The sequence below is a fragment of the Corynebacterium auris genome, from assembly GCF_030408575.1.
Taxonomy (GTDB): domain Bacteria; phylum Actinomycetota; class Actinomycetes; order Mycobacteriales; family Mycobacteriaceae; genus Corynebacterium; species Corynebacterium auris.
The window spans coordinates 1926370-2039091 of record NZ_CP047047.1 but is presented as its reverse complement, the minus strand read 5'-3'; the positions used below and the strand labels follow the sequence as shown (position 1 = coordinate 2039091).

Below are 112722 nucleotides of genomic sequence, written 5' to 3'. Positions count from 1 at the left end.
TCCATGCTGAACTGGTCTGCACCGCCAAGGAACGCGCCGGTGGTGTCCCGGTCAGCGGCTACAGGTCGGGCGGGTTGGTTGGTTGTGGTGCTGCGCGGGGGCTGGTCAAACCCGCGTGGTCGGGTTGCGTGTTCCTTGCGGACAGCGGCCATCATGTTTTTGACTGCGGTATATGACACTGCCCGTCGGCTGCCGTCGTTGGCTATCAGGCGTTGGCATGCTTCTTCCAGGATTGGTTTGTTGGCATGTTTGCCCATTGACAGCACGTTTCGGCAGGACTGGTATGCCTGGGCCGGGATGGCTTTCGCCGTGATGAGTTCTTCGATGACCTTGCGTGTTGCCGGGCCAACTTTGCTGGCTTCGCGATAAAAGTAGTCGCTTGTCCACAGTCCACGGGTGGAGTCCATTCCAGATGGAATGTGCTCGTAGTCAGTGACATAGGCCCCACGCTTATGTGAAACCCGGTGGGTTGCCACGGTTGCCCCTTGGTCAAAGACGGTCAACATCTGGCCGGTGATGCGCACATCGACAGTGCGGCCAACAAGCTGGTGCGGAACGGAGTAACGCACTGTTGCAACCGTGACATGGAAATCCGGGGCCACTTTTGCCCGTTTCCACTCGGTGTGTTGCCACGGGGTTGCCGGCAGATCCGCAAGCAGATGCTGTTCGTGCTCTTCAAAGAGATCCCTCCGGCTTGACTGCTGGCTGCGAAACGGCACGGACGTGTTGATTGCGTCGACGAAGCCCACAATCTTTTCGTTGAGCTCGTCAAGGTCAACACACTGGTGGCCATTAAGCGCGTGGATGACTTTGTGTGTGACGATCTTTACCGCAGCTTCCACATTTGCTTTATCCTTCGGACGACGCGCGCGTGTGGGAAGTGCTGCTGTGTTGTAGTGCTCCAAGAACTGCTGGTAGGTGTCGTTGACCTTCCGATTCCTATCGGCAGTGCTGATCGCATTCGACGCCGTCGACGCGTTATCTGGGACAACAACCTGGCAGACCCCACCGAAGTAGTCAAACGCTTGACGGTGAGCATCAAGCCAGGACTGTTGCCGCTGGTCAGCACACGCACATGCAAAGAGCATCCCTGAATATGGCAGCGAGGCGACGAAAACACTGACTTTCGCACCCGGTGTGCCCGCCGGGTCGTACAGGCGCATCTTGGTCCCAGCCCAGTCCACCTGCATCGTATGCCCTGGTGCATGGGTGATCCGGGCGGTAAGCCCGGCCGCGTCGACATGGGAGGCAACCAGTTGGCGGAACCGGTCATAGCTGTAGTGACGCTGGCCCAGCTGGGCCGGCGTTGTGGTGTAGCGAGCCCACAATACTTGCAGTGTTAGCTTCACCCGTCCTGTGCGTGCTTTAACGACCGCGTCAAAGTCAATCGGGACGAACTCGCCTTGCCCGCTACTGCGTCTATCTACGAATATCTCGTCCAACTCGTCATCCGTCAACGCCGCGACCTGTTCAACAGTGGTCAGACCAAGGCTTCGCAGTGCTTGGTTCGCTCGTGAAATCGCGCGGTGCGAGCATCCGAGCTGGTGTTCAATCTGGCGGTAAGAACACTGCCGAATCAGCAGCGTCATCACCGCACGGTAATCCGTCATAAGCGGACTCCTTCCAGTACGAGCCGCACCCGAGTGGTGCGGCTACCGGAAGTATCACCTTGAGCGCTGTGAGCTGCTACCGGATACTCACTGAAGCGCTACCGGAAAGTCACGACGCTGCTACCAAATAGCCGGTCGCAACACCAATGCCATCGAGTCGCTTAACGCTGAGCTGCGGAAAGCGACCCGCAACCGCGGCCAATTCCCCACGGATGCTGCGGCGTTGAAGACGCTGTGGTTGATGGTCTGCAACATCGAGGACAAACGCGCCGCCCAACGCGCGAAGAAAGCGAAGCGGGCAACCGCCTGCAACGGCTATATTGAAGGAGCGAAAACCTCAGGGTGGAAACAAGCCATCAACCAACTATCCGTGGCCTACCCAGACCGGTTCGCCAACTACTTGTAAACCACGCCCCCGCACACAAACAAACGGACACTCTCTTCTTCCGCGGCGCCCGCCGCCCCCGCTTAGCCCTTGAGCCGCGAGAACCGCTCGAGGTCGTCCGGCGCCCCGGCCAGCACAACCAGGTCCGTGGGGGCGAGCCGGTCGCCTGCGCTCACTGGCTGCCACGTCCCGGCGGAGGAGCGCGCCGAGACCACCTGGATGTGGTGTGTGCGCCAGAGGGAGGTGGGGTCGAGGGGGGCGTCGAGAAGCGTGCGCGGCGGCACCATCTTGATCACCCCGTAGTTGTCCGCGAGCTCGGCGAAGTCCTGGAAGCGCCCGCCGAGCAGGTGGGCGACGCGCCGGCCCGTGTCGTGCTCGGGGCGCACCACGTGGTGCACCCCGAGCTGGCGCAGGATGCGGGCGTGGGAGTCTGAGTCCGCCTTCGCCCAAATGTCGCCGACGCCCAGCTCCACGAGGTTGGAGGCGGTGAGGATGGACGCCTCGAGGGCGGAGCCGATGCCGAGCACCACGCGCCCCATCTCGGCGATGCCCAGCTGGCGCAGCGCCTCGGCGTCGGTGGTGTCGGCGACGATGGCGTCGCTAAGCCCCGCGGCGTACTCGCGCGCGACCCGCTCCTCGGCGTCGATGCCGAGGACCTCCACCCCGTAGCGGGTGAGCTCGTAGGCCAGCGAGCCGCCGAAGCGGCCGAGGCCGATGACCGCGACCGGGGGGATGTCCAGCGTTTGCTTGCTCCGCAGGAGGGAGCCGGGGAAGTTAGCCAATGAACGGCCTTTCTCTCGGGTAGTCGAAGCGGCGGGCGACGCTGCGCGCGGCCAGTGCCGCGACCAGCGTAAACGGGCCAACGCGCCCGAGGAACATCAACACGCACAACACGCACTGCGAGGCGGCGCTCAACTGCGCCGTGATCCCCGTGGACAACCCCACGGTGGCGAAGGCGGAGACGACCTCGAAAACAACCTGGTCGGCTGTGAACTCGGGGTCGAACACGCGCAGCGCGGCCACCCCGAGCGTGACGGCACCAAGGCCCGCGGCCGCCACCGTCATCGCTTGGCGCACAGCGGGGGTGGGCACGGTGCGCTTAGCGACGACAGTATCGCGCCGCCCCCGGAACTCCGCGAAGATCGCCGCGAGCAAAACGATGGTGGTGGTCAGCTTGATTCCCCCGGCCGTGCCCGCCGAGCCGCCGCCGATGAACATGTAGATGTTCGTGATCAGCAGCGTGATCGGGTGCGCGTCCGCGTAGTCGATGGAGTTGAACCCCGCCGTGCGCGGCGTGACCCCGCTGAAGAAGGCGTTGAGCGCCGCCACCCCCGCCGGCATGCCGGAAAACACGCCGCGCCACTCGCTCAGCGCGATCAGCGCGGTCGCCGAGGCCACGAGCACGGCCGTGCCGGCGAGGGTGATGCGGGTGGTCACAGACAAACCCCGCGCGCTCGCGGGGCGGCCCGACAGCGCGGCGCGCACGCGCTCGACCAGGCGCCCGAACAGCTCGGCGAGCACCGGGAAACCCAGCCCGCCGATCATGAGCGCCGCCGCCAGGGGCACAAGGACCCAGGCGTCGGTGTTGTAGGAGATCAGGCTGTCCGGGCGCAGGCCGAAGCCGGCGTTGTTGAAGGCGGAGACGGCGTGGAAAACGCCCTCCCACGCCGCGCGCGGGGCGGGCATATCGTACGTGGTGGCAAAGCGCACCCCGAGGAGGAGCGCCACGGCGGCCTCGCACGCCGCGGTGAGAAGTAGCGTGGCCACCAGCGTCGCGCGCACCCCGGCGGCGGTGATCGGCCGGCCCTCCGCGGCGGCGAAGTAGCGCGAGCGCAGGCTCACCCGGCCGGTGATGAGCATGCCGGTCAGCGTCGCGGCGCTCATGATGCCGAAGCCGCCCACCTGGATCAGCCCCAGCATGATGAGCTGGCCCCACACGCTCCAGTGACTGCCCGTGTCCACCACCACCAGGCCGGTGAGCGTGGCCGCGGAGGTGGCGGTAAAAAACGCATCCAGCGGCGCGGCGGGCTCGCCGTCTGCGGCGGAAAACGGCAGGCACAGCAGGCCGGTGCCCGCAAGGATCAGGGCGGCGAAGCCCGCCGCTGTCAACCGCGCCGGGTCCAACCTGCGCGGGGAGGAAATCTGTTCCACCGACGGGATATTAGCGCACGCCGGGCTCAGCCCACAGGCTCGATGGGGTTGCCCTGCCACTGCGTGCCCGCGGGGACCTGGTCGCCGCGCATGAGCAGCGAGCCCGGGCGCACGCTGGCGCCTTCGCCGATGGTGGAGGCGGGCAGCGCGACCGAGTGGGCGGCGAGGGTCGCCCCGGCCTCGATGGTGACGGTGTCCAGGCTCATCACGCGGTCCTGGAACAGGTGCGTCTGCACCACGGTGCCGGGGCCAACGCTGGCGCCGGCACCGACGCTGCACAGGTCTGTTTCGGGGAACCAGTAGGACTCGATCCACGCGCCGCGGCCGACGCGGACGCCGAGGGTGCGCAGGGCCATGTTCATCTCGCCGGTGCCGTAGGAGTGGTTGAAAAACCACGGGGCGGCGACGAGCTCGATGAACTGGTCTTGGAGCTCGTTGAGCCAGACGAACCAGCTGTAGAGCGGGTGATCGCCGGGCCGGTGCGCGCCCACGCACACCCACTTGGCCACGCACGCCATGGCGACGGCGGCGGCGCCGCACGCCATGAAGATGAGGCCGCCGAGCGCGTACGCCCAGAAAGCGAGGTGGACCAGCGCGTAGTGCACGCCGACGAGGAAGGCCGCGACGATCATGGCGTGGCCCATGGGGGCGAGCAGGCGCATCGTCTCCACGACGCCGCGCTTGCGTTTCACGCTCGCGCTCGGCCGGTACGTCAGCGCCTCGCCGCCGTCGGTTTCGACCTCGACGCGGCGCATCCGCTCGGGCGGCGAGCCCCACCAGTTCGAGCCGGCCTTCGACTTCTTCGGCGTCGACGACAGCACCGCCACCAGGGAGTTCTTGGCCAGTTTGCGGCCCGGGCCGGTGATGCCGGAGTTGCCTACGAAGGCGCGCTTGCCCACGGTGGTCTCGGCGGTGCGCACCCAGCCGTGGCCGAGCTCGTAGGTGCCCACGAGGGTGTCGTCGGCGAGGAAGGCGCCGTCCTTCACGGTGGTCAGGCGAGGCACCATGACGGCGGTGGAGATCTCGGCGTCGCGGCCCACCCGCGCGCCGAGCGAGCGCAGCCACGCCGGGGTCAACGCGCCGGCGTAGAGGGGGAACAGGCGGGTGCGGGCGTCGTCAAGCAGGCGTGTGACCGTCCACAGCTTCCACCCCTGGGCCGAGCGCACCGGCGCGACCCCCGGGTGGATGCCGCGCGAGAGCACGCGCACGCCCAGCCACGTCATCACTATCGACGCCCCGAGGTAGACCACCCCTCCAACGGGCGCGAAGAGCAGCGCGCCGACGGCCGGGTGCCCGCCGGTCGCGGCGACCAGCGCGAGCACCGCGGCAATGCCGAGGGCGCCCGCGGCCACGGGCATGAGGGCCAGGCCCAGCGCCGTCAGCGCGTAGGTCCATACCCACCAGGGCCGCCGCGCCGGGCGGTGGTCCGGGAAGCGGTGCTTGGAGCGGCCCACCTTGCGCGCCGGCGAGCCCGCCCAGCGCGCGCCCTTCTTCACGGCCTTGTCGCCGGTGACCGTCGAGCCGGCCTCCACGTGCGCCCCGGCGTGGATGCGCGTGCCCGGCATGAGCGTCGAGCGCGCCCCGACGCGCGCGTCCGCGCCGATGGAGACCTCGCCGACCCGCAGGGTGTCGCCGTCGAGCCAGTAGCCGGTGAGGTCCACTTCCTGCTCGATCGCCGCGCCCGCGCCGAGGGTGAGCAGGCCCGTCGTCGGCGGCAGCGTGTGCATGTCCACGCCCCGGCCGACGGTGGCGCCGAGCAGGCGCGCGATGTAGGCCACCCACGTCGAGCCGGAGATGTTGAGCGCGCCGGAGGCCTGGATCCACCGCTCCGCCGCCCACAGCCGCAGGTGGGTGCGCCCGCCGCGTGGGTACTCGCCCGGGGCGATGCGCCCGCGGATCAGCCGCGCGCCGAGCGCGCCGATGTGCAGGCGCCCCAGCGGGGTGCACAGCACCACGAAGGCGACGGCGAGCGCCACCCAGTCGAGCTGGACCAGCCCGAGCGCCGTGGCCGCGATCGCCCACCACGTGACGTAGGTGGCGGCCTGCAGGGTCATCACCGGCACTTGGATGAGGGTCTGCGCGGCGCGGGTGCCCGCGCCGACGGGGGCGACGGTGCGCTCGCGCGCCGGGGCCGCCGGTTGTGTGTCCACGGAGTCGATGTATTCGGCCAGCGCCTCGAGGCGGGGGTGGTCGTAGAGGTCGCGCACCGCGATGGTGGGCACGCGCTCGCGCAGCCGGGCCACCAGGGTGGCGGCGGCCAGCGAGGAGCCGCCGAGGGCGAAGAAGTCCGCGTCGCGCGATTCCACCGGCGCGCCGAGCACGTCGAGCCACACCCCGGCCAGCCAGGCCTCCGTCTGCGTCATGCCGGCGATCTCGGCTGCGGCGGGCAGTGGCCACGGCAGCGCCTTCTTGTCCACCTTGCCGGAGGTGCGCACCGGCAGCTCGTCCATGACGTGCAGGCGCGGCACGAGGGCGGCGGGCATGAGCTCGCCGAGGCGCTCGCGGGCGGCGGCGATGTCCCATTCGCGCTCCGGGTCCTCCAGGCTGACGTAGCCGACGAGCACCTTGTCGCCGGCGCCGGTGGTCTGCACGGCCACGGCCGAGTTGTACACCCTGGGCAGCGAGGCCACGTTGGCCTCCACTTCGCCGAGCTCGATGCGCCGCCCGCCGATCTTCACCTGGTCGTCGGCGCGGCCGATGAAGGCGAGGCCGGTGTCGGTGACGCGGACATTGTCGCCGGTGCGGTAGGCGCGCTCCCAGTCGCCCAGCGGGGCGTACTTCTCGGCGTCCTTGGCGGGGTCGAGGTAGCGGGCCAGGCCGACACCGCCGATGACCAGCTCGCTGCCGTCGACTGCCAGGTCCCAGCCGTCGAGCGCCCAGCCGATGGTGACGGGCTCGCCGGGGTAGAGCCGCGCGGCGGAGGCGACCACGGTGGCCTCGGTGGGCCCGTAGGTGTTCCACATCTCGCGCTCCGGGGTGGCCAGGCGGTCCACGAGCTCCTGCGAGCAGGCCTCGCCGCCGACGATGAGCAGGCGCACGTTGTCCAGCGCCTCCGCCGGCCACAGCCCGGCGAGCGTGGGCACCGTGGACACCACGGAGATGTCGCGCCGGATCAGCCACGGCCCCAGGTCCTGCCCGGAGCGCACCAGCGAGCGCGGCGCGGGCACGAGGCAGGCGCCGTGGCCCCAGGCCAGCCACATCTCCTCGCAGGAGGCGTCGAAGGCGACGGAAAGGCCGGCGAGCACCCGGTCCTCGGGGCCGAGCGGCTCATCCCGGCAGAACAGGCGGGCCTCGGCGTCGACGAAGGCGGCGGCGCTGCGGTGGGTGACGGCCACGCCCTTCGGGGTGCCGGTGGAGCCGGAGGTGAAGATGATCCAGCAGTCGTCGCCCACGCCGGGCAGCTCGGTGTCGCCCGCGTGGGGCGGGGTGAGGGCGCGGAAGCCCTCGTCGGTGAAGATACCGTTGATTCCGGCCTGCCCGAAGACGATCTCGGCGCGCTCGTCGGGGTCGTCGGCGTCGACGGGCACGTAGGCGCAGCCGGCCCACATCGTGCCCAGGATGGCGAGGTAGAGATCGCGCGTCCCCGAGGTCATGCGCACCCCGATGCGGTCGCCGCGGCGCATGCCCGCGCGGTGCAGCCCCGCCGCGACCTCCCGGACGCGTTCGATGAGCTCGGCGTAGGTGATTACCTCGCCGTCGTCGATGGCCGCCGCGTCGGGGTGGGCCTGTGCGGTGGCCTGGAGGACGTCGATAAGCGTGCGCGGGGGCGGTGCGAGGTGGCTTCGAAGGAGCTTATCGACGTCAGACATGCCCCTCAGGATAGTGAGGCTTAATGGATGTTCAAAATGATTGGTAAATATCCAGTAATGCCTACTCGGCGTCCTGCAAGACCGCCTTCGACAGCTTCTTCAGGCTCTTGAGCTGCTTGCGCGAGCTGGCGTCGAGCGCGCGGTCCTCGGCCTCGGCGACGTGGTCGGCGAGCTCGGCCTGGGCCTTGGTGCCCTTCTTGGTGGGGGTGACGATCTGCCGCCGCCGGTCCTTCGGGTCCCGGTCGCGCGAGACCCAGCCGTGGCGCTCCAGCGAGTCGATGAGCCGCACCATGTCGGAGGCGTCGATGGCGAGCAGCTCCGACAGCTGGGTCTGCGAGTACGGCTGCTCGGTGACGCAGGTGAGGATCCAGAACTCGCGCATGGTGGAGTCGTGCGCCGCCAGCGCGCGTTCCACCTCGTCCTTCGTGTGGCGGCGGACCCGCTCGATTTGGAAGGAGGGGGACTTGGTTAGCGCGGAGGGGAGCTCGACGAAAGAGGCCATAAAAATAACTTAGCGTGCGGCCGTGGAGGAGTAAAACATTTGGCTAATACCAATGTTTTACCTCGTCGGCAATCCCGCTTCCTCCCAGGCGATGGTGCCGCCCTCGACGTTGATCGCGCTGTCCCAGCCGAGGGCGCGTTCGAAGTACTCGCAGGCCTGGGCCGAGCGCCCGCCGGAGCGGCAGATGACGTAGATCTCGCGGTCCGGGTCGATCTCCCCGTACCGGGCGGTCAGCTCGCTCAGCGGGATATTCACCGCGTTCGCGGCGTGAACTTCGGTGTACTCCTCGGGCTCGCGGACGTCGATGAGCTGGGCGTTAGCGGGCACTTCTTTCACTGTCACGGTTCGCATGAGGGAAATGTTACAGGCGTGGCGCTCGTCAACGTGGCAGAATAAGGCTAAAGTTGCGATTGAGACTTTACAGTTCGACGTACGCGCAAGGAGACGAGACAATGAAGCGCACCCGCACGTTCATCGCGGCAGCGACCCTGGTCGGGGCGATCGCCACCGCCCCCGCCGCGCACGCCCAGCCCGCCCAGGCGACCGCCGAAACCGGCGAGACCTACTACCTCAACGAGGAAGGCACGCACTACGTGCCTGACCCGGACTCCGTGGGCACCCCCTTCGAGCAGCTCGACCGCGACACCCGCGAGAAGTCCGTGGCCGTCGAGGATGCGGCCGAGGCGGGTCTGGTGGAGCCGTCGGAGCCGGCCGAGGCCCCGCTGTCGAAGGGGGACGTCGACCCCGAGTCCCCGCACCAGGTGGCCAACGGCCTGATCGCCCTGCCCTCCGTGTTTAGAGTCGAGGGCACGACGTACTACCTGAACAAGGACGGCAAGACCTACGTCGCGGACATGGAGCGCATCGACGCCGAACCCACCGCCGAGGAGATCGAGGCCTCGAACGCGCTGCTCGCGCAGCACGGCGCCGAGGCCGGGCGCCAGGGCATCGCCGAGGCAGAGGCCGGCGCGGAGGACCCCGCCACCGAAGCGCCCAACGTGCAGGTGACGCACAACGCCGCCGCCGACCCCGCCCCCCGCGGCATCGGCGCCGAGACCGGCTCCAACGCCGTGGCCCAGGGCCTCGCCGCCCTGCTCGTCGCCTCCGCCCTCGGCGCCGCGGTGTTCGCCTACGGGCGACGCCGCCTGATTTAGCCCCTCGCGGCCCCGGGGCCCGGTACTGTTTATGCCCGTGTCTGATTCGCAGCGCCCCGCCCCCTGGGTGTTCTGGGCGCGCCGGGCCGGCGCCCTCGCCCTCGTGCTGCTTGCCGTGTTGCTCCTCGCGCGCGCCTGCGGCGGGGGAGGGGGCTCGGCGCCGCAGGAGGCCGCGCCCGCGGCCGCTACCTCAGCCGCAGAGCCCGCACCCGCGCCGCCGCCCACGCCGACGCGCCCGGCCCCCATCGCGCCCCCCGCAAAGACGGACATCCCGCCGAGTCGCCCCGTCGAGCTCGCGATCCCCGCCATCGGCCTGCGCGCCCCCTTCGAGGAGGAGGACTGCCGCGTCGTCGACGGCGTGATCGACCCCGCAACCCTGAAAGAGGCCTGCGCCTACACCGCGCCCGATCGCCCCTACTCGCTACCCGGCACGAACGCCCCGGACGTGGTGGTCACCGCGGGGCATACGGGCACCGGTATCTCCGCGGTCTTCGACTCGCTTTACGACGGCAAGAAGGACCGCCACAACGTCTCCGTCGGCGATGTCCTATACGTGCGCACCGAAGCCTCCGGCGGCGACTGGCTCACCTACGTGGCCACCGACCTCCACGCCCCGCAAAAGGAGGGTCTGGCCGAGGACTCCGCCATCTGGGGCGAGGGCGCAACGCCCGGCCGCCTGCTGACCATCAGCTGCGTCCAGCCGGCCAACCCCCTCGCGCAGTCGGTGCACAACGCCGTGGTGGGCTGGCGCTTCGAGCGCGTTGTCAGCGACGAGCAGGTCGCCGCGAACATGGGCGATTAGTCCCCGCTACCGGCGCTTTTTCCGCCCCTCGCCCCCGTGCAGCACGGGGGCGAGGGGCGTTTTGCTATGCCTGTCACCCCCAAAAAGGGGGCGTTACGCATGTGACTCGTGTGTCGTGTGTGATTTATGTGGCGCTAAGCTACAGTGAAGTAGACTCTAAACCCTCACTTGAGACTTGATGCATGGTGGGGGCGCCCACACCAGCCCTGGAGGTTCCCATGAAGAAGATTGCCGTGACAGTCCCCGCCCTGGCGCTCGCTGGCGCCCTGGCCCTCAACGTCGCCCCCGCCGCCCACGCAGAATCCGCGGTGGGCAGCAGTGGAAGCAGCGCCGCCGCCGGCAGCAGCGGCGCCGCCGGCGGGTCAGGGGAAGCCGAAAACCTGCCCCCGCTGAACCAGTGGGAGGTCGGCGCGGTGGCCGGCACATTGGAGGGGGCGGAGTGGTACTACCACGCGGACGGCGAGCACGTCGTGGACAACCGCGAGAACGTCAACGCTGACGTGGCCGAGCTGACCGAGGGTGTCATGACCATCGAGGCCTTCGCTCAGGCGGCCGGCTACGCGGCACCGGACAGCGGCTCCCAGCAGGTGGGCAGCAGCGCCGGGAGCAGCGCCGCCGCCGACGCCGCGCGCGAGCTGCTGCCCTTCGCCTCGGTTGGCGGGCTCGCCGGAGAGCTCGAGGGCCAGCAGTGGTTCTACAACCGCGACATCAACTTCGTGGTCAACTCGCGCGACCTGATCAACCAGACCGTCGCGGAGGGCCAGGCCGGCGTCATGCTCACCCTTGACTTCGCGCGCCAGCTGGGCCGCTCCCTGCCCATCAACGTCGTGCTCGCCCAGGGCTCCAGCCTGCCGGGCTCCTCCATCAACGTGGAAAACTCCGTCGAGCGCGAGGCCAGGACGGGCCAGCCCGCCAGCGGCGGCTCCAGCTTCGAGACCTTGGGCGGCGCCGCCTCCGACGTTGTCGGCGGCTCCTCCAACGGCGGCGGCGTCGAGGCCAGCGTTGAAATCGAGCGCCTCGCGCTCATCGCCTTGCCCGCCGTCCTGCTCCTCGGCGGGATCTACTACTACCTCAACAACGACGGGCGCACCTACGTCACCAGCTCGGCGCGCACTAGTTCCACGCCGACCGCGGAGGAGCGCGCCTCCTCCGAGAACCTGCTGAGCAGCAACCGCAACGAGGTGCAGCGCCAGGCGCTCGAGGTCACCCCGACCGCCGAGCAGGCGCGCGGGATCAGCGCCGAAACCGGCGTCAACGGCGTGGCCAAGGGGCTGATCGGCCTGCTCATCGCCGTGGTGCTCGGCGCGGCGGCCTTCCACTTCGGCCGCAAGCAGCTCGTCTAGGACAACCAGGCGAAACGCGAAGGGCGCGCCCCGGCAATCCGGGGGCGCGCCCTTTGTGGCGTCGAAAAGCTTAGTTCTCGGTGGACTCTTCCTTGTCCTCCTCGAGGCCCTCGCGGGAGTTGTCGCCCACCTTGGAGTAGTTCTCCAGGGACTCGCGCAGGATCCGCTCGGCCTCCTCGCGGCCGCCCCAACCGGAGCCGGAGACCTCCTTGTTCGGCTCGAGGTCCTTGTAGTGGACGAAGAAGTGCTCGATCTCGTCCTTGGTGAAGTCGTCGACGTCGTCGATGTCCTGGAAGGAGTCGTAGCGCACGTCGTCGAGGACGCAGAGGAGCTTGTCGTCGCCGCCGGCCTCGTCGGTCATCTTGAACACGCCGACGGGGCGGGCGACCACGGTCACGCCCGGGAAGACGGGCTCGGGCGTGATTACGAGGGCGTCGAGCGGGTCGCCGTCGTCGGCGAGCGTGTGCTCGATGAAGCCGTAGTCGGCCGGGTAGGCCATCGGGGTGAACAGGTAACGGTCGAGGTAAACGCGGCCCGTTTCGTGGTCGACCTCGTACTTGTTGCGGGAGCCCTTCGGGATCTCGATGATGACTTCGATGGCCTTGTCGCTCATGTGCGCTCCTTCATGCCGTCTGGTGGGTGGAAAGTACGCCAAATATCATACGTGGGCTACCCTTTAGCCCGATGAAGGTATGGAGATGGGCAGTCGGCGCCGCCGCCGTGATCAGCGTCGGCGCGGTCGCAGGGATTGGGGTCACCGCGCAGCAGCAGCGCGCCGCACTCACGCACGCCCCCGCGTTCGAGCTCACAGCCCCCGCGCCGTTCGTCGAGCCCGCGAGCCCCGCGCCTATCGACGCCACCCGGCGCGCCGCGGAGATTGCCCGCCTCGCCGCCGACCCCGCCCTGGGCACCTTCCACGCCCGGATCTCCTCGGCGGACAGCGGCGAGGTGATCTTCGACGAACTCTCCGCCGAGCCGCTGCGCCCGGCCTCCACAACGAAGGTGCTCACCGCCGCCGCGGCACTGCTCGAACTGGGCCCCGCCGACACCATCACCACCGAGGTAGCGGAGGGAGCCAACCCCGGCGAGGTGGTCATCAAGGCCTCCGGCGATGTCTGGTTCGACGAGGACACGCTCGACCGCCTCGCCGCCGAGATCGGAACGGCCTCCGCCGTGTACGTGGACACCTCCGCCTGGCCCGCGGAAACGCTCCTGCCAGGGTGGGACCCCATCGACATCGACGCCGGCTTCGTCGCCCCCCTCGAGCCGATCATGCTCCACGGCGGGCGCATCGGCGCCACCGAGGGCGACGTGCCGCGCTCGCACACCCCGGCCCTCGACGTCGCGTGGGCGCTCGCCGAGCGCCTCGGTGCCGGCACCGCCGACTACGGCACCGCCCCGGCGGGGGCGCAGGTGCTGGCCAGCGCCGAATCGCCCGACCTGGCCACCAGGCTCACGGCCATGATGAAGGACTCCGACAACGTCATGGCCGAGGCGATCGGCCGCGAGGTCGCCGCCCACCGCGGCGGGTCCAGCCCGCAGGCCCTCCTCGACGTCCTCGCCGAGCGCGGCTACGACGCCCACGCGGCCACGCTTGCCGACGCCTCAGGCCTGTCCACCCTCAACCTCATCCCGCCCCGGCTTTTGGACCAGCTGCTTCTCGACGCCGCCCGTGACGCTCCCCTGCGCCCGCTGCTGTCCACGCTGCCCGTCGCCAACGGCGAGGGCACCCTCGCCGAGCGCTACGCCACCCTCGCCGGGCGCGGCTGGGTGCGCGCCAAAACCGGCACCCTCGACGAAACCTCCGCCCTCGCCGGCACCGTAACCAGCAGGCAGGGCAACGTCTACACCTTCGCCTTCATCTCCAACGGCAGCGACATCCTGGAGGCGCGCCGCGCCCTAGACGAGCTGGCCTCCGCGCTCCGGGAGTTCTAGGTGCCCCCGTTCTGGCCGCGGCGCTCGCCCCACTTCGCGGCCTGCCGCCACGCGCTGCGCCCCTTCGCCGGGCCCGCCGTGATCGGCCTGTCCGGCGGCGCGGACTCGCTGGCGCTCGCGGCGGCCGCCGCCGCCGAGGGCAAGGACGCCATCGCCCTCGTCGTCGACCACGGCCTGCAGCCCGGCTCCTTTGAGGTGGCCCAGCGCGCCGCCGCCACAGCCCGCGGCTGGGGGCTTCAGGCGCGCGTGGTGAGCGTCAACGTCGCCCCGGGCAACGTCGAGGCGCAGGCTCGCCGGGCGCGCTACGCGGCGCTGCGCGCTGCCGGGCGCGAGGTGTGGGTCGCCCACACAGCCGAGGACCAGGCCGAAACGCTCATCCTCGGGGCGCTGCGCGGCAACCCCTCCGGCATGGCTGCGCGGGAGGACGGCATCGCGCGGCCCTTCCTCGGCCTGCGCCGCGCCGACACCGAGGGCGCCTGCGCGGAGCTCGGCGTCGAGCCGTGGCAGGACCCCATGAACTTCGATACCACCTACCGCCGCGTCCGCGTGCGCCGCGAGGTGATTCCGCGGCTTGGAGAGCTCATCGGCGGCGATGCGGTGCCCGCTCTGGCGAGGACGGCGGGAAGGATTGCGCAGGGGCGGGAGCTGGTGGCGTCGATAAGCAACCTCGCCCCCACCAACGACTGCGGCGAGCTCGCCTGCGACCCCGCGCCCGTGCGGCGCCGGCGCCTCGTCGCGTGGCTTGCCCAGCACGACGTGGCCGCACAGGGCGCCCAGCTCGATGACATCGACGCGTTGGTGACTCGGTGGAGGGGGCAGGGGCCGGTGACCCTGGCCGGCGGGCACAGCGTGCGGCGCGTCGGCGGGCGGCTCGTGGTGGGGTAGGGGTCACAACGCCCCACCCGCGCCCTGTGAACCCCACCGCAGCGGACTGCAAACGCGCTGGTGGTTGTTCCCCACGCAGGGGAAGTGGCAAGATGAGGGAGTTACGCGATGCGCCAGGGCTTGCAAGAAAGGGCACCGATGACACACCACGAGCTTCACGCCACGAAGAACTTCGACGTCCCCGCCAACCCCTATGGCGAGGACGTCGAGGCGATCCTCATCAGCGAGGAGGAGTTGCAGGGGCGGATCAGGCAGCTGGCGGAGATGGTTTCCGAGAAGTACCGCGACGCCGAGGAGGAGCTCATCCTCGTGTGCGTGCTCAAGGGGGCCGTGTTCTTCCTCACCGACTTTGCCCGCAGCCTCGACATCCCCTGCCAGCTGGAGTTCATGGCTGTGTCGTCCTACGGCAACTCCACCACCAGCTCGGGCGTCGTGCGCATCCTCAAGGACCTGGACCGCGACATCCAGGGCCGCGACGTGCTCATCGTCGAGGACATCATCGACTCCGGGCTGACGCTGTCCTGGTTGATGAAGAACCTGCGCGGGCGCCAGCCGCGCTCCCTCAACGTGATTACCCTCCTGCGCAAGCCGGAGGTGCAGACCGCCAAGATTGACCTGCTGGACATCGGCTTCGACATCCCCAACGAGTTCGTCGTCGGCTACGGCCTCGATTACGCGGAGCGCTACCGCGACCTGCCCTACGTGGGCACTTTGCACCCCCGCGTCTACGGCGGGGTGGTCGAGGACGCCATCGAGGCGAACGCGCGGGCCACCGAAATCTAGACCCGGTACCTGACAACAACAACCTAAGCACTGGACTACCTGGACCACATGGACAACAAGAAAGTTTTGCGCTGGGGCCTCATCGGCGCCGTCGTTCTCATCGTTCTCTACCTGTTCACGCTGATCGGGGACGAGACGCGCGCCTACCAGAACGTGGACACCTCCGTGGCGCTGCAGCAGCTGCAGGACAACAACGCCGAAGAGGTGCAGATCGACGACCGCGAGCAGCGCATCCGCATTGACCTGCGCGAGCCGATCACGGTAGACGAGCGCGAGGGCATCGAGGCCGTCATGGCCCAGTACCCGGCCCGCACGGCGCCGGACATCTTCAACGCGGTCCGCGAATCGGGCGCGGACGCCTACAAGACGAATGTCACGCAGGACTCCTTCCTGCTGTCCATGCTCGGCTTCATGCTGCCGATGCTGCTCATCTTCGGCCTGTTGTCCTTCTTCCTCTACCGCATGCAGGCCGGCGGCGGCATGTTCGGCCTCGGCGGCTCGAAGGCCAAGCAGCTGACCAAGGATCACCCGACGAACACGTTTGCCGACGTCGCAGGCGCCGACGAGGCCGTCGACGAGCTGCAGGAGGTTGTGGACTTTCTGCAGGACCCCCAGATCTACGAGGAGCTCGGCGCGAAGATCCCGCGCGGCGTGCTGCTCTACGGCCCGCCCGGCACGGGTAAGACGCTCATCGCCCGTGCCGTCGCCGGCGAGGCGGGCGTGGCCTTCTTCACCATCTCCGGCTCCGACTTCGTGGAAATGTTCGTCGGTGTGGGTGCCTCCCGCGTGCGCGACCTGTTCAAGCAGGCCCGCGAGAACGCCCCCTGCATCATCTTCGTCGACGAGATCGACGCGGTGGGCCGCCAGCGCGGCTCCGGCACGGGCGGCGGCCACGACGAGCGCGAGCAGACGCTCAACCAGCTGCTCGTGGAAATGGACGGCTTCGGCGACCGCGAGGGCGTCATCCTCATCGCGGCCACCAACCGCCCCGACATCCTTGACCCGGCGCTTTTGCGCCCCGGCCGCTTCGACCGCCAGATCCCGGTGACCAACCCGGACCTGGCCGGGCGCCAGCAAATCCTCAAGGTCCACGCGAAGGACAAACCGCTCGGCCCCGACGCCGACCTCGACTCTTTGGCCAAGCGCACCGCCGGAATGTCGGGCGCCGACCTGGCCAACGTGCTCAACGAGGCCGCGCTGCTCACCGCCCGCATCGGCGGCAACGTCATCACCGCCGACGCGCTGGAGGAGGCCACCGACCGCGTCATCGGCGGCCCGCGCCGCAGCTCCAAGATCATCTCCGAGAAGGAGAAGAAGGTCACCGCCTACCACGAGGGCGGGCACACCCTGTCGGCGTGGGCGCTGAAGGACATCGAGCGCGTGTACAAGGTCACCATCCTCGCCCGCGGCCGCACCGGCGGCCACGCCATGACGGCGCAGGAAGACGACAAGGGCATGTACAACCGCGACGAGCTCTTCGCCCGCCTCGTCTTCGCCATGGGCGGGCGCGCCGCCGAGGAGCTCGTCTTCGGCGAGCCCACCACGGGCGCCAGCAACGACATCGAGCAGGCCACCAAGATCGCCCGCGCGATGGTCACCGAGTACGGCATGTCCAGCGTGCTCGGTACCGTCAAGTACGGCTCCGAGGACGGAGACCCCTTCTCCGGCCGCGGCGGCGGGGGCAGCCTGGACTACTCGCCCGCGGTCGCCGAGACCATCGACCGCGAGGTGCACGAGCTTATCGACGCCGCACACGAGCGCGCCTACTCCATCCTCGCCCGCAACCGCGACTACCTGGACACGCTCGCCTCGCGCCTGCTGGAGAAAGAGACCCTGCGCCGGCCCGACCTGGAGGACATCTTCACCGGCATCGAGCCGGAGGGCTCCGGGCTGCCCGCCGTGGATGAGCGCTTTATTGCCCAGCCCGGCCGCCAGCCCGTGCTCACCCCCGCCGAGGAGGCGAAGGCGCTCGGCGTGGAGCCGCCGAAGAAGGAGACGCTTCTGGACATGTCGCGCCGGGCGCGCGAGCGCCGCCTGGCGCGGCGCGAGGCGCAGCAGCCCCGGCCCCAGACTCGGCCCCAGTCTCGGCCGGAAGCGCAGCCCCAGCCGGCGGGGTCCACCGCGTGGCGCGGCGGGACCAGCGAGTACGGCGGGCCGAAGCCGCCGCCCGGCTGGCACTACACCGGCGCGCCGGGGCAGACGCAGACCATCCCGCGCACCGGCGAGCACCCGGGCATGCGCAACTACGGCGAGCCGGAGCAGGAGAAGCGGCGCGAGGAGCCGCTCATCGGCTTCCAGCTGCCGGAGAACGAGCGCCCGGCGAAGCAGGAGGGCCCGTCGGACTCGCCGACGTCGGAGATTCCCCGGGTGGATGCTGGGGACGTCGTCAAGCCTGATGCCGAGGAAGCGACCCCGCCGAAGGAGGACAGGAATGACTAGCTCTGGAGTGGACAGGGCGCGGGCGGAGGCCGCCGTGCGCGAGCTGCTGCTGGCGATGGGGGAGGACCCGGATAGGCCCGGCCTGCAGGAAACGCCGGCGCGGGTGGCGCGCGCCTGCGAGGAGGTCTTCGCCGGGCTGCACACCGACCCGACCGACGTGCTGAACAAGAGCTTCGCCGAGGACCACAACGAGCTGGTGCTCGTGCGCGACATCCCGATTTACTCCACGTGCGAGCACCACCTGGTGCCCTTCTACGGCAAGGCGCACATCGGCTACATCCCGGGCGCGGAGGGCAAGGTGACCGGCCTGTCCAAGCTGGCGCGGCTGGCGGACCTCTACGCGAAGCGCCCGCAGGTGCAGGAGCGCCTGACCAGCCAGATCGCGGACGCGCTGGTGGATAAGCTCGGCGCCCAGGCCGTCATTGTGGTCATCGAGTGCGAGCACCTGTGCATGGCCATGCGCGGGATCCGCAAGCCCGGCTCCACCACGACGACCTCGGCGGTGCGCGGCGGCTTCAAGACGAACGCCGCCTCCCGCGCCGAGGTCCTCAGCCTGATCAGGAGCTAGCCGTGACCCGAGCCGTGACCACAGTGCAGGATCTGTCCGCGCCCGGGCGCACCACCGTGATGGGCATCCTCAACGTCACCGAGGACTCCTTCTCCGACGGCGGGCGCTGGCTGCGCACCGACGACGCCCTCGCCCACGCCCGCGAGCTGGTGCGCCTCGGCGCCGACATCATCGACGTCGGCGGGGAATCCACCCGCCCCGGCGCAAGCCGCGTGCCCGCCGAGGTCGAGGTCGCCCGCGTGCGCCCCGTCATCGAGGCGCTGCACGCCGAGGGCATCCGGACCTCGGTGGACACCATGCGCGCTTCCACCGCCGCGGCCGCCGCAGAGGCCGGGGTGGACCTGATCAACGACGTCTCCGGCGGTCTCGCGGACCCGGACATGTACCGCGTGATGGCGGAATCCGGCCTGCCGGTGTGCCTGATGCACTGGCGCGCCGACTCCTTCGTCAACGCCTCCGGCGCGGCCGACCACGGCGGCGACGTGGTGCGCGACGTGCACGCCGTGCTGCGCGAGCTGGCCGATAACGCCATCGCCGCCGGCGTCGACCCGGACCAGATCACCGTCGACCCGGGCCTCGGCTTCGCCAAAACGGCGGCGGACAACTGGGCGCTGCTCGCAGCGCTCGACTCCTTCGTCGCCGGGCCCTTCCCGGTGCTGGTGGGGGCCTCGCGCAAGCGCTTCCTCACCGGGATCCGCAAAGAGCGCGGCCTGGCGCACACGCCCGCCGACGCGGACCCGGCCACCGCCGCCGTCACCGCCCTGTCGGCCCAGGCCGGGGCGTGGTGTGTGCGCGTGCACGAGGTCGCCGTCTCCCGCGACGCGGTCGACGTCGTCGCCGCCTGGCGCGCGGGGGGTAGGTAAGTGGCGGACCGGATCGAACTGAAGGGGCTGCGCGTTTTCGCCCACCACGGCGTGTTGCCGCACGAAACCGAGCACGGCCAGGCCTTTAGCCTGGACATCACGTGCTGGCTCGACCTGTCGGCGGCGGCCGCAGAGGACGACCTCGACGCGACGATCAACTACGCCGAGCTGGCGCAGCTGGCCTACGACATCGCGGCGGGCACGCCGCGCAAGCTGATCGAGACGGTTACGGCGCACATCGCCGACGCCGCGATCGCCCGCTACCCCCGGCTGCACGCGGTGGAGGTCACGCTGCACAAGCCGCATGCCCCGATCCCGCTCGTCTTCGACGGCGTCGCCGTGGTGGCCCGGCGCAGCGCCCCGAAGGTGCGCCGATGAGGGCCGTGCTGTCCGTCGGCTCCAATATGGAGGATTCGCGCGCCCACCTCGCCGCCGTCGTCCGGGACTTCGCCCCCTACCTCGTCGCCGCCAGCTCCCTCTACGCCACCGCCCCGTGGGGAGGGGTTGAGCAGCCCGACTTCCTCAATCAGACTTTGCTTATCGACGCCCCCCTGACCCCCCACCAGCTATTGCACCGCTGCCAGGAACTCGAGCGCGCCGCCCACCGCGTGCGCGACGTGCGCTGGGGCCCGCGCACCCTCGACGTCGACATCGTCGACATCGAGGGCTACACCTCCGCCGACCCGGAGCTGACCGTGCCGCACCCGCGCGCCGCCGAGCGCGCCTTCGTGCTGGTGCCCTGGCTGGAGGTGGACCCGCACGCCCGGCTCGGCGGCGAGGCGGTCTCCGACCTGGTGGCGGGGCTGGACCGGCAGGGGGTGACGAAGCTGTGAGCCGCACCCCAATCGCGGGCCTGGTCGCCCTGGCGGGCTTTGCCGCGGCGGCCGCGCTCATCCTGGCGCGCCGCTTCTACGGCGCGCTGGCGGGCGTGGACCTGCTGTGGTCCATGCCGCTGTGGATCGTGGCGGCGGTGTGCCTGTTTGCCGCGTTCATGGTGCGCAAGCGCCGCGAGGAGGGCAAGGTGGGCCTGGACCGCTCCCAGCTCAACCCCATGATGGCGGCGAACTTCATGCTGCTGGGTAAGGCGTCGGCGTGGGCTGGGGCGATCTGCGGCGGGGTGTTCCTCGGCCTGGCGGTCTACGTCCTGCCGCGGGCGGGCAACCTCGTCGCCGCGGAGGCCGACCTGCCCGGGGTGGTCTCCGGCGTGCTCGGCGGCCTCGCCTTGAGTATCGCGGGGGTGGTGCTGGAGCGCAGCTGTGAGGTGTCGCCACCCGGGGATGGCGAGGCGGTTAAGTAAGGTGTGGGACATGAGTGCCGAGAACACCTGGCGTGACAGCGGAAACCTGTGGGTTGTGGTCCCCTTCGTGCTTGCGGTCGTGGGGACCGTCATCATGCTGTTCACGAACTCGGCGAACGTACTCAAAGTCTCGCTCATCCTCGCCCTGTGGGCGGCCGTCGCCGGAATCATCCTGATCTCTCGCGCGCGCCGCGACCGCGACGAGGCGCGCCTCGCCCTGGAAGAAAGCGATAAGCGCCACGAGGCGGAGATCGACGCCCTTCGCGCCCGCGGCGAGGCAGACCGCGCGGCGCTCGCGCTGGCCCGAAACGACGAGGACGTCCCCGTCGGCGTGGACCTCGAGGTGCTGCGCGAGATCCAGGAGGAACTCAAGGCCCTGCGCTCCCAGCTGGAGGAGATGTCCGGGCGCCAGTTCGACTACGAGCCGGCCGCCCTGCGCGCCGAGGCCCGCCGCATCGCGGAGCTCGACAGCACCGCCGCGCCCGCCGAGCAGGAACAGAAGGCCGATCCGGAAGATCCAGTCACGGTGGTCCCGGAGGAAGAAGCCAACGAGGACGCGCCCGCCGGCCCGTCGGAGGAGGACACTGCGAAGCTGCGCGCGGTGCCCGACGACGCTGCCTCCGGCCGCCCCGCCGGCGCTCCGACCTCCGAGGCGATCTCCGGGCGCATCGGCACCCAGCCGGGCTCGCGCGCGGCGCAGCGCAACCCGCTGTCCCAGCTGATCAGCGAGCGCCAGTCGGGCTCCTCGCTGTGGGACTCCTGGCAGGAAACCCCCGCCGAGCCCGCCGAACCCGCCGAGCCGACCCCGCCCGCGCCCACCGAGGAGCGCCGCGGAGGGCGCCGCCGCCGCGACGAGCGCGGCAGCGGGAGCGTCTCCGTCGCGGAGCTTCTGGCGCGTCGCGGCAAGGACAACGAGTAGATGGGTCCCCTCCTTCGCGTCGGCGTTTACAGCGGCCCCGGGGACACACCCTCACTCGGCGCGGCCCTCGAGCGAGCCGGGCACACCGTCGCCCCCTGCACCGCGCCCGACCACGCCGCCCAGCATGACCTTGTCGTGCTCGCCACCTCGGACCCTGCCTGGCTGCGCTTTTCCGCGCCGCGCCTCGAGCCCTATGCCAGGCGCCGGCAGATGTTCGTGCACACCTGCCTGTCCGAGGGAGTGCAGGTCCTCGACGTGGTCGAGCTGCGCGGCGCCGTGACCATGGCGGCCCACGAGATCCAGCCCGGCTACTGGGTCACCTCCGCCGCCGACGACGTCGGAGAGGCCGTCGTGTCCCTCCTGGTCACCCAGGCCGGCGGGGTGAACGTGCCGGTCAACGACGCCCAGCGCCCCCGCCTGGCCGCCGCCGCCCGGCTCAGCGAACTCGCCGCCGTGGCACAGCTCGACGCCCTCGAGCTGCTCAGCCGCGAGCTGCCCGGCATCGTGGCGGACGTGAGCGAGCCCGAGCCGCTGAGCCCTCAGCGCGTCGACGAGCTGCGCGCCGCGCTAGACGGGGAGGCCGCTGCCGGCCTGTACGCGCAGTTGGAACGTCGACAAGCACAGCGCCGCTCGGACGCGGCCGAAAAGATGGAAGGGGACAACTGATGGCGTTCGAACCCGGCAAGGCCGTGGAGGTTACCGACCCCGCGAGCCTGGCCACCTACGGCCGCGCGTTCCGCAAGGTGGGCAAATCGGTCGTGCTTGTCCCGCTCGGGGCGGGCCTGCACGCCGGGCACGTGCAGCTCATCCGCGCCGCGCGCTCGCTGCTCGGCTCGATGGTCGTGGTGACCTACACCGGCGAGGAGTTGCCGGAGGTCTTCGCCCGCGAGCTTGTCGACGTCATTTTCCACGGCCACCTCACCGCCGGCGCCGCCGTGTCGACCGGCATGGACCACCTCGACGACCCCGACTCCGTCGCCCGCCAGGTGGCAACCATCCTGGCCGCGGCAAACGCCGCGCACGCCACCGACCTGGTGCTCGGCGAAAAGGACTTCGAGCTGCTCGTCGCCGTCCAACGCGCCGTCAGCGCGCTGCGCATGGAGGTCAAACTGCACAGCGTGCCCACCGTGCGCACCGCGGACGGCCTGGCGATGTCCCTGCGCAACGCCCACGTGCCCGAGCACCTGCGCGAGACCGCCCTCGCCCTGCCCGCCGCACTCACCGCCGGGGCGCACGCCGCCGAGCGCGGCGCCGAAGCAGTGCTCGACGCAGCGCGCTCCGTCCTCGCGGCGGCGAGCGTTGAGCCCGCATATCTTCAGCTGCGCAGCCTCTCCTTCGGGCCCGCCCCCGCAGAGGGCGACGCCCGCCTCCTCGGCGCCGTCGACCTTGGCGGCGTGCGTCTCAGCGACAACGTCGGGGTGCCGGTTGGCATCGGGTTCACGAACCTCCCGGTGGAGTAGCGTCGGCAGCTCTGCGAACCTCCTGGTGGTGTTGGCGTGGGGGGGGCCTGGTCGACCGCAGCGAAAACTGGGGTGTAAATCCCCAGGTCGTAAACCCGGACTGTGCGTTGGGGTCGACCAGGGGGCGCTAAACCCCGACTGTGCGTGGGTCCTGGTCGACCGCAACGAAAACTGGGGTGTAAATCCCCAGGTCGTAAACCCGGACTGTGCGTTGGGGTCGACCAGGAGCTGCTAAACCCCGACTTTGCGCGGGCCCTGGTCGACCGCAACGAAAACCAGCACGCAAAACCCCAGGTGGCAAACCCCGACTCCGCGTTGAGGTCGACCAGGAGCTGCTAAACCCCGACTTTGCGCGGGCCCTGGTCGACCGCAACGAAAACCAGCACGCAAAACCCCAGGTCGCAAACACCGACTTCGCGTTACGGTCGACCAGGGGGCGCGCCAAACCCCGACTTCGCATAGCCCCGGTCGACCCCAGCGAGAACCGCAAAACAAGCCCCAGCAAAAACCACCCCCATACCCCGGACGAAAGGGACGCGTCCCCAAGTTCAACAGACGTTCACCTCCTGTTATGCGCCTGTCCAGATCCTCTCATTACGCTGACATGCGCCCAATGTTTGCCCCAGGATGTAAGTGAGCGCTTATGACTAATAAGGGACTTCCCTCCGATCCCGCCGACGACAACGAGCTGCCCCAGGACGCAGACACCCGTGTTGTCTCCCGGTCGATGACAGAGAATCTGAAGGACGGCGAGGACGCCCCCGGCACGCTGCCCGGCGACGATGACGATGACGGTGGCAAGGATCCGCTGAGTTTCCTCCCCTTCGAAGGCACCGCGAAGCAGGTAGCCAACTGGATTGCCGTGGTCCTCGGCATTTGGCTGCTGCTCAATGGTGTCGGCATGATCGGCGACGGCTTCCAGCTGGCAGTCGGCGATCAGGCCCAGGAGCTGTTCTCCTTCGCGGAGAACCCGTTCGTGGGCCTGGCCATCGGTATCGTCACCACGGCGGTTATCCAGTCGTCCTCGTCGACGACTGCGATTGTGGTCGGCATGGTGGCCGGTGGCCTGCCGCTGAACATTGCCATCCCGATGCTCTTCGGTGCCAACATGGGCACCTCGGTGACGTCGACGCTGGTGGCCCTCGGCCTGGCGGGTAACAAGAAGCAGTTCAAGAACGGTTTCTCCATGGCTACCGTTCACGACTTCTTCAACCTGATCGCCATCTTGGTCTTCTTCCCGCTGGAGCTGCTTACCGGCTTCCTCGGAAACGTCGCGACGTCGCTCGCACCCTCCCTGGCGGGCCAGGGCGACAGCATCTTCTCGCGCGCCTTCGAGGCCCTCGGCGACTTCATTGACCTCATCACCGAGCCCCTCGTGGGCTTGGCCACAACGCTGGTTGATCCGCTTGACGACGTCTGGGCCGGCATCCTCCTTTCCATCATCGGTATCGCCCTGATCCTGCTCTCCATCAGCTTCATCGGCAAGATCCTCAACTCCCTGCTGGTGGGCAAGGCGCAGGACATTCTCTACGCCGCCCTGGGCCGCAACTCTTTCATCGGCGTTCTCTCCGGTGCTCTCATCACCGCGCTGGTGCAGTCCTCCTCCACCACCACGGCGCTGACGGTTCCGCTGGCCGCGTCCGGCAAGTTCTCGGTGCGCACCCTGTTCCCCTTCGTGGTGGGTGCGAACATCGGTACCACTGTGACCGGCCTGATCGCCGCGTTCTCCGCGTCGGGCGCTGAGGCGGAGGCCGCGATGGCCGGCGCCCTGGTGCACACGCTGTTCAACGTCTTCTCCGCGATCCTCATCCTGGGCCTGCCGTTCCTGCGCGGCGTGCCGCCGCGCTGCTCCGACTGGCTGGCGGGCCTGGCTGAGAAGAACAAGATATACGTTTTCATTTATGTTGGTGGTGTGTTCTTCGCCATCCCGTTGCTGGCAGTGTTCATTTCCAACGCCCTGATGTAAGGAGCCCCCGATGACGAACCCGAACGAGACTCCCGACCTCGCTCCCATGGCGGAAGACCTGATCCGCAGCGAGGCGCCCGATGAGGCCCTGGAGGCCCTGCTGGAAGAGCTGGAGGAGACCGCCGAGGAGCTGCGCCAGGAGCTTCTCGCCCGCGGCCACAGCGCGGAGCACCTGGCCTCTGCCCAGGCGGGCGAGGATGGTGCCACCGCCGCAACAGCGGACGGCCACCGCAAGCCGAAGAAGACTAACCCGCACGTCACGCCGGAGCAGCAGGCGGAGCTCGACGAGAACTTTGCCCGGTACTGGTCCAACTCGCAGGGCTCCTGGAAGAACCTCTTCCGCCTGCTGCGCGAGTTCCGCGCCGAGATGAAGGATGGTAAGAGCGATGACTAAGATCCACACCTGTCTTGCCGCCGCCGGTCTCGCAGCCGTCGCGATCGTCGCCGCCGGTTGCTCCGCCGAGGAAGCCCCGAGCGAGGGCGCCATCCAGGCGACGGGTTCCGCGACGGTGGAGCCGATCACCTCCTACATGGCAAACCGCTACGACTTCGACGTTCAGGTCGAGGCGATTGGTACCACCGACGGCTTCGAGAAGTTCTGCAGCGGCGAGGCCGACATCAACAATGCGTCGATTGCGATCCCGGGCCCGGACGCCGAGGTGGATTTCCAGCAGCAGTGCGCCGACAACAACGTCGAGTACCTCGAGCTGCCGATCGGCCTGGACGCCATCACCATCGTCAAGCACCGCGACAACGATTTCGCCACCGACCTGAGCATTCAGCAGATTCACGACATCTGGTCGAAGGACTCCCCGGTGTCGAGGTGGTCCGACATTGACCCATCGTGGCCGGACGAGGAGATCGCCCTGTACGGGCGCCCGGAAGGCTCCGGCACCCTCGACGTGTTCAAGGACCTGGTGCTTGACGGCGACGAGATCCGCGACGATTACCAGGCCACCGACGATATCCAGGAGCTGTCTGGCTGGGTGGCCGAGGACGTCAACGCCCTGTCCTTCATGGGCATCGGCAGCTACCTCGCCACGGAGGAGGAAAGCCGCAACGTCATCGACAATGTGATGGTCGACGGCATTGCCCCCACCGCGGCGGAGACGCGCAACGGCAACTACCCGCTGTCGCGCCCGCTGTTCATCTACGTCAACGAGGAGTCGGCCAACCGCGAGGACGTCGACGAGTTCGTCACCACCTACCTGGAAAACGCCGAGGCAGTCATGCCGCGCGTGTACTTCTACCAGCTTCCCGAGGACGAGTACGGCCGGGTCCAGGAGCGCTACGCCGAGCGCACCACCGGGCCGGACGACCAGTGGCAGAACTAGCCCACAACGGCAACGGCCCACGGGCCTGATTCCGGTCGCAGATCGGGGTCGGGCCCGTCGGCCATTCCGATAGGATTTACTGCACCTGTGCCAACCGCCTGACCCCGAAATAGAGGTACACCCGTGGATGACAAATCGCTGACCGCCGCTGGCTACACCGGCCTCGAGGAAGCCGGCCGCACGGAGACGTCTACGCTGTACACCGCGCGGACGGCGAGCGGGCCGGCAGAAATCGAGGTGTTCAACATCCCGCTCTCGCCCGCGGCGGCGAAGGAAGCCACTTACACGGCGAAGGACCTCAAGCGCGCGGACCTGCCCGGAGTGTTCGCCCCGCGCGCGAGCGGGGTGACGGACCAGGGGCGCCTCTACGTGGCCCGCGACGTCGCGGAGGGGGTGCCGCTTCGCACGATGGCACGGGAGCACTTCGCGGCGGAGGGGCATTTCAGCCCGGCCGAGGTGCGTACGCTCCTCGGGCCGGTCGCGGAGGCGATCGATAGCTACGGCGAGAAGGGCTGGGCGGGGTTTATCGCCCGCTCGATCACGCTCGAGAATCTGCTCGCGCAGCCGGGTGCGGCGCAGGCGCCGGTGAAGCTGTCGTTGGTGGGGCCCACCCCCAACTCCGCGGGGGTGTCCCCGCAGCGCAACCGCGCCGCGTTCGTTGACATCGTGGCAGATCTCACGGGCTCGCCTATCGACGCCACCGTGGTCAACGCCTCCCGCACCTGCGTGGGCTACCTGCGGGCGCTTGCCGGGGAGCCGGCTGAGGAGGAGAAGCGGGCGCGCCACCGCGCGCGGCGCGGCGGTTCGGCGTGGCCCTGGATTGCGGCCGCCGTGGTCCTCGCGGTGGTGGCCGGGGCGGCCGTGTGGTGGTACTACAACGGCCGCGGCGAGCAGTGGGAGGGCACGGAGGCCGACATCCAGCAGGCCTACCCGGCGCTCGTCTCGGAGCGCGAGGGCGGCCGGGGGTGGAACGGCCTGCCGTGCGAGTCGGCCGAGCCGGACCCTGGGCAGACCGCGAAGATCCGCTGCGCTGACGCGGAGCTCGGCGTGAGCGTGGCGGCCTTCCCCTCCGGTGTCGAGCGCGACGCGCAGCTGCCCGGCCCGGAGCAAGCGGTCACCCTTGGCGACGGCACCTGCCTGATCGATTCCTTCCGGGTGCCGGAGGCCGATCCGCCGGCTTTCGTGATGGCGCCCGTCGATATGCCCGAGTACTGGGTCCTCATCAACGGCGAGAACGCCGAGGAAGAGCGGCTCAACCTGCCCCTGTGCGGGTAGCGGGCTAGAAGCGGGCGAAGCTGGCCACGGCGGCGAGGCCGTGGGCGGCGCGGGCGCGATTGATGGCGTCGACAAGCTGGCTCTGCCCGACGGCGCTGTGCGCGGCCGGGAGTGCGGGAAGCGGGAAAGTAGAGCTGCCCGCGGGCGTGCCGACGAGCCCGGTAAGAAGCGCGAGGGCGTCGGGGCCGGGGTACGCGGCAGCGTGGGCACAGGCGCCTCACATTCTAGCGCCCTACCCGCGCCCGGTTCCTGCTCCCCGCGCGCAGCGACTACTCTAAGTGGGCGTGACTACCCAGGACCTTTCAGAGCAGCAACAGTTCCGCCGCGCGAAGCGCCAGAAGCTCATCGACTCGGGCCGTGAGGCCTACCCGGTCGTCGTCGACCGGACGGACTCGCTGAGCGAGATCCGCGCCCGCTACGCCGTTGTCGCCGAGGGCGAGACGGCGCCCGACGGCACGGTTGCGCTCGCGGCGGGGGAGGAGACGCAGGACACCGTGGCGGTGGCCGGGCGCGTGATGTTCAAGCGCGACACGGGCAAGCTCTGCTTCGCCACGCTGCAGGAGGGCGCCGGTGCGCAGCTGCAGGTCATGCTCTCCCTCGCCGAGGTGGGAGAGGAGGCGCTGGCGAGCTGGAAGGAGGATGTCGATCTGGGCGACATCGTCTCCGTGCGCGGCCGCGTCATCGCGTCGCGCCGCGGCGAGCTGTCGGTCATGGCGCAGTCCTGGCACATGGCGGCCAAGGCGCTGCGCCCGCTGCCGGTGGCGTTCGCGGACATGAACGAGGAGCAGCGGGTGCGCCACCGCTACACGGACCTCATCATGCGCCAGGAGGCCCGCGAGAACGCCATGACCCGCATTAAGGTCATCGCGGCGGTGCGCAAGTACCTGACCGGCCTTGACTTCGTCGAGGTGGAAACGCCCATGCTCCAGACCCTGCACGGCGGCGCGGCGGCGCGGCCCTTCGTCACCCACTCCAACGCGCTTGACATCGACCTTTACCTGCGCATCGCCCCCGAGCTCTACCTGAAGCGCTGCGTGGTCGGCGGCATCGAGCGCGTTTTCGAGATCAACCGCAACTTTCGCAACGAGGGCGTCGACTCCTCGCACTCGCCGGAGTTCACGATGCTGGAGACCTACCAGGCGTGGGGCACCTACAAGGACTGCGCCGAGATGATCAAGGGTCTGGTCCAGTTCACCGCCCGCGAGGTCTTCGGCTCCACGCAGGTCACGCTTGCCGACGGCACCCCCTACGACCTCGGCGGCGAGTGGCAGGTGTTGGAGATGTACCCCTCCCTCAACGAGGCACTGCAGCGCAAGTATCCGGGCCAGCCGGAGGTGACTGTCGAGTCCTCCGTGGAGGAGCTCACGGCGATCGCCGAGGTGATTGGCCTGAAGGTGCCGGTCAACGCGGGCTGGCTGCACGGCAAGCTGGTGGAGGAGATCTGGGAGCACCTCTGCTCCGACCAGCTCTACGCCCCGACCTTCGTCACCAACTTCCCGGTCGAGACGTCCCCGCTCACGCGCGACCACCGCGACAAGCCGGGTGTGACCGAGAAGTGGGACCTCTACGTGCGCGGTTTCGAGCTGGCCACCGGCTATTCGGAGCTGGTCGACCCGGTGATCCAGCGCGCCCGCTTCGAGGACCAGGCCCGCCTGGCCGCGCACGGCGACGACGAGGCGATGGTGCTCGACGAGGACTTCCTCGCCGCGATGGAGCAGGGCATGCCCCCGACGGCGGGCACGGGCATGGGCATCGACCGCCTGCTCATGGCCCTGACCGGCCTGGGCATCCGGGAGACGGTGCTGTTCCCGATGGTTCGCCCGGAGGCCTGAGCAGGCCGGTGTAACGCGTTTAGGCGTAGGTGACCGCGAAGCGCTCCGGGTTAAACGGCTCCACGCGCGAGCGGAAGTCGTAGGACAGCCCGGGCCACAGCGCCGTGAGCGTGCCGGTGCGGCGGTCGAGGTACCAGGCCCCGCAGCCGCCGCCATCGACCCAGACGGTGCCCTCGGTGATCTCCTTGAGCTGCCGGTTCCACTCTTCCTGGGCGGCGTCGGTGACGTCGATAGTGGCCACGTTGTTGTTGACGGCCCAGGTGAGCAGGTCGGCGGCGTTGGCGCTTTGCGACTCGATGACGTAGATAATCGTGTTGTGCCCCAGCCCGGTGTTGCGCGCGTTGAGCGCGATAAGGTTGGGAAAGCCCTGCTCGTGCATGGTCAGGGTGGGCACCCCGCCGTCGCCCCACACCTCGGAGAGGGTGCGCCCGTCGGTGCCGGTGACGCGGCGGGCGTACAGCGGCTCGGAGACGTCGAACCCGGTGCAGAAGACGATGACGTCGACCTCGTAGCTGCGCCCGTCCGCGCTGGTGAGCGTGTTACCGTCGACGGAGGCGAGCGCGGAGGGCTCGAGCGTGACGTGCTCCAGGTTCATCGCGGGGTAGAAGTCGTCGCTGAAGAGGATGCGCTTGCAGCCGACGTTGTAGTCGGGGGTCAGTGCCTCGCGGGTCTCGGGGTCGGTGACGGTGCTGCGGTGCTTGTCCATCTCGGCGGTGGCGGCCTTAATCATGTCGGGGTCCTGGCGCATGATGGCGTAGCCGGCCTCGGCGTCCCAGAACAGGGAGTCGCGCTCGCGGCGCAGCGCCTCGGGGGAGCGGCGCAACGTGCGCTTTTCGGCCTCGGTGAACTCGCGGTTGTTCTTCGGCATGATCCAGGCCGGGGTGCGCTGGAAGACGGTCACCTCGGAGGCCACCTTGGCCACCTCGGGGGCGACCTGGATGGCGGAGGCGCCGGTGCCGATGACGGCGACGCGCTTGCCGGCAAGGTCGACGGAGTCGTCCCACTTCGCGGAGTGGAGGATCTCGCCGGTGAAGGTGTCCACGCCCTCGATGCTGGGCACCTGGGGATCGACGAGGTGGCCTGTGGCGGTGACCAGGAAGGTGCAGCGGTAGGTGCCGTTGTTGGTCTCCACGATCCACTGGGAGCCGTCGAAACGCGCGGACTCCATGTCCGTGTTCCCGCGGAAGTGCTGTTTTAGGCCCTCCTGGTTGGCGGTGTCCTGCAGGTATTCCAGGATCTCGGCGCCGGGGCTGTAGGCGTGGGACCAGTCCGGGTTGGGGCGGAAGCCCAGAGAGTAGATGTGGCTGGGCAGGTCGCAGGCGACGCCGGGGTAGAGGTTGGTCAGCCAGCAGCCGCCGAAACCGGCCTCGCGGTCGATGATGAGGAAGTCGTGGAAGCCGCGGGCCTTGAGCATCGCGGACATGGCGACGCCCGAGAAGCCGGCGCCGACGACGAGGACGCGCGCCTCGTTGCCGGTGGGCGGGGTCTGCTCCTCGCGGACGGTCTCGCGGACCAGGTAGGGGTTCGGGGTAAAGGTGTCGGTTGCAGTAGTCATGGTGGGTTTAGCCTTCCGTTTCGGGAACGACGGTGCCGGCGGGGTAGCGCTGCGGCTCGCGGAGGAACAGGTCGATGAGCTGGACGACCTCGGCCGGGCGCTCGAGCACGACCATGTGCCCGGAGGTGACCTCGGTGTAGCGCGAGTCCTCGATGAGGCCGAAGAGTTGCTGGGAGTGGTGGCGCGGGACCATGAAGTCGTCGTGGTTGGCGATGATGAGCGTGGTTGCGGTGACCGTCTCCGCCGCCTCGCGGATGTCCACGCGCGCGTTGAGGTCCATCTGCTTGGCCACGAAGGCGTCGACAGTCAGCGCTTCGACCCCGGCGGAGAACTCCTCGGCGTCGGTCTTGGCCACGTAGACGGGGGAAAAGGCGCACAGGCCCATGAAGCGGCGCACGGTGGCGGGGTTTTCCTCGTAGAGGGTCCGCCACACGCCGTTGCGCAGTCGCTGCTGGTTGTCGGTGGCGGCCCAGCCCGCCACCGGGATGAGGTTTTTCACGCGGCCCTTCTCGGCGGCGGCGACGGCGACGGCCACCACGGCGCCGAGGGAGAAGCCGGCGATGTCGAACTCGGCGTCCGGGCCGATGGCCTCGTTGGTCGTGGCCACGACCTGGCGCACCAGCTCGTCGAGCTCGAGCTTCTCGCCGGGGGTGTCGGCCCAGTCTGCGGCGATGACGCGGCGCTGCCTGGACAGGTGGGGGATGATCTGCCCGAAGTGGCTGGCGGCGGTGCCACCGGTGCCGTGGACGAGAACCAGGGGGCGCTCGCCGTCGCGGGGGTCCACCGTGTCGTGGAGCGTCACCTGGACGCCGTCGACGTCCACGGTGCTCGTTGAAGTTGTCTCGGGAAGTGCCATGATGCCTCCTTGGCGTCTCAGCTGAACTGCGCGGCAATGCTGAACTGCGCGGCATTGCCGTGCGCGGTACGGCAAGAGTGCAATAATGTCCGAATAGTGGAATACGTTCCATCGCATAGAGGGGGCTGGATGTGACTCACATCTCCCTCGCGGGTTGAATCTAGTCAATGTGGGCCGATAGGGCCAGAATTGTGTGAAACGGGGCTGACCGAAGAATGGACAAAGCAGTGGGAGTGCTGGAGCGCAGCCGCATGATCGTGCAGGAGGTCCTCGCCTCTCTGCCCACCGGGATGAGCGTTGCGGGCTGCGCCGCGGCGACGGGCCTGCCCCGCACCACGGTGCACAGGCTGGTCACCGACCTCGAGTCCGTGGGCATCCTCGCCCGCTCCGGGAAAGTGTGGGTGCTCGGCCCCGGTGCGCGCACGTTGGCGGCGCATGCGCCCATGGAGTTTCCCGACGTCTCCCGCCTGCGCCGCCCGGCCCAGCAGCTGGCGGACGTGTCGAGCTTTTCCGTCTACGTCACCGTGATGAGCTTCGGCCGCTGCTACTACCTGCTGCGCGCCGACGGGGACACCCCGATCCGCATCTTCAACGTCGAGGTCGGCGAGTACAAGCGCTTCGGCGAGTCCTTCGCCGGCGTCGCCCTGCTGTCTACGCTGTCGCGCACGCGCCAGGACAATGAGATCGCCACCATCTACGCCAGCCCGCCGCCCTTCCTCGACGCCACCCCCGAGCAGCACACGGCGAGCATCCGCGACCTGCTCGGCCAGATGGACTCCGCCGGCTGGTGCGGGGGCAGCGGCTGGGTCCACGGGGTCGCCGGCATGGCGTGCGTCGTACCGGGCCCGGAGCCCCGCTTCGCGGTCACCATCTCGGGGGTCGAGAGCTTGCTTGACGACGCCAAACGCAGCGCGCTTGCCCCGGCCATGCTCGAGTGCGCGGAGCAGCTTGTCGATGTCATCGGGCTGGTCCGATAACCTAGCGCGCATGCACAACGCACGCGCTCGCCTTCTTTCTGCCACCGCCGCGGCGGTGGGCGGTTCTCTTCCCCTGACGGGGGCGCGGGTGCGTCGATTAGCGATGTGCGCCCTCTGGTTCGTCGCCGCCGTCGGCGTTCTGCGGGCGTGCGTGATCGCCCCGCTGTCGAACGACGGCACCGACTTTCGCCCCATCTGGGACGCCGTGCAGCGCTACGTCAGCGGGGTGCCGGTATACAACGAGGACTACAGCACGCGCGACCCGCACTACCTGTACTCGCCGGGGGGCAACGTCGTGCTGGCCCCGCTGGCGCTGCTGGGGACCTTCGACATCGCCCGCGTGGCCATGATCGCCGCGAACGCCCTGGCCATCGTCGCGGCGCTGTGGATCGTGGCCCGCCTGACCGCCGGGCCGTGGGTGCTGCCGCTGACGCTGGCGACGGTGGGGGTGTTTTTCAATTCGGCGGAGCCGGTCGCCTCGACGCTGACCTACACCAACATCAATGGCCTGCTCTTGCTGGTCATGGTGGTTTTCGTCTGGGCGTGCCTGGTGCTCGAGACAAGCGGGAGCAGGCACCACCGCCAGTTTGCGCGCCCCGAGACCTACCTCGCCGGGCTGCTGGCGGCCTACGCGGTGACGCTGAAACCGCAGTTCGTGGTGCTGTTCGCGGTGCCCTTCCTGCTCTGGCAGTGGCCGGTGCTCATCGTAGGGGTCGCGGCCTACGCCGCGTTCTTCGGCATCGGCTGGGCGACGACAGTCAACGCCCAGTGGTACGTGGAACGCCTTGTGCCGTACCTCGCCGAGCCCCGCAGCTACGACAACGGGGCGCTCGGGGCGGTGCTCGGCGAGCTCGGCGTGGGCGGCGCGGGGCAGACGGCCGTGATCGCCGCCCTGCTCGCGCTGGTGGCCGCGGCCGTCGTGGCGCTGCTCCCACAGCGGAGGGCGGACCCGGTGGTGTGGTCTTTCACCATGCTCGCCGTGCTCTTTTCCGGGGTGTTCCTCGCCGGGGGCTTGCTGCAGGGCTACTACACAATCTGGCTCATCCCCCTCGCCATGACGGTGCTGCGCCGCGCCACCCCCATGCACTGGGTGGGAATGTGGGTGGCGCTTCTGCTGGCGCACGGCGGCCTGGCCGGGTTGTTCCTCGACGGCCCGCTGGGTGACTGGCCCGACAGCTTCGCCCCCACGCTGGGCTGGGTGCTCGTTGTCATTGTCGGTCTTGTGTGGGCCGTGTCCCAGCTGCGCCGGCGGATGAATACTGTTCGCTAGCGGTGAACATGCGCTCTGACCTGCGCTGACGTGCTGGGGTGCGGGCAGCGCCGCGGCAAGGCGGGAAGGGATGTCCGCCGTGGGCGTTATGGTGGATGGCAACTTTTTGCGAACGTCATTTCTGGAGAGAGGGCAGCCACATGTTTGAACGGTTTACTGATCGCGCTCGTCGCGTCATCGTCCTGGCGCAGGAGGAGGCGCGTGCGCTCAACCACAATTACATGGGTACGGAGCACATCCTGCTGGGCCTGATCAAGGAGGGCGAGGGCGTCGCCGCGAAGGCGCTGGAGTCCATGGGCATTAACTTGGAGGACGTGCGCCGTGAGGTCGAAGAGATCATCGGCCACGGTACCCAGCCCGTCACCGGGCACATTCCGTTTACCCCGCGCGCGAAGAAGGTCCTCGAGCTTTCCTTGCGCGAGGGCCTGCAGATGGGTCACAAGTACATCGGCACGGAATTCCTGCTGCTCGGCCTCATCCGTGAGGGCGAGGGCGTGGCGGCGCAGGTGCTGATCAAGCTGGGCGCCGATCTGCCGCGGGTGCGCCAGCAGGTTATCCAGCTTCTTTCCGGCTACGAGGGCGGGGAAGGCCAGAACACTGAGGCCACCCAGCAGGGCGGCGGCGGCTTCGCCGGCGCTGGCACCGGCGGTGGCCCGATGGGCGGCGGCCGCGGCGGCCAGCAGGGCGAGCGCTCGAACTCGCTGGTGCTGGACCAGTTCGGCCGCAACCTCACCGCTGCCGCTCGCGAGGGCAAGCTCGACCCGGTCGTGGGCCGGGAGAAGGAGATCGAGCGGATCATGCAGGTGCTTTCGCGGCGCACCAAGAATAACCCGGTGCTCATCGGCGAGCCCGGCGTGGGCAAGACCGCTGTGGTTGAGGGCTTGGCGCTGGACATTGCCAACGGCAAGGTGCCGGAGACCCTGCGGGACAAGCAGGTGTACTCGCTTGACCTGGGTTCGCTGGTGGCCGGCTCGCGTTACCGAGGTGACTTTGAGGAGCGCCTGAAGAAGGTGCTCAAGGAGATCAACCAGCGCGGCGACATCATCCTGTTTATCGACGAGATCCACACCCTCGTCGGTGCGGGTGCCGCGGAGGGCGCGATCGACGCGGCCTCGTTGCTCAAGCCCAAGCTCGCCCGTGGTGAGCTGCAGACCATTGGTGCGACCACGCTGGACGAATACCGCAAGCACATTGAGAAGGACGCCGCTTTGGAGCGCCGCTTCCAGCCGGTGCAGGTGGACGAACCTTCCGTGGAGAACACCATCACCATCCTCAAGGGCCTGCGCGACCGCTACGAGGCGCATCACCGCGTCTCCTACACCGACGACGCGCTGACCGCGGCCGCGAACCTGTCGGATCGCTACATCAACGACCGTTTCCTGCCGGACAAGGCCGTCGATCTGCTTGACGAGGCGGGCGCGCGGATGCGCATCAAGCGGATGACGGCCCCGGAGAGCCTGCGCGAGGTGGACGAGCGCATCGCCGAGGTGCGCCGGGAGAAGGAAGCGGCCATTGACGCCCAGGACTTCGAGAAGGCGGCGGGCCTGCGCGACGTCGAACGCAGGCTCGGTGAGGAGCGTTCGGAGAAGGAAAAGCAGTGGCGCGACGGCGACCTGGAGGAGATCGCGGAGGTCGGCGAGGAGCAGATCGCGGACGTGCTGGCCAACTGGACCGGCATCCCGGTGTTCAAGCTCACCGAGTCCGAATCCTCCCGCCTGCTCAACATGGAGTCGGAGCTGCACAAGCGCATCATCGGCCAGGACGACGCGGTGCGCGCCATCTCGCGCTCTATCCGCCGTACCCGCGCGGGCCTGAAGGACCCGAAGCGCCCCTCCGGTTCCTTCATCTTCGCCGGCCCGTCCGGTGTGGGTAAGACGGAGCTGTCGAAGGCGCTGGCGGAGTTCCTCTTCGGCGACGATGACGCCCTGATCCAGATCGACATGGGCGAGTTCCACGACCGCTTCACCGCCTCCCGCCTCTTCGGTGCGCCTCCCGGGTACGTCGGCTACGAGGAGGGCGGCCAGCTGACCGAGAAGGTCCGCCGCAAGCCGTTCTCGGTGGTGCTTTTCGACGAGATCGAGAAGGCGCACAAGGAGATCTACAACACGCTGCTGCAGGTGCTTGAAGAGGGCCACGTCACCGACGGGCAGGGGCGCGTGGTGGACTTCAAGAACACCGTGCTCATCTTCACCTCGAACCTGGGCACCGGCGACATCTCCAAGGCCGTGGGTCTCGGTTTCACCGGCAACACGTCCACGGATGCCGACGCGCAGTACGACCGGATGAAGAACAAGGTGCACGACGAGCTGAAGAAGCACTTCCGCCCCGAGTTCCTCAACCGTATCGACGAGATCGTGGTCTTCCGCCAGCTCACGCAGGAAGAGATCGTCCAGATGGTGGATCTGCTCATCGGGCGTGTGGATAAGAACCTGGCGGCCCAGGACATGGGCATCGAGCTGAGCGAGAAGGCGAAGAACCTGCTCGCCGTGCGCGGCTTCGACCCGGTGCTCGGCGCGCGCCCGCTGCGCCGCACCATCCAGCGCGAGATCGAGGATGTTTTGTCCGAGAAGATTCTCTTTGGTGAGATCGGCGCAGGCGAGATCATCTCCGTCGACGTGGATAACTGGGACGGGGACGTGGAGAAAGCACGCGCGGCGCGCGGTAAGGCCGCGGAGGAGGCAACCTTCACCTTCAGCCCGCGCCCGAAGCCGCTTCCGGCCGACGCCTTCGACAACGACCTCGAGGACGCTGAGGTACGCGACGTGGAGGGGGAGAAGGACCCTGAGTCCGTAACGCCGGACGTCCCGGCCACCACCCCGGGCACGGGTGGCGGCAGCGACGACGACGGGGGCCAGAACCCGCCGCCGGCTGGTGCGGGCCAGCCGCTCTAAGGCCCCCGAAGAACCAAGCCCCAGCTCAACCGGCTGGGGCTTTGGTGTGTGCGGGGAAAGTGGTTTAAAACTGGCCGCAGTTGGAGGCTGCCGGGGCGCCGTGGAAGCGGTCGTTGATCCACTGGAAGGAGGGCAGCGCCTGGGTGAAGATGCCCACGGCGTGGTTGAGGCCGATCTTGAGGCCGGGGGTTAGGGCGGGGATATTTTCGTTGAGCAGGGCGGCGGGGGCCCCGGCGGCGCAGTAGTCCCGGGCCAGCTGGATGGCCTGTGGGCTGGGGACGAGGTCATCGCTGCCGCCCGTGCTCACGAGGATCGGGGTGGTGGGGGAGCGTCTGCCCAGGTTCTGTGCTGCGAAGATCTCTTTCACCTCCGGCTCGCGGGCGGCGATCTCTCCGAGCGACTCCCCGGTGGAGCTCAAGGCGCGCGTGTCCGTCATGCCCCAGCGCAGCGCGCCGTCGACGATGCAGGAGTCTGCGGTGTCGGCGAGGAAGGCGCGGCCGCGCTGGTTCAGGTAGGGCTCGACGATGTCGCGCAGTTCGGGGTAGCGCTCCTGCCAGCCGGCCAGGGCGTAGCCGAGGACGGCGACGATGGCGGAATTGTCCACGCCCTCCATGGTGGCGAAGAGGTCGGCGGGTGGGGCGCCGGCGAAGGTGCCGCGCAGGTTGAGCTCGGGGGCGTAGATGGGGTGCAGCTCGGCGGCGGCCGCGGCGGCCCCGCCGCCCTGCGAGTAGCCGTAGAAAGCGACGGGGTCGCCGGCGGGGACGACGGCGCGGGCGGCGTCGAGGACGGCGTGGCCCTCCTCGTCGTGGAGCACGTAGGTGTGGGCGCCGGGGGTGCCCAGCCCGATGTAGTCTACGACGACGACCCGCGCGCCCATGAGGGCGGCCGCGTGGTAGCTGGCCAGCTCGTAGTTGACGCCCACCGACGGCCCGGCGACGTCGATCTGGCCTGTCAGCCACGGTCCGCGGGAGGGGGCGCAGGCGTCGCCGGAGCCGCGGGTGCCGGGGGCGAAGACGACCGTGGGGGTCGGGCCGGGACCCTGCCACGGGGTCGCGGGCTGGATAACAAAGCCTGAGGTGGCTACCGGCTCGCCGTGGACGGTGGTGGAGGTGTAGAGGATCTTTTCCGCGTAGCCCGGGAAGTCGGGGCCGAGGATGTTGAGCAGGTGCGGCGCGGGCTGGGTGCGTAGCAGGGTGCCGGGGGCGCCGAGGTTGGTGACCGGGTCGTCGTAAAAGGGGTCGTAGCCGGCCAGCGGGTTTCCGGCGGGGGTGGACTGGGCGTGGCGCAGGCCGTCGATAAGCGGCTGCGCGTGCGCTGGGGCGAGACTCAGGGCGATCGCGGCGGCCCCGGTGAGGACAGCGAGGCAGGTTCGTGTCAGCATGCCCGAAGCTTACTGGGTAGAAGCTGGCGGCGGGCGGTGTTTTGTGGATCGTTGGGGCGGGCGCGCTGGGTTGGTCAGTAGCGCCATTGTGGTTCGCACGCGCCTTCGTCTCGCGCGCGGGGCGGGGATTGGCGGGAGTTCGAGGGGGCGCGGCGCGGTGCGATGACGAGGGAGTACGGCTGTTTTCCAATAATTAAACGGCCTAAATAGTGTGAAAATAATATCAATAGGGGAACGTACGTTCACGTATAAGCACTTAACTATTCGTTAAAAAGAATAAAACAGAGGCGAAAGTATGATTATTCACTCAGGTTAGGAACGGTGGCCCAAAACGGCAGGTAAGCGAAACTCTTTTGTGTCGAGGCGGTAAACACATCGTTAAACCCTTGGCGTATGATACGCCTACGCTTGCGGAAAGATAAAAGCACTCGTAACGTCTCCGGCAACGGAGCCGATTTGTGGATGAGGCCTTCACAGGAACCAATCCTCTAGTCCCGTTGTTTCCGGATAAGTTCCGGTTAAGTTCGAGCCGAGACGGTACGTCTGGGTTACATTCACCTACTACTCTCTGGGAGTACTCACATGTTCAAGAACCGTGTCCGCACCGCCGCGCTGGCTGGTGCAATCGCAGTAGCAACCGGTGTTTCTGGCCTCGCTGTCCCGGCCAACGCTCAGACCACCCCCCAGACCGGCAACGGTCAGAACGTCGCCGACGGCTCCCTCCCGGGCGGCGGCAACGAGCACAACAACGCCCCCGCTGTGGGCGAGGTCAAGGCCGCCGACGTGCTGCGCAATGAGGCCAACGCCGATGCGGCCGCCGTCCGCGCGCACGAGTTCCTCAAGCTGAGCCCGTACGAGTTGGTGCCCATTGAGGCCGAGCTCGAGGCGCAGGCGAAGGCGAAGGAAGCCGAGGTGACCGCACTGCTGAACAAGGCAGTCAAGACCCTCAACGACATCAACGCCACCCTCACGGCCGTCAAGAAGGAAACCCAGGCCGCCAACGAGGCGTGGGCCAAGTACGCCACCGCCGTCACCCTCACCGTCTCGGAGAGGGACGCGCTGGCCGCCTACGCGCGGAGCATCAATGCTCCGGCCGACATCATCGCGGCCATCGAGAACCTCGACGCCGTGTCCCTGTCGGCGGTGGATAAGGGCTACGTCGCCGAGGTCAACCGCATTGCAAACAGCGAAGAGTCCGTGGCGAAGTTCGAGGCTCTGCGCGCCGTACTGGCCAGCTACATCGAGACCGAGAAGGAGGACGAGGAGGACATCGACAACTCCAACAAGGCGTCGGCCATCAACAACCGCCTCTTCGGCTACCTCGAGGGCTGGGACAACCGCAACAACCTGAAGCGCGACGCCATCCAGAAGACCGAGACCGCGACGAGCCGCAACATCATCGTTCTTCAGGAGGCGTTCGACCGCGCCGCCAAGAACGTGCGCGCCCTGCGCGTGATCCAGGCGTACTACGGCTTCGGCGTTCGCTGGCTCGACCTGTACGAGAACGACACGATCGTCGAGGCCGAAAACACCACCATCCGCACCGAGTACCAGAACTTCCTGTTCCCGACTCTGGAGGACCTCGCCGTCGCGGCGCACGCGAACGTGGACGCCAACTCCAAGGCCTGGGAAAACCAGGCGCAGCGGATCCGCCTGCTTGACAGGAAGTACCGCACGGACGCGCCGACCACGGGCGGTGCCGACAAGGCCAAGGAAGCTGAGACGGCCCGTCTCCAGGACGAGGTCAAACGCCTCGCCGACGAGGTTGCAAAGCTCCGTGAGGGCGGCAACAACCAGACCCCGCCCCCCGGTAACAACCCCGGCACGGGCAGCGGCTCCTCCAACCTGGCCCTGGGCTCCTCGGGCGCAGGGATCCCCGCCCCTGGTGCCACCGTGGGCATCGTCGCGGTCGTGCTGGCGATCCTCGGCGGTATCGCCGCGGCTGCCTTCCCGCACATCCAGCAGTTCCTGCCCAAGTTCTAAGGCGGTAACCGCGAAGCGCTAAGCGCGAGTTAAAACCACCCGGACACCGGGTGGTTTTTTCGTGCGCTGGAAGCGCGTTACCCGGGCAAAAGTGCCAGGCTCAGCGCCATGACCGCCATGCCCGCCACGACGCCGTAGACGGAATGGTGGTGGTGCCCGGTGTGAATGGCACTGGGCAAAAGCTTGTCAAAGCTGATGAACACCATGATTCCGGCGACGGCGGCGAAGGACAGCCCCAAGGTCGACGGGCCGAGGAAAGGAAGAAGCAGGAGGAACCCGACGAGGGCGCCGGCGGGCTCGGCAAGGCCCGAAAGCGTGGCCCATCCGGCGGCGCGCCACCGTCGGCCGGTGGCCTCGCGCAGCGGGGCGGCCACGGCGATGCCCTCGGGGATGTTGTGGATGGCGATGGCAAGCGCGATCGGCGCGGCCAGGACGGGGTCCGCCAGCGCGGACATGAAGCTGGCAAAGCCTTCCGGGAAGTTGTGCAGCGCGATCGCCACCGCGGTCAGCGCCCCCGCCCTGGCCAGGTTGGGGGCGTTGGTGGAGTCGTGTTCCTCGTGGGGGTTGACCTCCTCGGGTACCAACCAATCGATGAGCGCGATAACCCCCACCCCGCCGAAAAACGCTGCAACGGCAGGCCATTCGCCGACCTGCTCGGCGGCCTCGGGCAGCATCTCCACCAGAGAGATGTAGACCATCACGCCGGAAGAAAACCCCAGCGCCCCGGCCAGAAACCGGTTCGAGGGCGCGGACTTCAGGGCAACGAACACCCCGCCGACGCCCGTTGACAAACCGGCGAGCATGGAGATGGAAAGTGCCAGCGCCACCGCGCCCCAGTCGTAACCCGCCAACGTGTCCATAGCCTCAGATGATAGTCGGCGCCCGACGCTACACTCAATCCCCATGGGAATCCAGTACCGGAAGAGAAAGAAGCTGGGCAAAAAATCGTGGCTGAACCTATCGGGTTCGGGCGCGTCGGCCTCGACGAAGATCGGCCCCGTCACCCTCAATTCGCGCGGCGGCGTGTGGGTGAACCTACCGGGCGGGCTGTCCTACCGGGGCAGGTGGAAATAGCCCCGCTCGTCCTGCTCGGCGAGGTGGTCGGCCAGGAGGGAGTACAGCGCGCGTGAAAGCTGCACCTTGTCGGGCCAGAGCACGTCGATCGCGGCGGCGGCGACAGGCGAGTCCGCCTCGCGCAGAAGCTTCATGATCTTGCCGCGCACCTGGCGGTCCGTGCCCGCGAACTTCTGCACCTTCTTTTTCTTCAGCTCTTCCTCGGTCGGCGACGGCCTACCGGCGGCCACCCAGGCGCACCCGGCCTCGAGGGGGCACTGCCCGCAGCGCGGGTTCGTGGCGGTGCACACGAGCGCGCCGAGCTCCATCAGCCCAGCGGAAAAAACCGGTCCATCCACCTCGGGGAGCAGTGCGGCGACGTCCGCAATCTCGCCTTTCCTCGGCGCGGCCAGAAACGCCCCTTCCTGCGCCCGCGCGTAGATGCGCCGCACGTTCGTGTCCACCACCGCCACGTTCTTGCCGTAGGCGAAGCACGCCACGGCCCGCGCCGTGTAATCGCCAACCCCGGGCAGGGCGAGCAGCTCCTCGACGCTGTCGGGCACGGCGCCAGCATGCTTATCGACGATCACCCGGGCGCACTCCAGAAGCCTCAGCGCCCTGCGCGGGTACCCCAGCGTCCCCCAGGCCCGCAGCACCTCGTCGGTGCCGGCCGCCGCGAAATCCCGCGGGGTGGGCCAGCGCGCGATCCACTCTTGCCACACCGGCGCGACCCGCGCCACGGGGGTCTGGTGGCTCATGACCTCGGACAACAGCACCCCCCACGGGGTGGTCCCCGGCGCGCGCCACGGCAGCGCCCGCGCGTTGTCCCGGTAGTAGCGGATCACTTGTTCCTGTTCAATCACGATGGGTGCAACAATAGTGCCCATGACAGCAGCAACCTCACCCGCCACCGTGTGGCACCAGCTCCTCGAGGGCAACGCCCGCTTCGCCGACGACTCCGTGGAACGCCCCCACTCCGGCCGTGACCGCCGCGAGGAGCTGCGCGGCGGCCAAGCGCCCGTGGCGGCCGTGTTGTCCTGCTCGGATTCACGGGTGCCCGTCGAGATGCTTTTCGACGCCGGACTCGGCGACATCTTCGTCATCCGCACCGCCGGAGGCTGCGTCGACGCGGCGGTCTCCGGCTCGCTCGACTTCGCCGTCGAAACCCTTGGCGTCAAGCTGGTCATCGTGCTCAGCCATGAGGCGTGCGGTGCCATCGGCGCGGCCATTAATGCCGTCGATAAGGCAGAAATTCCCATCGGGCTGCAGCGCGTCTTCGTGGAGAAGATCGCCCCGAGCGTGATCGCCGCGAAGGCCCGCGGCCGCGACGCGCGCGCCGAGGTGGAAAAGGAACACGCCGGGATCACCGCCGAGCACCTCATCGACCGCATCCCCGCCATCCAGGCGGGAGTCGCCGAGGGCACCCTGGGTGTCGTCGCGGCGCGCTACCGTCTCGAAGACGGCCGCGTCGAGACAGTATCCCAGCGCCTCTAGCGTCTAAGGTTGTGTGCGTGACGTACCGCCCTTCAGACCCGAGGAAAGACCACAGGCCCCTCCCGCCGGAGATCTACCAGCGCCGCCGCGTCGCCGCGCTGGTGATCCTGCTGGTCCTCATTGGCCTGGTCATCTGGGGCCTGACCGCCTTCGCCCGCTCCGGGTCTGGGCCCGCCTCCTCCGAGGAAGCCAGCGCGCCCGCGACGGAGAACATCACCACCGAGCCCACAGTGCAGGCCCCCGGTGAGACGGAAACAACCAGCGCGGAAACGCCCGAGCCCGCGGAAACGCCCGAACCCGCGGAAACCGCGCCCGCCACCCAAGCCACCTGCGAGCTGACGGACCTGCGGATCACTGCGCGCACCGACGCCCCGAGCTACGGCCCCGGCGAACAGCCCGCCTTCTACATGACGGTGGACAACCCCACCAACGTCGACTGCGTCATCGACCTCAACGAGCAGCAGCTGCGCTTCGAGGTCTACGACATGGCCACCAACCAGCGCGTCTGGTCTGACACGGACTGCCACCCGCCGGTCGTCACCGGACAGGAGACCTTCGCCCCGAACGAGCCCCGCGACTTCGAGGCCATCTGGTCGCGCATGGACTCGCAGCCCGGCGAGTGCGCCGACCGCCAGGAGGCGCCGGACGGCTCCTACTTCCTGCACGCCGTCATCGGCGACCACGCCTCCGACCCGGTGGACTTCACCCTGCGGTCGTAGTTTTTTGGGGTCGACTAGGGGGCGCTAAACCCCGGGTCTTGGTCGACCGCAGCGAAAACCAGAACCCCAGAACGCTGCACGCCAGCGAAACCCACCGGCCGACGATCAGGTGAAGCGCCGCAGCCCGTCGTAGATGTGGCGCGCCCAGAGGGGGGAGACGTTGTCGGCTGCGACGATGTCGTCGAGGCTGGCGGCGATAAGGGCGGGTAGCTCTCCGAAGGTGCCCACGAGGCGGTCCATGAGGAAGGTGGGTACCCGGGGTATGCGCGACAGGGCGCGGTAGCCGCGCGGGGTGACGTCCTGCATCAGGTTTTCCTCCGTGGCGGGAAGTCCGAGTGCGCGGGCGAGGGTGGCGGAGTTGAGTAGTTGCGAGTCGGGCAGCTCTGCCAGCGAGCGCAGCACCTGGTCCACGTGTTCGGCGTCGGGGATGGTGGGGGCGGCGACGTAGTCGCGTACCAGCATCCCGATCTCGTTGACGGACCCGCGCAGTTCGCTCAGCTGGAGGGTGAGCTGGCGGGCGTCGACGCCGAGCTCGACGATGTATTCGTCCATGTCGTTGGCGGCGCGTTCGAGCATGATTTGGCGCTGCAGGACGTTGAGCACGTCGCTGACGGTGGCGTAGTTGTTCATTTCGGCGACGAAGAGTCGCTGGTTGGCCAGGTCGAGGCGGGTGCGGTAGCGCTCCACCGTGGACAGGGCCTGGTTGGCGCGCTGCATGAGCACGGTGGGCTCCTCCATGAGGTGGCGCTGGCCGTCGGCGTAGAGGGTGAGGGTGTTCATGGAGGCGGAGACACTCACGACGGGGACCCCGGATTGCAGGGCGGTTCGTTCGGCGGCGCGGTGGCGGGTGCCCGATTCGGCGGTGGGGTAGGTGGGGGAGGGCACCAGCTGGACGTTGGCGCGTAAGAGGCGCGTGGCGTCGGCGGAGAGGATGACGGCGCCGTCCATCTTGCACAGCTCGCGTAGCAGGGTGGGCTGGAAGGGGACGTCGAAGGTGATGCCGCCGTCGCAAAGCTCGACTACCTCGGGGCCGTCACCGATGACGATGAGGCCGCCGGTGTGACCGCGCTGGACGCGCTCGAGACCCTCACGCAGCGGGGTGCCGGGGGCCAGGCGTTTCAGGGTGTCGCGGAGCTTATTCCTGGAAGCGGGCACAGGCACAGTCTCGGTCATAGGGAGCCATCTTAGTGGCCGGGGTTCAGCGGTTCACGGCGGCGATGGCGTCGCGCAGCGTGGCGGCGGACACGATCTTCATCCCGGCAACGGTGACCTTGTCCCCGGCGGGGACAACGGCGCCGGTGTAGCCCAGGCGGGCGGCCTCCTGGAGGCGCCTGCCCAGGTTAGGCACGCGCCGCAGCTCGCCGGCCAGGCCGACCTCGCCCACCGCCACGGTCTTCGGCGGCAGGGGCCGCTCGTGCAGGCTGGACCAGGTGGCCAGCGCGACGGCGAGGTCGGTCGCTGTTTCGGTGATGCGCATCCCGCCCACGGTGGCCACGTAGGCGTCCTTGTCGTTGGTGCGCTCGCCGCAGCGGGCCTGCAGCACCGCCAGCACCATGGGCACCCGGTTGGAATCCAGGCCCGTGACCACGCGCTTCGGGCTCTTGTTCACTGGGTCGACGGTGAGGGCCTGCACCTCGGCGAGGATGGGGCGCACCCCGTCCATGGCGACGGTGACGGCGGAGCCGTCAGGGGTTTGGCCGCGGTGGGAGAGAAACAGCCCGGAGGGGTCGGGGACCTCGCGGATCCCGTCGGCGGTTTGCTCGAAGCAGCCGACCTCGTCGGTGGCGCCGAAGCGGTTCTTGATGCCGCGCAGCATGCGCAGGCTGGACTGGCGGTCGCCCTCGAAGTTGAGCACGACGTCGACGAGGTGCTCGAGCACGCGCGGGCCGGCGACGTTGCCGTCCTTGGTCACGTGCCCGACGAGCAGGATCGGTAGGTTCGTCGTCTTGGCCAGGGTGGTCAGCGCCGCCGTCACGGCGCGCGATTGCGCCACCCCGCCGGCCACGCCCTCCACGCCGGGGGCGTGCATGGTTTGCACTGAGTCGACGATGAGCAGCGAGGGCTTGATCTGCTCCACGTGGCCAAACACCACGTCGAGGTTGGATTCGGCGGCGAGGAAGAGCGTCTCGCGCAGTGCCCCGGTGCGCTCCGCGCGGGCGCGCACCTGGCCCGCCGATTCCTCCGCCGTGACATACAGGGCACGCCGTCCCTCGGCCTGCGACCAGCGCGAGGCCACCTCAAGCAGGAGCGTGGACTTACCGACGCCCGGCTCGCCGGCCATGAGGACCACCGAGCCGGGGACGACGCCGGAGCCGAGCACGCGGTCGAGCTCACCGATGCCGGAGGCGAGGGTGGTGGTCGCGGTGGTGTCCACGGCCGTGATCGGCGCGGCCGGGGAGGTCGGCGTCAGCGCCTGAACGGGCGCCGGGCCGACGGCGGCGGAGGGAGCCGGCGCCTGCTCCTGCAGAGTGCCCCAGGAACCGCATTCGGGGCAGCGGCCCAGCCACTTTGGGGAGGAGTAGCCGCAGACGGTGCAGGTGTGCAGCGTGCGCTGTTTCTTCGCCATGCGCACACTTTAAGGTATGGCGCTGAAGGGGGCGTCGATAAGCGAAAAGCTAGTGCCCGGCCTCGTCGCGGCTGGACGCGCCGGACGGCAGCGTGGGGGCGGAGACCGTCGCGGTGACGTCGACGGTGGCGTTGTCGAAGCGGAAGGAGACCTCGACGTTGCCGCCGTAGGCGAAGTTGTCGTTGAAGACGGAGGTGGTGACGTACTGGATGCAGTCACTGTCCGAGCGCGGGATGGAACCGATGGCGGCTTCGGAGTCAGCGACCAGGACACACTGGGCGGGGATCTCGACCGGGGCGTCGAACTCGACGTCGTTGCCGTCGACGGTGGCGGAGAGCAGGGTGTGCGGCTCGCGCGAGTCGTTCTGGTTGATGGCGGTGAACTTCAGGGCGGCCACGCTGTTGTCCTCCAGCACGACGGTGACGTCCTGGACGGCGATCTCCTGGTTCTCGCTGGTCACGCTCGCCCCATCCACGGCCGCGACCTGGTTGGACGTCTGGGTAATCTGGCCCGCGGAGCAACCGGCGATGAGCAGTGCGGACGCGGCGATGGCGGAGACGGCGGCGGCCGACTTCAGGGACTTCACGTGAGTGTCCTCCATACTTAGTTCTTCCCTTTTTCTCTCCGTTCACCTTAGCCCTTCGCCGCGACCTTTTCCCAGTTTCCGGCCCCGCTAGTGCGCACGGCGGCGGCCGCGAGGGGTCATTCGGGGGTAAACCTTCCGGCCCGGCCGCGCCCGCGCGCGGGTGGTAAACTAGCCGGGTTGTAAAGGTGTTAACGGCCGGAAAGAGTCTGGAGAATCCATGGAGTTTAACGTCGGAGAAGTTGTCGTCTACCCCCATCACGGCGCGGCACGTATCGCCGACATCGAGCAGCGCGAGATGGGCGGGGAGACGCTCGACTTCCTCGTGCTGAAGATTCTCCAATCCGACCTCGAGGTGCGGGTGCCGGTGAAGAACACCGAGCTCGTCGGCGTGCGCGACGTGGTCAACGAGGAGGGGCTGCAGAAGGTCTTTTCGGTGCTGCGCGAAACGGACGTCGAGGAGGCGGGTAACTGGTCGCGGCGCTACAAGGCCAACCAGGAGCGCCTGGCCTCGGGCGACATCAACAAGGTCGCCGAGGTGGTGCGCGACCTGTGGCGCCGGGACCAGGGTAAGGGCCTGTCCGCGGGCGAGAAGCGCATGCTGGGCAAGGCGCGCCAGGTGCTCGTGGGCGAGCTGGCGCTGGCGGAGCCGGTGGACGAGAAGAAGGCCGACGAGATGGAGGCGGAGATCGCCAAGATCATCGACGCGCAGGTCGCCGCCGGGATCTCCGTCGCCCCGCGCCCCGAGGAAGAGGACGACGATGTCGACCTCGACGACCTGAGCTTCGACGACCAGAGCGAAGACGATTAACGCGCAGCCGGCTGGCGCGCAGCCAGCCCCCCGCGTCACCGCGATCGTCGCTGCGGCCGGGCGCGGCACGCGGCTCGGCGCCCCGCTGCCCAAGGCCTTCGTGGATCTGGGCGGGTCGACGCTGCTCGCCCGCTCCGTCGCCACACTCGAAGCCTCCGGGGTGGTCGACGAGATCATCGTCATGGTCAGCGCCGATATGGAGAGCCTGGCCAGGTCCGTCGTCTCAGGCGCAGACGTGCGCTTCGTGCACGGTGGCGCCGAGCGCGCGGATTCCATCTACAACGGGCTGCGCGCCATCCCCGCGGACGACGGCGTGGTGCTCATCCACGACGCCGCGCGGTGCCTCACGCCCCCGGAGATGATCGCGCGGGTCGCGGGCGCCGTTATGGGCGGCGAGGTCGCCGCGGTGCCCGTCGTCGCGGTCGCCGACACGATCAAGGAGGTCGAGGAGGGGGCCGTCGTGTCCACCCCCTCGCGCGCGCGGCTTCGCGCCGTGCAGACCCCGCAGGCCTTTGACCTGCGCGCGCTGCGCCGTGCCAACGAGGCGTACTTTGACTCCCGCCCCGACTTCGCCGCCACGGACGACGCCAGCCTGATGGAGTGGTTCGGCGCCCGCGTGGCCACGGTGGAGGGCGACCCGCTCGCCTTCAAGATCACCACCCCGCTGGACATGCGCCTGGCGCAGGCCCTGATCCACGTACGGTAAAGGCCATGAGCAACATTCGCGTGGGTAGCGCCTTCGACGCGCACCGGATTCAGGCGGGCAAAGAGTGCTGGATCGCCGGCATCCTCCACGAGGGCGCCGACGGCTGCGAGGGGCACTCCGACGGCGACGTGGTCAGCCACGCCATCGTCGACGCGGTCTTATCCGCCGCCGGCCTCGGCGACCTCGGCTCCTTCGTCGGCGTGGGCCGCCCAGAATACGAGGGGGTGACAGGGGTGCGCCTGCTCGCAGAGCTCAAGGAGCTTCTGCGCGCCCACGAGGTCACCGTCATCAACGTCTCCGCCCAGCTGGTGGCCCAGACGCCGAAGATGGGGCCGGTGCGGGAGGAGGCGGAGCGCGTCCTGTCGCAGGCGCTCGGCGCCCCCGTCTCTGTGGGCGCCACCACCACCGACCACATGGGATTCACCGGCGCGGGTGAGGGTAGGGCGGCGATAGCCACGGCGCTGGTTGAACTAAGCTGATGCCCGTGACTTCCGGTACCCCTCGACAGCTGATCTTTGACACCGCCACCCGCTCGCTGCGCCCCTTCGAGCCGCTGCGCGACGGGCACGTCTCGATCTACCTGTGCGGGGCGACCCCGCAGTCGGCGCCGCACATCGGGCACCTGCGCTCCGGCGTCGCCTTCGACATCGTGCGCCGCTGGTTTTCGGCCCAGGGCTACGACGTCGCCTTCGTGCGCAACGTCACCGACATCGACGACAAGATCCTCACCAAGGCCGCCGATAATGGCCGGCCCTGGTGGGAGTGGGTTTCCACCCACGAGCGCGCCTTCACCCGCGCCTACGACACCCTGGGCGTCCTCCCGCCTTCGGTGGAGCCGCGCGCCACGGGGCACGTGACCCAGATGGTGGACTACATGCAGCGCCTCATCGACCGCGGCTTCGCCTACGCGGCGGAGGGCTCGGTCTACTTCGACGTCGACGCGTGGGTGAGCGCCCCCGGCTCCGACTACGGCGCCCTTTCCGGCAACCGCGTGGAGGAGATGGAGCAGGGCGAGGGCGGCGCGGCGGGCAAGCGCGGCGCCCACGACTTCGCCCTGTGGAAGGCGGCGAAGCCCGGCGAGCCGAGCTGGCCCACCCCCTGGGGCGCGGGCCGGCCCGGCTGGCACCTCGAGTGCTCTGCCATGTCCACCTGGTACCTGGGTGGGGAGTTCGACATCCACGGCGGAGGGCTCGACCTGCAGTTTCCCCACCACGAGAACGAGCAGGCGCAGTCGCACGCCGCCGGCGACGGCTTCGCCCGCTTCTGGATGCACAACCACTGGGTCACCATGGCCGGCGAGAAGATGTCGAAGTCCCTGGGCAACGTGCTCTCCATCGACAACATGCTGGAGTCCGTGCGCCCGGTGGAGCTGCGCTACTACCTGGGCTCCGCCCACTACCGCAGCGTGCTCGAGTACTCCCCGGCGGCGTTGAGCGAGGCGGCGGCCGGGTACCGCCGCATCGAGGACTTCGTCGCGCGCGCCGGGACGCCCGAGCCGTCGACGTGGACGGAGGGCTTCGCCGCCGCGCTTTTCGACGACTTCGGGGTGCCCCGGGCCCTCGCCGAAATCCACGGCGCCGTGCGGGAGGGCAACAAAGCCCTGGCCGCCGGCGACGCCGCGGGCGCCGAAAGGCTGGCCGCGAGCGTGCGCGCCATGGCGGCCGTGCTCGGGATTGACCCGGGGCAGTGGGCCGCGGGCGAGCAGGCACACGCCGGCGACGCCGCCGCAGCCGCCCTCGACGTGCTGGTGCGCGCCGAGCTCGAGCGCCGCGCGGAGGCGCGCGCCGCGAAGGACTGGGCCGTGGCGGACGGGGTGCGCGACCGCCTCGCCGCCGCCGGCATCGAGGTCACCGACACCCCCGACGGGCCCCAGTGGGCACTGAACACCCAACGTGAGGAAGACGTTTAACAGTTATGGCTAAACCGTACCAGCGCCCGGACAAGCAGAAGACGCCGAAGAAGGGGGCCTCGAAGGGCTCAGGCGGGCAGCGCCGCCGGGGTCTGAAGGGCAAGGGGGCCACCCCGAAGGCGGAGGACCGCGTCTACCACTCCGCCCACAAGCGCAAGCTCGAGCGCGAGCGCCGCGCTTCGGGGCGCCACGAGCGCGAGAGCGTCGACCTCGTGGTGGGGCGCAACCCCGTCGTGGAGTGCCTGCACGCGAAGGTGCCCGCCGAGGCGCTCTACGTCGCCCAGGGCACCGGCCACGACGACCGGCTCAGCGAGGCCGTCACCCTGGCTAATTCCCGGGGCCTGCCGGTCCACGAGGTGCCGCGCCGGGACCTGGACAACATGACGGGAAACGGGCTGCACCAGGGCGTGGGCCTGCGCATCCAGCCCTACAAGTACGCGGACGTCTTCGACCTGATCGCGGGTGTGAAAGAGCGCGGGGAGACCGGCATGTTCGTCATCCTCGACAACATCACCGACCCCCGCAACCTCGGCGCGGTGATCCGCTCCACCGCGGCGTTCGGCGGCCACGGCGTTATCATCCCGGAGCGCCGCTCGGCGCAGGTCACCGGCGTGGCCTGGCGCACCTCCGCGGGCACCGCGGCGCGGCTGCCGGTGGCGAAGGCCACCAACATCACCCGCACCGTCAAGGAGTTCAAGGACAACGGCTACATGGTCGTGGGCCTCGACGCGGGCGGGGAGCACACCCTGGACACCTTCAACGGCGCGGCCGACCCGGTCGTCATCGTCGTCGGCTCCGAGGGCAAGGGCATCTCGCGCCTGGTGCGCGAGAACTGCGACGTCATCATGTCCATCCCCACCGAGGCGTGGGTGGAATCCCTCAACGCCTCAGTGGCGGCGGGCGTGGTGCTTAGCGAGTTTGCTCGTCAGCGTCGCCAGAAATAACCGCGTTGAAGCCGCGCAGCTTCTCGTCGCGGGCGGTTTCGCGTCGCTCGAAGGACTCCTCGTCGGCGCCGTAGGCGTCGTCGACCTGCGAGAATAGCTCGTCGAGGTTATCCAGGTCCGGTTCCCCGGCCGGCATGTTGTCGGCCCACGCCGAGGCGATGCCCTCGAAAATCGCGGAGATCCCCTCTGCCCCGCCGCCGAGCCGGTTGGCCTCGAAGGGCCCGACCGCCGCGTAGCGCAGCCCGAGCGAGTTGCGCACGATGGTGTCCAGCTCCTCCGGGGTGACCACGCCCTCCTGCACGAGGTAGATGGCCTCCCACATGATCGCCTTTTGGATCCGGTTGCCCACAAAGCCCGTGATCTCCTTGCGCAGCGTCGTCGGCTCAAACCCGAGCTCAGAGTAGACCTTTTCCGCCCGCTGCGTCGTCTCGGAGCTGGTGTCGGGCCCCGGCACGATCTCGAGCACGGGCATGAGGTGCACGGGCGTAAACGGGTGGCCGACGATGACGCGCTCGGCGGCGGGGTTATCGCGCGCAATGAGCGAGGGCAGCAGAGCCGAGCTTGACGACGCCAAAACCACGCCGTCCCCCGTCACCTCCGCGAGCCGGGCGAACATCTCCTGCTTGAACTCCGGGTCCTCCGGCCCGGCCTCCTGCACAAAGTCCACGCCCTCGGCCGCCTCTTCGAGGTCGCTGAAGAAGGTGGCGCCGAGCTGTTCCACCTCGTCGGCGACGTCGGAGTCGATGTCGTGGACGTTCACCTCCCACCCCGCTTGCGTGAATCGCGTGATGAAGGATTTGCCGATCAGACCGCTTCCAATAATCAGTGCTGTACTCATGGCCCCCAGGCTAGAGGGAAAAATAGTCCCTGACCAGGTCCGCTCCCACAACCGCGTCGGTGCCGGGGCCGAGGCGCTCGTCCAGGCGCGCGGGGGAGGGCACGAGGTGGCCGACGCCCTCGAGTGACCACAGCTCCACCGGGGCGCCGCCGCCGGACCAGGTGTCCACCGTCACCGTGGGCTTCGGGTGCGAGCGCTCGTGGCGGCCCGCCCCGTTCAGCGAGGCCAGGTAGCGCGCGGAGTCGAGGGCGGAGCGGGCAGTGCCGCGGTTGGCGGGTCCCAGGCCCGCCTCGCCGCCGTGGTAGGGGACGATCGGGTCGGCGGCACCCTGCACCGCGAGGATCGGGGTGGGAACCCAGCCGGACGGTGCGCTCAGCATGTTGTCCTCGGTGGGGGCGGGGGCGCCGAACAGGGCGGCGCCGTGGAGGGCGCCGGGGGCGTCGAAAAGCATGCGAAGGAGCATTTGCCCGCCGTTGGAAAAGCCGCAGCCGATGACTCGGGTCGCGCCGTACAGCGCGATGAGCTCGCGGAGGAAGCCGACGTCGTCGACGCCGAGGGTGCGGGCGCTTTCCGTGAAGCTGCGGCGCAGGTCGTTGAAGTGGCGGCCGATGCCGTCGGGGTACACTACGCGGCAGCTCGGCGAGGCGAGGGTGTCGAAGGTGCGGCCCGTGAAGTTTCGCGCGACGCTGCCTGACTGCAGTGAGCCGTGCAAAAACAGAACGAGGGTGTCGGCGGGGCCGTCGCCCGCGGTGACCTCCAGCCAGGTCCTGTCCCGGCCGTCGTGGTGCAGGCTTCGTCGGGTGCGGTTGAGAGTCACCCGGCCCACTCTAGCTGCCGTCCGCGGGCGAGTGGGAAGGCTCCGTCAAGCGAAGCCACGGTCCATGAGCTCGTGCGTGCTTTCCGTGAGTTGCGATGTAGCGCTATGACCGACGCAAAAACTGGTGGCGGGGCCGTCGAGAAAAGTGGGGCTCGCTCCAAAGACCATTTGGGACCATCGACTCGTTGTCGCCATCTGAAAAGTTCGTGCCTTGCACAGCGTGGAACAAAACGGAAAAGTTGGGTCCTGAAAATGCTGGCTGCGGCTGAGCTCGGGTAGGTTTTTCAGATCAGTCGTAGCCGCATTGGCGGGCTATAGACAAATAGGCCAGTACGTCGCTGGGAAGGCCGCCAGCCGAGATGCTGATCCTAAAGCTCGTCCTCGTCATTATCGTCGTGAACGGCGGGTTCATAGTCCTGGTGCAGGGGGTCAGCTTTATTCTTGGGCGGTTTGCTAACACACTGACGCACTCCATCAACGTGCTCGTTGAGGCTTGCGGAGACTCGGGCCCAAAGTGGATCAAGAATGAAGTCTATGCCAGAGCGCCGGGCGTGCTTCGCAGCGGGAACAAAGTCGCTGTCGCCCGAGATTATGATGATTTGGTTGACCAAGCCGCGTTCTGCAAGAGAAGCGATATCCAGGCCAATCCGCATATCCACGCCCTTTTGGGTAATGTCTAGGGAAAAGTCGGCTTCGGTAAGCTCGCCCACAGAAATTTTACCTCGGCACAGATCTTTCAGCGGCTGAGGTTTGAGGCTAAAACCGTTTTGGGTCTCGAGTTCTTCCCCCGTCGTAGAGCTACTTTTCTTTTCTTCACTATTTCTTGCAGAAATTCCGTCATCCACACGAACTCATCTGACTCATCTGACTTGCCGAGGTTCACGTGCTTCTGCGTCAACGGATGGTATACGACCCTATCGGAGGGTTGGCAGTCGTAATAGTAGATGCGATACAGACTGCTCTGGGACTGGCGAATATGGCGACGGCAATACTCTAGCAGCTCATCTGCTCTTTCCCGGGGAGACTTTTCTTTGCCGAACAGAGCATTCGCCCGTTTCCGGTAAAACCCCCCGTCCACCAAAATTGCAGTTACGAGCGGTCGCCGCGGGTAATCTGGGCTAGATTTCGGTGAAAAGTGTCTCCCCATAGGACCCCCTGAAAATGAACGTGGGGCCCAGTCATCGGCCTTCTCCATATTGGCGGAGGGTCAACGGCTGGGCCCAATGGGGGCCAGCCTAGCATGCTGGCCCCAGCGTTGTAAATAAGAGTGGATGCGAGGTCGTGTGCGTCTCATTTCGCGCCGGAAGAAGCGGACACTAGCGTCTCACGCAGCGCAGTGTTGTAGCTGCAAAAACGGCCAGCAGGTGCCTCTTCGTTTCCGCTTAGCCCGTTGCCTGGATGCGTCGTGCCCTGCGCCCGCCGACCAGTCGGCACACGAGGTAGATGGCGAAGGAGATGAAGGAGACCATGACGCTCACGGGCAGGCCCGGGGCGAGCGAGAGGAGGATCCCGCCGACGGCGGCGACCTCCGCGAACAGCACCGACCACGCCACCGCGGTCAGCGGGTTCGAGGTGATGGCCACGGCGCTTGCCCCGGGGGCGATGAGCAGCGACATCACCAGCAGCGCCCCGACGATCTGCACGGTCTGCGCCGCGGCGATGCCGAGCAGGACGGCGAAGGCCGTGGCGATGAGGCGCACGCGCACGCCCGAGGCGGCGGCGACGGCCGGGTCGGCGGAGGCGAACAAAAGGGGGCGCCACAGCAGCGCGACGGCCACCACCACGAGGACGGTGGCGATCGCAAGCGAGCGCACCCCGGAGCCGGTCACGCCGACGATCTGTCCGGTGAGCAGGGACATCGCGATCGTGGAGTTGCCGGGGTAGAGGTAGAGGAAGAGGACGGACACGCCCATGCCGAAGCTCATGACCACGCCGACGGCGGCGTCGTTGCCGCCGCGCAGGCCGAAGGCTACGAGCAGAAGCGCTGCCGCGACGGAGCCGGCAACGGCGCCCAGCGGCAGGCTCAGGCCGAAGAACAGGGCGATGGCAGCGCCCATGAGCGCCAGCTCGGAGGTGGCGTGAACGCCGAAGGACATCTTGCGCAGGATCACCAGCGGGGCGATGACGCCGGAGAGAACGCCGAGGAAGGCGGAGGCGAGAAGTGAGGCGCGGACGAAGTCGAATCCGAGCAGGTAGCGCGTCTGCTCGATCGCCCCGGAGAGGAAATCGATCACACGATCACCGTCTTACCGCGCACGGTGACCACGTCGACGGGCGCGCCGTAGAGGTCGCTGAGCACGTCCGAGTCGAGCACCTCGCTCACAGGGCCCAAGACGTGTCCCTGCGGGCCGATGTAGAGGATGCGGTCCACCACGTCGACGACTGGGTCGATCGAGTGGGTGACCATGAGCACCGCCGCGCCGAGGGAGCGGAAGCGCTGGACCGTCTCGCGCTGGTGGGCGACGTCGAGGGAGAGGAAGGGCTCGTCGGCGAGCAGGATCTCGGGTCGCTTGGCCAGGGCCTGCGCCTGGCGCACGAGCTGCTGCTGCCCGCCGGAAAGGGCGCCCACGCGGGCGTCGGCGAGGTGGCTCGCCCCCACGGAGGCGAGCAGCTCGTCCACCCTCGCGCGGTTGGCGCGCCGGTTGCGCAGGATACCGTGGCCGAGCGAGAGGGAGACGAGGTCGCGGGCGCGCAGGGGCAGGTCCTGGTCGAACATGCGCTGCTGCGGGATGAAGCCCAGCCGGCCGTTGACCTCAGCGCGGCCGGACTGCAGGCGGCGGATGCCGGCCAGGCAGTTGAGCAGCGTCGACTTCCCCGAGCCGTTGGGGCCGAGGACGGCGATCATCTCGCCCTCGGCGATGTCGAGGTTGACGTTGCTCCAGAGCGGCTCGACGGTGGCGTCGATAAGCCGTGCGATCACTGAAGTGCCTGGCCGATTTCGTCGACCACGCGGGCGAAGTAGTCGAGGAACTCCTCGCCGTTCGGCGGGGTCTCGTAGACCTCGACGATGGGCACGTTGTGCTCCTGGGCCGCCTCGATGATGCGGCGGGCGGAGGCGTTGACGCTTTGCGGGCTGTGGACGAGCACGTCGATCTCGCCGGCCTCGATGGCGTCGAGGAACTCAGCGATGGCGGCGGCCGGGGGCTCGGTGTGGTTCAGCGTGGCGCTGCGGTAGGACTCGGGGGTGACCAGCTCGAGGTCGGATTCCTCGATGAGCGCGTCGGCGATCGGGTGAACCTGTGCGATCCGGGCCGCGGGCAGGTCGTCGATGTCGGCGGCGATGGCGTCGAGCTGGGCGTCGAGCTCGGCGGTGTCGCCGCCGGCGGTCTCGGCGATCTGGTGGCCTACCTCGCGCACGGCCTCGGTGGAGTACCAGATGTGCTCGTTCTCATCGTGAGCGTGGTCATGGTCATGGTCATGGTCATGCTCGTGGTCGTGGTCGTGGTCGTGCTCGTCGTCCTCCGCGAGCGGCAGGGCCGAGATGATGTTCCCGGGCTCGGCGGCGGTGTAGAGCCCGACGTCGTAGGAGCCGCCGTTGGCGATGACGAGGTCGGCCGACTGGATGCGGGCGTGGTCTTCCGCGGTCGGCTCGTAGTCGTGCGGGTCGATGGAGGGGTTGGAGATCACGGCGCCGATCTCGCGGTCGAGGACGGAGGTGGCAACGTCAGCCCACACCTGCGTGGTGGCGACGGTGTCCTCCGTCTGTTCCTCGGCGGGCGCGGCGCTGTCCTGCTCGTTCTCGGGGGAGCAGGCCATGAGGGTGGCTGCTGCCGTTGCTGCTGCGATGACACCCGCGAAGGGGCGCGTGGGGCTAAACTTTCTCATGCGTACCATCAAACCACTAGTGAAAACATGTTTCAATAATTGGTGGCCAGGCCCCTCATCCGGGGCGTCCGCCCCCGGCACAATACGATTGGGCCCATGCCCCGCCGCCCCGCCCCCCGGGCAACCCTGGCCTCCATCGCCGCCGAGCTCGGCGTCTCGCGCACGACCGTGTCCAACGCGTACAACCGCCCGGACCAGCTGTCGCCGCAGCTGCGCGAACGCATCCTCGGCACGGCGCGCACCCTCGGGTACCCGGGCCCGAACCCCACGGCGCGCTCGCTGCGCACCGCCCGGTCCGGCGCGCTCGGAGTGATCCTCACCGAGCGCCTCGCCTACGCTTTCGAGGACCAGGCCTCCGTCGCCTTTTTGGCCGGCCTGGCCGCCACGAACGATGTCTCCCTGACGCTCATCCCCGTCGGACCGGGGGAGGGGCCGACGCTGAACAGGGACGCCGTCGCGGACGCGATCGTCGACGGCTTCGTCGTCTACTCCGTCCCCGCCGGGGACCCGCACCTGAAGGCGGCTCGGGCCCGGGGGCTGCCGGTGGTGGTGTGCGACCAGCCCGCGAACCTCCCGGGCGTTGCCTACGTGGGCATCGACGACTTCGCCGCCATCCAGCCCGCGGCCCGCACGCTTGTCGACGCCGGCCACCGCCACATCGGCATCCTCACCAAGCGCCTCTTCAGCCGCCCGCGCGACGGCGCCGTCACGGACGCCGATCTGAACACCTCAGACATGCACGTGCAGCGCGACCGCGTCCGCGGGGCGCTGGAGGTCTTCCGCGCCGCCGGAATCGTTGACGTGCCCATCGTTAACAGGCACTTCAACGACCTCGCCGCTGCGGCCGACGGCGCCCGCGAGCTCATCGGCTCGCACCCCGAGCTCACCGCCGTGCTGTGTACCACGGACTCGATGGCCCTCGGCGTCCTCGACGCGTTCGGCGAGCGTGTCCCGCACGAGCTGTCGGTCACCGGCTTCGACGGCATCGCCGCCGCTCGCTACCTCGGCCTGACCACGGTGGAGCAGCCCAACACGCGCAAGGGCCGCGAGGTGGGTCGCGTGCTGAGCTCGCTTATTGGCGCCCCCGCCCCGCCCAGCCCACCGCGCACCATCCTGCCTACGACGTTCGTGCCCGGCCGCACGGTCAGCGCGCCCCGCGGGCGCGTGCGAGGCAGGTGAGGAAGGCCGCCAGTTCGGGCACGGTGCGCAGCCGCAGCCCCGCGATGGAGGGCTTGTCGCCGACCTTGATGCCCACGTCGCCGCTGTCGAGCACCGCCAGCGCGGCCTCGTCCGTCGTGTCGTCGCCGGCGAAGAGCGTGGCGCTAAAGCTGCGCTTGGCGCGCCCGAGCCACGTGCCCTTGGTGATGTCTAAGGCGGAGAACTCCACGACGTTTTTGCCCGGCGTCACCGGCCTGCCCTCCGCGTCGATCTCAAGGGCCCGGGCAAGCAGCGCGGCGGCCTTGTCGGGTTCGGTGGCGGCGAGCGCGGCGACGTGGAGGACGCGCTGGTAGGGCTTGACCTCCACGAAGGCGGGGGGCTCGGCGAGGGCCGCGAGCCGCTCCTCCACGCGCTGCAGGTACTGCCGGTCCGCGGCCGTCAGCTGCGGCCCGCCCGCGGTGGTTTCGGCGCCGTGGGAGCCGACCAGCACCACCGGGTCGCCCAGCGGGAAAACGCTGCGCAGCCCGTCGAGGTGGCGGCCGCTGAGCACGGCCACCGTGGTCTTCGGCAGCTGGCTGAGGGCCTCGATGGCCTGCAGGGCCTCGGGGTGGGCGCGCGCCGCGGCCGCGTCGGGGACGATCTCGGCGATGGTGCCGTCGAAGTCGAGGCAGACCAGCAGAGTAGGCGCGCCCGCCAAGCGCCGCAGGGCCGTGTCGATCCCGCTCACAGCGCCATCATCCTCAGCGAGGGCGCTTCGGCACCGGGCGCCGCGCCCTCCTTCCGCAGCAGCGCCTCGCGCTGCCCGAGGTGGCGCACCCGGAAGGTCGTGCCCGCGGCGAAAAGGCCCACCAGCTGGTCGTGGACGTAGCGCGAGCCGCCGACGCAGTCGCCGGGATCGGCGACCTCCACCTCGTCGAGGCGCAGCAATGCGCCCTCCGCCGTCGTGGTCGCGCGCAGCGGCGCGCAGCCGGTCAGGCCCCTCATGGAGGCCGCTCCGAACTCCAGGGTGGCCTTTCCGGCCGCGTCGGGTGGCAGAGCGCCGGGGGCGGCGGGGTCGGTGTGCAGCGCGACGATCTGCCAGCTTTGTCCGGTGAGTCCCAAAGCGGCGGCCTCGTCCGCGCCGCCGGCGCAGCCCGCCAGCGCGCCGACGAGGGCGAAAGCGCAGGCGGCGCGGGCACGCCGCGTCACAGGGCCTCCAAAAAGTCCGTGGCCCAACGCTGCACGTCGTGCTCCGTCACCCAGGCGTGCATGGCGCGCATCGCCCCTGGGTCGCCCGCGACGGCGGCGCGGATCGCCTCCTCCACCGACGGCAGGTCGAAGGGGTTGCACAAAAACGCCTGGCGCAGCTCGACGGCGGCGCCGGCGAACTCCGAGAGCACCAGCGCGCCCGTGCCGTCCGAGTGGCAGGCGACGTACTCCTTGGCCACCAGGTTCATCCCGTCCTTAAACGGGGTGACCAGCATGACGTCCGCGGCGGCGTAGAACACCCCGAGCCGGCTTTTCGGCACCGAGCGGTGGATGTAGTGCACCACCGGGCGCCCGACCTCGCCGAAGCGCCCGTTGATCCGTCCCACGGCTTCCTCGACCTCGCGGCGGGTCTGCCGGTAGTGGTCGATCCTCTCGCGCGAGGGGGTGGCCAGTTGCACCAGGATGGCGTCGTCAAGCATGCCCTGCTCGAGCAGGCTCTCGAAGGCGAGGAGGCGCTGCAGAATGCCCTTCGTGTAATCGAGCCGGTCCACTCCGAGGAGAAGGGTCCGCGGGCTGCCCACGCTTTCGCGCAGCGTAGCGACGTCCCCCTCGCCGCCCCGGGCAATCGCACCGGGGTCGATGGAGATCGGGAACGTGCCGGTGCGCGGCGCGCTGGCACCGACGAGGGTGCGGAAGTTCTCCTCGTCCTCGGCGCGCTGGAAGCCGATCAGGTCGCAGCCCTCAAGGCCCCGGATGACCTCCTCGCGCCACGGCAGCTGGCGGAAAATGTCGGGCGGGGGGAAGGGGATGTGCAAGAAGAAGCCGATGGTCAGGTCGGGGCGCATCGCGCGCAGCAGCCCCGGCACCAGTTGCAGCTGGTAGTCCTGCACCCACACCACGGCACCGGGGGCGGCGGCGGCCGCCGTGGCCTCGGCGAAGCGCCGGTTGACGTCGCGGTAGGACTCCCACCACTCGGCCTCGTAGCGCGGCGCGACAATCAGGTCGTGGTAGAGGGGCCACAGCGAGGAGTTGGAAAAGCCCTCGTAGAAGTCCTCGTAGTCGTGGCGCGTGAGCGTGACCGGCTGCAGCTGAATGCCCTCGAACTCGAAGGGCTCCACCTGCGTGTCGGCCTCGCCCGGCCAGCCGACCCAGCACCCTTTGTGCCGGCGCAAAACAGGGGCGAGCGCGGCGACGAGCCCGCCGGGGGAGGCCTCCCACCCGGAGGCGGTCTCTGCGCGGTCGACGGGCAGGCGGTTGGCAACAACGACGAAGCGATTTGCCCCGGTCATAGCGCCTAAGCCTCGCCGGTGGTTTTCTTGGCGGCCTTCTTTTTCGCGGTGGTCTTCTTCGTCGCCTTCTTGGTGGCCTTCTTCTTCGTCGCTTTCTTCTTGGTCGCCTTCTTCTTGGTGGCCTTCTTGGAGGTGGCCTTTTTGGTGGTGCTCTTCTTGGTGGCGGCCTCCGCTGCGGCCTCCTGCTCCTCGGCGTACTTGCTGTAGACGAAGCCGCGCGGCTCAACGCCGAGCATGGACATCAGGGTGACGCCGTCGAAGAAGTCCTCGGCGTAGGTGGCCACGATCCGTCGCGCGCCTGAGGCGGTCTGCTCCTCAACAGCGTGGGCAGCTTCGGGGGAGGGGCGAGAATCGGTGATCTTGGGTGGCACTAAAGCGTCTCCTTCTACACAGCCGTGATTAACGCGGGCTTGTCAATTCTACGCCACGGGGCCACCGCTCGCCCCGGGCCCCGCGGCGCCGGTGCGCGTGGCGGGCCGGCGGCGCCTGCGGTTGCGTGCCGCCTGCTCGGCGCGGCGGATCTGCTGGAAGGTGACGCGGCCCGCGCGCCGGAAGGCGGTGTAAGGGTTGAAGATGCGGGGGCGGCGGATGCGGCGCGCGCCCCACTCGCCGAGGACCACGCCGCTGGCGAGCGCCACGCAGGTGCCCACCGCCAAAGCCAGGCTGGTCACGCCGATGACCATCTGCTCGTTGAGCATCGCGTACATGCCTCGGTAGATGCCGGCGCCGGGCAGGAAGGGGGTGACGCCGGCGACGGCGGTGATCACGGGGTTGATCATCAGGCGGCGGGCGATGAGACCGCCGCCGAGGCCGATCATGACGGCGCAGGCGAAGGTGGCCAGCAAGCTGCCCGCGCCGAGCGGGAGGAGGAAGACGTAGTACATCACGGACCCGGCGAAGGCCGCGACGGCGGACACCGCCACGGCCGGGCGCTCGGCGAAGCAGGTCACCGCGAAGGAGGCCGCGGCGACTGTGCCGCCGATGATGCGCGCGACGGCGGAGCCGAACGTCGGGGTGCCCAGCATTGTCTCCAGGGGTGGGAGGCCCACCCCGAGCATGTCGGAGACGGCGATGCCCGTGGCCACACCGGCGACGATGCCGCCGGTGAACAGCATCGTCTGGAAGAAGCGGGCGCTGGCTGTGACCGGGGAGCCGGTGATGCCGTCGAGAAGGGATTGCACCAGCGTGAGGCCGGCGAGCAGGACGACGATGCCGGTCGCGATGACCTGCGTGGGCACCACCGTGTAGCCGAACGTCGCGGAGAACTGGTAGAGGATCACGGCCGGGACGGTGGCCAAAAAGCCGCCGATGGCGCAGTGGAAGAAGTACGGCAGGTCGTTGCGGGAGAGCACTTTGCCGATGCCCATGATGAGGAAGGCGGTCAGCCCGCCGAATAGCGCCATGAGCAGGTCGCCGCCGAGCAGGATCGAAATCGCCCCGCCCATGAAGGCCCACCCGACGAGGAAGCGCGCGTTGCGGTGCGGGATGTACTCGCGCTCGATGTCGTCGAGGATCTTCTCCGCCATCTCCGGCGGGGTCGCGCCGGAGCGGATCGAGCGGATCAGCCGGTCCACTTCCTGCAGCTTGTGGTAGTTGTACGACGAGTCGTTGACCACGCGGAAGACGTTGACGGGCTGGCGGCGCTCCACACCGATGATGGTGTGGATGTTCATGATGTTCACCGTGATGTCCACGTGGCAGTAGTGCAGGCCGTAGGAGGAGGTCACGGTGTGGATGTGCGCCTTGACGTCCGAGCTCGTCGTGCCGTTGGTGATCAGGATGGACCCGATCCGCGCAGCGATGTGCATGACCGCGGCGACCTGGGTCGGGTCAGTCAGGTCGACCGGAGCGAGGACGGAGGGCGGGGGCGAGGTGCGGGCATCGTCGATTGTCGCCACCGCGCGCGACTTCGAGCGGAAAGCGTCCAACAACCGTCCGAATCCAGCACCAGATCCGCTGCTCACCCTTGGTTCCACACGGGACACACTAACCCCATAGGCGGTTTCCCGCACGGCCGGGGTGCCCGTGTACACTTTTGCTCACTGCTGGAGTGGCGCAATCGGTAGCGCAACGCACTTGTAATGCGTAGGTTGCGAGTTCAAGTCTCGTCTCCAGCTCCCCGGCCCCCGCCTGCCCGTGCAGGCGGGGGCTCGTCACCTGTCCGCCCCGTCGCACGAAAAGAGGGTTAAACGACAAAATGTGTGTCTGGTGTCGGCGTGTCGCGGGGGTTAGATCTGGCCTTTTTGGATCCCGATTGAGTGGGTGTAGTGGGTGTCGATAGCGTTGTCGTAGAGGGCTGGTCGTCCTGTTTCGTGGTTGGCTTGGTTCTCGTTGTGGGGCAGGGTTGAAGCTTTGGCGAGTTGGTCCTGACCCCAGTTGGACTGTCTGGCGATCTCGACTGGGTCGTCAGGCAGTTCTGTTTTCAGGTAGAGCCACCAGTCGAGCATCCGGCGTTGATGCTCACCGGATCTGCCGCGATGGGTGCGGGCAAGCATTTTGAGCTGGGCGTTGATCCCGCCTTCAAGACTGTTAGTCGTCGGTTTGATCCGCCCGGGGTTGATCACACCGTCGGGTGGGTCGAGGTAGACAAACAACAAGTTGTTGCGCCACAGGTGGTTGAGGCTGTTGTAGGCCTTGCGGGTGCGTTCATGCGTCCACGACCAGGTGCGTTGTTTCGTCAATGGGTCGGTTGTCCACGTTTTCTGGTTCATCCAGTCGCGGTAGACGTTGCCGTATTCGTGGAGCTTGGCGCCCCACGCGGCTGCCTCATCAAGATCGGTGATCTTCGTGAGGTTAAGCGCGAGTTGGTAGATCGCTCGTCCAGCATCCGTGCGCGGGCGGGAGGTGGTGTAGCGGCGCACCACACGTTGGGCGTGGACAAGGCAGCGTTGGATCTTGGTGTTAGGCCAGCACTTTTTGATCGCGCTGGCTGCGCCTTGTCCACCGTCGATCACGGCGATCAGGGGCGCGGGGATGCGTTCACACAGTTGCTGGTAGTCGCGGGTGGTTTCGTGTGTGCACCAGTGCCAGGCGATGACGTGATCCAAGGTGGCGGCAACTATGAGACATCCGCCAGCGGTGTAGGTGCCGTCAAGAAAGACCTGGTCATAGACTCGGCCTTCGTGCCCGATGGTGGGATCGGGAACATCAACTAGCCAGAAGTGCTCAAACCGGCGTTGCAAGGTGCGTGGGTTGCAGCCTGTTTTGGCAGCGGTGATTTTCAGACTGTCACCCGTGGTGACGTGAGTGATAAAGGCGTTGAAGGCGGCGGCGTTGGTGATATCCGGCCGTCGTTTCGTGACGGAGGCCCCGCAGATCTTGCATCGCCACCGAGTGCGGTTCGCGGAGGTTTTCCCATTACGCTTCATTTCGCCGCCGCACACAGCGCAGCGGGGTCGGTTCTCCGGCATTGAGCCACCACACCACCGGCCCCTACCACATCAACCACGCCACACCGGGGATATACGACCACCACAGCGGATATACGCTCTTGGGGCATATACTTCCGGAAATCGCCGAGGTCAGATACCGGAAATCACCAATTCCGGACACACATTTTGACCCTTAACCCCGAAAAGACGAACCCCCTATCCAGCAGGCGTTCAGGAAGTGTTCAGCTTCGGGGTGTTTACTCTGCGCGAGACACTTTTTGGAAAGGGAGCCCCATATGGCAGACAACAACCAGGGCGTGAAGGTCCTCGTCGTCGACGACGAGCCGAACATCGTCGAACTTCTCACTGTGTCCCTCAAGTTCCAGGGATTCGAGGTGGAAAGCGCGGAGTCCGGCCAGGAGGCGCTCAAGCTGGCGCACGAGTTTCGCCCGGACGCCTACATCCTCGACGTGATGATGCCGGGCATGGACGGCTTCGAACTGCTGGGCAAACTGCGCGCGGAAGGGTTGGACGGCCCCATCCTCTTCCTCACCGCGAAGGACGCGGTGGAAGACCGTATCCACGGCCTGACCATCGGCGCGGATGACTACGTGACCAAACCCTTCTCCCTCGAGGAAGTGATCACCCGCCTGCGCGTCATCCTGCGCCGCGGCAACATCACCGGCGGCGAGGACGACGACGCCACGCTGCGCTACGCCGACCTCACTCTCAACGACGAGACCCACGAGGTGACCAAGGGCGGCGAGATCATCGACCTGTCCCCGACGGAGTTCAACCTCCTGCGCTACCTCATGCTCAACTCCGAGGTGGTGCTGTCCAAGGCGAAGATCCTGGACAACGTGTGGCACTACGACTTCGGCGGCGACGGCAACGTGGTGGAGTCCTACATCTCCTACCTGCGCCGCAAGATCGACACCGGCGACGTGCCCCTGATCCACACGGTCCGCGGCGTGGGCTACGTGCTGCGCACCCCGCGCCAGTAATGGTTTCGCGGCGCTTTTACCTGGGCAAGGGAGCAAGCCGGGTCCCCCTGCAAAAAAGCCTCGTCGGCGTAGTCCTGCTCGTGTCGGTGCTGAGCATGACGCTCAGCTTCACCGCCGTGTACTTCCTCATGCGGGGGCTGCTCTACCAGCGCGCGGACGACGCGCTGCTGACCGGCATGGACACCTGGGTTGGGCAGGCGCCGCCGTGGCCGAACGTCGGTGCGCCGAGCGAGTTCACCCAGGCGCTCTACCTGCCGGACTTAGACGCCACGATCAGCTACTCCACCAGCTCCGCCCCGCCGGACTACTCCCAGGTCGAAGGCGAGGAGCCGCAGACGATCACCTCCGTCAGGTCCGGCCGGGAGCCGGAGCGCTACTACCGCGCGCTGGCCAAGCACAACGGCGACGGCACGGTGCAGTTCGTGGCTAAGTCCCTCGACTCCGAACGCCGCCTGCTGGCCTCACTCGCCGTCGTGGAGCTGAGCATCGGCGGCATCGCGCTCGTCTTCGCCGCCTTCGCGGGCAACTACTCCGTCCGCAGGGCACTCGCGCCGCTTCGCGACGTCGAAAACACCGCCCTGGCCATCGCCGACGGCGACATCTCCCGCCGCGTTCCCCCGTGGCCGCGCGAGACGGAGGTGGGCAAGCTGTCCTACGCCGTCAACACGATGGTGGGCCAGCTGCAGGAATCCCTGGAGAAGTCCCGCGCGAAGGAGGAGCAGATGCGCCGCTTCGTCGGCGACGCCTCCCACGAGCTGCGCACCCCGCTGACCAGCATCCGCGGCTACGCCGAGCTCTATCACAGCGGCATGGTCACGGACCCCGACATGGTGCTGAGCAAGATCGACCAGGAGTCTGGGCGCATGAAGCTGCTCGTCGAGGACCTCCTTGCACTGACCCGGGCGGAGGGAACCCGGCTGGAGAAGCGCCGCGTGGACATGCTGGAACTGTGCACCTCCGCCGCCGATTCCGCGCGCGCCGCCTTCCCGGAGCGCACAGTCACGGTGACCAACGACAGCCTGAAGGTGCCCGAGGCGGAGGGCGACCCGGACCGCCTGCACCAGGTGATGCTCAACCTGATCACCAACGCCTTCAAGCATGCTGGCCCCGAGGCGAAAGTGGCCATCACGCTGCGCGAAAACCTGGACAAGGTGTTCATCGACATCGCCGACGACGGCGCCGGCATGGCGCCGGAGGACGCGGAGCACATCTTCGAGCGCTTCTACCGCGCGGACACCTCCCGCAACCGCGCCAGTGGCGGCGGCTCCGGGTTGGGGCTTGCCATTACGAAGTCGCTCGTGGAGCAGCACGGCGGCGCGATCTCCGTGAGCACCGCGCCGGGGCAGGGTTCGACGTTCACCATCTCTTTGCCGATGCTCCACGATAACTCCCCGCGGGCTTGACCTTGCCCCCGCGGCAGGCGGCCGAGCCGTTCCCGGCGCCGGGGGTCGCACCGCTTCTCGACGAACCACCGGCCGGGCTCCTCATCGTCACATCCTGCTGGAAGAGGTGCGCGTGCTGAAAAACTATGTGCTGGCTGCGGATCGACTGACCAATGAGGCGAACAAACAAGCTCCCCGGCTACCTCGGAGCGCACATTACCGAGTATCAGTGTGAGGCGGAGGAAAACAGGGCCGGAAGCTGGGTGAATTAGCAGTCGAAACCCAATCAAAGCCCGCTCTACACTCGACTTCGGGTGCGACGGTGATCTCCGCGATGCTGCACCCGGGGCAAACCAGCGCAGACAACGCGCTGGCGGAGTCGTTCAACGCGACATTGAAACGTGAGGTGCTGCACAACCGGACTTGCTTCGACTCGATGCTGCACGCCAGACGGGACGTCTTCGCGTGGTGTGTGAGCTACAACCAGAAGCGCAGACACTCATGGTGCGATTATCTCTCACCCATCGAGTTCGAAAACCGCACCTGCGGTAAACTCACCCTGCCCGCATAAGTTCAATTCCCTGCGTCCACTTTCCAGGGGTCGGGCCCGTTTATTTAGTTTTTCGCTGGTGATGATCGCGGCTGTTCTTGCTGCTTCGACCATTCCTGCTGAGAAAGGGTACCTAGAGTTGGAAGACGATAAAAACGTAGAGAACTTCGTGGACTGCCGTGAAATCCGCACGGTTTTCAAACCAACTTGGGTGAACTGGTGGTTCCACAAGATTTTTACGTTCCCGCGCGTTGAGTGCGATGGGATCGTAAGCAATTGTCACTGGGGAAGAGACAAAGCGTTAGTGAGGGATGGTGGGGCGGTTATGGTTGGATTTAGTTATCGTATTTTCCATGATACGAAAATTAGATGTAAGAGCTCCCCTATCGAGGTTTCCCCTTCACACGCTGAGTTAGAAGCCAAGACAGCCAAAATTAACAACTCCCCGATGACTGCCGTGCTCTACTAGCATTCGTCTCGAGCCTATCGATGGTTCGGGCGCGTACTTCTCCGCGACGTTGTGAACGCGTTGCATGGGGGTTAACCCGCCGATAGCGGTATGAGACCAGTGGAAATTGTAGTCGTGGCTGGACTCCACATACGCCTTTTGCCGGGCGCTCTGAGACTTAAATACGGCCGGGCGTAGGCCCGCTCAGTCATCAACGTGCGGTCGAACAGTTGCTCCTTCCCGCTCGTCTGTGGCTGATTCGCCCCTGGTTCACCGGTGCTTGACACCCGGCCCCAACGCCTCGACGAACGCGCGTGAACGGTAACAGGCGCCGTTGTCGGTCATCACCGCGCCGACACGCACACCCAGCGACGCGAAAAAGCCGCTTGCCCGCCGCCAGAAACCCGCCGCGGTGTCTTTATTCTGGTCAAGACCACGGCGGTAGTGTATCTGCCATTCGATAAAATACGCATCATGACGGCAGGGCACTGAGGCTGCCGAACTGGCCATGCGGTTATTCAAAATGCAATCGGCATGCCCTGCACGCGCCAACCCCGCACAGCGCGTTCCCGACTCTCAGCTAGCGCCGCCCCGCCTCGTTGGTGCCCAGCTTCTCGCGCAGCAGCTCCGCGGCCTCGTCCATCTTCGCCTGGTCTGTCTGCTCCGCGGGAATGACGTTAGCGAGGTTGTATCCCGACATGTCGTTGGCGGGGAAGACGTGAATGTGGGCGTGCGGGACCTCGAAGCCGGCGATGAGGTAGCCGGCGCGCTCGGAGCCAAAGGCCTCGATGACAGCCTGCCCGATCTCCTTGGCAATCTCGTTCATGTGCGTCCACAGGGCGGGGGAGAGGTCGGTCCACTTGTCCACCTCCTCGACGGGGACGACGAGGGTATGGCCGTAGGCAATGGGGGCGATGGACAAAAACGCGGCGACAGTCTCGTCGCGGTAGATGAAGCGGCCGGGCAGGTCGCCGTCCAGGATCTTGGTGAATACGGTGCTCATGCCGCCCCAGGCTACCGGTAAGTTGGGGGCCATGCGCATCCTTGTTATCGGTTCGGGCGGCCGTGAACACGCCCTTCTGGCTGGGTTGAGGGGCAACGAGCTGCACGTGGCGCCGGGCAACGCCGGTATGGCCTCGCTTGCCGAGGTCCATTCGGTGGACGTGGCCTCGCCGGAGGCGATCGTGGCGCTCGCCCGCGACGTCGGCGCGGAGCTCGTGGTCATCGGCCCGGAGATCCCGCTCGTCGCCGGGGCGGCGGATGCCCTGAAGGAGGCCGGCATCGACGTTGTCGGCCCAACGAAGGCCGCCGCGCAGCTCGAGGGCTCTAAGGCCTTTGCCAAGGAGGTCATGGCCGCGGCGGGCGTACGCACGGCCTCGGCGACGCGCGTGACGGAGCTGGCGGAGGTCGAGGAGACCCTTAGCGAGTACGGCCCGAACTACGTGGTCAAGGACGACGGGCTGGCCGGCGGCAAGGGTGTGGTGGTCACCCAGGACCGCGCGGCCGCCGAGGCGCACGCCCGCGCCGTGATCGAGGCCGGCAACCCGGTCCTGTTCGAGTCCTTCCTCGAAGGCCCCGAGATCTCCCTGTTCTGCCTCGTCGACGGCGAAACCGTCGTGCCACTGCTGCCCGCGCAGGACCACAAGCGCGCCCACGATAACGACGCCGGCCCCAACACCGGCGGCATGGGTGCCTACACACCGCTGCCGTGGCTGCCCGACAAAGGCGTCGAGCGCATTGTCGCCGAGATCGCCGAGCCCGTCGCCCGTGAGATGGCCGCCCGCGGCATCCCCTACCAGGGCATTCTCTACGTCGGCGCGGCCTGGGGCCCGGAGGGACCGGCTGTCGTCGAGTTCAACGCCCGCTTCGGCGACCCCGAGACGCAGCCCGTGCTCTCCCTGCTGAAAACGCCGCTTGTCGACGCCTTAACCGCCACCGCCACCGGCACCCTCGCCGACCTGGCCCCCCTCGAGTGGGAGGACGGCTACGCGGCCACCGTCGTGCTCGCCGCCGAGGACTACCCGGCCGCACCCCGCACCGGCGACGCCATCACCGGCGAGGGTCTGGACGACCCGGCCCGGATCCTCCACGCCGGCACCGCGATGCAGGACGGGGTGCTCGTCTCCTCGGGCGGCCGCGTGCTCAACGCGCTGGGTAAGGGTGCGACGCTGGAGCAGGCCGTCGATAAGGCGTACGAGGCCGTGGAAAAGATCGCGTTGCAGGGCTCGTTCTACCGCCGGGACATCGCTCGCAAGGCCATCGAGGGTGACATCCGCGTGGAGGGCTAGGCGGGAATTTGGGAGGGGGGAAGTGAAGGGGAGCCCGGGCGCGTTCGGGGAACAGCTCGGGGGCTCCCCACGCGGTGCACTGGGGCGACGTTGCGCGAGCGAGTGGCTACCCAAGGTGGGCGTGATTACACCGCGTCGTCCAGAAGCGCTGATGGAGTTAGTTCGCGCATTTGCCAAAATCGATTTCGGCAAGTCGCTTTGCGCCCGAGAAAAGAGAGCTGGGGTCCAAAAATTACGGACTTGACTACCCGGGGGCTGAGTACTCCCCATATTCAAACCGAGGTTACGCCCGTTAGTGTGGTGTATCTGTGATTATTGGGTAGGGCCTTATGAATGTGTGAGGTGACCACCGCAGTACCTTTCGAATCAGCTCCTACATCTCCTCGAAAGGAGAATATCCGCGATGGTCGCTGGACCCGATCATATGGACCCGACCGCCTACCTTGATGAACTGCACTGTCCCGGGTTTTGTTCCTAGGTATATTTCCCCGGGAGGTTGTCAACGGTGTGAACGAAAAGGGGAAGCCTCCGGTAGAGGTGTAGGTAACGACACGAACATCCACGACGAAAGCTTCCATGACACACCGTAACGCACCTTTGACCCCGACCGGCAGAGCAAGGATGGTTGAGCTGGTCATCACCCACGGATGGACGCAGCGCCGAGTCGCTGAACGCTTCCAGGTCTGACCAGCCACCGTCAACAGGTGGGTGAGCCGGGCACGCCGTGGCGAAGTGCTCACTGACCGGTCACACCGTCCCCGCGCGTGCCCGCACCAGCTGCCGGTGCGCACCCAGCGCCGCATCATCACACTGCGGTTTACCCGCCAGTGGGGCCCACACCGTATTGGCTACCACCTGGGAATTCCCCGTTCCACGGTTGGTCGGGTGCTGGCGCGCTACAACATGCCGAAACTAGTCTGCATCGACCAGGCCACCGGCCTGCCGGTGCGCAAAGCACCACCAGTGCGCTATGAACGCAGCCAACCCGGGGACATGATCCATGTCGACATCAAAAAGCTTGGCCGCATCCCCGACGGCGGGGGCTGGCGCGTGCACGGGCGTGGCTCTGAACAGGATCGCCGGGCAGGTCGCGCCCGCAACGCACAAAGACAAGCTGGTGCGCCCGCGGGGCGGGGATATTCCTACCTGCATCACGCCGTGGATGACTACTCACGGATGGTGTACTCGGAGATCCTGACCGACGAGAAGAAGCACACCGCCGCCGGGTTTATGCGGCGCGCCTGCCAGTCCTTCACCGAGCAAGGCATCGACGTCACACGGGTGATGACCGACAACGGTGCCTGCTACCGTTCCACGGCGTTCAACGCTGCCCTGGGCACGATTAAGCATGTCTACACCAAGCCGTACCGGCCACAGACCAACGGCAAAGTAGAACGGTTCAACCGCACCCTGATGCAGGAATGGGCCTACATCCGCCCATACGCCAGCGAAAAGGCCCGACAGCAGACGTACGCGGAGTTTATCCACGAGTACAACTACCATCGAGCCCACACCGCTATCGGAGGCCTCACCCCCGCACAACGCGTTCACAACGCCACGGGGAAGTACATCTAGCGCTCGCTGCCCACGGCGGCAGTCTCCCGCGGCTGCGCCTCAGCGCGCGGGTGCGCCCACCGCGGCACCACCAGCGGGCTGCGCGACTCCGGATCCGCGATCACCCTGGCGTCGAGGCCAAAGACCTCGGCGACAAGCTCCTCGGTGATCACCTCCTGCGGTGTACCGGTGGCCACCACTTGACCGTCTTTCATCGCAATGATGTGGTCGGCGTAGCGCGCTGCCTGGTTGAGGTCGTGCAGCACCGCAACGAGGGTATGCCCCTGGTTGCGGTTGAGGCTGCGGCACAGCTCTAAAAGCTCGATCTGGTGGCTGAGGTCCAGGTAGGTTGTGGGCTCATCCAACAACAGAATCGGAGTCTGCTGAGCGAGCGCGACCGCCATCCATACCCGCTGGCGCTGCCCGCCAGAAAGCTCGTCGACGTAGCGGCCCGACAGCTCCCGCACACCCGTGGACTCCATGGCGGCGGCCACCGCCTCCTCGTCACGCGGCGACCAGGGAGAAAACATCCCGCGATGCGGGTTACGCCCGCGACTGACAAGGTCGACGACCCGCACCCCGTCGGGGGCGACTGGTCCCTGCGGCAAGAGGCCGACCTCCCGGGCAACCTGTTTTGTCGGCATGGTGTGTAATTGGCGCCCATCAAGGAGCACGCTGCCGCGCGAGGGCGCAAGCAGGCGCGTCAGGCTTTTCAGCAATGTCGACTTTCCGCACGCGTTCGGCCCGACGATTACGGTGAACTCCCCATCGGGGATAGGCGCGCTGATGTCTTCACACACCACCTTGTCGCCGTACGCCAGGGCCACACCTGAAGCTTCGAGTCGTGTCATCGGTTCTTTCCTTCCCGTAAAAGCAACCACAAAAAATACAGTCCGCCGATGGAGACTGTGACGATGCCGACCGGAAGCGGAGACATCGGGTAAATACGCTGCGCAGTGACGTCTGCAAGCAAAAGAAGCAACGCACCAACGGCGGCGCTCGGCCCGAGCGCAAGCCCATCGGTGCGCGCAAGGCGGCGAGCAATCTGCGGGGATGCCAGCGCAATAAAGGAGATGGGCCCCACCGAGGCCGTGGCCACAGCGGTCAGGCCTATTCCCACCAGGAGCGCCGCTACCTGCACCAACCGCACGTTCTGGCCGAGCGCCGTGGCAAAAGGCACACCGATTTGCTGCAGGCGCAACGGCCGGCCCAGCACGGCGGCTCCAAGAACGAACGCACCCGACCCGGCACCGACAACCACAACCGTCTGCCACGACGCGCCCGACAGGTTGCCCGCTCCCCAGAGCCCAGCCATGGTCGCGTCTTCCACCGTCGCCGTCAGCATCAGCCACACGTTGAAGGACGAGAGCATAGCGCCCACACCGATACCGACGATGATCAGGCGCACCGCCTTCACCGCCCCCTGCGAAGAGGACAAGAAAAACACCACGAGCGCCGTGGCGATGCCACCGGCCAGCGCGCCCATCATCGTCGCCGCCGCCCCGCCGCGCAGAACCAGCATGACCACGAGCGCGCCCGTAAACGCACCCGTTTGGAACCCGATCACATCCGGCGAGCCCAACGGGTTTCGCGTCAGATTCTGAAATATCACCCCGCTCAGCGCCAAGCAGACGCCGAGGATAATGGCCAAAACCACCCGCGGCGCACGCCACTCGCCCACCACCATCGAAGTGTAGTCATCACCGCGCCCTCGCATCACGTCGACGACCTCACCCAGGCTTATCGACGCCGACCCTGTCGTTACAGCAAAGGTCGCGAGCACGGCAATGATGCCCCACAGGATTGTGCACAGGACAAGCGAGCGGGCGTCGACAAGCATGCCTGGGCCCACCCGCATGACGCGGCGCCCGTAATCTAGCGTTGTCATCGTCTTACACCTCCGCGACCCGATAACGGCGCACCATGTAAATTAAAAGCGGCGCGCCGATGAATGCCGTGACCACGCCCACGGGAACCTCACCGGTGGTGATCACCCGGCCAAGGACGTCGGCGAAACCCATCACTGTCGGCGCGATAAGCACCGAGTACGCGATGATCCAGCCTTGGTGGGGCCCCACCAATGAGCGCGCCAAATGCGGGGCCATCAACCCGAGGAAGGCGATGGGACCAGCAGCGGCTGTTGCACCACCAGCGAGCAACGTGATGGACACAAGCGCCACGAGGCGCACACGCGTCGGGTCTGTTCCCAGCGACACGGCCGAAGCCTCGCCAAGCGCAAGCACATCAAGCGAGCGCGACGCGGAAATCGCGATGATGAGGCCCAGGATGATGAAGGGCACAATCACCAGCGTGTCGTTCAAGGGCTGCGACGCGGTCGTCCCCGCAGACCACCCTCGCATCTGCGCCAAGAGTTGCGAATTAGTCAGCAACACCGCGGACGTGAAACCAGACAGCACCGCGCCTAGGGCGACACCCGAGAGCGTCATCCGGACGGGGCTGCCGCGCACTGGGCCCGAATTTCCAATGGCGAAAACCACCACAGAGGTCACCATCGCACCTCCGAAGGCCCACCACATGTACTGGCGGATATCGGTCAACCCGAAGAAGGCGAGGCCCACCACCACGGCCAGCGAGGAACCAGCGTTGACCCCCAGGATGCCCGGGTCCGTCATCGGGTTACGCGTGACCGCCTGCATGAGCGCCCCGGCCACGCCGAACGCGGCACCCGCGACGAGGATGAGAACCGTCCGCGGCACTCGCGACAACCAGACGGTCTGCGACTCCGGGTCAGCGGGGTCTGGGTTAAACAGCAGCGAGACAACGTCCGCAGCCTCGACATGACGGGAGCCGACCAGCATGCTCGCGACAAGCGCGCTCACACACAATACAGCGAGGGGCACGACGCCAGCCCACCGAGTTTTGTCGCTTGGGCGCAGCCTCGTCGTCACCGTACTCACGAAAGCTAGGCAACTTTCTCGGCCGAGGCAGCCAACTCCGTGACCTCACGAAGCCACTGCGCGTAACTGCGTGACGTCATCGCACCCTTCGACGCCCACGGCCCTAGCTGACCAGCCTGAACCGCAGGAAGAGTATTCCACAACTCATTATCAAAAGAATACGACTCGTCATACCCCTCGACTAGGAGAATATCCGCCGGATACGACGCGGCTTCCTCCCACGCAACTCGACCCCAGGGATTACCACTTTCAGGCTCAGGCGCGCCAACAATCCTCGCCCCCAAACTCTCCAAAAAATCAGCCTGCGGGAAACCAACAGCGGTATACAACATCTCCTGCGTCGGGCTGACCAGCATGAAAGAAAGGTCACTCCCCTCCATCACGTCCTGGAACTCAACCTTCGCCTGCTCAAGCTCCTCATCCGACTGCTGCACCTGAGCACTATCTACATCCCCACCGAAAAAGTCCGCAAGATAACGCGTCTGCGCAATATTTTCTTCCACCGACTCATCACGCGGCAACGGAACAAAAGGAGCAACCGAACGCAACTGCGCATTCACCGTCTCATCAAACCAAGTCCACCCCTCCAACGAGCCATTACCAACAACTGCATCAGGCCCAATCTCCGCCAGCTTCTCCATATCAATCTCAGCATTGGTACCAATCCGCGCAATACCCGAAATATCAAGATCCCCCATGACGAAAGGATCCTCACAGTCATAACCAAACAACGCAGCCGGCGTCAGACCATACTCATGCAACGAACTGTAGGCATAACAATCCATCACAAGCTCCTCAGGCTGACTCTCAAACTCGATTTCCGCCCCATCAAAAGACGGATGCGCAAGCGTCACCGGCTCAGAAGCTCCACTAGGCGCCGACTCAGAACGTCCCTGCTCCTCCCCAGCACACGAGCAAAGCGCCAACGAGGCTGCAGCAAGCACCACCAAAGAAACCTTGGAAGACATAAACCCACCAATCATTCGACAACACTGACATCACCTAATTCACTTAGGATAGGCACTCCTATTCTAGAAAGCACCAGTGAATTGTCAAGACCCCCGCGCAACGTAACACCGCGCTGAGCAGGTCACTGCGGGCACGCTGAGCGCCACACACCGGACCTCACCGTGCCCACGGCCGTGTCCACGTAGGGCCAGGGCTCATTGACACGATGATGTACACGCGCGGCCTCAACACCCCCTTCTTCTGGCTCGCTTTCTTCATCGCCCTTGGAGTGGGCGGGGTTTTTAGGACCGGGTGATTTGAGTGTCTGCCTGATCGATCCAAACGGATCAGGAAGAATCCGTGGGCGATGAAGAAGTTCACGAAGCACACCGGTGAGCAGATCGTTGTTCGTTGTGAGAAGGCTGATCGGCTCACAAAGCAGGGCAAGACTAACGCTGAGATCTGCCGTGAGATTGGCGTATCTGAGGCGACGTTGTCTCGTTGGCGCCGCGACTACGGTGCCATGACCCGCAGCGAAGCACGGGAGCTTAAGCGTCTGCGCGAAGAAAACAGCAAGCTCACAACCCTTCTCGGCCAGTCCGAGTTGGAAAAGGCTGCTCTCAAGGAGCTGGCCGAGACAAAATTCTAAGCCCGAAGCGACGCCACGACGCGGTGGATTACCTCATCGGCAAGGGGTATTCACAGCGTCTTTCATGCGCCGTAGTCGGGCTGTCACGCTCGTCCTATTGCCGGATGCGCGCCCAACGCGAAGCGGCAATGCTTGATCCCTCGGTTGTTAAACACGACGACCTTCGTCGGTGGGTTAATGACTTCGCCGATTCCCATCGCAGGTGGGGCTACAGGCGTGCCTATGTCGCGGCTCTCGACGCCGGCTACGACATCGGCCGGGATGCGTTTCGCCTGTGTTTTGTCAAGTTGTTGTAGGCTGTTTCGGCGCGGTTTTTTAGGCCGGGGTGGCGTGGTTTTGGGCTGTTTGGGCGTTGCTGGGTTTTTGGGTTATTTCATGAGGGCGTTTGCCATGCGGTAGGACTGGCCGGTGAAGGTGATCATGCGGCCGTGGTGGACGATGCGGTCGATTGCGGCGGCTGCCATGTCGTCGCTGCCGAAGACGTGGCCCACATTGGGAAAACGCGAGGTTGGTGGTGATGATGAGGCTGCGTTGTTCGTAGGCATCGGCGATGGCTTGGAATAAAAGCCTCGCCCCGTCGGTGTCGATTGGGATGTAGCCGAGTTCATCGATGACGAGCAGTTCGTTTTTGCCGAGGGCTGCTAGTTCTTTGTCGAGTTTGCCGGCAAGTTTTGCGTTGCGCAGATGGTCGACCAGGCTGGCGGCGGTGAAAAACCTTGCAGGAGTGCCTCTGAGACATGCCGCGGTGACCAGGGCGATGGCGAGGTGTGTTTTGCCGGTGCCGACATCACCGTAGAAGACGAGGTCTTCACATCCGTTGAGGAAGTCGAGGGTGGTGAGGTGTTCGCGGGTGATGTCGGCGGGCAGAGTTACCGGGGACCAGTCGTAGTTGTCGAGAGTTTTTCGTACCGGGATTCGTGCTCGGTGTAGCAGGCGGCGCGCTCTAGATGCGGATCTGGATTCAAGTTCAGCTTCGAAAAGCTCAATGAGTATGTCGCACTGGCGTGGGGTGGCATGGTCTGCGCATTCGCGTAGCACTGCGGTGGTGAGGTAGAGCTGGCGACCGAGTGTCACCACGCGGTCTTTGTTGTTGGTGGTGTCGGTGCTCATTTTAGGTCGCCTCCACATGATCAGGTGTGGTGGTGCTGGTGGCGAGCAGCTGATCGTAGGTGGTGAGATTTGCTCGCGCGTGCTGTGTTGGTGGTGGGGCGCTGTAGCGTGCGGCGATGCCGAGGTGTGGCCCGGTCGGTGTCGCGTTGGTTTCCAGCAGTGCCGCGGCAGCGGTGACGGTGGTGTCGAATCCGCATTCTGTGGCGGTGGTTTCGGCGTGGGTGAAAAACTCTCTGCGGGTTGTCGCATCTGCTGCGTCGAGATAGCCCACGACAGCGTCCGGCATGTGGCGGCGAAGTGGTGAGTTCGCCCACGCCCCGGGCTTTTTCGCCAGCGAAGGCAAAACACTCAGCGGGTTGATCACCGTTTCCTCTGTGGTGCCGAAGACTCGTGGCAGTGCGACGATGCGTCGGGTGTTGTCGTCTAAGACGGTGACGGTGTCATGCGATAGCTCCACCGTGACTTGCCTTCCCGCCCAGGCAGGGCCCACAAGGTAGCGATTGCCGCCGACTGTGACGACCCCGGTCTTATCGGTGCGGCGCACTTCGAAGCGCACCGGGTTAAACCTCACCGACGGGCACGCTTTGAGCGCTTGCTGATCCTGTTGGAATAGCTCCGCGATCGTGGCCGACTTTTTGTAGTGGATCTGGTGGGCAAACGCGGCGCACCCGGAGCTGAGATAGTCGTTTAGCTCCGCCAGGCTGGCTACTTCAGGCACAGGTACACACAGGTTGCGCCGGATGAAACCGACCGCGTTTTCCACGTTGCCTTTCTCATGGCCCGAGTACGGGTTGCAGTAGCGAGCCTTCGTCCGATAGTGCGCCTTAAACGCGGCGAAGAGTTCGGATTCCACCACGGTGGTGCCCAAGCGGCGCCCAATGGCGGTGGCGTTGTCGAAGACCATCTCAGTCGGCACCCCGCCGGCGGCGGGCCCGACCCCTGGAAAGTGGACACAGGGAATTGAACTTATGCGGTCGGGGTGAGTTTACCGCAGGTGCGGTTTTCGTACTCGATGGGCGAGAGATAATCGCACCATGAGTGTCTGCGTTTCTGGTTGTAGCGCACACACCAGGCGAAGACGTCCCGTCTGGCGTGCAGCATCGAGTCGAAGCATGTCCGGTTGTGCAGCACCTCGCGTTTTACTGTCGCGTTGAACGACTCCGCCAGCGCGTTGTCTGCGCTTGTTCCCACCGCCCCCATCGATTGGGTCACCCCTAGCATCGTGCATCGTGAGCGAAATGCCTTCGAGGTATAGACACTGCCGTGATCTGAATGAAAAATCGCTCCTTTCAGACTGCCCCGGGCGCGCCGCGCTGAGTCCAACGCATCGATAACCAGATCGACGCGCATGTGGCAAGCAATAGAAAATCCCACCAGCCTGCGGGAATAACAATCGATCACGGTGGCAAGATACATAGTGCCGCCACCGGATACCGGCAGGTAGGTAATGTCGCCGACAAGCACGCGATTCGGCGCCGGGGCATGAAACTGCCTGCGAACAAGAACCCGGCAAAGACACTGCGGCCAGCATCTGCCACACTGGTGCGCACGCGGCGTTTCTTCGTGAACCCCTGGATGCCCATGGCCTTCATGATGCGTGCAACGCGTTTGTGATTGACCACCTCATGCGCCCCCGAATCAGAATCGTTCAACACCGCGGCGATGCGCTCGGCTCCGTAGAGTCCGTATTCGTCGGTGAACACAGTGCGGATACGAGCACCGAGAACAGCATCGTCAACAACCTTCTAACGGCGCGCGGCCTGCGTGTTTTTCCACGTGTACTAGGAAGATCGCTGCACCTTCAGCACGTCGCACATCCGTGTGACCGAAAACACCGACAACTCGGTGCGATGGTCCCAGATGAACGTAAAGCGGATCACAAGCCCATCTCTTTCGCACAATACTGCGCCGCCTTGCGAAGGACATCTCGCTCTTCTTCAAGAAGCCGGTTGTGCTTCTCGAGCTGTCGGATCCGCTCCGAATCCGACGCTTTTCGGGCTCGAGCTGCAGCATCCATCGCGCGGGCTTTTTTGCCCGTGCCATAGCGCGTAACCCAGGCAGCGAGACTGCCACGGTTAACACCGAGATCATGAGCAACCGAATTAACAGACACACCGTCTGTGTCTTCATACATCGCGACCGCGTCGCGCTTGAACTCCTCAGAGTAGGACTTACGAGGCATGAACTGAGACTACCTTCCTCCGGCTGTCAACCGGGGCTAGCCTATGTCCACCAACAGGGGGTCAGGTCCGGTGTCGATGACGTCTAACAGGCCGGTGATAACGCACTCGGCGGTCTCTCCGGCGAACGCCCTGCAAAACCGCATATTCGAATACGGAAACGTCACCACCAAAAGGTGCACCACCTTAGCAGTTCCCGCCACAACGACCTCGGCCTGGCCGAAATCGACCTGGATGACCCCAGGTGACCATTCCAACTCCATGAACCCATCCCCTAGGGATTTGTGGTCCTGTTTCCACTGCTTGACGTAGCGCTGAACCGGGGAATACGAGCCGGTATATCCGTGCTCGTCGACGAGGCGGTCACAAATGCGTCGCGCGGTGTGGCGCTGCTTTCGCGGCATGCGCTGATCATTCTCACACCAACCATCAATCACGGCGCACAGCGTCTCACCCAGCACGATCGAGCCGGGTTTACGCACCGTCACCGGCGGGGTGGGGCTGAAATCTTCCTGATTGACGTACTTATCGACCGTGGCCCGCGCCACGTTTACCGCTTTGGCAATCGCTCGTCTGGACATTCCCTCGTCATCGAGCTGCCTGATAGTTTCGATCGTGGTCATGCTGATCGTCATCTACTTTCTGGTCCTTTCCTGAAACATCCACGTCCCAGACCTCGCGAATAAACGAAGGCGGGACATTTCTCAGGAACAGAAACCTACTGGGGGATGGTTATCGGCATGGCCCTTTCTCTATCCAAAAAAGGGGCCACACCAGTCACAGCCACATGGGGAAGTGGCCTAATTTTGCGCGCTGAAACGGACCAAAACAGGCCGCCAACACGGCCTACTTCCCAAGCCGAACCGGACCAACTACATCAGATCAGACACAATTCTTCCCCGACTGGTTGTTGGAGCGCCGCTCACGAGCAGAACGCGCCCTGGCTACCGTCGTAGCCACCTGCTACCTCACAGGGGGTCTCCACCCGCCGCATGAACGACCTGGTCGCCACCCTCGGGATCACCAACCTATCGAAGTCGCAGGTGTCTACCATGGCCAAAGAACTCGACGTGATGGTCGAAGACTTCCGCACCCGCCCGTTGGACACCGGCCCCTACCTCTATGTTTCCTGCGACGCGCTGACGAGTGAGAAGTGCGTGAAGGTGGGCGCGTCGTGAAAACCAGCGTGCTGCTGGCCACCGGGGTTAATGCCGACGGGTACCGGGAGTTGCTTGGTATGCAGGTCGCCACCGCGGAATCGGCCGCGTCGTGGACCGGGTTCTTCCGTGATCTGAAAGCCCGGGGCCTGGATCAGGTGTACCTGGTCACCAGTGACGCCCACCTGGGCATCCACACCGCTGTGGGTGACTGCCTGCCCAACGCGTCCTGGCAGCGGTGCCGCACCCATTTCGCGAAGAACCTCATCATCGATGGTGCCGAAAACCTAAGTGGCCGACGCTGTCGGCGATGTTTCACACGATCTTCCAGCAACCCGACGCCCAGGCTGTGTGGGACCAGGCCCGAGACGTTGTCGAGTTTTGCCAGCAGAAGTTCCCCCATGTGGCGGATTACCTGGAGGAATCCTTGGACGATCTGTTGGCGTTTACGAACGCCCCGAAAGCGGTGTGGACGAAGGTGTGGTCAAACAACCCCACCGAAAGGCTCAACCGGGAGATCAGACGCCGCACCGACGTCGTGGGGATCTTCCCCAACCGCGACGCCGTCGTGCGTCTGGTCGGGGCGGTACTCGCCGAGCAACACGAGTGAGAAGGATCCAGCAGAAACGCTACATGTCGCTCACCAGTCTCGAACAGACCAAGACGATGATGACAGCCACCGTCATTGATGCCGGCGAATCCACTCAGGAGGTTGCATGAGTCCACGCCAGCACCGAGCTCGTGACGGCCCCTGACACCGTCATCCTGCTTGTTCTTATCGAAAGGCAGATACACCACCACCGTGGACTTGACCGCAACTTGTTGGAGTCGCGCAACTTTTGGTTTTCCCGCCGTAGCCGCGCATTTTCTGCAATGATGTCTTCCTCGGCCCGCTGGACATAACCATCACGGCGAGCCTGCTGCACCAATTGACGGGCAGTGTTCCACGATACCCCCAGCCTCGGGGCGACGGACGTGCACGCACTTTGAAGAGAAATACTCTCCTCCAGGATGCGATCCTCAATCAAACGGACCGCACGATCTGTCGCATCCTATTCAAACCTTTCGGGATACTCGGGATTTTCCCATCTATTCAAACGGAACAAAACCTGGGACGGTTCAGTTGCGTGCATAAGCTGGCTTGAGCTGCTAATCTTTCCAACAGTCACCTGGGGTGGTGCTAAATTTTCCCGCCAACCCCCCTTCACGAGAGGTAGCGGATTTGAAAAGAAGATTCATTGCTATGGTCACCGGTTTCGCTGTAGCTTTTTCAGGTATTCCAGTGGCCTTTGCTAACAGTGCTGATAGAGTTGCCCGCGAGTTTGGGTCGGCGCTTCAGGTAGTCTCTCCGAGACTTCAGACAGACTCTCCGGAGCTGGAAGGTCAAGTTTCAATTGATTCTGGGGTTGTAAGGGCATCGACGATAGGCGGCAATGAAGTCTCTCTTGACCTTCCCAATAAAGAACTTGACTCTTTAGGGTTGGATGAATACTCAACCTCTTCTAGCGGTGCTTCCATTGCAGTTACGAATGAAGGGGGAGGGGCATTCCGATCTCTGATTCACATTCCTAGCCTAGAATCTAATGGCGAGTTCGAATTCTTATTTCCTGATGATGTGACTCTGGTTTCCTTGCCCGATGGTGGAGTCGCGGTTCGAGATAACGAAGGGCGTATCATAGGCACCCTTGACGCCCCTTGGGCCGTAGATGTGACAGGGACCCCAGTTAAAACGTGGTATGAAATTCGTCAAAGCGCGATAGTTCAACATGTTGCACCAACTTCTTCCACGCAGTTTCCCGTAGTAGCAGATCTTTTCTGGATCCCATTCTTAGGCATCGTGGGTGGGCATCTCACGCGTCATGCATTGACCCAGATGGCTAAGCGAAAGATTACTAAAGAGCTGGTTGAGCACGTTATGAAAACAGGCAGACCAAGCAAGGGCAACGGGAATACTACGGTATTTAACGGGAACGGGATTCGAGTTATTGTCGACAATGTGAGCGGAAATGTGATTACCGTTACGAGGGGCTAACTATGGATTTTGATTATGACCCAGAAGCTGATGCAGCCTATCTAACCATCACGCAGTCAGGTGCCCTTCCGGAACAGCAGATATCCGCAGTAACCGCAGAAGGAATGGAAGGAGAAATAGAGATAGACGTTGATGAAAATGGAAAAGTTGTTGGTATCGAGTTCGTAAATGCTTCCTTGATCCTTCCATCAGAGTTTCTCGAAAAAGCAAACCAGATATCTTAATACCATCTAAAGGGTTGACGCGGCTGGCAGATCTGCCCCCTGCTCAGGTTGCGGAAAAAATTGGCGTGGAATGAATTGTCCCCGGTTTTGTGCGGTTTGAGTAGATGCGAAATCTGGCGTGTGCTGGAGACGTTTGAGCAGGGTGCGATTGATCGTGTCGTCCGTCACTCGAAAATTTTCACGAACACGGGCGCCAGCCGCCGTATCGTCGGCCGAGAAGGTGGCAACGGTGGATCAACGCTGAACGTCAGGTGGGCTAATAGACACACGAAAATGGGCTACATTTGGACCATCGCAAACAGGCGACATAAGAGCATTCGGTGAGAAGCGGAAGCAGCTGCATCTGTTGCATTCGGGCTTTCCTCTTGTGAGCGGTCATGCAGGAACTACGCTTGGCTATTTTTCTGGCGATGGTGCTTGTTGTGCTCGTGGTTGTTGGAGCGTGGCGTGGTTCGGCTCCCGCACAGAGCGCATCCCTCGGGCTGAGTGTGATGCTTTTCTTGCTCATTGGCGTTGCATACGTGCTGCCGGAAACCGCAGCCTCTGCGACGCTCATGGGCATTGCTTCGGCTGTCTTTGTTTTCACTGTCCTCGTCGGAATGTCCCGCGGGTTCGAAAGGGGAAGTTGTAAGTAGCTCCTGCTCGAGCGGTATAGGCGTCGTCACGCGAGCGCTGTGTAGCGCGGCGGGTGACGCCTCGTTCACGGGGGATCTCACATGGTCCCGCCGCCCCCGCAAATTCGAGGGCGTTGGGGTGAAAGTGCGGACCAGTTCATTCGTTGAGGCTGACGTGCGATAATAAGCGGCGTGGCTGAAAAACCGATGAACGCGAACGTCCTGTCCCACCGCTACGCCTCGCCCGAGATGGCGACGCTGTGGAGCGCCGAGCACAAGATCATCCTGGAGCGCCAGCTCTGGGTCGCGGTGATGAAGGCCCAGCAGGGCCTCGGCGTGGACATTCCGGACGAGGCCATCGCGGCCTACGAGGAGGTCCTCGATCAGGTGGACCTGGCCTCGATCGCCGAGCGCGAGAAGGTCACCCGGCACGACGTGAAGGCGCGCATCGAGGAGTTCAACGCGCTGGCCGGCCACGAGCACATCCACAAGGGGATGACCAGCCGCGACCTCACCGAGAACGTCGAGCAGCTGCAGATCGTCCGCGCGCTTGAGCTGACGCGCGACAAGTCGGTCGCCCTGCTCAAGGCGGTGGGCAACCGCGCCGAGCAGTACACGTCCCTGGTCATGGCGGGCCGCTCTCACAACGTCGCGGCGCAGGCCACCACGCTGGGCAAGCGCTTCGCCTCGGCGGCGGACGAGATCCTCCTCGCCGTCGAGCGCATCGAACAGCTGCTGGCCGCCTACCCGCTGCGCGGCATCAAGGGCCCGATGGGCACCGCCCAGGACATGCTCGACCTCATGGGCGGCGACGAGGCGAAACTTACGCAGCTCGAGGGCCAGATCGCCCGCCACCTCGGCTTCGCCCGCACCTTCGACTCGGTGGGCCAGGTCTACCCCCGCAGCCTCGACTTCGACGCCATCTCGGCCCTCGTCCAGTTGGGTGCCGGGCCGTCCTCGCTGGCCACCACGATCCGTCTCATGGCCGGCAACGAGACGGTCACGGAGGGTTTCAAGGAGGGCCAGGTGGGCTCCTCTGCCATGCCCCACAAGATGAACGCGCGCTCCTGTGAGCGCGTCGGCGGCTTCCAGGTCATCCTGCGCGGTTACCTCACGATGGTCGCGGACCTTGCCGGCCAGCAGTGGAACGAGGGCGACGTGTTCTGCTCAGTCGTGCGCCGCGTCGCGCTGCCAGACGCCTTCTTCGCCATCGACGGCCAGCTGGAGACCTTCCTGACGGTGCTCGACGAGTTCGGAGCCTTCCCGGCCATGATCAACCGGGAGCTCGACCGCTACCTGCCGTTCTTGGCCACCACCCGGATCCTCATGGCGGCGGTGCGCGCCGGGGTCGGCCGCGAGACCGCCCACGAGGTGATCAAGGAGCACGCCGTCGCGATGGCGCTGGACATGCGCGAAAACGGCGCGGAGCAGAACCTCATTGAGCGCCTCGCCGCCGACGAGCGCCTCCCCCTCGACAAAGCGGCGCTCGATGCCGCGCTCGCCGACCGCCACGCCTTCATCGGCGCCGCCGAGTCCCAGGTCGACGCCGTGCTCGCGCGCATCCAGGCGCTTGTCGACGCCCACCCCGACGCCGCCGGTTACACCCCGGGCGAGATCCTCTAAGGAGCGCCCGGCCCCCACGTCAGCGCCTGGGGAGGCTGCCCCGGGTTGCGCGGGCTGACCAGTGTGTTCAGGCGCACGCCGGTGCCCACGATGCCGGGGTCGCGCCTCCCCTCCCAGGTGACCACCGCGGTGGTGTAGCTCTGGCCGGTGTCCATGTCGCCGGTGTAGGCCGGCACGGTGTCTGCGGGGTCGAGGCCGCAGTAGGTGTCGTTGCCCACCCCGACGAAGTTGGCATTGGTGCCGTAGCCGTCCACGGGGGTGAGGTCGGGGAGCTCGACTGAGACGGGCGCGTCGTCGCGCTGCAGCCCCTGGCCCAGAGCGGTGAAGGTGACGGGGAAGCAGAAAAAGGTGCGCACCCGCTCCGGCGGGGCGTTGCCGATGCGCTGCGGGTCCTGGCCGATGTTCTCCTCGACCTGGTCTAGCGTGAGAGCCTCCGGCGGGTGCACCGTGACCTCCCAGTAGACGGGCACGCCGGTGGCGAAATTGGTGGTGACCACCTGGGCCGGCTCGGCGAAGAGCAGGTGCGTGCCGTCGGCGGTAGGCCGGAAGCCTTCCGGCGCGTTGACCAGCCCGTTCACCAGTTCGTTGTCCTGCGGGTCCACGAAGCCGCAGGCGGCTAAGGCCGCGGCGAGAGCGAGGGCGGCGGGGGCGGTGGTGAAGCGGCGGGGCAGATGCATGGCCCTTACTCTAAGGCACCGCCGCCAGCGATTTCCCGTCCGCCGAACCCGGGCTAGACTTGCGTTCCATGCGTCCAGAGCTTTCTGACTACAACCATCTCTCCGGCGGCAAGGTCCGCGAAATCTACGAGGTGGATGCGGACACCCTCCTGATGGTGGCCTCCGACAGGATCTCCGCCTTCGACTTCTCGCTCGACCCGGAGATCCCGGACAAGGGGCGGGTGCTCACCGCCACCTCCGCGTTCTTCTTCGGCCTGTTGGAGGACGTGCCCAACCACCTGGCCGGGCCGATCGACGACGAACGCATCCCCGAGGAGGTCCTCGGCCGGGCCCAGGTGGTCAAGCGCCTGGAGATGCTCCCCTTCGAGTGCGTCGCGCGCGGGTACCTCACGGGTTCCGGGAAGAAGGAGTACGACGCGACGGGCACGGTGTGCGGCGTCGAGCTGCCTAAGGGCCTGACGGAGGCGTCCCGGTTGCCGGAGCCGATCTTCACCCCGGCGACGAAGGCGGAACAGGGCGAGCATGACGAGAACGTTTCCTTCGCGTACGTCGCCAGCACGCTCGGCGAGGACCTGGCCACCCGGCTGCGCGAGGCCACCCTGGACATTTACGCGCGCGCCGCCGCCTACGCCGAGACACGCGGCATCATCCTCGCCGACACCAAGCTCGAGTTCGGCCTCGACGAGGACGGCACGCTGGTGCTTGCGGACGAAGTGCTCACTCCCGACTCCTCCCGCTACTGGCCTGCTGACTCCTACGAGGAGGGGCGCGTGCAACCCAGCTTTGACAAGCAGTACGTGCGCAACTGGCTCACCGGCCCGAAGTCCGATTGGGACCCCGCCGACGGCACCCCGCCCCCGGAGCTGCCCGGTTCTGTCGTCGAGGCCACCCGTGACCGCTACGTGGAGGCCTACGAGCGCCTCAGCGGCACAAAGTTCGGCGACTGGCCGGGGGCGATGGCCTAGCTTTTCTGACCGGGGGGCGCCGGGACGGCGGTGCGGCGGGCCGGGAATGCCGGGGCGTAGACTCGGGCGCCATGACGGACAATCCCACGACGAGCACCAGCACCAGCGGCGTCCCGGCCCCGGTGGCAGCAAAGCACCCCGTTACCCGCTCCTTTCACGGGCGCGATTTCGTGGACAACTACGAGTGGCTGCGCGACAAGGACAACCCCGAGACCATCGCCTACCTCGAGGCGGAAAATGCCTACACGCAGGCGCGCACGATGGGGCTGACGCAGCTCACGGACGCGGTGTACGGGGAGATCAAGTCGCGCGTGAAGGAGACGGACATGTCCGTCCCGCAGCGGCAGGGCGAGTGGTGGTACTACGGCCGCACGATCGAGGGTAAAAGCTACGGCGTGAGCTGCCGCGTCGCCGCCGACCCGGCTTCCCCCTGGACCCCGCCGACACTGCCGGAGGACGGCTCGGCCCTGCCGGGCGAGCAGGTGGTTCTGGATGTCAACGAGCTCGCCGAGGGCCACGAGTTCTTCTCGCTCGGCGCCTCAACCGTGACCACCTCGGGCCGGCTCCTGGCGTACTCCGCCGACACCTCGGGCGACGAGCGCTTCCAGCTGCGCGTCAAAGACCTCCAGACGGGCGAGCTTCTCGCCGACACGCTTGACGACGTCTTCTACGGCGCCACCTGGGCAGGGGAGGAGTACCTCTTTTACACCCGCGTCGACGAGGCGTGGCGCCCCCACCAGGTGTGGCGCCACCGGCTGGGCACCCCGGCCGAGCTGGATGTGCTGGTTTACGAGGAAAACGACGAGCGCTTTAACGTCTCCGTTGGCGCCGACCGTGCGGAGAAGTACCTCTACATCGTGTCCGGCTCCAAGCTCACGAGCGAGTGGCGCGTGTGCCCGGTGGGCGCGCCCGAGTCTGAGTTCGAGGTGTTGTGGCCGCGCGAGCAGGGCGTCGAGTACGACGTCGACTACGCCGAGGTGGCAGGGGAACCCCTGTGGGTGGTCACGCACAACGCGGCGGGACCGAATTTTGAGGTGGGCACGTGTGGCGTCGATAATCGCGTGCCCCTGACCGAGCTTGAGGTGCGCGTGCCGCACGACGACGCGGTGCGCATTGAGGGCGTGGATGTCTACCGCGACTTCTGGTTCTGCGGCTACCGCTCGGGCGGGATCAGCCGCCTCGCCGTCGCCGAGGTCGGCGAGAGCGGGGTGGCCGCGTTCCGCGAGCTGGAGTTCGACGAGGAGCTCTACACCGCGGGCCTAGGCGGCAACCCCGAGTGGGACGCGCCGGTGGTGCGCCTGAGCTACGCCTCGTACACCCAACCCGCGCAGCTGTTCGACTACACCGTGGCCACCCGCGAGCTGAGACTGCTCAAGCAGCAGGAGGTGCTCGGCGGCTACGACCCAGCCGACTACACGGCCACCCGCATGTGGGCGAAGGCCGCCGACGGCACGGACGTGCCCATGTCCGTGGTGCACCGCGCCGACCTCGACCTCAGCCAGCCGCGTCCGACGCTGCTGTACGGGTACGGCTCCTACGAGGCCTCCAACGACCCTGGTTTTTCCATCGCGCGCTTGTCGCTGCTGGACCGCGGCATGGTGTGGGTGTGCGCCCACGTGCGCGGCGGCGGCGAGATGGGGCGCGGATGGTACGACCACGGGAAGGGGCTTGAGAAGGTCAACACGTTTACGGACTTCATCGCGTGCGCGGACGCTTTGGTGGAGCAGGGGATCACCACCCACGGCCAGCTCGTCGCCGAGGGAGGCTCCGCGGGCGGGCTCCTCATGGGCGCGGTGGCGAACATGGCGCCGGAGAAGTTCGCCGGCATCCAGGCGATCGTGCCCTTCGTCGACCCGCTGACCAGCGTCCTCATGCCGGAGCTGCCGTTGACGGTCACGGAATGGGAGGAGTGGGGTGACCCCTACCACGACCCGGAAGTCTACGACTATATGGCAGCCTACGCGCCCTACGAGAACGTGGAGGCGAAGCACTACCCGGATATCCTCGCGGTGACCAGTCTCAACGATACGCGCGTGCTCTACGTCGAGCCCGCAAAGTGGGTGGCTAAGCTGCGCGAGTGCGCGACCGGTGGTGAGATTTTGTTGAAGACGGAGATGAGCGCCGGGCACGGCGGCGTGTCCGGACGCTACGAAAAGTGGAGGCAGACCGCGTTTGAGTACGCCTGGACCTTGGTGCATAGTGGGGCTGTGTCGAAGTAGCAAAGTAGCGGTGTAACAAAAAGGTGCGCCCCGCTCAGAAAAAGCGGGGCGCGCCTGCAATAGCGGAGCCGGGGATTAGGGTGTGTGAGAAGTCGTCCCGGCCTCGGCCTTTTCTTTTTCCAAGAGCTGGTCGAGCTGACGGTCGCGTATAAAAACGTAGTACGCGATGCGGAAGGCCACGTAAAAAGCGACGAATCCGATGACGGCGAAGATGATGAAGTCCACGGCCCACGCCCAGTCGGAGAACGTCTCCGCAGGCGTGCGGTCATGTGCAACCCATTCGCGAATCATTTGCAGTGCAATGCCGCAGACCGCCGCTAGTAGAGCGGTGAGAGATTTAGACATCGAGGTTCCTCCTCTCTTTAGATGTGGCCGTTGGACCGGCAGAAGTCGTCAAAAGCTCCTGAAAACCCGTTGAGGTTCTGGCATGCGGTCGCGACGCCCCAGTTTGCTACCTGGCCGATGATCTCACTGCCGAGCGCGCCGCCGACGAATCCGGCGATGGCGGCGATAACGGCTGGTATGGCCCGCTGCTGTTTGATAGCTTCAACGTCGAGCCCGATGACAGTGGCAAGCTGCCGAGATTCGTCCGGCGACAGTTCTGCGAGGTTACGCTCGAAAGCGCGGATTTGCTCGGCGCTGTATCCCAAGCTTTGTGCTGCTTCATGAAAAATTCCGAAGCGGTTCTCGCGGAGATCGTAGTACACTGCACGCGCGATAGCTGAATCCTGATCCGTGGTGGCGGAGGACTGTGCAACAGACGGTGCGTTGGGCGCTTGAGCGTGAGCCGCTTGGGCGTGAGCAGGGGCAAGCGAGCTGGCCGCTAGTGTGAGAATGGTCGTAATCGAAACTAATGTAGAGCGCATTTGTTCTCCCTTCTTTAGTAACCTGCGCTTGTGTACAACCGTACATGGGCAGCGTGGCGTCCACCCCCAGATGGGGGTAATTCGCCTCAGTTTGGTCTGACGAAACATTCGCTAAGGCGTGCGAAAATGTCTCCGTCAGCGCTGTTCACGGGCGTTTTGCCGATTATTCTGTGCGTTTCAATCTGACTGGCCCCTTGTAGCACCCGCGTGTCGGAGGCACGCCCCCGGGTGTCCGTGGGGTAATTTCTCTCCGCTCGCGTTCTCGGTTCGCTCACCATCGCCTCAGGTTCGGTTACGGATCGCGGGCGCCGAACCTCGGCGGGCGCGGCAGGTAGCGCTGTGCGATAATGCGGCCTATGTCAGGCCGCGTCCTCGTATCGGTGTCCTCTATCTTTGACGCCACCCTCGACGGGGTCGCCCGCCTTGTAGCGGAGCTTGATCGCAACGACGTACCGATATCGCTTTTGGTTGCGCCGCACATCGATAAGACGTGGCACCTGGCCAAAGACCCGCGCACACTCGGGTGGCTCGGCGAGCAGCGCGAAGCAGGGCGCGCGCTGATCCTCAACGGCTTCGACCAGCCGGCCCAGGGCCGACGCTCCGAGTTCGCCACCCTGGGAGCCCACGAGGCGCGCCTGCGGCTCAAAGGAGCGACCCGCCAGATGATGTCGTTGGGCTACGAGTTCGATATCTTCGCCCCGCCGCGCTGGCGCCTGTCGGAGGGCACCCTCGCGGTCGTCGGCGAGTTCGGCTTCGGCCTCGTCGCCTCCACGAAGGGGCTGCACATCGTGGGCGACAACCAATTCCACCGCTGCCGCAACCTCTCCGTGGGCGAGGGTTTCGGCGCGGCGACGTGGTGGCGGCGCAACGTCATCCGCGCCGCCGAACGGGGCGCTGCCAGGGGAAACACCATCCGCCTGTCCGTCTCGGGCCGCGAGCTGGGGGACAAAAAGGTCCTGCGGGACTTCGTCGCCGCGGCGCTCGCCGCCGCAGAGGCCGGGGGCAGTCCCGCCGATTACCGCTCCTTCCTGCCCGCCGCGTAGCTACCCTGGGCCCCATGACTGAGAACCTTCGCGATATCGAGCTCACGCTTAACGACGGCACACCCACCACCCTCAACACCCTCGCCGGATCCGACGCGGTCCTGCTGGTCAACACGGCCTCCAAGTGCGGTCTGACCGTGCAGTACGAGGGCCTGCAGGCACTCGCCGACGAATACGCGGGCAAGGGCCTGACCGTCGTCGGCGCCCCCTGCAACCAGTTCAACGGGCAGGAACCCGGCACGGACGAGGAGATCAGGGACTTCGCCTGCACCCGCTACAACGTCAGCTTCCCGCTGCTGTCCAAGCTGGAGGTCAACGGGCCCGGCGCGCACCCGCTATACAAGGAGCTGACCACCGTCCCCGACTCCGACGGCGAGGCCGGGGACGTGGCCTGGAACTTCGAGAAGTTCCTCATCACCCCCGACGGCGCAGTGGCCGCCCGGATCCGCCCCAAGACCGAGCCCCAGGACCCTGCCGTGACGGAGGCAATTGAGACCGTGCTGGCCCCGTAACTCTTAGCGGCCCCGGGAGGATGAGCTCAGCCAGGGCAGGGCGCGCCAGAGGAGGGCCAGGGCACCGACGGCGGCGGCGACGAGGGCGGCGGCGATGCCCACCCGCGCCGCCGACGAGCCCTGCTCCCGTGGGCCGTCGAGGTCAAAGCCGACCTTCACCGGGTCGTGGTCGGAGGAGCGGAAGGGATTGCCGTAGCCGTAGAGCGGGTCGGCCCCGTCGCCGAAGAAGTCTTGGGCGTTGTAGTTGCGGCGCGAGTACTCGAAGGCGACGGGCTCGTCGGCGTTGATGTTCCACACCGCCGCATCGCGCACGAGAGCCCGCGCGGCGCCGTTGGCGAGGACGTGGTCGAGCGAACCGAGCTCGCCGCCGAACTGGTACGAGGCCTGGTCGCTGTCCCGTTCCGGGCGGATCACCTCGAAGCCGCCGCGGGCCAGCTCGGTGATGGCGTCCTCGCGGGTGTAGGCGTTGAAGTCACCGATGAGGAAGGTGGGCAGCTGCGCCCAATCGCTCTGCTCACCCAGGTGCTCGAGCAGCGCCTTCGACTGCGCCTCGCGCACGTTCGCGTTGTTGCCCTGGCCGTCGCCGGTGTCGGAGTCGTTGTGAGCGACGGAGCCCTTGGACTTGAAGTGGTTGACCACTGCGACGAAGCGCTGGCCGCCGGCCGCGGGCTCGAAGGCCTGGGCGAGGGGCTGGCGGGCGGTGCCGGTGAAGGCGCCGTCGTCGAAGATGCGGGACTCGCCCACGGGGCGTACCGTCGCCGGATCGTAGAGGAAGGCCACTCGGATGACGTCCTCGCTGCCCGGAAGGGAGGCCGGGGAGGGGGCGTAGGCCCAGCGCTCGTGGCCGGCAGCGTCGTTGAGGGCGCCGACGAGCGCGCGAAGCGCCTCGTCGCGCCTAGAAGCGTCTTTCGTGAGCGCCGCGGTGTTCTCGATCTCGGACAAGCCCAAGACGTCCGTGTCCAGGCGGTTGATGGCGGTGACGAGCTTCGCCTGCTGGTCCTCGAAGGCCTGGCGGGAGTACGCGCCGCGCACCCGGCACGAGTTGGCGCCAACCGGCGCGCCGTTTTTGTCGGTGAAGGGCTCGCAGCCCTCTTCGTCCTCGCCGAGGCTAGTGAAGTAGTTGAGCACGTTGAAAAACCCGAGGGAGAGCTCGCCTGCGACCGAGCCGGGGACGTCAAGGGTGGCGCCGCGCGAATCTGCCCACGCGATCGGCAGGTCCGCGGCCTCGCTCTTTCCGGTGATGGGCTGCAGGGGTTGGAAGCGCCAGCGGTCGAAGGAGTAGTCCACCACCACATCGTTCTGAAAGCGCACGGCGTCCCCCGTGCGCAGCGACGTGACCCCGCCGTCCGCGGTGACGAGGTAGGGCAGCGGCGTCTCCTTGTCGGTGCGGAAGTAGTCGCGGGTGCGCCCGTCGTCGAGGTAGACCACCTCGGCGTCATTCGCCACGGCCAGCGACTGCGCCTGCGCGCCGGGCTCAACCACGTCGGTGGGGGTGCGGTGGGCGCGGGGACCGGGGGCGAGGCCGACGTCGCCGGTGGTGTTTAGCGTGTAGTTGTCGGTCACGGTGTGCGCGCCCGTCGGGCGCACGAGCATGCCCTCGTAGGGCTCGCGGGCGGCGTCGCCAGCGGGAAGCGACTCGATCTCGAGGGCAACCGGCGCCTCAAGCGCGGCGGGCAAAGCCTCGACCGCCGAGGCCGCGATCTGCGTCTGGGCGTAATACTCGCCGACGGTTCCCGTGACGCGCACGGAGGCCCCGCGCCGTGGGTAGTCGGTGCGCCTGCCCATGTAGACGAACACGGCCTCGGAGGCCTCGCCCGCCTGTGTGCCGGAGCCGGCGGCCTGCAGGAAGAAGCCGTTTTTGCCGCCCTCGTCGTAGACCGCCGTGACCACGCCCTCGGTGGTCACGGTGTGGTTGAGAAGCGGCGAGGAGTCGCCGGTGCCCTGGATCTCGCGGATGGGGGTGATTCCCGGCGCGGCGCCGGCATCCGCCGGGGCGGCCGAGGGCGTCGGAGCGGCGGCGAGAAAATCCGCGGCGTTGTTGTCGGTGTCCCGGGCCGAGTCGGCGCGCTGAACGGAGGTGGAATTGTTCGTCGCCGGGGCGGGCGAACCCTCGTAGCGGGCCGCCGCACCCCAGCCGAGGAGGTCGACGCGGGCGGATGTGGCGTCGTAAAGCTCCGCGATGGCCTCCGTGGCGGAAAAGTTGAAGCTCGCCTCGATATCCGCCGCTGGCAGCTGCCCCGACGGGTTCCTCCCCGCGGAGCCGCGGATGAGAAAGTGGGAGTCGGCGGGCACGATACCGCTGAGCGTCACCGTGGCGCCGAGGCCGTCTTTCGCCGAGCGCTGCTCCAGGCGCCAGCCGGTGATGTCGATGTCGGAGGCGGTGGGGTTGTACAACTCCACGAAGTCGTGGGAGAACACGGAACCGGAGTTGCCTCCGCCGCCGTAGACCTCGGAGATGACCACGGTGGAGCCGTCGGCTGCGGCGCGCGCAGGCGAGGGGGAAGCGACCGCGGCGCCCGCCGCGAGAGCGAAGCTCAGCACGGCAGACCACGCGGCGCGACAAGTTCGGGGCATGGGGGCGTCCTTCACTTAAAAAACAATGACGGGAAAGCGGGCGTGTGAGCCCAGCCCAACGCTACGGGAGTGGTCCGACATACGCCCGGCACGTAGGGCGACAGGGGAGAGAATTCACACGGGGTTCATCGCCTGGCTGCCCCCATCGGCGCGGTAGGGGCGGGCAACGCTGTCCTATATAATCAGCCCTGTCTTTTGACGTCCAAGCAGAGAAGGAACCTTCATGGCACGTGTCGTGGTAAATGTCATGCCGAAGGCGGAGATCCTTGACCCCCAGGGCCAGGCCGTGCTCCGCGCACTCGGGCGGATCGGCGTCGGCGGAGTGGGGGACGTCCGCCAGGGCAAGCGCTTCGAAATCGAGGTCGATGACTCGGTGCCCGACGCCGAGCTCGAGCGCGTGGCGGCCACCCTGCTGGCCAACACCGTGATCGAGGACTTCGAGGTCGTCCGCGAGGCCACTCGATGACGGCGACGATCGGCGTCATCACCTTCCCCGGCACGCTTGACGACGTCGACGCGTTGCGCGCCGTCCGCCTCGCCGGCGCCGAGCCGCAGCAACTGTGGCACGCCGACGAGGACCTGACCGGCGTCGACGCCGTCGTCGTCCCCGGCGGCTTCTCCTACGGCGACTACCTGCGCTCCGGCGCGATCGCGGCCCAGGCGCCCATGACGAAGGCCGTGGTCGAGGCCGCCGGGCGCGGCATGCCGGTTTTGGGCATCTGCAACGGCTTCCAGATCCTCACCGAGGCCGGCCTTCTGCCCGGCGCGCTGACGCGCAACCAGGGCCTGGACTTTCACTGCGTGGACACCTACCTCGAGGTCGCGAACGCCACCACCGCCTGGACCAGCCGCTTCGAGCAGGGGGAGCGAATCCTCGTGCCCGCCAAGCACGGCGAGGGGCGCTTCCAGGCCAGCTCGGAGACGATCGAGGCGCTGGAGAAGGAGGGCCGGGTGGTCTTCCGCTACACCGACAACTTCAACGGCTCCGTCAACGGCATCGCCGGGGTGACCAATGAGACCGGCCGGGTCGTCGGCCTCATGCCCCACCCCGAGCACGCCACCGAGCTTCTCACCGGCCCGTCCACCGACGGGCTGGGCCTGTTCCTGTCCGCCATCTCTTCGATCGGAGCTTAAAGCAGTGCCTGACAACGTGACTGTCCGCAACGATACCGTCGACAACGCCAAGGCCACCCCGGATCAGGCCCAGCCTTACGCCGAGCTCGGCCTGAAAGACGACGAGTACCAGCGCATCCGCGACATCCTCGGGCGCCGCCCGACCGACGCGGAGCTCACCGTCTACTCCGTGATGTGGTCGGAGCACTGCTCCTACAAGTCCTCCAAGGTGCACCTGCGCTACTTCGGCGAGACGATGACGTCGGAAATGGCCGCCAAGATCCTCGCCGGCATCGGCGAGAACGCCGGTGTGGTCGACATCGGCGGCGGCGACGCGGTGACCTTCCGCGTCGAAAGCCACAACCACCCCTCCTTCGTCGAGCCCTACCAGGGCGCGGCGACCGGCGTCGGCGGGATCGTCCGCGACATCATGGCCATGGGGGCGCGCCCGATCGCCGTCATGGACCAGCTCCGCTTCGGCCCGGCGGATGCCGAGGACACCAAGCGCGTGCTGCCCGGCGTCGTTCACGGCATCGGCGGCTACGGCAACTCCCTCGGCCTGCCCAACATCGGCGGCGAGACCGTCTTCGACGCCGCCTACGCGGGCAACCCGCTGGTCAACGCCCTGTGCGTGGGCACCCTGAAGGTCGAGGACCTGAAGCTCGCCTTCGCCTCCGGCACGGGCAACAAGGTGGTGCTCTTCGGCTCCCGCACCGGCCTCGACGGCATCGGCGGCGTCTCCGTCCTCGGCTCCGCCACCTTCGAGGAGGGCGAGGAGCGCAAGCTCCCCGCCGTGCAGGTCGGCGACCCCTTCGCCGAGAAGGTGCTCATCGAGTGCTGCCTCGAGCTCTACCAGGCCGGGGTGGTCGTGGGCATCCAAGACCTCGGCGGCGGCGGCCTTGCCTGCGCGACCTCCGAGCTCGCGGCGGCCGGCGACGGCGGGATGCGCGTCGACCTCGACGCCGTGCCCCTGCGCGCCGAAAACATGTCCGCCGCCGAGATCCTCGCCTCCGAGTCCCAGGAGCGCATGTGCGCCGTGGTCACGCCCGACAACGTCGAGCGCTTCATGGACATCTGCGCCAAGTGGGACGTCAACGCCGCCGTCATCGGCGAGGTCACCGACGAAAAGGACCGCTACCTCGTCTACCACGGCGGAGAGCTCGTGCTCGACGCACCGCCCTCCTCCATCGACGAGGGCCCCGTTTACCAGCGCCCCTTCGCCCGGCCCGCGTGGCAGGACGAGGTGCAGGCTGGCGGGGACGTCGATAAGCACGGCTCTTTGGCGCAGACCTGGCTGAAGATGGTGGCCTCCCCGGCGCTGTGCTCGCGCGACTTCATCACCGAGCAGTACGACCGCTACGTGCGCGGCAACACCGTGCAGGCCAAGCACGCCAACGCCGGCGTGCTGCGCATCAACGAGGAGACCAACCGTGGCGTCGCCGTGTCCGCGGACGCCTCCGGGCGCTACACCTACCTCGACCCGAACATGGGCGCGCGCCTCGCCCTGGCCGAGGCCTACCGCAACGTCGTGGTCACCGGGGCCCGCCCCGTCGCGGTGACCAACTGCCTCAACTTCGGCTCCCCGGAAAACCCCGACGTCATGTGGCAGTTCCGCGAGGCCGTGCACGGGCTGGCCGACGGCGCCCGCGAGCTGGGCATCCCGGTCTCCGGCGGCAACGTCTCCTTCTACAACCAGACGGGGCAAACGCCGATCCTGCCGACCCCGGTGGTCGGCGTCCTCGGGGTCCTCGAGGACGTCACCGACACCGTGCGCAACCGCATCCTCCCCGGCGAGGAGGACTACAAGCTGGTGCTGCTGGGTGCCACCCGCGACGAGTTCGGCGGCTCCGTGTGGCAGGACATCTCCGGCGCGGGCCTGAGCGGGCGCCCGCCGCACGTGGAGCTTGCCGACGAAGCACGCCTCGCCGAGTTCTTCCTCGACCACGGCGGCATCAACGCCGCGCACGACCTGTCCGAGGGCGGCCTGGCGCAGGCGGTGTTCGAGCTGCTCCAGGGCTCCGGGAAGGGCGCCGAGCTCGACGTCTCCGCGGTGCACGACGACGCCTTTACCGCCCTGTTCTCCGAGTCCGCCTCGCGCGTGCTCGTGGCCGTCACCGCCGACCGCGTCGACGGCGTGGTCGAGCGCGCCGCCGAGGTGGGTATTCCGGTGGCCGTGCTGGGCAACACCACCGAGCACCCGGAGATCAGCGTCGCCGGCGAGACTGTCGCCCTCGCCGAGCTCGAGGCCGCGTGGGCGGGCACGTTGCCCGGTCTGTTCGGCCACGCCACAGCCCCCAACGCGGCGGTCTAGCCGCCGGGCGCGGGCCGGCTAGAGCAGCTGCCGCGCCGGGCTCGGGGAGACCAGCGGGACCGGGGCGTATTGCGCCCGCAGGTCCTTGAGCTTCTGGGTGTGCTCCCACAGCCGCAGGTCCTCGGTGGTCTTCGGCTTGAACTGGCGCGCCGGCAGGGGCTGGCCGTCGATGTCGATGCCGATGTAGGTGAAGCTGGCGTGGATCGCGTTGCTCAGCCGGTCCTCGCCGCCGCGCGGGTCGCCGGAGCGCACGTGGACGGCCACGTGCATCGAGCGGGCGTCGGTACGCGTAATGCGGGCGTCCACCTCGATGAGGTCGCCGATGGAGATGGGCTTGTAAAAGCGGATCCCCCCGGCGTACACCGCGACGGTGCGCTCGCCCGACCACTCCATCGTGCACGCGATGCCGGCCTCGTCGATCCACTCCATCGCGGTGCCGCCGTGCACCTTGCCGCCCCAGTTGATGTCCGTCGGCTTGGCCAAAAAGCGGTGAATCACGCGCGGGGCGGTCGATTCGTCGGTGTAGGTCTGCTGCAGCATCTCCGCCTCGATCTCGCGGCGCAGCTCAACGCGCGACAGGGCGGCCTGCTGCACGCGCGTCTCCTCTTCGGTGCTGGGCGCGAAGCTCTCCACCGGCATCGGCTTGCCGGTGGTGGGGTCCTTGGCCACGAAGATGACCAGGCAGTCGCAGGCCCGGGTGAGCACGCCGTCGCGCGGGTCGGCCGAGAGCACCTCGGTGACGATGTGCATGGAGGAGCGCCCCGTCATCGCGATGCGCGCGCGGACCTCGACAATGTGGCCCGAGGGGATCGGGCGGGTGAAGTGGATGTGGCCCACGTAGGCCGTGACGCAGTACGTGCCCGACCACTGCGCGGCGCACGCGTAGGCGGCCTTATCAATCCACTCGAGGACGCGCCCGCCGGACACGCCCTGCGCGCCGGCGAGGAGAACGTCGGTGGGGGCAGCCATGAAGCGGAGAGTCACATGGGGGTCTTTGGCTGCGGGAGAAGCGGGGGAAGACATAGCCACTTACCCTAGTATGAACGCCCTACCATGGGCCCATGGCACCGAAGAACGACCCCCATGAAACCCGCCGCGCCGTCGAGGCCGTCGCGCCGTGGCTGCGCGAGGAATCCGCCGCCGCGCCGAGCCGCGCCCAGCTGGCGGAGGCGTGCCGCCGCACGGCCCGGCAGCTCGCGGAGGAGCTGCCCGGCTCCACCGTCGAGCTGCGCGTCCCGCCGTTCGTGGCGGTCCAGTGCGTCGCCGGGCCGCGGCACACGCGCGGCACCCCGCCGAACGTGGTGGAGTGCGACCCGCAGACGTGGCTTCAGCTGGCCACCGGGCTGCTGACGTTTGAGGAGGCGCTGGCCGCCCGGCGGGTTGAGGCGAGCGGCTCGCGCGCCGGGGAGGTCGCCGCGGGGCTGCCGGTGATTGCCATCGGGGGAGCGTAATCCGTTAGAGTGGGGCACGTGCAAACCGTGAACTCCGGGGCTGCCGCAGACCCTGCGGTCCCCGCGCGAATTGATGCAACTGGCCAGCCCAGCGATGAACCCAGGGAGGAGTGCGGCGTATTCGGCGTCTGGGCGCCGGGCGAGGAAGTCGCCAAACTTTCCTACTTCGGGCTGTTCGCCCTCCAGCACCGCGGCCAGGAGGGCGCGGGCATCGCGGTGGGGGACCGCGACAACATCGTGGTGTTCAAGGACACGGGCCTGGTCTCCCAGATCTTCGACGAGTCCGTGCTCAACGCCCTGCAGGGCGACGTGGCCATCGGCCACACCCGCTACTCCACGGCGGGCGGCAACAGCTGGGACAACGTCCAGCCGATGTTCCGCACCTCCCCGAACGGCACGGACGTAGCTCTCGCGCACAACGGCAACCTGACCAACTACCAGGCGCTGCAGCAAGAAGCGATTGACAAGCGCCTGATCTCGTCCCAGGGCGTGGAGGGGCAGGGATCTTCCTCGGATACCGCGGTGGTCTCCGCGCTGCTCGCCGACGCGATCCGCGACGACGCCTCGCTTCTCGACGCCGCCCGCGTCCTCCTCCCGCGCATCGAGGGCGCCTTCTGCTTCATGGTCACCGACGGCCACACGCTCTACGCCGCACGCGACCCGCACGGCGTGCGCCCCTTGGCGCTCGGCCGCCTGGAACGCGGTTGGGTTGTCGCCTCCGAGACCTGCGCCCTGGATATCGTCGGGGCGACCTTCGTGCGCGACATCGAGCCGGGCGAGCTCATCGCCATCGACGAATCGGGCGTGCGCACCGAACGCTTCGCCTCCACGCCCCGCGCGCACTGCGTCTTCGAGTACGTCTACGTGGCGCGCCCCGACTCGGTCATCGAGGGCCGCTCGGTGCACGCCTCCCGCATCGACATCGGCAAACGCCTCGCGCGCGTGCGCCCCGTCGACGCCGACCTGGTCATGCCGGTGCCGGAGTCCGGCACGCCGGCGGCCATCGGGTACGCCGAGGAGTCCGGCATCCCCTTCAAGCAGGGCCTGATGAAGAACGCCTACGTCGGGCGCACCTTCATCCAGCCCTCGGACACGCTGCGCCAGCTCGGCCTGCGGCTCAAGCTCAACCCGGTGCGCGAGATCATCGAGGGCAAGAAGCTCGTCGTCGTGGACGACTCGATCGTGCGCGGCAATACCCAGCGCAAGCTCATCAGGATGCTGCGCGAGGCCGGCGCCGCGGAGGTGCACGTGCGCATCGCCTCGCCGCCGGTGAAGTGGCCCTGCTTCTACGGCATCGACTTCGCCAGCCCAGGCGAACTCATCGCCAACAACGGCAACGGCGGTGACGACGTCGCGGTCAGCGAGTCCATCCGCACCGTCATCGGCGCGGACTCCCTGGCCTTCGTGTCCACGGAGGACATGATCGCCGCGACGCGCCAGCCGGCCGAGAACCTCTGCGCCGCCTGCTTCACCGGCCGCTACCCCCTCGGCCTTCCCGAGGGCAACCCCAACGCCGACCTCGTGCGCCGCATCCAGAAAGGTGACAACTAGCAGATGAGCACGCTTAACGACGACACGACCCCCGTCTCCTACGAAGCCGCCGGCGTCTCCATCGAGGCCGGCGACAAGGCCGTGGAGCTGTTCGCCCCCCTAGCCAAGCGTGCCAGCCGACCCGAGGTGCGCGGCGGCCTCGGCGGCTTCGCCGGCCTATTCGCGCTGGGCAAGTACCGCGAGCCCCTTCTGGCCGCCGGCTCCGACGGGGTGGGCACCAAACTCGCCGTCGCCCAGGCAATGGACAAGCACGACACGATTGGCATCGACCTGGTGGCCATGTGCGTCGATGACCTCGTCGTCTGCGGCGCCGAGCCACTGTTTCTGCAGGACTACATCGCTATCGGCAAGGTTGTGCCGGAGAAGGTCGCAGAGATCGTCTCCGGCATCGCCGAGGGCTGCGTCCGCGCCGGCTGCGCCCTGCTCGGCGGCGAGACCGCGGAGCACCCCGGCGTGATGGACCCGGATGACTACGATGTCTCCGCCACCGCCGTCGGCGTGGTCGAGGCGGATGAGCTGCTCGGCCCCGACCGCGTCCGGGACGGCGACGTGATCATCGGCATGGCGTCCTCGGGCCTGCACTCCAACGGCTACTCCCTGGCCCGCCACGTCCTCCTCGAGCGGGCCGGCCTACCCCTCGACGGCCACATCGACGAGCTCGGCCGCACCCTCGGCGAGGAGCTTCTCGAGCCCACCCGCATTTACACCCTCGACTGCCTCGAGCTGGCCAGCGAGTGCTCCGTGCGCACCTTCTGCCACGTCACCGGCGGCGGCCTGGTGGGAAACATGGAGCGCATCATCCCCGACGGTAAGGTCGCCCAGATGCAGCGCGGCTCCTGGACCCCGGCCGAGATCTTCCGCACGATCCGCTCGATCGGGCAGGTCCCCGACGAGGAGATGGAAAAGACCTTCAACATGGGCGTGGGGATGGTCGCCGTCGTTGCCCCGGAGGACCGCGATCGAGCCCTGGCCATCCTCGCTGCCCGCCACGTCGACAGCTGGGTGCTCGGCGAGGTCCGCGCCGCCCAGGACGGCGAGACCGCCCGCGCGGTCCTCGAGGGCACGCACCCCCACTACTAGCGCAAAAGCGCCCGGGAGTGGTCCCGGGCGCTTGAGTGCGGATGCAAACTAGTTGTCGTTCTTCCAGTCGTTGTACTCGGCGTAGGGGTCGTCCTTATCTTCGTCGTCCCACGCCTTCGACGGTGCCTGCCCTGCGAGTTCGCGCTGGAGCGACTCGAGGTCCATGTCCGGAGTGTGGTACTTGAGTTGGCGAGCAACCTTGGTCTGCTTTGCTTTGGCGCGTCCGCGGCCCATGGCGTGACCCCCTTGAGGTGGTTGAAGGCGGCCCAATCATTAATGGGCGGCCTCTATAAATCGTTTCTGAATTGTCCTGCCCAACATAATAGCCTGTTGCCCAAAAAAATTCCGCAACACCTGTTGACCTGCGCCGACAGGGCCCATCCCACCTCATGATCTTCCGTACCGGGCTCTGCTTGCCGTGCGGGCTTGCTTAGTCAGGTGGCGGTCGGCTGCGTTGGGGTCGACCAGGGGGTGCTAATCCCCGACTTCGCGTGGGTGCTGGTCGACCGCAGCGAAAACCGGGGCGTAAATCCCCAGGTCGCGTGACCCCTTATTGCGTTGCGGTCGACCAGGGAGGGGCGCAAACCCCGACTTCGCGCACGCCCCAGTCGACCGCAACGAAAACCAGCACGCAAAACCCCAGGTGGCAAACCCCGACCTCGCGTTGGGGTCGACCAGGGGGCGTCAAACCCCGACCCCGCGCACGCCCCGGTCGACCGCAGCGAAAACCAGAGCGCACCCCGCTACTGCGGGCCGCGCAGCTTTTCCACGGCTTTGCGGCCGGCCTTCTCGCCCTCGTCGGTGGGCAGCGAGTCGGGGTCGATGCTCGCGGAGACCGGCGCTTCTCCTTCGGCGGTGAGGTCGCCCTGGCCGATCGCGGAGCGTTTGACCAGCGCAAGGGCGATGGGGCCGTAGTCGGCGTCGTGCACGACGGTGCCGAGTCGGCCCACCTTGCGCCCGCCCAGGGTGAGCTCCGCGCCCGGCACTGGGTCGACGGGGGCGGAGCCGTCGAGGTGAAGCAGGACGAGGAGGCGCGGGGAGCGTCCGAGGTTTTCCACGCGCGCGACGGTCTCCTGCCCGCGGTAGCACCCCTTGGCCAGGTGCACGGCGCCGACGTGCTCGCCGCGGTTGATCAGGCGCGGGGCCTCGTGGGGGATTGCTTTGTCGTCAAGGTCGATGCCCAGCTCTGGTTCTCCGGCGCGTACGCGTTCGGCGGTGAAGGCCATGAGCCCGGCGAGCTGGCCGCCGGCGCGCGTGAACTCCTCGGCGGCGCGGGGGATGTCGCGGCGCTCGACGGCGACGTCCCAGCGCCCGGGGGAGGTCCACCCGGGGACGCGGCGGGAAAACACGCAGTCCGGGATGGGCGGCTCGGTGGGGGAGAGGACGGTGAGGATGCCCAGGTCGGTTTCTTCGATGGTGACCTCGGACCAGAAGACCATGCGGCGCAGGAAGTCCACGAAGGTGGCCTGCTGGCGGCGGGGCAGGTCGAGGTAGTAGGTGGCGCCGTCGACGTAGACGTCGGCGTGGTGGAGGATGTGCCCGCGGATGTCCAGGTCGAGGGCGGCTCCGGAGAAGGCCGGTGGGGCGTCGTCAAGCTTCTGCGAAAGGAGGTTGTTTAAGAAGGAGGGGGCGTCGGGGCCGGAGACGGCGATGACGGCGCGGTGGGAGCGGTCGACGAGTATGGGCCCGGTGGCTAGGGCGCGCTGCTCGCCCAGCGGGTCGCCGTAGTGCCAGGCCACGCCGTCGGCGTCGAGTGGCGAGGTCGCGGCGTCGGGAAGCTCCACTGCGCCCGGGCGCGTCAGGAGCGGGGAACGGTACGGGTTGTCCTCGGTCTCAGCAGTCACGGCGTCGATCATACGTGCATAATGGGGCGCCATGGCCCACCCTCTCGTCCCGCCCCAGCCCGTGATCTACCTCGTGGAGCCCTTCGGGGGCTCGGTGCGCCGCCAGAATGCGAACATGCCGCACGTCTTCTGGGATGACGCGGTGGTCACGCGCGGCGACGGAATTTTTGAGACGATCCTGGTCAAAGACGGCCGCCCCGTGAACCTGGAGAAGCATTTGGAGCGCTTCCGCCGCTCGGCCGCCCAGCTGGATCTGCCGGAGCCGCGCGGCGAGCAGTGGCGGGCGGCCACGCGAGACGCTGTCGCGGACTACGTGCGCGAGCACGGGGAGACCGAGGCCGCCTGCGCCTGGACCATGAGTCGGGGGCGCGCCTCTACCGGCGTGCCCACGGCGTGGCTGACGGTGCGCCCGCCGGACCCGGAGCTGGCGCGGCTGCGCAAGAAGGGCGTCAAGGCGATGACTACGGGCCGCGGTTACAGCGTCGATACCGGCGACGGCAGCGCCCCGTGGCTGGCGCTCGGCGCGAAAACACTGAATTACACGGCCACCATGGCGGCGCTGCGCTGGGCGCGCGAGCACGGCTTCGACGACATCATCTACATCGACCCGGCAACCGGCCGGGTGCTCGAAGGCGCGACCTCGACGGTGCTCGTGGTCAAGAAGGGCGGCCGCCTGCGCACCCCGGAGGCGGGCCCGGACGTCCTGCCGGGCACGACGATCCAGGCCGTCTTCGACCACGCAGCCGCGCAGGGGTGGCGCTGCAAAGCCAAGCCGCTCTACGTCGACGACCTGCACTCGGCGCAGTCGGTCTGGCTCGTCAGCTCGGTGCGCCGCGGTGTGCGCGTCACGCACCTCGACGGCACGCAGCTTTCCACCCCGGACAACGAGAAAGAGGTAGCCAAGCTTATCGACGCCTCCCTCGCCGCCCACCCCGACTAGCCGGCGACGCGCCTAAGCTCCGCCGACATGTAGGGGACGAGCTCCCCGCCGACGGCGCGCTCGTCCACCCACCCGAGGTTGTTGTTGGGCATTAGCCCGTAGAGGCGCTTGCCCGGCCCGTGGGTCTCCGGGCCCGTGGCGGTGACGATCGTGGAGGCGCTCTGGACCTGCCAGGCGCGCTCGTTGAGGGGCTCGCCGTACATGATTTCCACGAGGCCGCGGGAGTTCGTCAGGGTGAGCTCGATCTCGTCGGTCAGGGAGATACGCCAGAAGCCGACCTCGCGCTGGTCAGGCCCGGCCGGCTTGCCTTCGGAGTCGAGGCGCCACGTGCGCGATTCGAAGCGCAGGTAGTTCTCCCCGTCGTGGGAGATGACCAGCTGCTGGCCGAAGGCGTACTCGGTTCCGTTGTCGTTGGCCTGCCCGGAGCCCGACCACACGCCGACGAGGGGGAGCAGGGCGAGGAGGCCGTCGTGAAGCGAGGGCCCCTGGCGCAGGTTCGCGGTGTCGTCCGGGAGGGGGAGGTCCGCGAAGCCCAGCCCCGGGATGTTGCGGTGGGCCGTCTGCTTCGACTGCTCGGCCGCGAGGTTAACGGCCTCGTTGCCGTCGAGGCCGTGGGAGCGGTCCGGGGAAGGGTTGTGCTCGGTGTTGTCGCTCATGCCCGCAACACTACCCAGCCGCCTCGACACTGCGCGCGAGCGGGGAGAGGTCGTCGAGACTCAGCGTGACGTTGATCTGGTCGCGGGAGAACTCGATGGAGCCGCCGGAGACCTGCACCAGGTCGGCCGGCCCGCCGAGGGGCAGGTCACGCGTGTCGAGGGTCAGGGTGAAGGCGCTCAGGACGGAGTCGGTGTCGGCGCCGGAGGGGGCGTCGTCAAGCGTGCTCGGGCGCATGTGAAAAACCCCGTCTACCAGGCGCAGCGTGGCCACCACGCGAACCTGCTCCGCCATGCCCGGTGGGGTTGCCGTGAGCAGCACCTCGCTGGCGGGGCCGCCGCGGGGGGAGATGTCGTAGGGGTTCGAGATGTCCAGGTCCGTCATGCCGAGTAGCTCGCCGAGGGCCACGCCGTCGAGGCGGACGCGGCGGCGCACGGTCGCGGCCTCGCCGCCCTCGAACTCCGCGTTGAGAGCGTGCCCGCCCGCGAGGTCGATGTCGATGGCCTCCGCGGTGGCGTTGACAATGCCGATCCCCTCGACGGGGGCGTCGAGGGCAGTGACGCTCACGCGGGGGACGGAATTGGTCAGAAGCGAGGCGAGGAAGGGGAAACCCGCGATGTAGACCTCGGGCGCTTCGGGCAGGCCATCGGCTACCTGGGCGCGCTGCGACAAGCGGTTTTCCGCGCGGGAGGCCAAAGCCGTGTCCGCGGCGAGCGCGAGAAGCACTGCGCCCGCGATGACGGCGAGCGCCACCCAGAGCGGTTTTACCGACGTTTTCCTGCGCGAGCTCACGGTATTCATTAGTACCGTAGCCTGGCCGCATGACGAACATCGAAGAACGCAAACAGCTCCTCGGCGAGGCCGAAAAGCACGACGGTGTTGCGCCCTTCTCGGAGGCCTTCGTCCGCGGCCTCGAGGAGGACCTCGGCCACCGGCACTTCGAGCGCCGCGACAACGGCGAGCTCGTGGGGCTCGCGGCGCTGGCGCCCGACGGCAGCGCAGAGCTCGCGGTCCGCCCCGCGGCGCGGCGCCGCGGCCACGGCACGGCCCTGGTCAGACAGGTCCTCGCCGCGAACGACAAGGCGGGCCTGTGGGCGCACGGCAACGTGCCCGCCGCGCAGGAGGCGGCGCGCGCGCTGTCGCTGCGGGTTACCCGCGAGCTCCTCGTCATGGGGATTGGCGGCAGCGAGCTCCAGGCGGCGGCGCGCGAGGAGGTTCCGGCAGGCTACGAGGCGCTGAACTACGAGGAGGCCGCCCGCAGGTGGGGGCGCGAGAGCGTGGAACAGCAGTGGCTCGCCGTGAACAACGACGCCTTCTCGTGGCACCCGGAGCAGCGCGGCTGGGATCTGGAGAGGCTGCACCAGGGGATGGACACGGACTGGTTCGACCCCGCCGGGGTGTGGTTCATCTACCAGGGCGAGGACATGGCCGGGTTCCACTGGACCAAGGTCCACCCCGACGGGGTGGGCGAGGTGTACGTGGTTGGCCTGGCCTCGGAGCACCGGGGGAGGGGACTGGGGGGACCACTGTTATCCGTCGGGCTCAACAGTCTGGTCGAGCAGGGGTTAGAGCAGGTCATCCTGTACGTCGAGGCTGACAACGAGCCGGCTGTGCGGCGCTACCGGCAGATGGGTTTCGCGGTGCGTGAGTCGCACGTGGTGTACGTAACACCTACCTTGTAAGCCCGTCTACCTGCACGATGTGCAATGTTAACCGAGAGTTAACTCCCGAGGTTACTTCCAGTTAACTCTTGTTTCGTACGTTGTCCTGTGTGAGTAATCGGAAGATTGCCCCACCGGGGTGTGCCCGCAGTGCGGTCAGTCTGGAGGGTGCTAATACCTCTGCATTCCGATGCTCGGAGATCATCTACATTTAGGACCCGAAAGGTAACCAGTGATTCGCAACTTCAAGCGCACCGCTGCTGTGGCCAGCGTGCTCGCACTCTCCTCCGTGTCTCTCGTGGCTTGTGGCGAAGAAGAGCAGCCCGAGGACAACACCAACAACGAAGCAGCCGAGACCTCTGAGCCTGCCGAAAACGAGAACAACGAAGAGGCAGCCGAAGGCCTCAGCGGCCAGACCGGCCAGCTCGTCGCCGAGGGCGCGACCTCGCAGCAGAACGCGATGGACTACTTCGGCTCCCGCTACTCCGAGGAGGTTCCGGGCGCGAACCTCGCCTACAACGCCACCGGTTCCGGTAACGGCATCAGGAACTTCCTCGCGGAGCAGGCAACCTTCGCCGGCTCCGACTCCGCCCTGAAGGACGACGAGGCCGAGCAGGCCACCGAGCGCTGCGGCGGCAACGAGGCATGGCACCTGCCCCTCGTCATCGGCCCGGTTGCTATCGCCTACAACCTCGAGGGTGTCGACGACCTCAACCTGACCGTTGACAACATCGTCGAGATCTTCCAGGGCGAGATCACCCAGTGGAACGACCCGAAGATCGCCGAGGCGAACCCGGGCGCCGAGCTGCCGGACGAGGAGATCTCCGTCATCTACCGCTCCGACGAGTCCGGTACCACCGAGAACTTCCAGCACTTCCTCGCCGTCGCTTCCGACGGTAAGTGGGAGGGCTCCGGCAAGGCCTTCCCGGCCGCCGTGGGCGCCGGCGCGAACGGCTCCACCGGTGTCATCGACCAGGTCAACTCCACCCCGGGTGCCATCACCTACGTTGAGGCCGGCTTCGCCGAGAACATCGCCAACATCGACTTCGGCAACGGCCCGGTTGAGCTCAACGAGGAGACCGTCACCAACGCCCTCGACAACCTGACCTTCCTCACCGAGGGCCACAACATGGTCGTCGACTCCGACGCCCTGTTCGCCACCGACGAGGCCGACAACTACCCGTTGGTTCTGACCACCTACGAGATCGTCTGCTCCGCCGGCTACGACGAGGCGACCTCCAACATGGTCAAGGACTTCCTCACCGTCGCCCTGGACTCCCAGGATGACGAGCTCGCCAACGAAGGCTACATCCCGGTGCAGGGCGCTCACCTTGACCGCCTGCGCGACGCTGTCGAAGCCCTCGGCTAAGCACGTCACACCCCACCCCGCATAGAGTGCGGGCGAAAAGTTTGCCCCCCGACCAGTCCCGCGGACCCCGGGGGGCACTTTTATGTACCGGCCCCGTCGGTGACGGCGTGCCACGGACTTTATTTCCCGCGGGAACCCCCGCTCCAGCAATTCACCATAAGGATTCGTGACCATGGCTGATAACGACCTGCCTTCCCCCCACGATGACCGCCGCGCCGGGTCGGGTGCGGCGGAGAATTCGGTCCTCCCAAGCTCCACTGGAGTGCCCACCCTCTCTCCCGACGCCCCCAAGGAAAACTCCGGTGCCACCGCCCCGCAGGGCGTGAAGCGCCCGGGCGACCGCGTGTTCGAGTTCTTCTCCACCGCGTCCTCGGCCCTGATCACCATCATCATCGCCGCTATCGGCCTGTTCCTGCTCATCCAGGCGGTGCCGCCCCTGATGCGCAACGAGGGCGGCCTGATCGGCTTCTTCACCTACACCGGCCAGTGGCAGACCGCGAACCTTGACCAGATGCAGTTCGGTATCCCGAACCTGTTCTTCTTCACGGTCATGATCTCGCTCATCGCCCTGATCCTGGCCATGCCCATCGCGCTCGGCATCGCGCTGTTCCTCTCCAACTACGCGCCGAAGCAGCTGGTGCGTCCGCTGGGCACGCTGGTGGACATGCTCGCCGCCGTCCCGTCGATCGTCTACGGCCTCTGGGGCGCGCAGGTGCTCGGCCCGGCGCTCGGCGGCTTCTACGAGTGGATCAACTCCTGGGGCGGGGACTTCTTCCTCTTCGCCCACTACCAGAACTCTCCTTCCTTCGCGACGGGCCGCAACGTCCTCACCGGTGGCATCGTCCTGGCCGTCATGATCCTGCCCGTCATCGCCGCGACGGCGCGCGAGGTGTTCGTGCAGACGCCCCCCGGCCAAATCGAAGCGGCCCTCGCCCTCGGCGCGACCCGCTGGGAGGTTATCCGCCTCACGGTCATCCCCTTCGGCCTGTCCGGCTACATCGCGGGTTCCATGCTTGGCCTCGGCCGCGCCCTCGGTGAGACCATGGCGCTGTACATGGTCGTCTCCCCGGGCCTTGAGTTCCGCGCTTCGCTTTTCGACGGCGGCTCGACCTTCGCAACCCACATCGCGAACGCCTCCGCCGAGTTCAACAACGCCATCAGTGCCGGCGCCTACATCGCCGCTGGTCTTGTGCTGTTCATCCTGACCTTTATCGTCAACTCGATCGCCCGCGCGATCGTCAACAAGAAGTAAGGGGAGACGCGAAACAATGAGCACCGCACTTCCGAATAATTCCGGCGCGGGCGCAGGCACTGCCACCGACGCCGCCCCCGCGAAGGGCTCCGGCAGCCCCTTCGCCGACATTTCCTCGGGCCGCAAGACCACCAACTCGGTCATGAGCGTCCTCATGTGGGCCTGCATGATCATCGCCCTCATCCCGCTGCTGTGGCTGCTGATCACCGTGGTTGGCCGCGGCTGGAGCGCGATTGTTGACCCGGCGTGGTGGACCGAAGACATGGTCGGCGTCCGCGCGCGTTCCGAGGGCGGCGGCGCCCTCCACGCCATCGCCGGTACGCTGATGCAGACCCTCGTCGCCTCCGTCATCTCCATCCCGATCGGCGTGTTCACTGCCATCTACCTGGTGGAGTACGCCAACGGCAACCGCCTCGGCCGCGTCACCACCTTCATGGTGGACATCCTTTCCGGCGTCCCCTCCATCGTCGCCGCCCTGTTCATCTACGCCCTCTGGATCACCATCCTCGGCCAGCAGCGCTCCGGCTTCGCCGTGGCCCTTGCCCTGATCCTGCTGATGGTCCCCATCGTGGTCCGTAACACGGAGGAGATGCTGCGCGTCGTGCCGATGGACCTACGCGAAGCCTCCTACGCCCTAGGCGTGCCCAAGTGGAAGACGATCGTGCGCATCGTGCTGCCCACCGCCCTGTCCGGCATCGTCACCGGCATCATGCTGGCCGTTGCCCGCGTCATGGGTGAGTCCGCGCCGGTGCTGATCCTGGTCGGCTCCACCCCCGCCCTGAACTGGCTGGGCCTGTTCAGCGAGCCGCAGTCCTCGCTGCCGCTGTTCATGCTCGACATGTGGCGGGCCGGCTCCACCGAACCCACCCTCGAGAGGCTATGGGGCGCTGCCCTCACCCTCGTCATCATCGTCGTCGCCCTGAACCTGCTGGCACGCGTCATCGCCGCACGCTTCTCGGTGAAGAAGTAACCGTCCCAATCACTCCTGAGGAGAAACTCGATGTCCAAGCTTGAACTTAACGACGTCAACATCTACTACGGCGACTTCCACGCCGTGCAGAACGTCAACATGAAGATCCCGGCCCAGGCCGTTACGGCCTTCATCGGCCCCTCCGGCTGCGGCAAGTCCACCGTTTTGCGCACCATCAACCGTATGCACGAGGTCATCCCGAACGCCTCCGTCAAGGGCCAGATCCTGCTGGACGGTAACGACATCTACGGCGCGAAGGTCGACCCGGTGGGCGTGCGCAACACCATCGGCATGGTGTTCCAGAAGGCCAACCCGTTCCCCACGATGTCCATCGAGGACAACGTGGTCGCCGGCCTGACCCTGGCCGGTGAGAAGAACAAGAAGAAGCTCAAGGAGGTCGCCGAGGAGTCCCTGCGCGGCGCCAACCTCTGGGAGGAGGTCAAGGACCGCCTGGACAAGCCGGGCGGCGGCCTCTCGGGTGGTCAGCAGCAGCGCCTCTGCATCGCCCGCGCCATCGCGGTGCGCCCCGAGGTGCTGCTCATGGACGAGCCGTGCTCCGCTCTGGACCCGATCTCCACCCTGGCGGTTGAGGACCTCATCCACGAGCTGAAGAACGAGTACACCATCGTCATCGTGACCCACAACATGCAGCAGGCGGCGCGCGTGTCCGACAAGACCGCTTTCTTCTCCCTCGAGGCCACCGGCAAGCCGGGCCACCTGGTGGAGTTCAACGACACCACCACCATCTTCGAGAACCCGGAGAAGAAGGAAACCGAGGACTACATCGCCGGCCGCTTCGGCTAGTCCTCCCGCTCGCCTACGCCCCCGTCTGCTCGCCGCGGCGGGGGCGGAAGCGTTTCTGAATCGCCGCGATCTTTTCCTCCATCTCGAAGCCGTCGCGCGAGCGCTGCTGCTCCAGGTAGGCATCGGGCTTGAGCCCGGTGATCAAAAAGACTGTCCGAGCGGCGACGTTGACGCAGTGGTCGGAGTAGCGCTCGTAGTAGCGGCACACCAGGGCCAGGTCCACGGCCTCACGGGCGGAGTGCTCCCAGCTCTCCTGCGTCAGCACATGCAGGATGTAGTTCTCCATCGCGTCGATGTCGTCGTCGTCATCGCGCAGGCCCAGCGCCACCTCGGTGTCCGGGTCCTCCAGCAGCGCGTGCGTCTTTTTTCCCAGCTCCTCCGACAGGCGGGCGAGCTCGGCGACGCAGGGCTCCATGGATTCCGGCACAACCGGGGTGGGGTGGCGCAGCCGGGCGGTGGAGGCGATGTGCGTGGCCAGCACACCCATGCGGTGGAAATCCTCCACGATGTACATGGAGGACAGCACCTGCCGCAGATCGGAGGCCACCGGGTTTTCCAGGGCGAGCAGCTGCATGCTGCGTTCCTCGCAGCGCTGCGCCATCTCCTCCAGGGCGTCCGCGCTCGACAGCGCCTCCTCCGCGTGCTCGAGCGACTGCGTGAGCAGCGCGGACGACGCGTTCGACATGACATGCCTGACCGTGTCGCACATATCCAGCAGGTCGCTCGCGAAGGCCTCCAGGTGCTCCCGGTAGACGGTGCGCAGCGGCATGTTCCTCGCCTCTTCCGCCATATCTAGCCTCCGTTGTTCTCAATCTCGGCGCCGGCGGGCACCGTCTCATCCTCCGGGTCGTCGAGCCACCCCTCGGGCAGGGCCACCTTGGACGCGGAGCCCTGCCGGCCGCGGGCGTCCTCGGCGTGCTCGGCGCGGTCGGTGGAGCCGGCGATGGTGTCCAGGAGGCCGCGCAGCTCGGCCAGGTTTTCCACCTGAGCCAGGCGGCGGCGGAAGTCGCCGCCGACGGGGAAACCGCGCAGGTACCAGCCGGTGTGCTTACGGATGTCCCGGCACGCGTGCTCTTCGCCGTCGTGAAGCGAAAGAAGCTCTGCGTGCCGGTAGATGATCTCGGCGACCTCCCCAAGTGTCGGTTCGGGCGGCACCTCTTCGCCGCGCAGCTGCGCCCCGATCTGGGCGAAGATCCACGGCCGGCCCAGGCAGCCGCGGCCGATTTCGACGCCGTGGCAGCCGGTCTCGCGCAACATGGCCTCCGCGTCCTCCGCCGAGAAGATGTCGCCGTTGCCGATCACGGGCAGGCCCGTGCCCTCCATGTGCTCGACGAGGCGCGTGATCTCGGACCAGTCGGCGGTTCCGGAGTAGCGCTGGCTGGCCGTGCGGGCGTGCAGCGCCACGGCGGCGGCGCCCTCCTCGGCGGCGATGCGGCCTGCGTCGAGGTGCGTGTGGTGCTCCGCGTCGATGCCGATGCGGAACTTCACGGTCACCGGCACCCCGCTGCCTTCCGCGGCTTTGACGGCGGCGCCGACGATGTTGCCGTACAGGCGCCGCTTGTACGGGATGGCCGAACCACCGCCGCGCCGCGTGACCTTGGGCACGGGGCAGCCGAAGTTCATGTCGATGTGGTCGGCGATGTCCTCTTCGACAATCATGCGGACCGCCTCGTAGGTGAACTTCGGGTCCACCGTGTAGAGCTGCATCGAGCGGGGCTGTTCAGTCGGAGCGAAAGCCGTCATGTGCAGCGTCTTCTGGTTGCGGGCGACGAGTGCCCGGGCGGTGATCATCTCGCAGACGTACAGGCCGGAGGTGGTTCCGGTGAGCTGCTGCTCGATCTCCCGGCACAGCACGCGAAAGGGCATGTTGGTCACGCCCGCCATGGGGGCGAGGATCACCGGGGAGCTCAGGTCGAAGGCCCCGATGCGCAGCGGCGCGGTGGGAGACAGTGTCTGGGTCATAATGCCCCCCCATTGTTCCCGTTGGGCGCCGTGCAGTCCAATTCCGCCGCAGCTTCACGCACCCGCCAGGGCACGCGCGAATGAAAGGTCTGTCACAATAGGGGGAAAGTGTTACCCACTACCAAAGGAGGACATTGATGAGCGAGCGTATTGCTCACGCGCAGTTGCGCGATAAGGTCATGACCGCCGAGGAGGCCGTGCAGTTCGTCAACCACGGCGACAAGGTCGGCATCTCCGGCTTCACGGGCGCGGGCTACCCGAAGGCCATGCCGGGCGCGATCGCGGAGAAGGCGAAGGCGGAGCACGACAAGGGCCGCGACTTCAGCATCGATCTGTTCACGGGCGCATCCACCGCCCCGGAGTGCGATGGCGTGCTCGCTGAGGCGAACGCGCTGCGCTACCGAATGCCCTACCAGTCCGACCCGACAATGCGCGGGAAGATCAACGCGGGCGAGCTGAAGTTCCAGGACATTCACCTCTCCCACTCCGGCATGATGGTGGAGCAGGGCTTCTTCGGCGATGTTGACCTCGCGATCGTGGAGGCCGTGCGCATCACCGAGGAGGGCAACATCGTGCCCACGTCCTCGGTGGGCAACTCCGTGGAGTTCCTCAACGCGGCGAAGAAGATCATCATCGAGGTCAACGAGTGGCAGTCGCCCGAGCTCGAGGGCATGCACGACATCTGGGTCGTCCCGCCGCTGCCGAACCGTATCCCGATCCCGATCAC

Annotated in this window: 105 protein-coding genes, 1 tRNA gene and 6 pseudogenes (2 of these 112 cut by a window edge); 64 read left to right on the top strand and 48 right to left on the bottom strand. The window is 67.2% G+C overall.

Annotation, left to right across the window (positions count from 1 at the left end):
- Positions 1–1610, bottom strand: partial view of an IS21 family transposase gene (gene istA / locus CAURIS_RS09790; RefSeq protein ID WP_290341869.1) — the 5' portion only. It extends 25 nt beyond the left edge of the window; only the first 1610 of its 1635 coding nucleotides appear in the window; it begins with the start codon at positions 1608–1610; its stop codon lies beyond the left edge, outside the window.
- A gap of 142 nt (positions 1611–1752) precedes the next feature.
- Between istA and CAURIS_RS09785 the strand changes: the two are divergent.
- A pseudogene (locus CAURIS_RS09785) lies at positions 1753–2016 on the top strand (transposase); the annotation flags it as partial.
- A gap of 62 nt (positions 2017–2078) precedes the next feature.
- Here CAURIS_RS09785 and CAURIS_RS09780 read toward each other — a convergent pair.
- The 5 genes from CAURIS_RS09780 to CAURIS_RS09760 all read right to left on the bottom strand — a co-directional run bounded on the left by CAURIS_RS09780 (position 2079) and on the right by CAURIS_RS09760 (position 8808).
- Complete coding sequence (locus tag CAURIS_RS09780) at positions 2079–2777, bottom strand: potassium channel family protein (RefSeq protein ID WP_290341867.1); 699 nt, start codon at positions 2775–2777, stop codon at positions 2079–2081.
- Positions 2770–4146 carry a TrkH family potassium uptake protein gene (locus CAURIS_RS09775; protein ID WP_290341865.1) on the bottom strand — a complete coding sequence of 459 codons (1377 nt, stop codon included), beginning with the start codon at positions 4144–4146 and terminating at the stop codon, positions 2770–2772. The genes CAURIS_RS09780 and CAURIS_RS09775 overlap by 8 nt, the downstream gene beginning before the upstream one ends.
- A 26-nt stretch (positions 4147–4172) precedes the next feature.
- Positions 4173–7955, bottom strand: a complete 3783-nt coding sequence (locus tag CAURIS_RS09770) for a Pls/PosA family non-ribosomal peptide synthetase (protein ID WP_290341864.1) — start codon at positions 7953–7955, stop codon at positions 4173–4175.
- 61 nt (positions 7956–8016) lie between these two features.
- The gene (locus CAURIS_RS09765; protein WP_290341862.1) at positions 8017–8457 is read right to left on the bottom strand and encodes a MarR family winged helix-turn-helix transcriptional regulator; all 441 of its coding nucleotides are present in this window, start codon (positions 8455–8457) and stop codon (positions 8017–8019) included.
- A 57-nt stretch (positions 8458–8514) separates the two neighbouring features.
- Positions 8515–8808 (bottom strand): rhodanese-like domain-containing protein, encoded by a 294-nt coding sequence (locus tag CAURIS_RS09760; protein WP_290341861.1) that lies wholly within the window; start codon positions 8806–8808, stop codon positions 8515–8517.
- Positions 8809–8909: 101 nt separating this feature from the next.
- On the opposite strand from CAURIS_RS09760, the gene CAURIS_RS09755 reads away from it, so the two are divergent.
- The 3 genes from CAURIS_RS09755 (at position 8910) to CAURIS_RS09745 (ending at position 11756) form a co-directional block, all read left to right on the top strand.
- Positions 8910–9611, top strand: coding sequence for a hypothetical protein (locus CAURIS_RS09755; protein WP_290341860.1), 702 nt, complete (start codon positions 8910–8912; stop codon positions 9609–9611).
- 37 nt (positions 9612–9648) lie between these two features.
- Positions 9649–10413 (top strand): sortase family protein, encoded by a 765-nt coding sequence (locus CAURIS_RS09750; RefSeq protein ID WP_290341859.1) that lies wholly within the window; start codon positions 9649–9651, stop codon positions 10411–10413.
- Positions 10414–10631: 218 nt separating this feature from the next.
- Positions 10632–11756 (top strand): hypothetical protein, encoded by a 1125-nt coding sequence (locus tag CAURIS_RS09745; protein ID WP_290341858.1) that lies wholly within the window; start codon positions 10632–10634, stop codon positions 11754–11756.
- 70 nt (positions 11757–11826) lie between these two features.
- Here CAURIS_RS09745 and CAURIS_RS09740 read toward each other — a convergent pair whose 3' ends face one another.
- Positions 11827–12369 carry an inorganic diphosphatase gene (locus CAURIS_RS09740; protein WP_290341857.1) on the bottom strand — a complete coding sequence of 181 codons (543 nt, stop codon included), beginning with the start codon at positions 12367–12369 and terminating at the stop codon, positions 11827–11829.
- A 71-nt stretch (positions 12370–12440) separates the two neighbouring features.
- Here CAURIS_RS09740 and dacB point away from each other — a divergent pair, with 71 nt between their 5' ends.
- From dacB to lysS, 17 genes are all read left to right on the top strand, one after another.
- Positions 12441–13691: a D-alanyl-D-alanine carboxypeptidase/D-alanyl-D-alanine endopeptidase gene (dacB, locus tag CAURIS_RS09735; RefSeq protein ID WP_290341856.1), complete on the top strand. Its 1251-nt coding sequence runs from the start codon at positions 12441–12443 to the stop codon at positions 13689–13691.
- Positions 13692–14576: a tRNA lysidine(34) synthetase TilS gene (gene tilS, locus CAURIS_RS09730; RefSeq protein WP_290341855.1), complete on the top strand. Its 885-nt coding sequence runs from the start codon at positions 13692–13694 to the stop codon at positions 14574–14576.
- A 138-nt stretch (positions 14577–14714) separates the two neighbouring features.
- Positions 14715–15359, top strand: coding sequence for a hypoxanthine phosphoribosyltransferase (gene hpt, locus CAURIS_RS09725; RefSeq protein WP_290341853.1), 645 nt, complete (start codon positions 14715–14717; stop codon positions 15357–15359).
- Between the two features lie 48 nt (positions 15360–15407).
- Positions 15408–17798, top strand: a complete 2391-nt coding sequence (gene ftsH / locus CAURIS_RS09720; RefSeq protein ID WP_290341852.1) for an ATP-dependent zinc metalloprotease FtsH — start codon at positions 15408–15410, stop codon at positions 17796–17798.
- On the top strand, positions 17791–18366 hold the full coding sequence (gene folE / locus CAURIS_RS09715; RefSeq protein ID WP_290341851.1) for a GTP cyclohydrolase I FolE: 576 nt from the start codon (positions 17791–17793) through the stop codon (positions 18364–18366). Before ftsH ends, folE begins: the two co-directional genes overlap by 8 nt.
- Before the next feature lie 59 nt (positions 18367–18425).
- Positions 18426–19229 (top strand): dihydropteroate synthase, encoded by an 804-nt coding sequence (gene folP / locus CAURIS_RS09710; protein WP_290343376.1) that lies wholly within the window; start codon positions 18426–18428, stop codon positions 19227–19229.
- The gene (folB, locus tag CAURIS_RS09705) at positions 19230–19607 is read left to right on the top strand and encodes a dihydroneopterin aldolase (RefSeq protein ID WP_290341850.1); all 378 of its coding nucleotides are present in this window, start codon (positions 19230–19232) and stop codon (positions 19605–19607) included.
- On the top strand, positions 19604–20062 hold the full coding sequence (gene folK, locus CAURIS_RS09700) for a 2-amino-4-hydroxy-6-hydroxymethyldihydropteridine diphosphokinase (RefSeq protein WP_290341849.1): 459 nt from the start codon (positions 19604–19606) through the stop codon (positions 20060–20062). Before folB ends, folK begins: the two co-directional genes overlap by 4 nt.
- Positions 20059–20526: a DUF3180 domain-containing protein gene (locus CAURIS_RS09695; protein WP_290341848.1), complete on the top strand. Its 468-nt coding sequence runs from the start codon at positions 20059–20061 to the stop codon at positions 20524–20526. The genes folK and CAURIS_RS09695 overlap by 4 nt, the downstream gene beginning before the upstream one ends.
- A gap of 10 nt (positions 20527–20536) precedes the next feature.
- Entirely contained in the window at positions 20537–21445 is a 909-nt protein-coding gene (locus CAURIS_RS09690) for a DUF6779 domain-containing protein (protein ID WP_290341846.1), read from the top strand.
- Positions 21446–22111: a Rossmann-fold NAD(P)-binding domain-containing protein gene (locus tag CAURIS_RS09685; RefSeq protein ID WP_290341845.1), complete on the top strand. Its 666-nt coding sequence runs from the start codon at positions 21446–21448 to the stop codon at positions 22109–22111. It abuts the gene before it with no gap.
- Complete coding sequence (locus CAURIS_RS09680) at positions 22111–22905, top strand: pantoate--beta-alanine ligase (protein ID WP_290341844.1); 795 nt, start codon at positions 22111–22113, stop codon at positions 22903–22905. The genes CAURIS_RS09685 and CAURIS_RS09680 overlap by 1 nt, the downstream gene beginning before the upstream one ends.
- 643 nt (positions 22906–23548) lie before the next feature.
- Positions 23549–24871 carry a Na/Pi symporter gene (locus CAURIS_RS09675; RefSeq protein ID WP_290341842.1) on the top strand — a complete coding sequence of 441 codons (1323 nt, stop codon included), beginning with the start codon at positions 23549–23551 and terminating at the stop codon, positions 24869–24871.
- 10 nt (positions 24872–24881) lie between these two features.
- Entirely contained in the window at positions 24882–25265 is a 384-nt protein-coding gene (locus CAURIS_RS09670) for a hypothetical protein (protein WP_290341841.1), read from the top strand.
- Complete coding sequence (locus CAURIS_RS09665; protein WP_290341840.1) at positions 25258–26205, top strand: substrate-binding domain-containing protein; 948 nt, start codon at positions 25258–25260, stop codon at positions 26203–26205. The genes CAURIS_RS09670 and CAURIS_RS09665 overlap by 8 nt, the downstream gene beginning before the upstream one ends.
- A 123-nt stretch (positions 26206–26328) precedes the next feature.
- On the top strand, positions 26329–27480 hold the full coding sequence (locus CAURIS_RS09660; protein WP_290341839.1) for a hypothetical protein: 1152 nt from the start codon (positions 26329–26331) through the stop codon (positions 27478–27480).
- Between the two features lie 284 nt (positions 27481–27764).
- Entirely contained in the window at positions 27765–29312 is a 1548-nt protein-coding gene (gene lysS, locus CAURIS_RS09655; RefSeq protein ID WP_290341838.1) for a lysine--tRNA ligase, read from the top strand.
- Positions 29313–29331: 19 nt separating this feature from the next.
- On the opposite strand, the gene CAURIS_RS09650 is transcribed toward lysS, so the two are convergent.
- Both CAURIS_RS09650 and CAURIS_RS09645 read right to left on the bottom strand, forming a co-directional pair.
- Complete coding sequence (locus tag CAURIS_RS09650) at positions 29332–30867, bottom strand: flavin-containing monooxygenase (RefSeq protein WP_290341837.1); 1536 nt, start codon at positions 30865–30867, stop codon at positions 29332–29334.
- Positions 30868–30874: 7 nt separating this feature from the next.
- Complete coding sequence (locus CAURIS_RS09645; RefSeq protein ID WP_290341835.1) at positions 30875–31723, bottom strand: alpha/beta fold hydrolase; 849 nt, start codon at positions 31721–31723, stop codon at positions 30875–30877.
- Between the two features lie 215 nt (positions 31724–31938).
- Between CAURIS_RS09645 and CAURIS_RS09640 the strand changes: the two genes are divergently transcribed.
- From CAURIS_RS09640 to CAURIS_RS09630, 3 genes are all read left to right on the top strand, one after another.
- Positions 31939–32700 carry an IclR family transcriptional regulator gene (locus CAURIS_RS09640; protein ID WP_290341834.1) on the top strand — a complete coding sequence of 254 codons (762 nt, stop codon included), beginning with the start codon at positions 31939–31941 and terminating at the stop codon, positions 32698–32700.
- Positions 32701–32710: 10 nt separating this feature from the next.
- Positions 32711–33970 carry a glycosyltransferase family 87 protein gene (locus CAURIS_RS09635; protein WP_290341833.1) on the top strand — a complete coding sequence of 420 codons (1260 nt, stop codon included), beginning with the start codon at positions 32711–32713 and terminating at the stop codon, positions 33968–33970.
- A 140-nt stretch (positions 33971–34110) separates the two neighbouring features.
- Positions 34111–36861, top strand: coding sequence for an ATP-dependent Clp protease ATP-binding subunit (locus tag CAURIS_RS09630; RefSeq protein WP_290341832.1), 2751 nt, complete (start codon positions 34111–34113; stop codon positions 36859–36861).
- 64 nt (positions 36862–36925) lie between these two features.
- Here the strand turns inward: CAURIS_RS09630 and CAURIS_RS09625 are convergent, their stop codons facing one another.
- Positions 36926–38242, bottom strand: coding sequence for a lipase family protein (locus tag CAURIS_RS09625; protein ID WP_290341830.1), 1317 nt, complete (start codon positions 38240–38242; stop codon positions 36926–36928).
- Positions 38243–38824: 582 nt separating this feature from the next.
- Between CAURIS_RS09625 and CAURIS_RS09620 the strand changes: the two genes are divergently transcribed.
- Positions 38825–40225 carry a hypothetical protein gene (locus CAURIS_RS09620; RefSeq protein WP_290341829.1) on the top strand — a complete coding sequence of 467 codons (1401 nt, stop codon included), beginning with the start codon at positions 38825–38827 and terminating at the stop codon, positions 40223–40225.
- A gap of 77 nt (positions 40226–40302) precedes the next feature.
- Here the strand turns inward: CAURIS_RS09620 and zupT are convergent, their stop codons facing one another.
- Positions 40303–41085: a zinc transporter ZupT gene (gene zupT, locus CAURIS_RS09615; protein WP_290341827.1), complete on the bottom strand. Its 783-nt coding sequence runs from the start codon at positions 41083–41085 to the stop codon at positions 40303–40305.
- Positions 41086–41128: 43 nt separating this feature from the next.
- Between zupT and CAURIS_RS09610 the strand changes: the two genes are divergently transcribed.
- Positions 41129–41299 carry a DUF4236 domain-containing protein gene (locus CAURIS_RS09610; RefSeq protein ID WP_290341826.1) on the top strand — a complete coding sequence of 57 codons (171 nt, stop codon included), beginning with the start codon at positions 41129–41131 and terminating at the stop codon, positions 41297–41299.
- Here CAURIS_RS09610 and CAURIS_RS09605 read toward each other — a convergent pair.
- The gene (locus tag CAURIS_RS09605) at positions 41278–42165 is read right to left on the bottom strand and encodes an HhH-GPD family protein (protein WP_290341825.1); all 888 of its coding nucleotides are present in this window, start codon (positions 42163–42165) and stop codon (positions 41278–41280) included. The genes CAURIS_RS09610 and CAURIS_RS09605 overlap by 22 nt on opposite strands.
- Here CAURIS_RS09605 and CAURIS_RS09600 point away from each other — a divergent pair.
- Together CAURIS_RS09600 and CAURIS_RS09595 are read left to right on the top strand one after the other, a co-directional pair.
- On the top strand, positions 42164–42772 hold the full coding sequence (locus tag CAURIS_RS09600; RefSeq protein ID WP_290341824.1) for a carbonic anhydrase: 609 nt from the start codon (positions 42164–42166) through the stop codon (positions 42770–42772). The two genes, CAURIS_RS09605 and CAURIS_RS09600, sit on opposite strands and share 2 nt — an antisense overlap.
- A gap of 17 nt (positions 42773–42789) precedes the next feature.
- Positions 42790–43491 carry a hypothetical protein gene (locus CAURIS_RS09595; protein ID WP_290341823.1) on the top strand — a complete coding sequence of 234 codons (702 nt, stop codon included), beginning with the start codon at positions 42790–42792 and terminating at the stop codon, positions 43489–43491.
- Positions 43492–43596: 105 nt separating this feature from the next.
- On the opposite strand, the gene disA is transcribed toward CAURIS_RS09595, so the two are convergent.
- Genes disA through CAURIS_RS09580 form a run of 3 tightly spaced genes read right to left on the bottom strand, consistent with a single transcriptional unit; the run spans position 43597 to position 46658 of the window.
- Positions 43597–44664 carry a DNA integrity scanning diadenylate cyclase DisA gene (disA, locus tag CAURIS_RS09590; RefSeq protein ID WP_290341822.1) on the bottom strand — a complete coding sequence of 356 codons (1068 nt, stop codon included), beginning with the start codon at positions 44662–44664 and terminating at the stop codon, positions 43597–43599.
- A gap of 25 nt (positions 44665–44689) precedes the next feature.
- Entirely contained in the window at positions 44690–46057 is a 1368-nt protein-coding gene (gene radA / locus CAURIS_RS09585; RefSeq protein WP_290341820.1) for a DNA repair protein RadA, read from the bottom strand.
- A 49-nt stretch (positions 46058–46106) separates the two neighbouring features.
- Positions 46107–46658 carry a hypothetical protein gene (locus CAURIS_RS09580; RefSeq protein ID WP_290341819.1) on the bottom strand — a complete coding sequence of 184 codons (552 nt, stop codon included), beginning with the start codon at positions 46656–46658 and terminating at the stop codon, positions 46107–46109.
- A gap of 202 nt (positions 46659–46860) precedes the next feature.
- Here CAURIS_RS09580 and CAURIS_RS09575 point away from each other — a divergent pair, with 202 nt between their 5' ends.
- From CAURIS_RS09575 to rlmB, 5 genes are read left to right on the top strand one after another with little or no spacing between them, the layout of a single operon-like run.
- Positions 46861–47451, top strand: a complete 591-nt coding sequence (locus tag CAURIS_RS09575; protein ID WP_290341817.1) for a CarD family transcriptional regulator — start codon at positions 46861–46863, stop codon at positions 47449–47451.
- The gene (ispD, locus tag CAURIS_RS09570) at positions 47447–48157 is read left to right on the top strand and encodes a 2-C-methyl-D-erythritol 4-phosphate cytidylyltransferase (protein WP_290343375.1); all 711 of its coding nucleotides are present in this window, start codon (positions 47447–47449) and stop codon (positions 48155–48157) included. Before CAURIS_RS09575 ends, ispD begins: the two co-directional genes overlap by 5 nt.
- A 5-nt stretch (positions 48158–48162) precedes the next feature.
- A complete protein-coding gene (gene ispF, locus CAURIS_RS09565; RefSeq protein ID WP_290341816.1) occupies positions 48163–48636 on the top strand; it encodes a 2-C-methyl-D-erythritol 2,4-cyclodiphosphate synthase in 474 nt (157 codons plus the stop codon).
- Positions 48636–50066: a cysteine--tRNA ligase gene (gene cysS / locus CAURIS_RS09560; protein WP_435384003.1), complete on the top strand. Its 1431-nt coding sequence runs from the start codon at positions 48636–48638 to the stop codon at positions 50064–50066. Before ispF ends, cysS begins: the two co-directional genes overlap by 1 nt.
- Positions 50067–50071: 5 nt before the next feature.
- Entirely contained in the window at positions 50072–51010 is a 939-nt protein-coding gene (gene rlmB, locus CAURIS_RS09555) for a 23S rRNA (guanosine(2251)-2'-O)-methyltransferase RlmB (RefSeq protein ID WP_290341813.1), read from the top strand.
- Here the strand turns inward: rlmB and CAURIS_RS09550 are convergent.
- The 6 genes from CAURIS_RS09550 to CAURIS_RS09525 form a co-directional block, all read right to left on the bottom strand.
- Positions 50976–51848 (bottom strand): 3-hydroxyacyl-CoA dehydrogenase NAD-binding domain-containing protein, encoded by an 873-nt coding sequence (locus CAURIS_RS09550; protein ID WP_290341811.1) that lies wholly within the window; start codon positions 51846–51848, stop codon positions 50976–50978. The two genes, rlmB and CAURIS_RS09550, sit on opposite strands and share 35 nt — an antisense overlap.
- A gap of 10 nt (positions 51849–51858) precedes the next feature.
- On the bottom strand, positions 51859–52665 hold the full coding sequence (locus tag CAURIS_RS09545; protein WP_290341810.1) for a CE1 family esterase: 807 nt from the start codon (positions 52663–52665) through the stop codon (positions 51859–51861).
- Positions 52666–53033: 368 nt separating this feature from the next.
- Entirely contained in the window at positions 53034–53510 is a 477-nt protein-coding gene (locus CAURIS_RS09540) for an NYN domain-containing protein (RefSeq protein ID WP_290341809.1), read from the bottom strand.
- Positions 53511–54047: 537 nt separating this feature from the next.
- Entirely contained in the window at positions 54048–54899 is an 852-nt protein-coding gene (locus tag CAURIS_RS09535; protein ID WP_290341808.1) for a metal ABC transporter permease, read from the bottom strand.
- Positions 54896–55585: a metal ABC transporter ATP-binding protein gene (locus CAURIS_RS09530; protein WP_290341807.1), complete on the bottom strand. Its 690-nt coding sequence runs from the start codon at positions 55583–55585 to the stop codon at positions 54896–54898. The genes CAURIS_RS09535 and CAURIS_RS09530 overlap by 4 nt, the downstream gene beginning before the upstream one ends.
- Entirely contained in the window at positions 55582–56490 is a 909-nt protein-coding gene (locus CAURIS_RS09525; protein ID WP_290341806.1) for a metal ABC transporter solute-binding protein, Zn/Mn family, read from the bottom strand. The genes CAURIS_RS09530 and CAURIS_RS09525 overlap by 4 nt, the downstream gene beginning before the upstream one ends.
- A gap of 96 nt (positions 56491–56586) precedes the next feature.
- Between CAURIS_RS09525 and CAURIS_RS09520 the strand changes: the two genes are divergently transcribed.
- A complete protein-coding gene (locus CAURIS_RS09520; RefSeq protein ID WP_290341804.1) occupies positions 56587–57669 on the top strand; it encodes a LacI family DNA-binding transcriptional regulator in 1083 nt (360 codons plus the stop codon).
- Here CAURIS_RS09520 and otsB read toward each other — a convergent pair.
- The 5 genes from otsB to thrE are packed head-to-tail and all read right to left on the bottom strand — an operon-like array spanning position 57635 to position 62056.
- Positions 57635–58375 carry a trehalose-phosphatase gene (gene otsB / locus CAURIS_RS09515; protein WP_290341803.1) on the bottom strand — a complete coding sequence of 247 codons (741 nt, stop codon included), beginning with the start codon at positions 58373–58375 and terminating at the stop codon, positions 57635–57637. The genes CAURIS_RS09520 and otsB overlap by 35 nt on opposite strands.
- A complete protein-coding gene (locus CAURIS_RS09510) occupies positions 58372–58836 on the bottom strand; it encodes a hypothetical protein (RefSeq protein WP_290341802.1) in 465 nt (154 codons plus the stop codon). Before CAURIS_RS09510 ends, otsB begins: the two co-directional genes overlap by 4 nt.
- Entirely contained in the window at positions 58833–60125 is a 1293-nt protein-coding gene (locus tag CAURIS_RS09505) for an alpha,alpha-trehalose-phosphate synthase (UDP-forming) (protein ID WP_290341801.1), read from the bottom strand. Before CAURIS_RS09505 ends, CAURIS_RS09510 begins: the two co-directional genes overlap by 4 nt.
- A gap of 5 nt (positions 60126–60130) precedes the next feature.
- Positions 60131–60496: a hypothetical protein gene (locus CAURIS_RS09500; RefSeq protein ID WP_290341800.1), complete on the bottom strand. Its 366-nt coding sequence runs from the start codon at positions 60494–60496 to the stop codon at positions 60131–60133.
- Between the two features lie 48 nt (positions 60497–60544).
- Positions 60545–62056, bottom strand: coding sequence for a threonine/serine exporter ThrE (thrE, locus tag CAURIS_RS09495; RefSeq protein WP_353959233.1), 1512 nt, complete (start codon positions 62054–62056; stop codon positions 60545–60547).
- 113 nt (positions 62057–62169) lie between these two features.
- Here thrE and CAURIS_RS09490 point away from each other — a divergent pair.
- Positions 62170–62242: transfer RNA gene (locus CAURIS_RS09490), tRNA-Thr, on the top strand.
- 111 nt (positions 62243–62353) lie between these two features.
- Here the strand turns inward: CAURIS_RS09490 and CAURIS_RS09485 are convergent.
- Complete coding sequence (locus CAURIS_RS09485) at positions 62354–63535, bottom strand: IS1249 family transposase (protein WP_290341799.1); 1182 nt, start codon at positions 63533–63535, stop codon at positions 62354–62356.
- Positions 63536–63792: 257 nt separating this feature from the next.
- On the opposite strand from CAURIS_RS09485, the gene CAURIS_RS09480 reads away from it, so the two are divergent.
- The 4 genes and pseudogenes from CAURIS_RS09480 (at position 63793) to CAURIS_RS09465 (ending at position 66901) form a co-directional block, all read left to right on the top strand.
- Positions 63793–64500: a response regulator transcription factor gene (locus CAURIS_RS09480; RefSeq protein ID WP_290341798.1), complete on the top strand. Its 708-nt coding sequence runs from the start codon at positions 63793–63795 to the stop codon at positions 64498–64500.
- Positions 64500–65903 (top strand): sensor histidine kinase, encoded by a 1404-nt coding sequence (locus CAURIS_RS09475; RefSeq protein ID WP_290341797.1) that lies wholly within the window; start codon positions 64500–64502, stop codon positions 65901–65903. Before CAURIS_RS09480 ends, CAURIS_RS09475 begins: the two co-directional genes overlap by 1 nt.
- A gap of 331 nt (positions 65904–66234) precedes the next feature.
- A pseudogene (locus CAURIS_RS09470) lies at positions 66235–66453 on the top strand (integrase core domain-containing protein); the annotation flags it as partial.
- A gap of 58 nt (positions 66454–66511) precedes the next feature.
- Positions 66512–66901 (top strand): hypothetical protein, encoded by a 390-nt coding sequence (locus tag CAURIS_RS09465; RefSeq protein ID WP_290343401.1) that lies wholly within the window; start codon positions 66512–66514, stop codon positions 66899–66901.
- A 249-nt stretch (positions 66902–67150) separates the two neighbouring features.
- Here CAURIS_RS09465 and CAURIS_RS11705 read toward each other — a convergent pair whose 3' ends face one another.
- Positions 67151–67390 (bottom strand): hypothetical protein, encoded by a 240-nt coding sequence (locus tag CAURIS_RS11705; protein WP_435384002.1) that lies wholly within the window; start codon positions 67388–67390, stop codon positions 67151–67153.
- Positions 67391–67460: 70 nt separating this feature from the next.
- Positions 67461–67883 carry an HIT family protein gene (locus tag CAURIS_RS09455; RefSeq protein ID WP_290341796.1) on the bottom strand — a complete coding sequence of 141 codons (423 nt, stop codon included), beginning with the start codon at positions 67881–67883 and terminating at the stop codon, positions 67461–67463.
- Between the two features lie 31 nt (positions 67884–67914).
- On the opposite strand from CAURIS_RS09455, the gene purD reads away from it, so the two are divergent.
- Positions 67915–69168 (top strand): phosphoribosylamine--glycine ligase, encoded by a 1254-nt coding sequence (gene purD, locus CAURIS_RS09450; RefSeq protein ID WP_290341795.1) that lies wholly within the window; start codon positions 67915–67917, stop codon positions 69166–69168.
- Between the two features lie 576 nt (positions 69169–69744).
- Positions 69745–70743: pseudogene (locus tag CAURIS_RS09445) on the top strand (IS481 family transposase).
- Here CAURIS_RS09445 and CAURIS_RS09440 read toward each other — a convergent pair.
- From CAURIS_RS09440 to CAURIS_RS09425, 4 genes are all read right to left on the bottom strand, one after another.
- Positions 70740–71573, bottom strand: a complete 834-nt coding sequence (locus CAURIS_RS09440) for an ABC transporter ATP-binding protein (protein ID WP_290341794.1) — start codon at positions 71571–71573, stop codon at positions 70740–70742. The pseudogene CAURIS_RS09445 and the gene CAURIS_RS09440 sit on opposite strands and share 4 nt — an antisense overlap.
- Complete coding sequence (locus tag CAURIS_RS09435) at positions 71570–72562, bottom strand: FecCD family ABC transporter permease (protein ID WP_290341793.1); 993 nt, start codon at positions 72560–72562, stop codon at positions 71570–71572. Before CAURIS_RS09435 ends, CAURIS_RS09440 begins: the two co-directional genes overlap by 4 nt.
- A gap of 52 nt (positions 72563–72614) precedes the next feature.
- Positions 72615–73562: a FecCD family ABC transporter permease gene (locus CAURIS_RS09430; RefSeq protein WP_290341792.1), complete on the bottom strand. Its 948-nt coding sequence runs from the start codon at positions 73560–73562 to the stop codon at positions 72615–72617.
- Between the two features lie 83 nt (positions 73563–73645).
- Entirely contained in the window at positions 73646–74608 is a 963-nt protein-coding gene (locus CAURIS_RS09425; protein WP_290341791.1) for an ABC transporter substrate-binding protein, read from the bottom strand.
- A gap of 347 nt (positions 74609–74955) precedes the next feature.
- On the opposite strand from CAURIS_RS09425, the gene CAURIS_RS09420 reads away from it, so the two are divergent.
- Positions 74956–75237, top strand: coding sequence for a transposase (locus tag CAURIS_RS09420; protein WP_290341790.1), 282 nt, complete (start codon positions 74956–74958; stop codon positions 75235–75237).
- Between the two features lie 23 nt (positions 75238–75260).
- Complete coding sequence (locus CAURIS_RS09415; RefSeq protein WP_290341789.1) at positions 75261–75533, top strand: hypothetical protein; 273 nt, start codon at positions 75261–75263, stop codon at positions 75531–75533.
- Positions 75534–75552: 19 nt separating this feature from the next.
- Here CAURIS_RS09415 and CAURIS_RS09405 read toward each other — a convergent pair whose 3' ends face one another.
- From CAURIS_RS09405 to CAURIS_RS11725, 4 genes and pseudogenes are all read right to left on the bottom strand, one after another.
- Positions 75553–76347: an ATP-binding protein gene (locus CAURIS_RS09405; RefSeq protein ID WP_435384001.1), complete on the bottom strand. Its 795-nt coding sequence runs from the start codon at positions 76345–76347 to the stop codon at positions 75553–75555.
- 1 nt (position 76348) lies between these two features.
- Entirely contained in the window at positions 76349–77251 is a 903-nt protein-coding gene (locus tag CAURIS_RS09400) for a Mu transposase domain-containing protein (RefSeq protein WP_290341788.1), read from the bottom strand.
- A gap of 62 nt (positions 77252–77313) precedes the next feature.
- Positions 77314–78529 (bottom strand): annotated as a pseudogene (locus CAURIS_RS09395) (IS3 family transposase).
- Between the two features lie 323 nt (positions 78530–78852).
- Positions 78853–78964, bottom strand: a pseudogene (locus CAURIS_RS11725) (hypothetical protein); the annotation flags it as partial.
- Between the two features lie 455 nt (positions 78965–79419).
- On the opposite strand from CAURIS_RS11725, the pseudogene CAURIS_RS09385 reads away from it, so the two are divergent.
- The 4 genes and pseudogenes from CAURIS_RS09385 to purB form a co-directional block, all read left to right on the top strand.
- Positions 79420–80404, top strand: a pseudogene (locus CAURIS_RS09385) (IS256 family transposase); the annotation flags it as partial.
- A 523-nt stretch (positions 80405–80927) separates the two neighbouring features.
- The gene (locus CAURIS_RS09380; protein ID WP_290341787.1) at positions 80928–81716 is read left to right on the top strand and encodes a DUF4258 domain-containing protein; all 789 of its coding nucleotides are present in this window, start codon (positions 80928–80930) and stop codon (positions 81714–81716) included.
- Positions 81717–81718: 2 nt separating this feature from the next.
- Positions 81719–81940 carry a DUF2283 domain-containing protein gene (locus CAURIS_RS09375; RefSeq protein WP_290341786.1) on the top strand — a complete coding sequence of 74 codons (222 nt, stop codon included), beginning with the start codon at positions 81719–81721 and terminating at the stop codon, positions 81938–81940.
- Between the two features lie 821 nt (positions 81941–82761).
- Positions 82762–84177, top strand: a complete 1416-nt coding sequence (purB, locus tag CAURIS_RS09370; RefSeq protein ID WP_435384047.1) for an adenylosuccinate lyase — start codon at positions 82762–82764, stop codon at positions 84175–84177.
- Here purB and CAURIS_RS09365 read toward each other — a convergent pair.
- Entirely contained in the window at positions 84174–84854 is a 681-nt protein-coding gene (locus CAURIS_RS09365; RefSeq protein ID WP_290341784.1) for a hypothetical protein, read from the bottom strand. The two genes, purB and CAURIS_RS09365, sit on opposite strands and share 4 nt — an antisense overlap.
- Before the next feature lie 68 nt (positions 84855–84922).
- On the opposite strand from CAURIS_RS09365, the gene CAURIS_RS09360 reads away from it, so the two are divergent.
- Both CAURIS_RS09360 and CAURIS_RS09355 read left to right on the top strand, forming a co-directional pair.
- Positions 84923–85819, top strand: coding sequence for a phosphoribosylaminoimidazolesuccinocarboxamide synthase (locus CAURIS_RS09360; RefSeq protein ID WP_290341783.1), 897 nt, complete (start codon positions 84923–84925; stop codon positions 85817–85819).
- Positions 85820–85890: 71 nt separating this feature from the next.
- Complete coding sequence (locus CAURIS_RS09355) at positions 85891–88038, top strand: S9 family peptidase (protein WP_290341782.1); 2148 nt, start codon at positions 85891–85893, stop codon at positions 88036–88038.
- Positions 88039–88113: 75 nt separating this feature from the next.
- Here the strand turns inward: CAURIS_RS09355 and CAURIS_RS09350 are convergent, their stop codons facing one another.
- Both CAURIS_RS09350 and CAURIS_RS09345 read right to left on the bottom strand, forming a co-directional pair.
- Entirely contained in the window at positions 88114–88383 is a 270-nt protein-coding gene (locus tag CAURIS_RS09350; protein WP_019195085.1) for a hypothetical protein, read from the bottom strand.
- Between the two features lie 17 nt (positions 88384–88400).
- A complete protein-coding gene (locus CAURIS_RS09345) occupies positions 88401–88745 on the bottom strand; it encodes a hypothetical protein (protein WP_290341781.1) in 345 nt (114 codons plus the stop codon).
- Positions 88746–89260: 515 nt separating this feature from the next.
- On the opposite strand from CAURIS_RS09345, the gene CAURIS_RS09340 reads away from it, so the two are divergent.
- Together CAURIS_RS09340 and CAURIS_RS09335 are read left to right on the top strand one after the other, a co-directional pair.
- A complete protein-coding gene (locus CAURIS_RS09340; protein ID WP_019195083.1) occupies positions 89261–89947 on the top strand; it encodes a DUF2334 domain-containing protein in 687 nt (228 codons plus the stop codon).
- Positions 89948–89961: 14 nt separating this feature from the next.
- Positions 89962–90459 carry a glutathione peroxidase gene (locus tag CAURIS_RS09335; protein WP_290341780.1) on the top strand — a complete coding sequence of 166 codons (498 nt, stop codon included), beginning with the start codon at positions 89962–89964 and terminating at the stop codon, positions 90457–90459.
- A gap of 3 nt (positions 90460–90462) precedes the next feature.
- Here the strand turns inward: CAURIS_RS09335 and CAURIS_RS09330 are convergent, their stop codons facing one another.
- The gene (locus CAURIS_RS09330) at positions 90463–93033 is read right to left on the bottom strand and encodes an ExeM/NucH family extracellular endonuclease (protein ID WP_290341779.1); all 2571 of its coding nucleotides are present in this window, start codon (positions 93031–93033) and stop codon (positions 90463–90465) included.
- A 223-nt stretch (positions 93034–93256) separates the two neighbouring features.
- Here CAURIS_RS09330 and purS point away from each other — a divergent pair, with 223 nt between their 5' ends.
- Genes purS through purL form a run of 3 tightly spaced genes read left to right on the top strand, consistent with a single transcriptional unit; the run spans position 93257 to position 96457 of the window.
- Complete coding sequence (gene purS, locus CAURIS_RS09325) at positions 93257–93499, top strand: phosphoribosylformylglycinamidine synthase subunit PurS (RefSeq protein WP_019195080.1); 243 nt, start codon at positions 93257–93259, stop codon at positions 93497–93499.
- Positions 93496–94167, top strand: a complete 672-nt coding sequence (gene purQ, locus CAURIS_RS09320) for a phosphoribosylformylglycinamidine synthase subunit PurQ (protein ID WP_290341776.1) — start codon at positions 93496–93498, stop codon at positions 94165–94167. The genes purS and purQ overlap by 4 nt, the downstream gene beginning before the upstream one ends.
- A 16-nt stretch (positions 94168–94183) precedes the next feature.
- On the top strand, positions 94184–96457 hold the full coding sequence (purL, locus tag CAURIS_RS09315; protein WP_290341775.1) for a phosphoribosylformylglycinamidine synthase subunit PurL: 2274 nt from the start codon (positions 94184–94186) through the stop codon (positions 96455–96457).
- A gap of 18 nt (positions 96458–96475) precedes the next feature.
- On the opposite strand, the gene CAURIS_RS09310 is transcribed toward purL, so the two are convergent.
- Complete coding sequence (locus tag CAURIS_RS09310) at positions 96476–97426, bottom strand: acyl-CoA thioesterase (protein ID WP_435384000.1); 951 nt, start codon at positions 97424–97426, stop codon at positions 96476–96478.
- A gap of 92 nt (positions 97427–97518) precedes the next feature.
- Here CAURIS_RS09310 and CAURIS_RS09305 point away from each other — a divergent pair, with 92 nt between their 5' ends.
- The 3 genes from CAURIS_RS09305 (at position 97519) to purM (ending at position 100539) form a co-directional block, all read left to right on the top strand.
- The gene (locus CAURIS_RS09305) at positions 97519–97908 is read left to right on the top strand and encodes a sterol carrier family protein (RefSeq protein ID WP_290341772.1); all 390 of its coding nucleotides are present in this window, start codon (positions 97519–97521) and stop codon (positions 97906–97908) included.
- Positions 97909–97977: 69 nt separating this feature from the next.
- Entirely contained in the window at positions 97978–99459 is a 1482-nt protein-coding gene (purF, locus tag CAURIS_RS09300; RefSeq protein ID WP_290343372.1) for an amidophosphoribosyltransferase, read from the top strand.
- A gap of 3 nt (positions 99460–99462) precedes the next feature.
- Positions 99463–100539, top strand: coding sequence for a phosphoribosylformylglycinamidine cyclo-ligase (gene purM / locus CAURIS_RS09295; RefSeq protein ID WP_290341771.1), 1077 nt, complete (start codon positions 99463–99465; stop codon positions 100537–100539).
- 48 nt (positions 100540–100587) lie between these two features.
- On the opposite strand, the gene CAURIS_RS09290 is transcribed toward purM, so the two are convergent.
- Positions 100588–100773 carry a DUF3073 domain-containing protein gene (locus CAURIS_RS09290; protein WP_290341770.1) on the bottom strand — a complete coding sequence of 62 codons (186 nt, stop codon included), beginning with the start codon at positions 100771–100773 and terminating at the stop codon, positions 100588–100590.
- 509 nt (positions 100774–101282) lie between these two features.
- Positions 101283–102395: a CAF17-like 4Fe-4S cluster assembly/insertion protein YgfZ gene (ygfZ, locus tag CAURIS_RS09285; protein WP_494337242.1), complete on the bottom strand. Its 1113-nt coding sequence runs from the start codon at positions 102393–102395 to the stop codon at positions 101283–101285.
- A 19-nt stretch (positions 102396–102414) separates the two neighbouring features.
- Here ygfZ and CAURIS_RS09280 point away from each other — a divergent pair, with 19 nt between their 5' ends.
- Positions 102415–103323 carry an aminodeoxychorismate lyase gene (locus tag CAURIS_RS09280; protein WP_290341767.1) on the top strand — a complete coding sequence of 303 codons (909 nt, stop codon included), beginning with the start codon at positions 102415–102417 and terminating at the stop codon, positions 103321–103323.
- On the opposite strand, the gene CAURIS_RS09275 is transcribed toward CAURIS_RS09280, so the two are convergent.
- Positions 103320–103979 (bottom strand): heme-binding beta-barrel domain-containing protein, encoded by a 660-nt coding sequence (locus CAURIS_RS09275; protein WP_290341765.1) that lies wholly within the window; start codon positions 103977–103979, stop codon positions 103320–103322. The genes CAURIS_RS09280 and CAURIS_RS09275 overlap by 4 nt on opposite strands.
- Before the next feature lie 10 nt (positions 103980–103989).
- Positions 103990–104778 carry an LmeA family phospholipid-binding protein gene (locus tag CAURIS_RS09270; protein ID WP_290341764.1) on the bottom strand — a complete coding sequence of 263 codons (789 nt, stop codon included), beginning with the start codon at positions 104776–104778 and terminating at the stop codon, positions 103990–103992.
- 20 nt (positions 104779–104798) lie between these two features.
- Between CAURIS_RS09270 and mshD the strand changes: the two genes are divergently transcribed.
- The 5 genes from mshD to pstB all read left to right on the top strand — a co-directional run bounded on the left by mshD (position 104799) and on the right by pstB (position 110033).
- Positions 104799–105659, top strand: a complete 861-nt coding sequence (mshD, locus tag CAURIS_RS09265) for a mycothiol synthase (RefSeq protein WP_290341763.1) — start codon at positions 104799–104801, stop codon at positions 105657–105659.
- Between the two features lie 211 nt (positions 105660–105870).
- Complete coding sequence (gene pstS, locus CAURIS_RS09260) at positions 105871–107007, top strand: phosphate ABC transporter substrate-binding protein PstS (RefSeq protein ID WP_290341762.1); 1137 nt, start codon at positions 105871–105873, stop codon at positions 107005–107007.
- Positions 107008–107179: 172 nt separating this feature from the next.
- Positions 107180–108259 (top strand): phosphate ABC transporter permease subunit PstC, encoded by a 1080-nt coding sequence (gene pstC / locus CAURIS_RS09255; protein WP_290341761.1) that lies wholly within the window; start codon positions 107180–107182, stop codon positions 108257–108259.
- A gap of 16 nt (positions 108260–108275) precedes the next feature.
- Complete coding sequence (pstA, locus tag CAURIS_RS09250; protein ID WP_290341760.1) at positions 108276–109229, top strand: phosphate ABC transporter permease PstA; 954 nt, start codon at positions 108276–108278, stop codon at positions 109227–109229.
- A gap of 30 nt (positions 109230–109259) precedes the next feature.
- On the top strand, positions 109260–110033 hold the full coding sequence (gene pstB, locus CAURIS_RS09245; protein WP_290341759.1) for a phosphate ABC transporter ATP-binding protein PstB: 774 nt from the start codon (positions 109260–109262) through the stop codon (positions 110031–110033).
- A 13-nt stretch (positions 110034–110046) separates the two neighbouring features.
- On the opposite strand, the gene phoU is transcribed toward pstB, so the two are convergent.
- The gene (phoU, locus tag CAURIS_RS09240; protein WP_353959232.1) at positions 110047–110802 is read right to left on the bottom strand and encodes a phosphate signaling complex protein PhoU; all 756 of its coding nucleotides are present in this window, start codon (positions 110800–110802) and stop codon (positions 110047–110049) included.
- Between the two features lie 23 nt (positions 110803–110825).
- Positions 110826–111995: a tRNA dihydrouridine synthase DusB gene (gene dusB, locus CAURIS_RS09235; RefSeq protein WP_290341757.1), complete on the bottom strand. Its 1170-nt coding sequence runs from the start codon at positions 111993–111995 to the stop codon at positions 110826–110828.
- Positions 111996–112132: 137 nt separating this feature from the next.
- Between dusB and scpC the strand changes: the two genes are divergently transcribed.
- Positions 112133–112722, top strand: the 5' end (the start) of a protein-coding gene (scpC, locus tag CAURIS_RS09230; RefSeq protein ID WP_290341756.1) for a succinyl-CoA:acetate CoA-transferase ScpC. The gene runs 913 nt beyond the window's last position; the window shows 590 of its 1503 coding nt (coding positions 1–590); it begins with the start codon at positions 112133–112135; its stop codon lies off the right edge, out of view.

Bases quoted from the DNA above. Each gene is read 5' to 3' on its own strand.
- CAURIS_RS09310 (WP_435384000.1), bottom strand. From the start codon at position 97,426: ATGGCTGCCCCCACCGACGTTCTCCTCGCCGGCGCGCAGGGCGTGTCC.
- CAURIS_RS09690 (WP_290341846.1), top strand. From the start codon at position 20,537: ATGAGTGCCGAGAACACCTGGCGTGACAGCGGAAACCTGTGGGTTGTG.
- CAURIS_RS09760 (WP_290341861.1), bottom strand. From the start codon at position 8,808: ATGCGAACCGTGACAGTGAAAGAAGTGCCCGCTAACGCCCAGCTCATC.
- folP (WP_290343376.1), top strand. From the start codon at position 18,426: ATGGGCATCCTCAACGTCACCGAGGACTCCTTCTCCGACGGCGGGCGC.
- CAURIS_RS09635 (WP_290341833.1), top strand. From the start codon at position 32,711: ATGCACAACGCACGCGCTCGCCTTCTTTCTGCCACCGCCGCGGCGGTG.
- CAURIS_RS09610 (WP_290341826.1), top strand. From the start codon at position 41,129: ATGGGAATCCAGTACCGGAAGAGAAAGAAGCTGGGCAAAAAATCGTGG.
- CAURIS_RS09400 (WP_290341788.1), bottom strand. From the start codon at position 77,251: ATGGTCTTCGACAACGCCACCGCCATTGGGCGCCGCTTGGGCACCACC.
- CAURIS_RS09745 (WP_290341858.1), top strand. From the start codon at position 10,632: ATGAAGAAGATTGCCGTGACAGTCCCCGCCCTGGCGCTCGCTGGCGCC.
- folK (WP_290341849.1), top strand. From the start codon at position 19,604: ATGAGGGCCGTGCTGTCCGTCGGCTCCAATATGGAGGATTCGCGCGCC.
- CAURIS_RS09330 (WP_290341779.1), bottom strand. From the start codon at position 93,033: ATGCCCCGAACTTGTCGCGCCGCGTGGTCTGCCGTGCTGAGCTTCGCT.
- CAURIS_RS09455 (WP_290341796.1), bottom strand. From the start codon at position 67,883: ATGAGCACCGTATTCACCAAGATCCTGGACGGCGACCTGCCCGGCCGC.
- CAURIS_RS09270 (WP_290341764.1), bottom strand. From the start codon at position 104,778: ATGAATACCGTGAGCTCGCGCAGGAAAACGTCGGTAAAACCGCTCTGG.
- CAURIS_RS09360 (WP_290341783.1), top strand. From the start codon at position 84,923: ATGCGTCCAGAGCTTTCTGACTACAACCATCTCTCCGGCGGCAAGGTC.
- CAURIS_RS09290 (WP_290341770.1), bottom strand. From the start codon at position 100,773: ATGGGCCGCGGACGCGCCAAAGCAAAGCAGACCAAGGTTGCTCGCCAA.
- CAURIS_RS09505 (WP_290341801.1), bottom strand. From the start codon at position 60,125: ATGACCGGGGCAAATCGCTTCGTCGTTGTTGCCAACCGCCTGCCCGTC.
- mshD (WP_290341763.1), top strand. From the start codon at position 104,799: ATGACGAACATCGAAGAACGCAAACAGCTCCTCGGCGAGGCCGAAAAG.
- CAURIS_RS09480 (WP_290341798.1), top strand. From the start codon at position 63,793: ATGGCAGACAACAACCAGGGCGTGAAGGTCCTCGTCGTCGACGACGAG.
- disA (WP_290341822.1), bottom strand. From the start codon at position 44,664: ATGACCGAGACTGTGCCTGTGCCCGCTTCCAGGAATAAGCTCCGCGAC.
- CAURIS_RS09650 (WP_290341837.1), bottom strand. From the start codon at position 30,867: ATGACTACTGCAACCGACACCTTTACCCCGAACCCCTACCTGGTCCGC.
- phoU (WP_353959232.1), bottom strand. From the start codon at position 110,802: ATGCCGCTGCGCACCGTCTACCGGGAGCACCTGGAGGCCTTCGCGAGC.
- CAURIS_RS09340 (WP_019195083.1), top strand. From the start codon at position 89,261: ATGTCAGGCCGCGTCCTCGTATCGGTGTCCTCTATCTTTGACGCCACC.
- CAURIS_RS09425 (WP_290341791.1), bottom strand. From the start codon at position 74,608: ATGTCTTCCAAGGTTTCTTTGGTGGTGCTTGCTGCAGCCTCGTTGGCG.
- dusB (WP_290341757.1), bottom strand. From the start codon at position 111,995: ATGACCCAGACACTGTCTCCCACCGCGCCGCTGCGCATCGGGGCCTTC.
- CAURIS_RS09645 (WP_290341835.1), bottom strand. From the start codon at position 31,723: ATGGCACTTCCCGAGACAACTTCAACGAGCACCGTGGACGTCGACGGC.
- CAURIS_RS09435 (WP_290341793.1), bottom strand. From the start codon at position 72,562: ATGCTTGTCGACGCCCGCTCGCTTGTCCTGTGCACAATCCTGTGGGGC.
- cysS (WP_435384003.1), top strand. From the start codon at position 48,636: ATGCCCGTGACTTCCGGTACCCCTCGACAGCTGATCTTTGACACCGCC.
- CAURIS_RS09600 (WP_290341824.1), top strand. From the start codon at position 42,164: ATGACAGCAGCAACCTCACCCGCCACCGTGTGGCACCAGCTCCTCGAG.
- CAURIS_RS09280 (WP_290341767.1), top strand. From the start codon at position 102,415: ATGGCCCACCCTCTCGTCCCGCCCCAGCCCGTGATCTACCTCGTGGAG.
- rlmB (WP_290341813.1), top strand. From the start codon at position 50,072: ATGGCTAAACCGTACCAGCGCCCGGACAAGCAGAAGACGCCGAAGAAG.
- pstC (WP_290341761.1), top strand. From the start codon at position 107,180: ATGGCTGATAACGACCTGCCTTCCCCCCACGATGACCGCCGCGCCGGG.
- purM (WP_290341771.1), top strand. From the start codon at position 99,463: ATGAGCACGCTTAACGACGACACGACCCCCGTCTCCTACGAAGCCGCC.
- CAURIS_RS09420 (WP_290341790.1), top strand. From the start codon at position 74,956: ATGAAGAAGTTCACGAAGCACACCGGTGAGCAGATCGTTGTTCGTTGT.
- purS (WP_019195080.1), top strand. From the start codon at position 93,257: ATGGCACGTGTCGTGGTAAATGTCATGCCGAAGGCGGAGATCCTTGAC.
- pstA (WP_290341760.1), top strand. From the start codon at position 108,276: ATGAGCACCGCACTTCCGAATAATTCCGGCGCGGGCGCAGGCACTGCC.
- CAURIS_RS09765 (WP_290341862.1), bottom strand. From the start codon at position 8,457: ATGGCCTCTTTCGTCGAGCTCCCCTCCGCGCTAACCAAGTCCCCCTCC.
- CAURIS_RS09550 (WP_290341811.1), bottom strand. From the start codon at position 51,848: ATGAGTACAGCACTGATTATTGGAAGCGGTCTGATCGGCAAATCCTTC.
- purB (WP_435384047.1), top strand. From the start codon at position 82,762: ATGAACGCGAACGTCCTGTCCCACCGCTACGCCTCGCCCGAGATGGCG.
- CAURIS_RS09440 (WP_290341794.1), bottom strand. From the start codon at position 71,573: ATGACACGACTCGAAGCTTCAGGTGTGGCCCTGGCGTACGGCGACAAG.
- CAURIS_RS09680 (WP_290341844.1), top strand. From the start codon at position 22,111: ATGGCGTTCGAACCCGGCAAGGCCGTGGAGGTTACCGACCCCGCGAGC.
- CAURIS_RS09770 (WP_290341864.1), bottom strand. From the start codon at position 7,955: ATGTCTGACGTCGATAAGCTCCTTCGAAGCCACCTCGCACCGCCCCCG.
- CAURIS_RS09755 (WP_290341860.1), top strand. From the start codon at position 8,910: ATGAAGCGCACCCGCACGTTCATCGCGGCAGCGACCCTGGTCGGGGCG.
- zupT (WP_290341827.1), bottom strand. From the start codon at position 41,085: ATGGACACGTTGGCGGGTTACGACTGGGGCGCGGTGGCGCTGGCACTT.
- CAURIS_RS09740 (WP_290341857.1), bottom strand. From the start codon at position 12,369: ATGAGCGACAAGGCCATCGAAGTCATCATCGAGATCCCGAAGGGCTCC.
- CAURIS_RS09350 (WP_019195085.1), bottom strand. From the start codon at position 88,383: ATGTCTAAATCTCTCACCGCTCTACTAGCGGCGGTCTGCGGCATTGCA.
- CAURIS_RS09275 (WP_290341765.1), bottom strand. From the start codon at position 103,979: ATGAGCGACAACACCGAGCACAACCCTTCCCCGGACCGCTCCCACGGC.
- ftsH (WP_290341852.1), top strand. From the start codon at position 15,408: ATGGACAACAAGAAAGTTTTGCGCTGGGGCCTCATCGGCGCCGTCGTT.
- CAURIS_RS09605 (WP_290341825.1), bottom strand. From the start codon at position 42,165: ATGGGCACTATTGTTGCACCCATCGTGATTGAACAGGAACAAGTGATC.
- CAURIS_RS09665 (WP_290341840.1), top strand. From the start codon at position 25,258: ATGACTAAGATCCACACCTGTCTTGCCGCCGCCGGTCTCGCAGCCGTC.
- folE (WP_290341851.1), top strand. From the start codon at position 17,791: ATGACTAGCTCTGGAGTGGACAGGGCGCGGGCGGAGGCCGCCGTGCGC.
- pstB (WP_290341759.1), top strand. From the start codon at position 109,260: ATGTCCAAGCTTGAACTTAACGACGTCAACATCTACTACGGCGACTTC.
- CAURIS_RS09380 (WP_290341787.1), top strand. From the start codon at position 80,928: ATGGTCACCGGTTTCGCTGTAGCTTTTTCAGGTATTCCAGTGGCCTTT.
- ispF (WP_290341816.1), top strand. From the start codon at position 48,163: ATGAGCAACATTCGCGTGGGTAGCGCCTTCGACGCGCACCGGATTCAG.
- CAURIS_RS09675 (WP_290341842.1), top strand. From the start codon at position 23,549: ATGACTAATAAGGGACTTCCCTCCGATCCCGCCGACGACAACGAGCTG.
- CAURIS_RS09475 (WP_290341797.1), top strand. From the start codon at position 64,500: ATGGTTTCGCGGCGCTTTTACCTGGGCAAGGGAGCAAGCCGGGTCCCC.
- CAURIS_RS09620 (WP_290341829.1), top strand. From the start codon at position 38,825: ATGTTCAAGAACCGTGTCCGCACCGCCGCGCTGGCTGGTGCAATCGCA.
- radA (WP_290341820.1), bottom strand. From the start codon at position 46,057: ATGGCGAAGAAACAGCGCACGCTGCACACCTGCACCGTCTGCGGCTAC.
- CAURIS_RS09520 (WP_290341804.1), top strand. From the start codon at position 56,587: ATGCCCCGCCGCCCCGCCCCCCGGGCAACCCTGGCCTCCATCGCCGCC.
- CAURIS_RS09625 (WP_290341830.1), bottom strand. From the start codon at position 38,242: ATGCTGACACGAACCTGCCTCGCTGTCCTCACCGGGGCCGCCGCGATC.
- CAURIS_RS09485 (WP_290341799.1), bottom strand. From the start codon at position 63,535: ATGCCGGAGAACCGACCCCGCTGCGCTGTGTGCGGCGGCGAAATGAAG.
- hpt (WP_290341853.1), top strand. From the start codon at position 14,715: ATGACACACCACGAGCTTCACGCCACGAAGAACTTCGACGTCCCCGCC.
- CAURIS_RS09525 (WP_290341806.1), bottom strand. From the start codon at position 56,490: ATGAGAAAGTTTAGCCCCACGCGCCCCTTCGCGGGTGTCATCGCAGCA.
- CAURIS_RS11705 (WP_435384002.1), bottom strand. From the start codon at position 67,390: ATGGCCAGTTCGGCAGCCTCAGTGCCCTGCCGTCATGATGCGTATTTT.
- dacB (WP_290341856.1), top strand. From the start codon at position 12,441: ATGAAGGTATGGAGATGGGCAGTCGGCGCCGCCGCCGTGATCAGCGTC.
- CAURIS_RS09355 (WP_290341782.1), top strand. From the start codon at position 85,891: ATGACGGACAATCCCACGACGAGCACCAGCACCAGCGGCGTCCCGGCC.
- CAURIS_RS09305 (WP_290341772.1), top strand. From the start codon at position 97,519: ATGGCACCGAAGAACGACCCCCATGAAACCCGCCGCGCCGTCGAGGCC.
- ygfZ (WP_494337242.1), bottom strand. From the start codon at position 102,395: ATGATCGACGCCGTGACTGCTGAGACCGAGGACAACCCGTACCGTTCC.
- CAURIS_RS09335 (WP_290341780.1), top strand. From the start codon at position 89,962: ATGACTGAGAACCTTCGCGATATCGAGCTCACGCTTAACGACGGCACA.
- CAURIS_RS09575 (WP_290341817.1), top strand. From the start codon at position 46,861: ATGGAGTTTAACGTCGGAGAAGTTGTCGTCTACCCCCATCACGGCGCG.
- CAURIS_RS09685 (WP_290341845.1), top strand. From the start codon at position 21,446: ATGGGTCCCCTCCTTCGCGTCGGCGTTTACAGCGGCCCCGGGGACACA.
- CAURIS_RS09405 (WP_435384001.1), bottom strand. From the start codon at position 76,347: ATGAGCACCGACACCACCAACAACAAAGACCGCGTGGTGACACTCGGT.
- CAURIS_RS09580 (WP_290341819.1), bottom strand. From the start codon at position 46,658: ATGGAGGACACTCACGTGAAGTCCCTGAAGTCGGCCGCCGCCGTCTCC.
- purQ (WP_290341776.1), top strand. From the start codon at position 93,496: ATGACGGCGACGATCGGCGTCATCACCTTCCCCGGCACGCTTGACGAC.
- CAURIS_RS09375 (WP_290341786.1), top strand. From the start codon at position 81,719: ATGGATTTTGATTATGACCCAGAAGCTGATGCAGCCTATCTAACCATC.
- CAURIS_RS09365 (WP_290341784.1), bottom strand. From the start codon at position 84,854: ATGCATCTGCCCCGCCGCTTCACCACCGCCCCCGCCGCCCTCGCTCTC.
- CAURIS_RS09640 (WP_290341834.1), top strand. From the start codon at position 31,939: ATGGACAAAGCAGTGGGAGTGCTGGAGCGCAGCCGCATGATCGTGCAG.
- CAURIS_RS09630 (WP_290341832.1), top strand. From the start codon at position 34,111: ATGTTTGAACGGTTTACTGATCGCGCTCGTCGCGTCATCGTCCTGGCG.
- CAURIS_RS09670 (WP_290341841.1), top strand. From the start codon at position 24,882: ATGACGAACCCGAACGAGACTCCCGACCTCGCTCCCATGGCGGAAGAC.
- purD (WP_290341795.1), top strand. From the start codon at position 67,915: ATGCGCATCCTTGTTATCGGTTCGGGCGGCCGTGAACACGCCCTTCTG.